General features: G+C 37.6%; 94 protein-coding genes, 7 tRNA genes, 1 other RNA gene, 24 pseudogenes and 1 other annotated feature (1 of these 127 running past the window's edge). Of the genes and pseudogenes, 15 read left to right on the top strand and 111 right to left on the bottom strand.

Annotation, left to right across the window (positions count from 1 at the left end):
- The 9 genes and pseudogenes from rnr to gap all read right to left on the bottom strand — a co-directional run.
- Positions 1-877: pseudogene (gene rnr, locus NBRC111893_RS03460) on the bottom strand (ribonuclease R) (it extends 1,492 nt beyond the left edge of the window).
- Positions 878-903: 26 nt separating this feature from the next.
- A complete protein-coding gene (locus NBRC111893_RS03455) occupies positions 904-1,647 on the bottom strand; it encodes an alpha/beta hydrolase (protein WP_125008007.1) in 744 nt (247 codons plus the stop codon).
- Between the two features lie 72 nt (positions 1,648-1,719).
- Positions 1,720-1,956: a preprotein translocase subunit SecG gene (secG, locus tag NBRC111893_RS03450; protein WP_125008006.1), complete on the bottom strand. Its 237-nt coding sequence runs from the start codon at positions 1,954-1,956 to the stop codon at positions 1,720-1,722.
- A gap of 85 nt (positions 1,957-2,041) precedes the next feature.
- Entirely contained in the window at positions 2,042-3,577 is a 1,536-nt protein-coding gene (locus tag NBRC111893_RS03445; protein WP_125008005.1) for a ClC family H(+)/Cl(-) exchange transporter, read from the bottom strand.
- 211 nt (positions 3,578-3,788) lie between these two features.
- Positions 3,789-5,279, bottom strand: a complete 1,491-nt coding sequence (locus NBRC111893_RS03440) for a hypothetical protein (RefSeq protein WP_125008004.1) — start codon at positions 5,277-5,279, stop codon at positions 3,789-3,791.
- Positions 5,280-5,378: 99 nt separating this feature from the next.
- The gene (gene eno, locus NBRC111893_RS03435) at positions 5,379-6,698 is read right to left on the bottom strand and encodes a phosphopyruvate hydratase (protein WP_125008003.1); all 1,320 of its coding nucleotides are present in this window, start codon (positions 6,696-6,698) and stop codon (positions 5,379-5,381) included.
- Positions 6,699-6,803: 105 nt separating this feature from the next.
- Positions 6,804-7,562, bottom strand: a complete 759-nt coding sequence (gene tpiA / locus NBRC111893_RS03430; protein ID WP_125008002.1) for a triose-phosphate isomerase — start codon at positions 7,560-7,562, stop codon at positions 6,804-6,806.
- Positions 7,563-7,693: 131 nt separating this feature from the next.
- Positions 7,694-8,908, bottom strand: a complete 1,215-nt coding sequence (locus NBRC111893_RS03425; RefSeq protein ID WP_125008001.1) for a phosphoglycerate kinase — start codon at positions 8,906-8,908, stop codon at positions 7,694-7,696.
- A gap of 91 nt (positions 8,909-8,999) precedes the next feature.
- Positions 9,000-10,010, bottom strand: coding sequence for a type I glyceraldehyde-3-phosphate dehydrogenase (gene gap / locus NBRC111893_RS03420; protein ID WP_125008000.1), 1,011 nt, complete (start codon positions 10,008-10,010; stop codon positions 9,000-9,002).
- A gap of 297 nt (positions 10,011-10,307) precedes the next feature.
- Here gap and NBRC111893_RS03415 point away from each other — a divergent pair.
- The 3 genes and pseudogenes from NBRC111893_RS03415 (at position 10,308) to NBRC111893_RS03405 (ending at position 12,866) form a co-directional block, all read left to right on the top strand.
- Positions 10,308-10,379: transfer RNA gene (locus NBRC111893_RS03415), tRNA-Arg, on the top strand.
- 810 nt (positions 10,380-11,189) lie between these two features.
- Positions 11,190-12,490 (top strand): annotated as a pseudogene (locus tag NBRC111893_RS03410) (Y-family DNA polymerase).
- A complete protein-coding gene (locus tag NBRC111893_RS03405) occupies positions 12,468-12,866 on the top strand; it encodes a hypothetical protein (RefSeq protein WP_125007998.1) in 399 nt (132 codons plus the stop codon). The pseudogene NBRC111893_RS03410 and the gene NBRC111893_RS03405 overlap by 23 nt, the downstream one beginning before the upstream one ends.
- A gap of 36 nt (positions 12,867-12,902) precedes the next feature.
- Here NBRC111893_RS03405 and NBRC111893_RS11100 read toward each other — a convergent pair whose 3' ends face one another.
- Positions 12,903-13,451: a VOC family protein gene (locus tag NBRC111893_RS11100; RefSeq protein ID WP_225417537.1), complete on the bottom strand. Its 549-nt coding sequence runs from the start codon at positions 13,449-13,451 to the stop codon at positions 12,903-12,905.
- Positions 13,452-13,531: 80 nt separating this feature from the next.
- On the bottom strand, positions 13,532-13,810 hold the full coding sequence (locus NBRC111893_RS11095) for a VOC family protein (protein ID WP_225417536.1): 279 nt from the start codon (positions 13,808-13,810) through the stop codon (positions 13,532-13,534).
- Positions 13,811-14,017: 207 nt separating this feature from the next.
- Here NBRC111893_RS11095 and clpP point away from each other — a divergent pair, with 207 nt between their 5' ends.
- Positions 14,018-14,611: an ATP-dependent Clp endopeptidase proteolytic subunit ClpP gene (gene clpP, locus NBRC111893_RS03395; RefSeq protein WP_125007997.1), complete on the top strand. Its 594-nt coding sequence runs from the start codon at positions 14,018-14,020 to the stop codon at positions 14,609-14,611.
- Positions 14,612-14,686: 75 nt separating this feature from the next.
- Here clpP and whiA read toward each other — a convergent pair whose 3' ends face one another.
- The 27 genes and pseudogenes from whiA to NBRC111893_RS03265 form a co-directional block, all read right to left on the bottom strand.
- Positions 14,687-15,628 (bottom strand): DNA-binding protein WhiA, encoded by a 942-nt coding sequence (gene whiA, locus NBRC111893_RS03390; RefSeq protein WP_125007996.1) that lies wholly within the window; start codon positions 15,626-15,628, stop codon positions 14,687-14,689.
- Positions 15,629-15,649: 21 nt separating this feature from the next.
- Positions 15,650-16,645, bottom strand: coding sequence for a gluconeogenesis morphogenetic factor MgfK (gene mgfK / locus NBRC111893_RS03385; RefSeq protein WP_125007995.1), 996 nt, complete (start codon positions 16,643-16,645; stop codon positions 15,650-15,652).
- Positions 16,645-17,526 carry an RNase adapter RapZ gene (gene rapZ, locus NBRC111893_RS03380; protein WP_125007994.1) on the bottom strand — a complete coding sequence of 294 codons (882 nt, stop codon included), beginning with the start codon at positions 17,524-17,526 and terminating at the stop codon, positions 16,645-16,647. Before rapZ ends, mgfK begins: the two co-directional genes overlap by 1 nt.
- Positions 17,527-17,682: 156 nt before the next feature.
- A pseudogene (gene uvrA / locus NBRC111893_RS03375) lies at positions 17,683-20,538 on the bottom strand (excinuclease ABC subunit UvrA).
- 12 nt (positions 20,539-20,550) lie between these two features.
- A pseudogene (gene uvrB, locus NBRC111893_RS03370) lies at positions 20,551-22,552 on the bottom strand (excinuclease ABC subunit UvrB).
- Positions 22,553-22,712: 160 nt separating this feature from the next.
- Positions 22,713-23,608, bottom strand: a pseudogene (gene trxB / locus NBRC111893_RS03365) (thioredoxin-disulfide reductase).
- 123 nt (positions 23,609-23,731) lie between these two features.
- Positions 23,732-24,632, bottom strand: a pseudogene (galU, locus tag NBRC111893_RS03360) (UTP--glucose-1-phosphate uridylyltransferase GalU).
- Positions 24,633-24,653: 21 nt separating this feature from the next.
- A complete protein-coding gene (locus NBRC111893_RS03355; RefSeq protein ID WP_125007993.1) occupies positions 24,654-25,670 on the bottom strand; it encodes an NAD(P)H-dependent glycerol-3-phosphate dehydrogenase in 1,017 nt (338 codons plus the stop codon).
- A complete protein-coding gene (gene lgt / locus NBRC111893_RS03350) occupies positions 25,660-26,514 on the bottom strand; it encodes a prolipoprotein diacylglyceryl transferase (protein WP_125007992.1) in 855 nt (284 codons plus the stop codon). The genes NBRC111893_RS03355 and lgt overlap by 11 nt, the downstream gene beginning before the upstream one ends.
- Positions 26,515-26,525: 11 nt before the next feature.
- Positions 26,526-27,560, bottom strand: a complete 1,035-nt coding sequence (gene hprK, locus NBRC111893_RS03345) for an HPr(Ser) kinase/phosphatase (RefSeq protein ID WP_125007991.1) — start codon at positions 27,558-27,560, stop codon at positions 26,526-26,528.
- 54 nt (positions 27,561-27,614) lie between these two features.
- A pseudogene (locus tag NBRC111893_RS03340) lies at positions 27,615-27,969 on the bottom strand (phage holin family protein).
- 2 nt (positions 27,970-27,971) lie between these two features.
- A complete protein-coding gene (locus NBRC111893_RS11090; RefSeq protein WP_225417534.1) occupies positions 27,972-28,160 on the bottom strand; it encodes a hypothetical protein in 189 nt (62 codons plus the stop codon).
- Entirely contained in the window at positions 28,151-28,288 is a 138-nt protein-coding gene (locus NBRC111893_RS11085) for a PspC domain-containing protein (RefSeq protein WP_225417532.1), read from the bottom strand. The genes NBRC111893_RS11090 and NBRC111893_RS11085 overlap by 10 nt, the downstream gene beginning before the upstream one ends.
- A gap of 83 nt (positions 28,289-28,371) precedes the next feature.
- Positions 28,372-29,028 (bottom strand): phosphate signaling complex protein PhoU, encoded by a 657-nt coding sequence (gene phoU, locus NBRC111893_RS03330; RefSeq protein WP_125007990.1) that lies wholly within the window; start codon positions 29,026-29,028, stop codon positions 28,372-28,374.
- Positions 29,029-29,037: 9 nt separating this feature from the next.
- Positions 29,038-29,796, bottom strand: coding sequence for a phosphate ABC transporter ATP-binding protein PstB (pstB, locus tag NBRC111893_RS03325; RefSeq protein ID WP_125007989.1), 759 nt, complete (start codon positions 29,794-29,796; stop codon positions 29,038-29,040).
- Between the two features lie 11 nt (positions 29,797-29,807).
- Positions 29,808-30,617, bottom strand: a complete 810-nt coding sequence (gene pstB / locus NBRC111893_RS03320; protein ID WP_125007988.1) for a phosphate ABC transporter ATP-binding protein PstB — start codon at positions 30,615-30,617, stop codon at positions 29,808-29,810.
- 10 nt (positions 30,618-30,627) lie between these two features.
- A complete protein-coding gene (gene pstA, locus NBRC111893_RS03315; RefSeq protein ID WP_125007987.1) occupies positions 30,628-31,515 on the bottom strand; it encodes a phosphate ABC transporter permease PstA in 888 nt (295 codons plus the stop codon).
- Positions 31,512-32,441 (bottom strand): phosphate ABC transporter permease subunit PstC, encoded by a 930-nt coding sequence (gene pstC, locus NBRC111893_RS03310; protein WP_125007986.1) that lies wholly within the window; start codon positions 32,439-32,441, stop codon positions 31,512-31,514. The genes pstA and pstC overlap by 4 nt, the downstream gene beginning before the upstream one ends.
- 1 nt (position 32,442) lies before the next feature.
- Positions 32,443-33,328: pseudogene (locus tag NBRC111893_RS03305) on the bottom strand (phosphate ABC transporter substrate-binding protein PstS family protein).
- A 160-nt stretch (positions 33,329-33,488) separates the two neighbouring features.
- A complete protein-coding gene (locus tag NBRC111893_RS03300) occupies positions 33,489-34,844 on the bottom strand; it encodes a sensor histidine kinase (protein WP_125007985.1) in 1,356 nt (451 codons plus the stop codon).
- Positions 34,845-35,564 carry a response regulator transcription factor gene (locus tag NBRC111893_RS03295; RefSeq protein ID WP_125007984.1) on the bottom strand — a complete coding sequence of 240 codons (720 nt, stop codon included), beginning with the start codon at positions 35,562-35,564 and terminating at the stop codon, positions 34,845-34,847. It lies immediately after the preceding gene.
- A 13-nt stretch (positions 35,565-35,577) separates the two neighbouring features.
- Positions 35,578-36,735, bottom strand: a complete 1,158-nt coding sequence (locus NBRC111893_RS03290) for a PDZ domain-containing protein (RefSeq protein WP_125007983.1) — start codon at positions 36,733-36,735, stop codon at positions 35,578-35,580.
- Between the two features lie 142 nt (positions 36,736-36,877).
- Positions 36,878-38,000, bottom strand: a protein-coding gene (gene prfB, locus NBRC111893_RS03285; RefSeq protein ID WP_191984816.1) for a peptide chain release factor 2 whose coding sequence is annotated in 2 segments (ribosomal slippage) — positions 36,878-37,921 and positions 37,923-38,000 — 1,122 coding nt in all. Because the reading frame shifts where the segments join, the coding sequence is not laid out codon by codon here.
- A 65-nt stretch (positions 38,001-38,065) separates the two neighbouring features.
- Positions 38,066-40,428: pseudogene (secA, locus tag NBRC111893_RS03280) on the bottom strand (preprotein translocase subunit SecA).
- Between the two features lie 219 nt (positions 40,429-40,647).
- Positions 40,648-41,205 carry a ribosome hibernation-promoting factor, HPF/YfiA family gene (gene hpf / locus NBRC111893_RS03275; RefSeq protein WP_125007981.1) on the bottom strand — a complete coding sequence of 186 codons (558 nt, stop codon included), beginning with the start codon at positions 41,203-41,205 and terminating at the stop codon, positions 40,648-40,650.
- Positions 41,206-41,334: 129 nt separating this feature from the next.
- Positions 41,335-41,865 carry a ComF family protein gene (locus NBRC111893_RS03270; protein WP_160114445.1) on the bottom strand — a complete coding sequence of 177 codons (531 nt, stop codon included), beginning with the start codon at positions 41,863-41,865 and terminating at the stop codon, positions 41,335-41,337.
- A gap of 157 nt (positions 41,866-42,022) precedes the next feature.
- The gene (locus NBRC111893_RS03265) at positions 42,023-43,294 is read right to left on the bottom strand and encodes an ATP-dependent helicase ComFA (protein ID WP_501184172.1); all 1,272 of its coding nucleotides are present in this window, start codon (positions 43,292-43,294) and stop codon (positions 42,023-42,025) included.
- A 99-nt stretch (positions 43,295-43,393) separates the two neighbouring features.
- Here NBRC111893_RS03265 and NBRC111893_RS12260 point away from each other — a divergent pair.
- A pseudogene (locus NBRC111893_RS12260) lies at positions 43,394-44,034 on the top strand (YigZ family protein).
- A 69-nt stretch (positions 44,035-44,103) separates the two neighbouring features.
- Here the strand turns inward: NBRC111893_RS12260 and NBRC111893_RS03255 are convergent.
- Complete coding sequence (locus NBRC111893_RS03255; RefSeq protein WP_125007978.1) at positions 44,104-45,195, bottom strand: glycosyltransferase family 4 protein; 1,092 nt, start codon at positions 45,193-45,195, stop codon at positions 44,104-44,106.
- Positions 45,196-45,449: 254 nt separating this feature from the next.
- Here NBRC111893_RS03255 and NBRC111893_RS03250 point away from each other — a divergent pair, with 254 nt between their 5' ends.
- Entirely contained in the window at positions 45,450-45,878 is a 429-nt protein-coding gene (locus tag NBRC111893_RS03250; protein WP_125007977.1) for a CidA/LrgA family protein, read from the top strand.
- Positions 45,879-45,908: 30 nt separating this feature from the next.
- Positions 45,909-46,646 (top strand): antiholin-like protein LrgB, encoded by a 738-nt coding sequence (gene lrgB, locus NBRC111893_RS03245; protein ID WP_125007976.1) that lies wholly within the window; start codon positions 45,909-45,911, stop codon positions 46,644-46,646.
- Between the two features lie 140 nt (positions 46,647-46,786).
- Here the strand turns inward: lrgB and kimA are convergent, their stop codons facing one another.
- From kimA to NBRC111893_RS03225, 4 genes are all read right to left on the bottom strand, one after another.
- Positions 46,787-48,628 carry a potassium transporter KimA gene (gene kimA, locus NBRC111893_RS03240; RefSeq protein WP_125007975.1) on the bottom strand — a complete coding sequence of 614 codons (1,842 nt, stop codon included), beginning with the start codon at positions 48,626-48,628 and terminating at the stop codon, positions 46,787-46,789.
- 164 nt (positions 48,629-48,792) lie between these two features.
- Positions 48,793-50,409: a chaperonin GroEL gene (gene groL, locus NBRC111893_RS03235; protein ID WP_125007974.1), complete on the bottom strand. Its 1,617-nt coding sequence runs from the start codon at positions 50,407-50,409 to the stop codon at positions 48,793-48,795.
- Between the two features lie 45 nt (positions 50,410-50,454).
- Positions 50,455-50,739 carry a co-chaperone GroES gene (gene groES, locus NBRC111893_RS03230; protein ID WP_191984815.1) on the bottom strand — a complete coding sequence of 95 codons (285 nt, stop codon included), beginning with the start codon at positions 50,737-50,739 and terminating at the stop codon, positions 50,455-50,457.
- Between the two features lie 197 nt (positions 50,740-50,936).
- On the bottom strand, positions 50,937-51,554 hold the full coding sequence (locus tag NBRC111893_RS03225) for a redox-sensing transcriptional repressor Rex (RefSeq protein WP_125007972.1): 618 nt from the start codon (positions 51,552-51,554) through the stop codon (positions 50,937-50,939).
- 171 nt (positions 51,555-51,725) lie between these two features.
- On the opposite strand from NBRC111893_RS03225, the pseudogene NBRC111893_RS11080 reads away from it, so the two are divergent.
- Positions 51,726-53,703, top strand: a pseudogene (locus NBRC111893_RS11080) (ABC-F family ATP-binding cassette domain-containing protein).
- 18 nt (positions 53,704-53,721) lie between these two features.
- Here NBRC111893_RS11080 and tsaD read toward each other — a convergent pair.
- The 17 genes and pseudogenes from tsaD to NBRC111893_RS03140 all read right to left on the bottom strand — a co-directional run bounded on the left by tsaD (position 53,722) and on the right by NBRC111893_RS03140 (position 64,647).
- Positions 53,722-54,744, bottom strand: coding sequence for a tRNA (adenosine(37)-N6)-threonylcarbamoyltransferase complex transferase subunit TsaD (gene tsaD, locus NBRC111893_RS03215; RefSeq protein WP_125007971.1), 1,023 nt, complete (start codon positions 54,742-54,744; stop codon positions 53,722-53,724).
- A 13-nt stretch (positions 54,745-54,757) separates the two neighbouring features.
- Positions 54,758-55,294 carry a ribosomal protein S18-alanine N-acetyltransferase gene (gene rimI, locus NBRC111893_RS03210; RefSeq protein ID WP_125007970.1) on the bottom strand — a complete coding sequence of 179 codons (537 nt, stop codon included), beginning with the start codon at positions 55,292-55,294 and terminating at the stop codon, positions 54,758-54,760.
- A 23-nt stretch (positions 55,295-55,317) separates the two neighbouring features.
- Positions 55,318-56,037 (bottom strand): tRNA (adenosine(37)-N6)-threonylcarbamoyltransferase complex dimerization subunit type 1 TsaB, encoded by a 720-nt coding sequence (tsaB, locus tag NBRC111893_RS03205; protein WP_125007969.1) that lies wholly within the window; start codon positions 56,035-56,037, stop codon positions 55,318-55,320.
- Positions 56,037-56,792, bottom strand: a complete 756-nt coding sequence (locus NBRC111893_RS03200; RefSeq protein ID WP_191984814.1) for an acyl-[acyl-carrier-protein] thioesterase — start codon at positions 56,790-56,792, stop codon at positions 56,037-56,039. Before NBRC111893_RS03200 ends, tsaB begins: the two co-directional genes overlap by 1 nt.
- Before the next feature lie 11 nt (positions 56,793-56,803).
- Entirely contained in the window at positions 56,804-57,691 is an 888-nt protein-coding gene (gene rsmI / locus NBRC111893_RS03195; protein WP_125007968.1) for a 16S rRNA (cytidine(1402)-2'-O)-methyltransferase, read from the bottom strand.
- A 21-nt stretch (positions 57,692-57,712) separates the two neighbouring features.
- Positions 57,713-57,916: an initiation control protein YabA gene (locus tag NBRC111893_RS03190; protein ID WP_225417526.1), complete on the bottom strand. Its 204-nt coding sequence runs from the start codon at positions 57,914-57,916 to the stop codon at positions 57,713-57,715.
- Complete coding sequence (locus NBRC111893_RS11075) at positions 57,894-58,043, bottom strand: hypothetical protein (RefSeq protein WP_225417525.1); 150 nt, start codon at positions 58,041-58,043, stop codon at positions 57,894-57,896. Before NBRC111893_RS11075 ends, NBRC111893_RS03190 begins: the two co-directional genes overlap by 23 nt.
- A 17-nt stretch (positions 58,044-58,060) precedes the next feature.
- Positions 58,061-59,008, bottom strand: a complete 948-nt coding sequence (locus NBRC111893_RS03185) for a DNA polymerase III delta subunit-related protein (protein ID WP_125007967.1) — start codon at positions 59,006-59,008, stop codon at positions 58,061-58,063.
- An 82-nt stretch (positions 59,009-59,090) separates the two neighbouring features.
- Positions 59,091-59,417, bottom strand: coding sequence for a cyclic di-AMP receptor DarA (gene darA / locus NBRC111893_RS03180; protein ID WP_125007966.1), 327 nt, complete (start codon positions 59,415-59,417; stop codon positions 59,091-59,093).
- 40 nt (positions 59,418-59,457) lie between these two features.
- A complete protein-coding gene (tmk, locus tag NBRC111893_RS03175) occupies positions 59,458-60,069 on the bottom strand; it encodes a dTMP kinase (protein ID WP_125007965.1) in 612 nt (203 codons plus the stop codon).
- A 115-nt stretch (positions 60,070-60,184) separates the two neighbouring features.
- A pseudogene (locus tag NBRC111893_RS03170) lies at positions 60,185-60,399 on the bottom strand (YaaL family protein).
- 69 nt (positions 60,400-60,468) lie between these two features.
- The gene (gene recR / locus NBRC111893_RS03165) at positions 60,469-61,068 is read right to left on the bottom strand and encodes a recombination mediator RecR (RefSeq protein ID WP_125007964.1); all 600 of its coding nucleotides are present in this window, start codon (positions 61,066-61,068) and stop codon (positions 60,469-60,471) included.
- A 22-nt stretch (positions 61,069-61,090) separates the two neighbouring features.
- Entirely contained in the window at positions 61,091-61,402 is a 312-nt protein-coding gene (locus NBRC111893_RS03160) for a YbaB/EbfC family nucleoid-associated protein (protein WP_125007963.1), read from the bottom strand.
- Between the two features lie 22 nt (positions 61,403-61,424).
- Positions 61,425-63,291: pseudogene (dnaX, locus tag NBRC111893_RS03155) on the bottom strand (DNA polymerase III subunit gamma/tau).
- Between the two features lie 132 nt (positions 63,292-63,423).
- Positions 63,424-63,506: signal recognition particle sRNA small type (gene ffs, locus NBRC111893_RS03150), an RNA gene on the bottom strand.
- A 28-nt stretch (positions 63,507-63,534) separates the two neighbouring features.
- On the bottom strand, positions 63,535-64,035 hold the full coding sequence (gene tadA, locus NBRC111893_RS03145) for a tRNA adenosine(34) deaminase TadA (RefSeq protein ID WP_125007962.1): 501 nt from the start codon (positions 64,033-64,035) through the stop codon (positions 63,535-63,537).
- The gene (locus NBRC111893_RS03140; RefSeq protein WP_125007961.1) at positions 64,036-64,647 is read right to left on the bottom strand and encodes a class I SAM-dependent methyltransferase; all 612 of its coding nucleotides are present in this window, start codon (positions 64,645-64,647) and stop codon (positions 64,036-64,038) included.
- Between the two features lie 174 nt (positions 64,648-64,821).
- Between NBRC111893_RS03140 and nrdH the strand changes: the two are divergent.
- The 3 genes and pseudogenes from nrdH to nrdF all read left to right on the top strand — a co-directional run bounded on the left by nrdH (position 64,822) and on the right by nrdF (position 68,283).
- Positions 64,822-65,051: pseudogene (gene nrdH, locus NBRC111893_RS03135) on the top strand (glutaredoxin-like protein NrdH).
- A 95-nt stretch (positions 65,052-65,146) separates the two neighbouring features.
- A pseudogene (nrdE, locus tag NBRC111893_RS03130) lies at positions 65,147-67,313 on the top strand (class 1b ribonucleoside-diphosphate reductase subunit alpha).
- A gap of 13 nt (positions 67,314-67,326) precedes the next feature.
- Positions 67,327-68,283, top strand: a complete 957-nt coding sequence (nrdF, locus tag NBRC111893_RS03125; RefSeq protein ID WP_125007960.1) for a class 1b ribonucleoside-diphosphate reductase subunit beta — start codon at positions 67,327-67,329, stop codon at positions 68,281-68,283.
- Positions 68,284-68,328: 45 nt separating this feature from the next.
- Here the strand turns inward: nrdF and NBRC111893_RS03120 are convergent, their stop codons facing one another.
- From NBRC111893_RS03120 to NBRC111893_RS03015, 22 genes and pseudogenes are all read right to left on the bottom strand, one after another.
- Entirely contained in the window at positions 68,329-69,324 is a 996-nt protein-coding gene (locus NBRC111893_RS03120) for a D-2-hydroxyacid dehydrogenase (protein ID WP_125007959.1), read from the bottom strand.
- 91 nt (positions 69,325-69,415) lie between these two features.
- Positions 69,416-70,875, bottom strand: a pseudogene (locus NBRC111893_RS03115) (UDP-glucose--hexose-1-phosphate uridylyltransferase).
- A 7-nt stretch (positions 70,876-70,882) separates the two neighbouring features.
- Complete coding sequence (galE, locus tag NBRC111893_RS03110; protein ID WP_125007958.1) at positions 70,883-71,884, bottom strand: UDP-glucose 4-epimerase GalE; 1,002 nt, start codon at positions 71,882-71,884, stop codon at positions 70,883-70,885.
- 21 nt (positions 71,885-71,905) lie between these two features.
- Positions 71,906-73,072: a galactokinase gene (locus NBRC111893_RS03105; RefSeq protein ID WP_191984813.1), complete on the bottom strand. Its 1,167-nt coding sequence runs from the start codon at positions 73,070-73,072 to the stop codon at positions 71,906-71,908.
- Between the two features lie 251 nt (positions 73,073-73,323).
- A pseudogene (mprF, locus tag NBRC111893_RS03100) lies at positions 73,324-75,904 on the bottom strand (bifunctional lysylphosphatidylglycerol flippase/synthetase MprF).
- A 149-nt stretch (positions 75,905-76,053) separates the two neighbouring features.
- Positions 76,054-76,419 carry a 50S ribosomal protein L7/L12 gene (rplL, locus tag NBRC111893_RS03095; RefSeq protein ID WP_125007956.1) on the bottom strand — a complete coding sequence of 122 codons (366 nt, stop codon included), beginning with the start codon at positions 76,417-76,419 and terminating at the stop codon, positions 76,054-76,056.
- 42 nt (positions 76,420-76,461) lie between these two features.
- Positions 76,462-76,974 (bottom strand): 50S ribosomal protein L10, encoded by a 513-nt coding sequence (gene rplJ / locus NBRC111893_RS03090; protein WP_125007955.1) that lies wholly within the window; start codon positions 76,972-76,974, stop codon positions 76,462-76,464.
- 28 nt (positions 76,975-77,002) lie between these two features.
- Positions 77,003-77,112 (bottom strand) — a sequence feature (ribosomal protein L10 leader region).
- Between the two features lie 57 nt (positions 77,113-77,169).
- On the bottom strand, positions 77,170-77,862 hold the full coding sequence (gene rplA, locus NBRC111893_RS03085) for a 50S ribosomal protein L1 (protein WP_125007954.1): 693 nt from the start codon (positions 77,860-77,862) through the stop codon (positions 77,170-77,172).
- A 98-nt stretch (positions 77,863-77,960) separates the two neighbouring features.
- Positions 77,961-78,386 (bottom strand): 50S ribosomal protein L11, encoded by a 426-nt coding sequence (gene rplK, locus NBRC111893_RS03080; RefSeq protein ID WP_035167585.1) that lies wholly within the window; start codon positions 78,384-78,386, stop codon positions 77,961-77,963.
- A 122-nt stretch (positions 78,387-78,508) separates the two neighbouring features.
- Entirely contained in the window at positions 78,509-79,366 is an 858-nt protein-coding gene (locus NBRC111893_RS03075) for an alpha/beta hydrolase (RefSeq protein ID WP_125007953.1), read from the bottom strand.
- Positions 79,367-79,387: 21 nt separating this feature from the next.
- Positions 79,388-79,936 (bottom strand): transcription termination/antitermination protein NusG, encoded by a 549-nt coding sequence (gene nusG, locus NBRC111893_RS03070; protein ID WP_125007952.1) that lies wholly within the window; start codon positions 79,934-79,936, stop codon positions 79,388-79,390.
- Between the two features lie 112 nt (positions 79,937-80,048).
- The gene (secE, locus tag NBRC111893_RS03065) at positions 80,049-80,228 is read right to left on the bottom strand and encodes a preprotein translocase subunit SecE (protein WP_125007951.1); all 180 of its coding nucleotides are present in this window, start codon (positions 80,226-80,228) and stop codon (positions 80,049-80,051) included.
- Positions 80,229-80,260: 32 nt separating this feature from the next.
- Positions 80,261-80,410 carry a 50S ribosomal protein L33 gene (gene rpmG, locus NBRC111893_RS03060; RefSeq protein WP_125007950.1) on the bottom strand — a complete coding sequence of 50 codons (150 nt, stop codon included), beginning with the start codon at positions 80,408-80,410 and terminating at the stop codon, positions 80,261-80,263.
- 56 nt (positions 80,411-80,466) lie between these two features.
- Positions 80,467-81,015, bottom strand: a complete 549-nt coding sequence (locus NBRC111893_RS03055; protein ID WP_125007949.1) for a sigma-70 family RNA polymerase sigma factor — start codon at positions 81,013-81,015, stop codon at positions 80,467-80,469.
- A 129-nt stretch (positions 81,016-81,144) separates the two neighbouring features.
- Positions 81,145-81,681 (bottom strand): NYN domain-containing protein, encoded by a 537-nt coding sequence (locus NBRC111893_RS03050; protein WP_125007948.1) that lies wholly within the window; start codon positions 81,679-81,681, stop codon positions 81,145-81,147.
- Positions 81,682-81,689: 8 nt separating this feature from the next.
- Entirely contained in the window at positions 81,690-82,460 is a 771-nt protein-coding gene (gene rlmB, locus NBRC111893_RS03045; protein WP_125007947.1) for a 23S rRNA (guanosine(2251)-2'-O)-methyltransferase RlmB, read from the bottom strand.
- Positions 82,447-82,860, bottom strand: a complete 414-nt coding sequence (locus tag NBRC111893_RS03040) for a Mini-ribonuclease 3 (protein WP_125007946.1) — start codon at positions 82,858-82,860, stop codon at positions 82,447-82,449. Before NBRC111893_RS03040 ends, rlmB begins: the two co-directional genes overlap by 14 nt.
- A gap of 5 nt (positions 82,861-82,865) precedes the next feature.
- Positions 82,866-84,276 (bottom strand): annotated as a pseudogene (gene cysS / locus NBRC111893_RS03035) (cysteine--tRNA ligase).
- Between the two features lie 156 nt (positions 84,277-84,432).
- A pseudogene (gene gltX / locus NBRC111893_RS11580) lies at positions 84,433-85,921 on the bottom strand (glutamate--tRNA ligase).
- Between the two features lie 127 nt (positions 85,922-86,048).
- The gene (locus NBRC111893_RS03025; RefSeq protein WP_125007945.1) at positions 86,049-87,194 is read right to left on the bottom strand and encodes a PIN/TRAM domain-containing protein; all 1,146 of its coding nucleotides are present in this window, start codon (positions 87,192-87,194) and stop codon (positions 86,049-86,051) included.
- Positions 87,195-87,209: 15 nt separating this feature from the next.
- Complete coding sequence (gene radA / locus NBRC111893_RS03020; protein WP_125007944.1) at positions 87,210-88,574, bottom strand: DNA repair protein RadA; 1,365 nt, start codon at positions 88,572-88,574, stop codon at positions 87,210-87,212.
- A gap of 116 nt (positions 88,575-88,690) precedes the next feature.
- Positions 88,691-89,229 (bottom strand): annotated as a pseudogene (locus NBRC111893_RS03015) (dCTP deaminase/dUTPase family protein).
- 138 nt (positions 89,230-89,367) lie between these two features.
- Between NBRC111893_RS03015 and rpiA the strand changes: the two are divergent.
- Positions 89,368-90,047 (top strand): annotated as a pseudogene (gene rpiA / locus NBRC111893_RS03010) (ribose-5-phosphate isomerase RpiA).
- A gap of 136 nt (positions 90,048-90,183) precedes the next feature.
- Positions 90,184-91,519, top strand: a pseudogene (locus NBRC111893_RS03005) (C1 family peptidase).
- A gap of 17 nt (positions 91,520-91,536) precedes the next feature.
- Here the strand turns inward: NBRC111893_RS03005 and NBRC111893_RS03000 are convergent.
- On the bottom strand, positions 91,537-92,208 hold the full coding sequence (locus NBRC111893_RS03000; RefSeq protein ID WP_125007943.1) for a 2,3-bisphosphoglycerate-dependent phosphoglycerate mutase: 672 nt from the start codon (positions 92,206-92,208) through the stop codon (positions 91,537-91,539).
- A 107-nt stretch (positions 92,209-92,315) separates the two neighbouring features.
- Entirely contained in the window at positions 92,316-93,281 is a 966-nt protein-coding gene (locus tag NBRC111893_RS02995) for an AEC family transporter (RefSeq protein ID WP_125007942.1), read from the bottom strand.
- Positions 93,282-93,486: 205 nt separating this feature from the next.
- On the opposite strand from NBRC111893_RS02995, the gene NBRC111893_RS02990 reads away from it, so the two are divergent.
- Positions 93,487-94,593, top strand: coding sequence for an LCP family glycopolymer transferase (locus NBRC111893_RS02990; protein WP_125007941.1), 1,107 nt, complete (start codon positions 93,487-93,489; stop codon positions 94,591-94,593).
- 45 nt (positions 94,594-94,638) lie between these two features.
- Here NBRC111893_RS02990 and NBRC111893_RS02985 read toward each other — a convergent pair whose 3' ends face one another.
- From NBRC111893_RS02985 to NBRC111893_RS02925, 14 genes and pseudogenes are all read right to left on the bottom strand, one after another.
- On the bottom strand, positions 94,639-95,451 hold the full coding sequence (locus NBRC111893_RS02985; RefSeq protein ID WP_160114441.1) for a PTS system mannose/fructose/sorbose family transporter subunit IID: 813 nt from the start codon (positions 95,449-95,451) through the stop codon (positions 94,639-94,641).
- A gap of 16 nt (positions 95,452-95,467) precedes the next feature.
- Complete coding sequence (locus NBRC111893_RS02980; RefSeq protein ID WP_160114440.1) at positions 95,468-96,247, bottom strand: PTS sugar transporter subunit IIC; 780 nt, start codon at positions 96,245-96,247, stop codon at positions 95,468-95,470.
- Positions 96,248-96,261: 14 nt separating this feature from the next.
- Positions 96,262-96,756 carry a PTS sugar transporter subunit IIB gene (locus NBRC111893_RS02975; protein ID WP_125007938.1) on the bottom strand — a complete coding sequence of 165 codons (495 nt, stop codon included), beginning with the start codon at positions 96,754-96,756 and terminating at the stop codon, positions 96,262-96,264.
- Positions 96,753-97,169, bottom strand: a complete 417-nt coding sequence (locus tag NBRC111893_RS02970; RefSeq protein ID WP_160114439.1) for a PTS sugar transporter subunit IIA — start codon at positions 97,167-97,169, stop codon at positions 96,753-96,755. The genes NBRC111893_RS02975 and NBRC111893_RS02970 overlap by 4 nt, the downstream gene beginning before the upstream one ends.
- A gap of 158 nt (positions 97,170-97,327) precedes the next feature.
- Entirely contained in the window at positions 97,328-97,657 is a 330-nt protein-coding gene (locus NBRC111893_RS11795) for an HAD-IA family hydrolase (RefSeq protein WP_261341429.1), read from the bottom strand.
- A 38-nt stretch (positions 97,658-97,695) separates the two neighbouring features.
- On the bottom strand, positions 97,696-97,902 hold the full coding sequence (locus NBRC111893_RS11790; RefSeq protein WP_261341424.1) for an HAD hydrolase-like protein: 207 nt from the start codon (positions 97,900-97,902) through the stop codon (positions 97,696-97,698).
- Positions 97,903-97,958: 56 nt separating this feature from the next.
- Positions 97,959-98,044 (bottom strand) — tRNA-Leu (locus NBRC111893_RS02960).
- Between the two features lie 58 nt (positions 98,045-98,102).
- The gene (thrB, locus tag NBRC111893_RS02955; RefSeq protein WP_125007936.1) at positions 98,103-98,981 is read right to left on the bottom strand and encodes a homoserine kinase; all 879 of its coding nucleotides are present in this window, start codon (positions 98,979-98,981) and stop codon (positions 98,103-98,105) included.
- A gap of 23 nt (positions 98,982-99,004) precedes the next feature.
- Entirely contained in the window at positions 99,005-99,442 is a 438-nt protein-coding gene (locus tag NBRC111893_RS02950) for a SprT family protein (protein ID WP_125007935.1), read from the bottom strand.
- 2 nt (positions 99,443-99,444) lie between these two features.
- The gene (locus NBRC111893_RS02945) at positions 99,445-101,622 is read right to left on the bottom strand and encodes a Tex family protein (RefSeq protein ID WP_225417523.1); all 2,178 of its coding nucleotides are present in this window, start codon (positions 101,620-101,622) and stop codon (positions 99,445-99,447) included.
- 152 nt (positions 101,623-101,774) lie between these two features.
- Positions 101,775-102,209, bottom strand: a complete 435-nt coding sequence (locus NBRC111893_RS02940) for a hypothetical protein (RefSeq protein WP_125007934.1) — start codon at positions 102,207-102,209, stop codon at positions 101,775-101,777.
- Positions 102,210-102,226: 17 nt separating this feature from the next.
- Positions 102,227-104,889 (bottom strand): annotated as a pseudogene (locus NBRC111893_RS02935) (calcium-translocating P-type ATPase, PMCA-type).
- Positions 104,890-105,074: 185 nt separating this feature from the next.
- The gene (gene nadE / locus NBRC111893_RS02930) at positions 105,075-105,902 is read right to left on the bottom strand and encodes an NAD(+) synthase (RefSeq protein WP_125007933.1); all 828 of its coding nucleotides are present in this window, start codon (positions 105,900-105,902) and stop codon (positions 105,075-105,077) included.
- Positions 105,899-107,374 (bottom strand): nicotinate phosphoribosyltransferase, encoded by a 1,476-nt coding sequence (locus NBRC111893_RS02925; RefSeq protein WP_125007932.1) that lies wholly within the window; start codon positions 107,372-107,374, stop codon positions 105,899-105,901. Before NBRC111893_RS02925 ends, nadE begins: the two co-directional genes overlap by 4 nt.
- 111 nt (positions 107,375-107,485) lie before the next feature.
- Here NBRC111893_RS02925 and NBRC111893_RS02920 point away from each other — a divergent pair, with 111 nt between their 5' ends.
- The gene (locus NBRC111893_RS02920) at positions 107,486-108,226 is read left to right on the top strand and encodes a WecB/TagA/CpsF family glycosyltransferase (protein ID WP_125007931.1); all 741 of its coding nucleotides are present in this window, start codon (positions 107,486-107,488) and stop codon (positions 108,224-108,226) included.
- Positions 108,227-108,287: 61 nt separating this feature from the next.
- On the opposite strand, the gene NBRC111893_RS02915 is transcribed toward NBRC111893_RS02920, so the two are convergent.
- The 13 genes and pseudogenes from NBRC111893_RS02915 to NBRC111893_RS02860 form a co-directional block, all read right to left on the bottom strand.
- The gene (locus NBRC111893_RS02915; protein ID WP_125007930.1) at positions 108,288-108,992 is read right to left on the bottom strand and encodes a GntR family transcriptional regulator; all 705 of its coding nucleotides are present in this window, start codon (positions 108,990-108,992) and stop codon (positions 108,288-108,290) included.
- Between the two features lie 13 nt (positions 108,993-109,005).
- The gene (locus NBRC111893_RS12060) at positions 109,006-109,278 is read right to left on the bottom strand and encodes an amidohydrolase family protein (RefSeq protein WP_369689694.1); all 273 of its coding nucleotides are present in this window, start codon (positions 109,276-109,278) and stop codon (positions 109,006-109,008) included.
- Positions 109,265-110,143: an N-acetylglucosamine-6-phosphate deacetylase gene (locus NBRC111893_RS02910; protein ID WP_369689693.1), complete on the bottom strand. Its 879-nt coding sequence runs from the start codon at positions 110,141-110,143 to the stop codon at positions 109,265-109,267. Before NBRC111893_RS02910 ends, NBRC111893_RS12060 begins: the two co-directional genes overlap by 14 nt.
- Positions 110,143-110,940: a pyrroline-5-carboxylate reductase gene (gene proC / locus NBRC111893_RS02905; protein ID WP_125007929.1), complete on the bottom strand. Its 798-nt coding sequence runs from the start codon at positions 110,938-110,940 to the stop codon at positions 110,143-110,145. The genes NBRC111893_RS02910 and proC overlap by 1 nt, the downstream gene beginning before the upstream one ends.
- A 121-nt stretch (positions 110,941-111,061) precedes the next feature.
- Positions 111,062-111,133 (bottom strand) — tRNA-Gln (locus NBRC111893_RS02900).
- 6 nt (positions 111,134-111,139) lie between these two features.
- Positions 111,140-111,222: transfer RNA gene (locus NBRC111893_RS02895), tRNA-Tyr, on the bottom strand.
- A 138-nt stretch (positions 111,223-111,360) separates the two neighbouring features.
- Positions 111,361-111,432, bottom strand: a tRNA-Gln gene (locus tag NBRC111893_RS02890).
- Positions 111,433-111,439: 7 nt separating this feature from the next.
- Positions 111,440-111,522 (bottom strand) — tRNA-Tyr (locus NBRC111893_RS02885).
- 75 nt (positions 111,523-111,597) lie between these two features.
- Positions 111,598-112,419 carry a metallophosphoesterase gene (locus NBRC111893_RS02880; protein ID WP_125007928.1) on the bottom strand — a complete coding sequence of 274 codons (822 nt, stop codon included), beginning with the start codon at positions 112,417-112,419 and terminating at the stop codon, positions 111,598-111,600.
- A 54-nt stretch (positions 112,420-112,473) separates the two neighbouring features.
- Positions 112,474-113,963: pseudogene (locus tag NBRC111893_RS02875) on the bottom strand (peptide MFS transporter).
- 228 nt (positions 113,964-114,191) lie between these two features.
- Positions 114,192-114,500, bottom strand: coding sequence for a PTS lactose/cellobiose transporter subunit IIA (locus NBRC111893_RS02870; RefSeq protein WP_125007927.1), 309 nt, complete (start codon positions 114,498-114,500; stop codon positions 114,192-114,194).
- 3 nt (positions 114,501-114,503) lie between these two features.
- Positions 114,504-114,824 carry a PTS sugar transporter subunit IIB gene (locus NBRC111893_RS02865; RefSeq protein ID WP_125007926.1) on the bottom strand — a complete coding sequence of 107 codons (321 nt, stop codon included), beginning with the start codon at positions 114,822-114,824 and terminating at the stop codon, positions 114,504-114,506.
- Between the two features lie 385 nt (positions 114,825-115,209).
- Positions 115,210-115,282, bottom strand: a tRNA-Thr gene (locus NBRC111893_RS02860).
- Positions 115,283-115,343: the final 61 nt, after the last annotated feature.

Below are 115,343 nucleotides of genomic sequence, written 5' to 3'. Positions count from 1 at the left end.
CTCCTAAATGATAATTACCATTTGGTAGTTGCCAAACAGTTACGGCATCATCTAAATCCTTTGAAGATTCACCATCAATTGTTACTAACGTTTGATCAGTAATGTCTTCGCGACCGATTTTTTCTTCTTCAGTAACATGATCTGGAATTGCATTAGCGGCTTCAGTAACTTCTTCAGGGAATTCTGCTGGGATATCATGAGCATATACCACTTGCAAAATATCAATTCCTGGGTCGTCAACTGAGCCAATTACCTTTTCTGCAATTCCCACCATGTAGTCTGGATGACTAGCATTAGGATATTCAACGATTTGAGCCGTGACCACTTCACCAGGTGTGGGCTTAATTCCGACATCATTGATATAAAATTTATACTTAGCAATTTTCTTATCAGTTAATTTTACTTCACCATAATACCCACGGTCATCATCAGGCTTAGAAAATCCGCCAACTACAGACTTGTACTTATGATCAACAATTGCAGTAACCTTACCCTCAGGTCCTTTAGATTGATCGGCAGAACCTGGTCGGACAATTTCGATTTCAACTGTGTCTCCATTAAGTGCCAACATAGTATTGTCCGGGGCAATGTAAGCGTCAGGTTCAACTTCATCATATGCGACAAAACCAAATCCCTTATCATTAGCATGGAAAATCCCTGTTAGTTTACGCTTTTCAGGATTAAGTTGGAACTTGCCGTCTAGAGTAACCGAAGCAACCTTTTCTCTTTCCAATACAGCCAATTCTTGAACAATCAATTTAAATGCTGCTGAACCATGGTACTTCAAAACATCAGCAACTTCTTCTACAGAAAACGACTTGTCAGGATGACCGACAAGAACGTTAGCAATTTCATTTTTTAATTCATTATCTTGCAAAATTTATTCCTCAATTTACTTTAATTTTAGTATATTCTATTTAAAAACGACTTTAAATCGGTTTCTAATTCCGTGTGAGCAGAATTAACCGTAATCATGTGACTAGCATCAGAATATTCATGAAAAGCCACCTGACTATTAACTAACTTAGCCTTAATTCTCTGGCCACTCTGTGAATCAACCATTTCATCTGCTAACCCTTGACCAATAAAGTATGGCTGATGAATCTTTGCAAGGTCCTCCGCTACCCCATTAGCAAAATCATTAATTTCACTTAGTAACGGGTCGATATTATCATCAAGCCACTGCACTTTAGTCTTTATTGTCTCTTCATCTACTTTAAAACGCCGGTAATTAGTAATAGCCATTTGTAAAAATGTCGCTCTAACATTATTTGAACGACCATTACGGACAATAGGCGACCCAAATGAACCACCACCGACTAGTTCAGGATACTCTTCCAAAGACTTAGCAGCAAAGATTCCGCCCAAAGAAATCCCAAAAATACTAATTTCGGTTTTTCCTTTAGACTTAACAAAATTAATTGCATCAACGACATCTTGCCACCATACAGCCGGCGAGCCACTAGTAATGATATCCGTAAAGTCATCGGTACCATGACCAGTAAATATTGGCGCATAAATCGAATAATCTTCATTTTCAAGTCGGCGTGCTAATAGTCTAACATCAACAGGTCCACTAGCAAAAGCATGAAGCAAAATAATCGCCTTATTACCATGATCAAAATAAAATGTTCCTGGTTGAGCCATTTATTTCATCCCCAATTACCATTTACCGTAATTATAATAAAAATCCCCCTGCATTTAAACAGGAGGAATTTTCTAGTGTGATGAAAACCACGCTAGAGCTAGTGAAAGTGCAAAGAAAATAATGCCTAAAACCAAAGTGGTTCTTTGCATGAAAGCTTCAAAGCCACGAGGCTTTTGCTTAGCAAACAAATCATCTGCACCACCAGTTAATGCTGACATTGCATCATTTGTCTTCGATGGTTGCATCAAAACAGCAATTGTAATTAAGATACAATCAATTATCAATAGTGTTAATAAAAAATTATACACGTGATAGCCTCCTACCAATTCAATCGGCTTATAGTACTCATACTACATTATCATAATCAGCATAAATATGCTAGCAAAACATTGATTATCTAGTCAACATATGAATACTATGAATCGCCTGCTGACGCTTATTACCAGTAATTCTAATAATTAACACATCTCCTGCATTCAATATTATATCACCTGACGGAATAATCTCATCACCATGGCGGTTAATTTTAATTAATAATGAACCATTAGGCCATTTAAGTTGCTTAATCGCTTTGCCGTCCGCTTCAGAACCAACAAACACCGTTTCAATCGAATCAAATAACATTGATTCTGTCTTGTTTTCATCCTTGCCAAGCATTTTCAACAATAATGAATGATAAATCGGCTTACCACCCAGTAGATCAACAACTAAGTAAGCCAATAGCGCCACCGATGCCAAACCTAGTAAGTGAGAAAGTGTACCAACCATTTCGGTAATCAATAGAATTGCAGTAAATGGAGCCTTACTAACACAAGAAAAATATCCAGCCATTCCCATGATTACAAACGATGGAAAGTAAATTGCTGGGATGAAGTGTAAGTTGACCATTATCGTTCCATAAGCGGCTCCTAACAAAGCTCCCAGACACAACATAGGTAAGAATATTCCTCCTGGCAAACCACTACCATACGTAAATACAGAGAAGATTAGGCGAATTATGAAAAAGACGACTAACGACGTAAGAGAATATTTTAAATACTGTAGCGACAAAATCAATTTGCTTCCACCACCAATAATAATTGGTAATTCCATCATTATCGGAATTAATAATGCTAATGAAATAACGCCGCTAAACGACCGTGGTATTATTTTGATCTTAGCATATAGCTTATCAACATTCAGTAACATTAACTGGTATATTCGACCAAATATACCCAGTAGTAGCGCTAACGGAAGTACCCAACCAAAAAATTTAATTGGTAATGATGTGCTTGACATAAATAAAACTGGCTTCAAGCCAAAAATATATGTCGCAATACAATCAGCAGAGATCGAGGCGGTTAAACAAATCAGCCAGATGTTAGTTGAAAAGTTATGATAGATTTCTTCCAAAACAAACAGCGTACTAGCAATTGGTGCATTAAAGGCCGCACTTAATCCAGCTGCTGCCCCGCTAGAAATCAACACTTTCCTATTGATACCTATCTGATTCGTCCACTTAGCAACCCCCTGACCAATAGTTGATCCCAATTGAATAGATGGACCCTCTCGACCAAGAAACAAGCCACTTCCAATCGATAACACTCCACCAATAAATTTTCGCCATAACGCTGGCCAAAATGAATAATCGATTAGTCCCATTAACTGACCTTCAACTTGAGGAATTCCTGACCCCTTAATTTCTGGATGAGATTTCAAAAGCAAATCATTAACGATTGCAATTAGTATAAATAATCCGATTCCTAAACCTAACCACATCAAGCTGGTCTTGCCTTGATTAAAAATGAATTCAAAGACTGACTGAAGGCGTTCAATTAAAAATCTAAAGGTAGCCACCACGGCACCAACCAACACGCCAATAATTAAACCACTACCGATTAACTTGATTTGACTTCTATTACAATTAATATGAATTCGCACTAAATTCATCCCTTTACATAGTCTCCTAAACTATATTACCACAGGCATCTAGTGTTAATTCGGAAATTTCAGACACTAATGAATTGCATGTCGTACGACTTTACTATTAACTCTTTTTGCAGTTACTCGTTTTTTTGTAGTCTTGGATAATTTCGCCTTTTTCTTCTTAGGTGATTTCTTAACCCTCTCTGTGTTCTTTTTAGCCCTTTTTGTGGTCCGTTTAACTGACTTTTGTCTTTTTCTCCTTTGCTGTTTTTTTGGTATTTAACTTTTGTAATTTTTGATAATGAACTTGATATTCAACTAAATCATCAGCTGACAAAAATTTATCAATCGTTGAATCAAGCGATTTGTATCCAGAAATTTGAACTGGAGTATATTTAAATTTACTTCCAAACACTGAAGTAAATCTCGATTGATATAAGGACTTACCTTGCTCATCTAAAGCTGTTACTAAAATATTAATTGGTTTTGGTACGTAATTTAGTGTTAATTCATTGTTTTTAAACTCGCTACTTAAAATTACATATCCTGGTACATTAAATTCTAAGTGATTACCTTGACTAGTGGAATTAATCACCCGACTAAACAGAATTTTTCCTTGAACGGTCTTACCGGTTACTTGATACTCGGCATTCTTAACGTTTGCTTGACCAACTGGAACCTTATTATTAATAACATCTTTGCTTGAAACGGGATCAACGGATACATTGCTATCTACATTACTGTTAGTTTGCGTTCCTCGATTTTGAGTTGTCCAATCATCAGTTTGATTTGATCCATCAACTGAATTTTTGGTGATTTCTGCTTGATTGGATTCATCCTTGGAATTAATTAAATCCGTTTGCGTCACGGCATCGCCAAGGTTAACGTCGTTGATTTGTGTACCCTCAATAGTAGTTTCAATGGTGGTATCAGCTTGGGTGTCTACATCTTTTAGCTCTGATTCATCAGTTTGCGTAGTAGTCGATTCTCCAGATTTACCTGCATCAACTTGAACCTCTTCACTCTTTGTTTCGTTCGAAATATTCGTTTGGGTTTCTTCGTCCTTATCCTTAGCTGATTGGTAATCATCATTTTCAACTACTGAAGAATCACGATCCGGATTTTCCGGTTTAATATCATCAGACTCATCTTTGTCAGTCACATCATGATCGTCTTTGATGTTTTTATAAACTAACGTTAGTTCAATCTTATCTTCATCAACGTTAGTCGGTAATTTTTCTCGATTAGTTAACGCATACCCATCGATTTGTGTTTCAGGAGGTAAAATTAATTTTCCCTTTACAGATGCCTTAGTTAGCACAATTGGTTTTGCAATTTCATTTCCTGAATCATCAACCAATTTAAGGGTAACGCTAGCCTTGGGCTGCGTTAGATTACGGGGAACAATTACAAATTGACCATCCTTTTTAGTTGCCTTGATTGGATCATCATTAAGTAAAATCCAACCACCGGAATTTTCTGAAGTCGGGATGACCATCCCACCAAGGCGAGTTTTAATCGAACTGTCGTTTAGTACTTGCTTAACAAGTTCCTGCGTTCCGTCTGTATTAACAACAAAGTAACGACTATCCCACCTAACTTGCAAGTTAGATTCGTTATTAGCTTGTGACTCAGAGTAATTCGTATCAGCCAAAATTGGTTGGACATTTGACATGACCAGCGACATCGACATAATTCCAACTGACATTATTGCAAATTTTTTCATTAAAAAACCTCCATTTGTGTATTCAATTGTTAAATACGCAAATGGAGGTGATTTATTTTTTAAATAAAAAAAGCCGTCATAAGACGACTTTTTTTATTATTACTTGTTAAGGATGTTTTGACGTGCATCAGCCTTCAAGTTATAGAAAGCATCGATACCCTTGTATTCAGCAACATCGCCAAGCTGATCTTCAATTCTCATCAATTGGTTGTACTTAGCGATACGTTCGCCACGGCTCATTGAACCAGTCTTGATTTGACCAGCATTCAATGCAACAACTAAGTCAGAGATTGTAGTATCTTCAGTTTCACCTGAACGGTGAGAAATAATAGCAGTGTATCCAGCTTCTTTAGCCATTTCAACAGCGTTAACTGTTTCAGTTAAAGTACCAATTTGGTTAAGCTTGATTAAGATAGCGTTAGCTACGCCACTGTCAATTCCCTTTTTAAGGTAATCAGTGTTAGTAACAAATAAGTCATCACCAACGATTTGAACTTTTTTACCTAGACGTTCAGTAGCCATTTGCCAATCAGCCCATTCGTTTTCGTCCAATGGGTCTTCAATTGAAATAACTGGGTACTTGTCAACGATTTCTTCAAGCAAACCAACGAATTCGTCAGCAGTGTATGACTTGCCGTCACCGACTAAGTCATACTTCTTCGTTTCAGTGTTGTAGAATTCTGATGCAGCACAGTCAAAGGCAATAGCAATATCTTTGCCTGGTTTGTAACCAGCACGAGTAATTGCTTCAACTAAGATTTCAAATGGTTCTTCGTTGTTCTTCAAGTCAGGAGCAAATCCACCTTCATCACCAACAGCAGTTGAGTAACCGCGTTCGTTTAAAAGATTCTTTAAGTTATGGAATGTTTCTGAACTCCAACGGATTGCTTCCTTGATGCTTGGTGCACCAACAGGCATAATCATGAATTCTTGGAAATCAACCTTGTTGTTAGCATGCTTACCACCATTGATAACGTTAAGCATTGGTGTTGGCAAAGTGTGACCATTGAAACCACCAAGGTAGTTGTACAATGGAACTTCAAGTTCGTCAGCAGCAGCACGAGCAGCAGCTAAAGAAACACCCAAGATTGCGTTAGCACCCAATTTACCTTTGTTTGGAGTACCATCTAATTCGATCATTGCTTTATCAATAGCTAATTGATCAGTTACATCGTAACCAACAATTTCCTTAGCGATAATGTTATTTACATTGTCAACGGCTTTTTGAACGCCTTTGCCCATGTAACGGTCCTTATCACCATCACGAAGTTCAACTGCTTCGTGTTCACCAGTAGAAGCACCTGAAGGAACGATTCCGCGACCCATTGCACCTGCTTCAGTATACAATTCAACTTCAACAGTTGGGTTACCACGTGAATCAAGGACTTCACGAGCATAAATATCAGAAATAATTGACATGTTTTTTTCTCTCCTTAACGAAAGTTGTGACCTTTTATACAAGGTTCTACTCAATTCTATTAGTTTATCAACAAAGTTTCAATATAAAAATTCTTAACTATCTCACTATTTTTTAAGAAAGTTGGCTAAATTTAAAAATGACTCCGGTTTCAAGCTAGCACCGCCGGCTAAAACGCCGTCAATGTCATTCTGATCCAAAATATCAGCTGCATTTTCATCATTAACACTACCACCATATAAAACTCGAACATCATTGGCCAGATCGTCAGAATACAAGTCAGCAATTGTTTGCCGAATTAGATAACATCCCTCTTCAGCTTCTGATGCACTAGCGATATTACCGCTTCCAATTGCCCAGCTTGGTTCATAAGCAACAATAATTGAACGAGCCTGTTCTTCAGTGACTCCTTTAAGTGCATTAGTTACTTGGCTAACTACCCAAGAAATTCTGTCTGGAGATTCACGTCGACTCATAGTTTCATCACAACAAACGATTGGGGTCAAACCATTTCGAAAGACTGCATGGACCTTTTTGTTGATAATATCATCAGTTTCTTTGAAATACTTACGGCGTTCTGAATGACCAATGATCACATGCGTGACACCCATTTTGGCTAAAGCTAATGGGCTCGTTTCTCCAGTATAAGCTCCAGTATCTTCATAAAAACAATTTTCTGCAGCAATTATCAGTGGTAAATCATCACTATTTTCAACCATGCTCTCCAAAAAAAGTGGTGATGCCGCAATTGCCGTTTCCGTATCCGAAGGATCTGGCAATTTGCCAGATAATTGATGTAAAAAATCAACTGCTTCTTTGACGGAAAGATTCATTTTCCAATTTCCCGCAATAAACGGTGTTCTCATTACACGATCAGTCCCTTATACATTAGTTACTGCTATTGTACCTAATATTTGCTATCAAAGCCACCAATAAACATATACCAATTTTTTATTTAACAAAAAAAGCTCAGCAAAATTGCTAAGCTTTTCCATGATTATTTGTTGTCAATTGCAGCGATACCAGGAAGTGTCTTACCTTCAAGGTATTCAAGTGAAGCTCCACCACCAGTTGAGATATGTGTCAACTTGTCAGAAACTCCCAATTGCTTAACAGCAGCAGTTGAATCACCACCACCAACAATTGTAGTAGCATCAGTTAAGCTACCAAGGTATTCACCAATTTCAAGGGTTCCCTTAGCAAAGTTAGACATTTCGAATACACCCATAGGTCCATTCCAAACAACTGTCTTAGCATCTTTAAGAACTGCCTTAAATTCTTCAACTGACTTAGGACCAATGTCTAAAGCCATCCAACCATCATCAATATCGCCTTCAACGACTTTGTGATCAGCATCGTTGCTGAAGCTTGTAGCAACAACATTATCAGAAGGGAGAACGATCTTGTCGCCACCCTTTTCTAAGATACTCTTAGCAACATCAATCTTGTCCTCTTCAACAAGTGAGTTACCAATTTTAATACCCTTAGCAGCGTAGAATGTGTAAGTCATTCCACCACCGATAATGATTTTGTCAGCTTTATCAAGTAAGTTATCGATAACACCGATCTTATCAGAAACCTTAGCACCACCCAAAATAGCAACAAATGGACGTTTTGGTGCATTAACAGCTTCACCTAAGAATTGAATTTCTTTTTCCATCAAGAAACCAGCAGCAACTGGTTTTCCTGATTTATGCATTGCTTCAGCAATACCAGCGTTTGAGGCATGTGATCTGTGAGCAGTACCAAAGGCATCGTTTACAAATTCATCACCTAATGAAGCCCAGTATTCACCTAATTTAGGATCGTTACCAGATTCACGCTTTACATATTCACCGTTAACAACATCTTCAAAACGAGTGTTTTCAAATAAAAGAACACTACCGTTGTCCATTTTTGCAATGGCGTCTTCAAGTTGGGCACCCTCGGTAACAGGTACGAAGATAACAGGCTTATTTAACAAGTTTGAAAGTCTTTCAGCAACTGGACGCATTGAAAGATCCTTCTTGTCATCTTCCTTTTTGATACGGCCAAGGTGAGAGAACAAAATTGCCTTTCCACCATGATCTAATACAAAGTTAATTGTTGGTAATGCAGCTTGAATACGGTTATCGTCACCAATAACACCGTCTTTAATTGGAACGTTAAAATCAACCCGCATTAGTACCTTTTTGCCTTCAAGTTCAAGGTCAGAAACTGTAAGTTTTGCCAATTGAGTAACCTCCTGATTTTATAAATTATTTTTGTTAGGTAATAAAAAACGGAGAAGAAGTTCTCCTCCGTTAATATTGTACAACTATTTATTAAAGAGTAGCAAACTTCAATAAAGTACGAACCATGTTACAAGTGAAGCCCCATTCGTTATCGTACCAAGCAACAGTCTTAACTAATTGAGCATCGCCGGCAGTAGTAACTTCTGTTTGAGTTGGGTCAAATACTGAACCGTGATCGTCATCAATAATATCTGATGATACGATTTCATCTTCGTTCCAACCAAATGCAGGGTTATCAACAGTATGCTTCTTAATTGCTTCGTTAACTTCTTCAGCAGTAACCTTTTTGTCAAGGATAGTAGTTAATTCAGTTAATGAACCATCAACAACACCAACACGTTGTGCGTGTCCTTGAAGCTTACCATCAAGTTCTGGAATAACTAAACCGATAGCTTTAGCAGCACCAGTTGAATGAGGAATAGTGTTAGCACTAGCAGTTCTGTTAACACGCTTCTTCTTTGACTTAGGACCATCAAGGATTTGTTGTGAAGCAGTGAAAGCATGAACAGTAGTCATAGTACCAGCTTGAATACCGAATTCTTCGTTCATGAAGTAAGCCATAGGTGCTAAACAGTTAGTGGTACATGAACCAGCAGAAACGATAACGTCATCTGAGTCCAAGATATCCAAGTTAACACCAGGAACAACAGTCTTGATAGGACCAGCAGGAGCTGAAATCAAGACACGTTTTGCACCAGCGTCGATATGTGCTTGTGACTTTTCTTTTGAAGTGTAAAAACCAGTACATTCAAGAACGTAGTCAACACCATCATTCTTAACCCATTGTAGGTCAGCAGCGTTTCTTTCAGCGTAAACAGGAATTTCCTTACCATCAACAACAATACCCTTGTCAGTTGATGAAACTTCGCCGTCAAAACGACCATGAGTTGAGTCATACTTCAAAAGGTATGCCAACATGTCAGGTGTAGTTAAATCGTTGATTGCAACAACTTCAATTTCGTCTGAGTGCAATTCGTGAATACGTTTGAATGCCAAACGACCAATACGGCCAAAACCATTAATACCAATCTTTACAGTCATACTGTATTTTCCTCCTTTAGGAAATCAAGAAAAATTTTAAATATAGTACAATAAATCGTACCACTGTACAAAGTTAATCGTACCACTAAAACAGAACATTGTCAGTACCTCTTTGTGAAAAAAATTCAATTAAAAGGACATCCACAATTTATTCCAATCAACAGTATATCAGACGTTGAATGGAATGCAATGACTTACGATCTTGTAACCGTTTTCACATGAAATTTATTTTTTTTCCGGTTTTTCTTCTTGAGAAATGCATGATTTTTATGTATATTATTAAGTTGTAGTTGCATTGCGCCTGTAGTGTAATGGATCGCACGTAAGATTCCGGTTCTTGAAATGGGGGTTCGATTCCCTCCAGGCGCATAATTATTTAATCGAATTTATTAACGAATGTTGGTAATAGTTGGAAGCGAGGCAAATGCCTCGCTTTTTTGTTATCTAAATTTATAAACTAATTCAACTGCTCAAATAAGTTTAATTGTATGAATGTAGTTATATACTATGCCATACAAAATTTGTTTTTTTCTTCCTATTAATTAATATAATTCTAACTCGCTACCCGCTAAACTATTTTAGTGAATGACTCTGCCACCATCAGACTGGGATTAGTAATAACTTAAACCAGTGTGAATGCTTCTGACCAAGATAGTTATTGTCTTGAAACACCAGCATATACAAAGCTGCTAAATATTATTTAATAGTGACAGTAATTATTTGAATTATATTAAGACTTTAGAATCTGAAAAATTGGCACGATCACAATTAAGATGTTTCCTAAATACGCCTGTTAGTTTGAACATTTATAAGCACAGCATCATCCCGTGATTTGCCAAATCCGAATGAATATAAAATACTATTGGTTCAAGCAATTTTCTTATCAAGCAATAGGCAAACTTAATAATTTTAATTAAATGAAACATATTAATTAAAAAAATTTCATAAGTTTAAGGCACCCACTTAGGTGCCTTTTTATTATGCCCAATCTATAAGATTTCGCACTTACAAAAAACTTATTAGTGCGTCTTGATTTATAAATTATCTATCCTCATCATTTCCTCAATGCCGTCGGATTTTAACTTATGATTACTAATAGTTTAAAATTCTTCTTGCACACACAAACGCATGTTCGTATAATTAAAAATGAAATTAAGAACACGATTGTGAGATGGTGCTATGTATGATTACAGTAAAGAACCTAGAAAGGTCATTTTATGATCGATAGTAAGAGCTTCTATGCAAGTTGTGAATCAGTATCTCTCGATATAAACCCGCTAAAATCAATTTTAATTGTGATGTCACAAGTAGAAAATACCAATGGTGGATTAGTGCTAGCAGCATCCCCCATGGCCAAGAAGCTCTTGAATGTCAAAAATGTCATGCGCAAACGCGACGTGCCAAAGGATCCTCGCTTGATTATCGTTCAACCACGAATGAACTACTATATCAAAGAAAATATTCGTATTAATGATATTTTTAAACAGTACACTCCAAAAGAGGATTGGTGTCCCTACTCAATCGATGAATCATTACTAGATATGACCCATTCCTGGCATTTATACGGAGAAAGTCCTTATGAAGTTGCTAGAAAAATTCAACTTCAAGTTAAGCGAGAAACTGGTATTTATTTAACCGTCGGTATTGGTGATAATCCACTACTTGCAAAGTTAGCCTTAGATTTAGAGGCCAAAAAGAAGCGCTCGTTAATTGGCGAATGGCATTATGAAGACATTCCAGATAAACTTTGGCCGATCACTAATTTATCAGATATTTGGAGTATCGGCCACGCCACCGCTGAAAAACTCCGGCATCTTAATATTCATTCTATGGAAGATCTTGCCCACTATAATCCTTACCTACTCACGGAAAAGATTGGCAAGGTGTCAGGTGGCGAATTATTCGCATTGTCTTGGGGCATCGACCGTTCGATCATCAACCAAAAATATAATGTTAAAGAAAAATCTTATAGCAATTCTCAAGTACTCCCCCGAGACTATCAAATTCGCAGTGAAATTGAATTAGTCATCAAGGAACTGGCTGATCAAGTTGCTTCTCGAATCCGGAAGCATCGAAAAAAAGCTCAAGTAGTTTCTCTATACATTGGTCTATCTTACGCAGAACATGACAAAGGCAATCATGGATTTAATCGGCAGATGAAAATTGAGCCCACCAATAATTCCAAAGAATTAATCGACCACATCATGAACATCTTTCATGAGAATTGGCATGGTGAAGTAGTCCGCAATATAGGTATCACCTACGGTAAACTTATCGCTGATACTTATGATCAACTTGATCTGTTTAAAAGCCCTCAAGAAACTTTTAAATCCAGAAAGATCGATGAAACTATGGATAGTATCAGGAGACACTTTGGCTTTACGAAGCTCGTCAGACTATCTAGCCTCCAAAAAGGTGGCACCGCTATCAAACGAGCTGGCTTAGTTGGTGGCCACAATGGCGGTAATTCATATGAATAGCGATTACCCCGACTATGATCCAGACTTGGTTTCAGAATTCTTTAGTGCCTACCATGACCGGGGTATGATGAAGTGGCAGGGCTTCTATCTTTCAGATCACACTAAGCAACTTGAACAAGAGTATCAGCAAGAAACCATTACTAACTTACGTCAACGAACTGCTGAGATGACCCCTGAAGAAATCGCAACAAATATTGACCAAGCATATACCAAGAATAAATTGGTATCTGTTCAATTAAATGAAACTGATACTGACCGCGCAGTTCCACCAGAAATTATCGGAAAAATTAACGGCCAAGAAAACCAAACAATTGTCATTGGCCAATCACACGTTAAGTTAGAACAGATTCGGAGTTTGGAAATTATTGAGGAATAAAAACAAAAAATCCACCATAACAGGTGATTTTTATAGCTAATTTTTATCCGCGAAGTTTACTCCAGTTTTAGCGTAGTAGTCCATAATTTCTTGACGTTTATCTTCAAATGCTGGTGGTAGTCCAAGCGCACTTCCCATTGTGAGGATTGGTTCATCTAGGCTAAAACCAGGTCCTAACGTAGCTAACTCAATCCGATTATCCCCAGGATCTCGGACATACAGGCTCTTGAACCAACCCCGATCAATATATTCTTCAATGTTTAAGTGCTGTTCCTTAGCAATTTGATAATACTTTTCCAATTCGTCAGTATCGGCTACCGCCAAAGCAAAATGATCAATACTACCACGACCAAAACGAGTTTTATCATCACTGTCAGTAGCAAATAAACGAATACTCTCGTTATCTTCTAATTGAACCTCATTATCATTAGTAACTGACAATCCCAGCCAATCATGGAAAAATGCCGCAGTTTTATCAGGATCAGGAATATGCAATTCAGTGCCCAGTAATCTTGTCACCTGAAACGCAGCTGGAATATTGTTGTCTGGAACTACTTGGTAGCCAACTAACTTTCGATCGGTCACTACTAATTCGATGGCAATACCTTCAGGATCATCAAATGATAATCCTGCTGAAGTTTGTTTAACAGCTAAATTCTCAGCAGTTAGTCGTTCCTGCCAAAGTCGGCACTGCCCATTGGAATAGCGAGTCTAAAACCGTTAAAGAAGTGTTTGGCATCCGTCCGTTGGCCTAACAATGGTAGCGCAAAGAATGTAACCACCGTTCCTGGGGTTCCTAAGTAATCACCATAAAACAAATGACGCACCTTAATATTCTCTTGATTAACCGTATTTTTAATTAATCGTAAACCCATTACGCGAGTATAAAAGTCGATATTTTGCTTAGCATCTTTAGTTAATAACGAAATATGATGACTGTGCATAAATCTTACCTCCCACTGCTATTATTTGTCTCGAGTATACCATTAATGTGGTAAAATCATCCCCGTAAAGCCTTAGTACCATAAGGAATTGTTAGTTAAATTAAATTAGGAGTTAAAGTATTTGACCTTTTTTGACCAATACAGTAAACTATGTATCGTGAACTTGGTAGAGACCATCTATCACAAAAGAAAAAAGGAGGCATTCTCATGAACTTAGTGCCAACCGTTATTGAACAATCATCAAACGGAGAACGTGCATATGATATTTACTCTCGCCTATTAAAAGATAGAATCATCATGCTATCAGGTGAAATTAACGATGATATGGCTAACGCGATCATTGCGCAACTATTATTCTTAGATGCTCAAGACTCTGAAAAAGATATTTACCTTTACATTAACTCACCAGGTGGTGTAATTACATCTGGAATGGCCATCTACGATACTATGAACTTCATCAAAGCTGATGTTCAAACTATCGTTATGGGTATGGCTGCCTCAATGGCATCTGTCTTGGCTTCATCAGGAACTAAGGGCAAACGTTTCGCATTGCCTCATTCTCAAGTTCTTATTCACCAACCATTAGGTGGTGCTCAAGGACAACAGACTGAAATCGAAATTGCTGCTCAAGAAATCCTTAAGTCACGTAAAATGCTTAATGAAATCTTAGCAGAAAACTCTGGCCAACCACTAGAGAAAATCAATCGTGACACTGATCGTGACCATTACTTAACTGCCCAAGAAGCCGTTGATTATGGATTGCTTGATGGTATCATGTCCTCAACTAGTGAAAGAAAATAATTAAGTTAATTATTTAATTTCTAAAAAACAGGTATCACTTAACCTCATTGGGTTAAAGCGATACCTGTTTTTTGTTTAGACTACTTCCTCATCAGATATAAATTTTTCAGCAAATTCATTAATCTTTCTTAGTCGATGATTAACTCCAGACTTGGAAATTGGCCCACCAGGGACCATTTCGCCAAGTTCTTTTAAGCTAACCTCCGGATGTTGCAACCTTGTTTGCGCGATTTGAGCCAGTTTATCTGGTAACTGGTCTAACCCCACACGACTATCAATCAATTTAATATTTTCAATTTGCTTACTGGCCGCGCTAGCGACCTTGTTCATATTGGCATTTTCGCAATTAACTAATCGATTAACTGAGTTTCGCATATCCCTAACGATCCGAATATCTTCAAACTTCAACATTGAGTTAGTTGCGCCGATTAATTGCAAGAAGTCAGCAATCTTTTCAGCTTCCTTGATGTACGTAATATATCCACTCCGTCGCTTCGTCGTTCTGGCTGGCAAATTATACTTCTGCATCATTTCGGCAATCATATCATTATGATTTTCGTATAATGAATAAATCTCTAGGTGATAACGAGAAGTTTCAGGGTTATTAACCGATCCCCCAGCTAAAAAAGCTCCTCGCAAATATGATCTAATTTGAGAATCCTTTGTTAATAATTCAACGGGTACTCGATCAACAAGTTGAACTCCATCAAAGATTTTTAAGTCATCTAACAATTCTGATGCCGACTCATTAACCCGTAAAATATACAAATTATTTTTCTTTAGCTTCATTTGTTTCCGAACACTAAGTTCACCCGTAATGCCGTAAAATTGCGTCAACAATTGATACATTCGGCGAGCAATTGCCGGATTTTCAGACGAAACGTTCAGAACAAAGTGGTGGTTTTTGATTGAAATCGTACCATTCATTCTAATCAAGGCCATCAACTCTGCCTTAGCATTATCGCGATGAACAGTTAACGATGTGAGTTCTTTTTTAACCTCACTAGCATATGACATCCCCATCACTCCCTTCAGTTATTAATCATTCGGTCTCCCGATTAAGTTTATCAATTCATCTGCAACTTCTTGACCGTTATGAAATGCTCCCCGTTCTTTCAACTCCAAAAAGTCAGCTGAAACTACTCGGCATCCCATATCACGAAGTCCTTGAAAATCATGCTTTACAGGCTGAGAAATTTCATTCCATTTTTGATAGTCCATGTATTCTTCGGGGACTTTTTGGTTATTGACCAAGACAGTATTAACAAAATTTTGGCCTAAATGTTTATTTAACACCCGCACATGATCTGCTTCAGTAAAGTTATCAGTTTCGCCTTTTTGCGTCATGATATTACAAATATAAACAACGTCTGCACTTGATTCTATGATTGCCTCGCCAACGTTTTTTATCATTAAATTAGGTAGGATACTAGTAAACAGACTACCTGGCCCTAAGACGATTTGATCAGCCTCCAGAATTGCATCCACAACTTCTTGCACGGCCTCCGGTTCATGATCCCTATCTCTGGTAGTTACCCAAACCCGTTTGATCTGCTTGTCAGCAGCCGTGATTTCTGATTCACCTCGTAACTGTGTTCCATCAGAAAACTCAGCATTTAACTCTAATGGTTCATTAGCAGCAGGATAAATATTTCCATTAACGTGCATTGACTGACTTAAATATTGAACCGCATCAAAAATCCCACCTTCCATTTCGGAAAGCGCCGCAATAATCAAATTACCCAAGGCATGCCCTGCGAAAAATTGATCCTTACTATTGAAACGGTACTGAAAAAGCTCTAATTCGGTCTTGGGTAGTTCAGATAAAGCTGCAATAACATTTCTGATATCTCCAGGTGGCACCACGTTAATATAATCTCTAATAATTCCAGATGAACCACCGTCATCAGCGACTGTAACCACTGCCGTGATATCAACATGTTTATTCTTTAAATTATTGAGGATGACTGGCAAGCCAGTTCCACCACCAATAACAACGACCTTAGGCCGATGACTAATTAATGCATTGTACATCAGTCGGCCCCCTTTTTGATCCGTTCAATATCACGATGAGTAACATTTACCGTGTAGTTTTGACGAAGATCTTTAGCTAACCGTTCAGCAATTGCCACGGATCGATGTTGACCGCCAGTACATCCAATCGCAATAGTTAGGTTAGCTTTACCCTCCTTTTCATAACCTGGTAAAGTAAACGCAATTAAATCATGCAATTTAGTATAGAACTCTTCAGCCCCTGCAGACTTCATCACAAAGTTGCTAACTTCTTTATCTAGCCCTGTCTTATAACGCATATCTGGATCATAGTAAGGATTAGGCAAGAATCTAACATCCATTACAATATCGGCGTCCAGTGGCAATCCATACTTAAAACCAAATGACATGACTTCGATATGAAAGGGAACATTACCGTCATCGATAGCATAACTATGGAAAATCTCTTCCCTAAGCTTTCTTGGCGATAAGCTAGTAGTATCAACCACTAAATCAGCTGCTTCACGAACGCTACTTAACAATGTCCTTTCTTCTTTGATACCATCAATCGTCCGACCATTTCTAGCTAATGGATGAGAACGCCGAGTCTCTTTATATCTTGATACTAATTTAGTGTCTGACGCATCTAAGAAAACTAAATCTACATCATTATTTTTATCATCTTTTAAAGCTTGATTCATTTCTAAAATTTCATCATAAAAAACTTGTGACCGTAAATCGACAACTAATGCAATCCGATCAATATCACGTTCACTACGAATAATATTCATAAATTTAGGTAACAGGGTTGGTGGCATGTTATCAACTACAAAGTAGCCCAAGTCTTCAAAGCTTTGAGCTACAACTGTCTTACCAGCACCACTCATCCCGGTAATAATTACAAATCGATTTTTGACTGCCATAAATGTTTCCTTCCGTATACAAACTTATTAGAGTATAACATACCGGGCGTTCCATTTTAAACTAATTCATCATTAATTGTACAAAACTAAAAAATAAGCTAATAACTACTTATATGGCAGTCATTAGCTTATTTTTTGTTTATTTATTTGTTTATTTTATTTTTTAATTTGTGCTTCTAATTCTAGATCACGTTCCAGAACTGGTTTTAAGTATTGTCCAGTATAACTATTCTGGTCTGCAGCAATTTGTTCTGGCGTTCCGGTTGCGATTACTTGACCGCCACCATCGCCACCTTCAGGACCAAGGTCAATTAATTGATCAGCACTCTTAACCACGTCTAGATTATGTTCAATAATCAATACAGTATTACCTTGATCAACTAGTTGTTGCAGTACTCCTAATAACTTACGAATATCTTCGGTATGCAACCCAGTGGTTGGTTCATCAAGAATATAGAAGTTCTTTCCAGAAGCTTTCTTGTGTAGCTCAGAAGCTAGCTTCATACGTTGAGCTTCCCCGCCTGAAAGTGTCGTTGCAGATTGACCAAGTGGCACATAACCTAAACCAACATCCTTAATAGTTTGAAGCTTTCTTTGAATCTTTGGAATGGAATTAAAGAAATTGAGGGCTTCTTCCACGGTCATATCCAAGACATCAGCAATACTTTTACCCTTATATTCAACTTCAAGGGTTTCAGCGTTGTATCGCTTGCCATGACACACTTCACATGGAACGTACACATCAGGTAAGAAATTCATTTCAATCTTAATGATTCCATCGCCTCGACAAGTCTCACAACGACCACCCTTAACGTTAAAACTAAAGCGACCCTTTTTAAAGCCTCTTAGTTTAGCGTCATTAGTGCTAGCAAACAAATCACGAATATCATCAAATACACCCGTGTAAGTAGCTGGATTACTTCTAGGAGTTCTACCAATGGGTGTCTGATCAATATTAACTATTTTTTCAATATTTTCATAACCTTTAATATCCTTATACGCACCAGGCTTTTCTGAATTACGATTAATCTTTTGAGCTAATGACTTCTTCAAAATATCATTAACTAATGTTGACTTACCAGAACCAGAAACCCCTGTGACTACCACCAACTCGCCAAGCGGAAAATCAACTGTAATATCCTTTAAATTGTTTTCGCTAGCGCCTACCACAGTGATTGAATCACCGTTACCAGTGCGGCGTTCAGTTGGAACTGGAATGAAACGTTTACCAGCTAAATATTGACCAGTAATTGAATTCTTAGAACGTTCAACCTGCTTTGGTGTTCCGGCAGCCATCACTTCACCACCGGCGGCTCCTGCTCCCGGACCAATATCAACAATATAATCGGCTGCCCGCATAGTATCCTCATCATGCTCAACTACAACAAGTGTATTACCTAGATCACGCATGTTTTTGAGTGATTGGATTAACCGATCATTATCTCGTTGATGTAACCCAATTGAGGGTTCATCTAAGATATAAAGGACCCCGGATAAATTAGAACCAATCTGAGTAGCCAATCGAATTCGTTGGGCCTCTCCACCAGAAAGTGTCCGAGCGGATCTTGATAACGTTAAATAATCCAAACCAACATTTTGTAGGAAAGTTAATCGATCACCAATCTCCTTAATGATTGGTTTTGCAATCATCGTACTTTGTTCACCGAACTTAACTTCATTAAAGAAGGTTAATTCTCGACCGACGTTTAATTCAGAAATTTCAGCAATGTTACGACCATCCACTTTAACAGCCAAGGCCTTCCGATTTAGCCGAAGGCCATGACATGTCGCACAGGTTAACTCGGTCATATATGCCCCTAATTGGCCGCGCACAAAATCACTGGAAGTACTGTTATAACGGCGATCAACGTTGTTCACGACTCCTTCAAATGGTCCGTCAACATCACGAATCCCGCCAAAATCACTACTTAGATGAAAATGATAGATCTTAGATTTTTTAGATCCATACAATAACAAATCACGCTCTTTTTTTGTTAGCTTATTGAATGGGGTATTCATATCAATCTTTTCAGCAGCACAAACTTGTTCCAGCATATTTGGGTAATACTTAGAATTGGATGAACTCCAAGGAACCAGTGCTCCTTCATTCAATGTCTTCGTTTGATCGGGAACAATTAGATCAGGATCCACTTCCAACTTCATTCCTAGACCATCACAGTCGGACAAGCCCCTAATGGTGAGTTGAATGAAAATAGCCTAGGCTCTAATTCGCCAACTGTAAATCCACACACTGGACAAGCATAATGTTCCGAAAACATCATTGGATCCCGTTCACCTAAGAAATCAGCAACCGCGTATCCTCCTGATAATCTGAGGGCGGCCTCTAATGAATCTGAAAGACGATTATTAATGCCCTCCTTAACCACGATTCGGTCAATAATGATATTAATATCGTGAGACTTATTCTTATCTAACTCAATGTCGTCATCAATATCATAGTTTTCACCATCAACTTGAACCCGTACGAATCCCTCACGTTTAATTTTTTCAAAGATCTTTTTATGCTCGCCCTTTTTGCCTCGCACAATTGGTGAGAAAATTTGTAACTTAGTTCGCTCAGGTAGCTGCATAATTTGCTGAATCATTTGATCAACTGATTGACTAGAAATTACTGAACCATCATTAGGACAGATTGGTGTTCCAACCCTCGCCCAGAGCAACCGTAAATAATCATTGATTTCTGTAACGGTTCCTACCGTTGATCGGGGATTCTTCGAAGTAGTTTTTGATCAATTGAAATCGCTGGACTAAGTCCTTCAATCGAATCAACATCAGGTTTATCCATTTGGCCTAAGAATTGACGCGCATATGAAGAAAGACTTTCAACATAACGTCGTTGACCTTCAGCATACAAAGTATCAAACGCTAGCGAACTTTACCGGAACCTGACAGTCCAGTCATTACGACTAGCTTATTTTTAGGGATAGACACATCAATGTTCTTTAAGTTGTGGGCCCTAGCCCCACGAATAACTATCTTATCATTGCCAATTTATATCCCTCTTTAATCCATTTCACCCTTGAGTTCCATTACGGTATCTCTTAGAGTTGCGGCTTGCTCAAAATCTAATGACTTAGCTGCTGCCCGCATTTCATCCTCAAGTCGAGCAATCATTGCTTTTTGATCCTTAGGAGACATTTGTTGGAAATCACTTTCGACAAAGTCATCCTTTTCACCGCTATCATCTGTTTTAACAGTTGATGTGATCAGGCCACGGATTTCTTTCTTAATTGTATGGGGTGTGATGCCATGTTCTTCATTATATTTTATTTGAATATCTCGACGACGCTGAGTTTCATCGATTGCAGCCTTCATTGAATCGGTAATTCTATCAGCATACATCACTACTGCTCCATGCTCATTTCGAGAAGCCCGACCAATCGTTTGAATTAATGACCGTTCGTTACGGAGGAATCCTTCCTTGTCAGCATCTAAAATTGCTACCAAAGACACCTCTGGAACATCGATTCCTTCACGCAATAGGTTGATTCCGACCAACACATCAAACTTACCTAATCGTAAGTCACGAATAATTTGTGTCCGCTCTAACGTCTTAATATCAGAGTGCAGATACTTAACTTTAATTCCCAAATCCTTTAAATAATCAGTTAAATCTTCAGCCATCTTTTCGTCAACGTTGTCACAAAGACTCGTTCTTTACGCTCAATTCGTTTATTAATTTCACCAACTAAATCATCCATCTGCCCCATAATTGGACGCACATCAATGGTGGGATCTAACAATCCAGTTGGACGAATAATTTGTTGAACCACCTTGTCAGTTTGTTCCATTTCATAAGGTCCGGGAGTGGCTGACATATAGACAACTTGATTGACATGTTTTTCAAATTCGTCGAGTTGAAGTGGCCGGTTATCCAAAGCAGATGGCAATCTAAATCCATAATCAATTAATTGTTGTTTTCGAGCCCGATCACCGTTATACATTCCTCTAACTTGAGGCATTGTTTGGTGAGATTCATCAACAACTAATAAGAAATCTTTGGGAAAGAAATCTAACAGTGTAAATGGTGGCTCTCCAGGTTTTCTACGATCCATAAATCGAGAATAGTTCTCAATTCCACTCGTATAGCCCATTTCCTTCATCATTTCAATATCATAGGTTGTCCGTTGCTTTAATCGTTGAGCTTCTAGTAATTTGCCTTCAGCCTCAAATTGTTTTACTCGCTCATCAAGTTCTTCTTTAATTTCTGGTAAAGCCTGATTCATAATATCGTCATTTGTCAAAAAATGGGTTGCCGGGAAAATTGCCACGTGTTCCCGATCACCAACCACTTCGCCAGTTAAAGTATCAACTTCACGAATTCGATCAATTTCGTCACCAAAAATTCGATTCTTAGTGCATGATCATCACGAGAAGCTGGGAATACTTCCACTATATCGCCATGAACTCTAAAACGTCCCCGCTGAAAATCAATATCGTTGCGATCAAATTGAATTGAAACTAATTGCCTAAGTAGTGCGTCACGTTCCAATGTTTGGCCAACACGCAAAGAAACTACTTGATCACTATACTCTTTAGGACTTCCTAGGCCAAAAATAGATGATACTGAAGCCACAACAATTACATCATTTCGTTCAAGTAATGAACTAGTTGCAGAATGTCGTAGTTTATCAATTTCATCATTAATGGCTGAATCTTTTTCAATATAGGTATCACTTGATGGCACATATGCTTCTGGCTGATAATAATCATAGTAGCTAACAAAGTATTCAACCGCGTTATTCGGAAAGAATTCTTTAAACTCACTATACAGTTGACCAGCAAGCGTCTTGTTGTGGGATAACACTAGGGTTGGTTTGTTAACTTGGGAAATTACGTTTGAGATGGTAAAGGTCTTTCCAGTCCCCGTGGCCCCCATTAATATTTGTGCTTTTTCACCACTCTCTACACCTGCAACCAATTCTTTAATTGCAGCTGGCTGGTCTCCAGTTGGTTTGTATTGGGATACCAAATCAAACTTGTTGTCTTCTTTTCTTTCGATCAAACTACATTCCTCCAATCAAACTAACCCAGTTTATTTATTAATATAATAACGCAAATAAAAAGGCTGCAGCAAAACTATGTTTTGTGTCAGCCTCACTAACAAAGTATTTTACCATACGAACATACTTCGCCAATTTATTCGGTTATCTTTTTCTAAAACCTTAGTCAGTAACTGGAGCTTTAGAGCTTAACGCTTCAATATATTTAAAAGCTTGTTGGCCAGCAATCCCACCTTCACCAACGGCAGTGGTGATTTGGCGAAGATCCTTTTGACGAACATCACCAATGGCATAAATTCCTGGAACTGAGGTTTCCATTTGATCATTAGTTACAATCCAACCGGATTCATCAGTAATATTCAAGTTTTTAAATGGTTCAGTCATTGGTAGTAATCCAACATAGATAAAGACTCCTGAAGTTTCAACAACGGATTCTTCATTGGTTTCATTGTTTTTAACCTTAACGCCAGTAACTTTATTGCCATCACCGAGTACTTCGATCACGTTGGTATTCCAAACAAAATCCATCTTATCGTTCTTAAATGCGCGATCTTGAATAATCTTTGAGCGCGCAATGTATCACGACGATGAATAACCTTAACATTATTTACAATTCCTGAAAGGTATGACCCCTCTTCAATGGCGGAATCACCACCACCAACAACGACCACGTCTTTATTTCTAAAGAACGCACCGTCACAGACGGCACAGTAAGAAACACCCTTGCCACCATATTCTTTTTCGCCGGGAATCCCCAACTTCTTGTATTCAGATCCAGTAGCAATAACCACTACCTTAGCTTCAATTTCTTCACTATCAGTTTTAATTGTTTTGGTATCACCATTATCAACAATTTCTTCAACAGCACCATAAACGTACTCGGCACCAAAATTGATTGAACCATCATACATTTGTTGAGCCAAATCGGGACCCATCACTGATTTAAAGCCAGGATAGTTCTCAATTTCAGCAGTATTGTTCATTTGGCCACCATAAATTCCTCTATCGATCATTGCGACAGACAAATTAGCTCTGGAAGCATACAGAGCAGCAGTCATCCCACCTGGTCCGGCACCAATTACTACTACATCATAACTTTGGTCATAACGGATCCTCCTTAAAATTCTTCTGCAACATAATTTACTATCAAAAGATAAGTATGTAAAGCAAATTGTTTTTAATTATTTTTTATCTGCTTCATTTTCTTCACTCAAAGACTTACCCAAATCAATTAGATAGTTACGTAATCCAGTTGAGATTTCAGGATGTCGTAAACCAAAAGTAATATTAGTCTTTAGCCAACTTAATTTATTCCCCGTATCAAAACGTTCGCCTTTAAACTCATGGGCAAAAACTCGCTGGGTTTGATTTAATTCATCAATGGCTGAAGTTAATTGAACTTCACCAGAAGCATCTGGTTTAGTATGTTCAAGAATGCCAAAAATTTCTGGCGTAAATAAATACCGACCAATGATGGCTAAATCAGAAGGTGCTTCTTCAGGTTTTGGCTTTTCCACAAACTTCTTAACGTTAAATAGACCCTGAGTTACCTCTTCAGAAGGATCAATGACCCCATACTTAGAAATATCTTTATGTGCAACCCGCTTAACTGCCAAGTTGAAGCTCCAGTAGTTTTATAACTATCCATCAATTGCTTAGTCAATGGTTCTTCATCCTGCATGACATCATCACCCAACATCACCACAAATGGCTCGTTACCAATAAAACTACGAGCAGTATAAACGGCGTCGCCTAATCCACGAGGATGAGACTGCCGAATAAAGTAAATATTCATATCATTAGTTTTACGAATGGTTTCTAAAATATCATCTTTATGCTTTTGTTCTAAGTTTTGTTCAAGTTCGGGATTCGAATCAAATGATCTTCAATCGAACGCTTTCCTTTACCAATTACAATTACAATATCCTTAATTCCAGACTTTTTCGCTTCTTCAACGATGAATTGAATCGTTGGGGTATCAACAATTGGTAACATTTCCTTTGGTAAGGCTTTGGTTTCAGGCAAGAATCTAGTTCCTAGCCCTGCCGCCGGAATAACAGCTTTAGTAACTTTTTTTGGCATTATTTTCGTCTCCAAATTCTCCTATGAAAGCTCTGAACGGCCTTCACGAGTCATTAATTGATTGATTGTTGTCTTAATGTCAGCACCATCATATAGCACGTGATAAATGGCACTCGTAATTGGCATATCAACCCCACGCTTCTTGGATAGCTCGTAGGCTGCTTTAGTAGTTGAAATTCCTTCAATTACCATTCCCATATTTTTAACCACTTCATCAAGCGATTTACCTTGACCTAATTCATTACCAGCCCGCCAATTTCTTGAATTAGTACTGGTTCCAGTAACGATAATATCACCTACACCAGATAGACCAATGAAGGTCAATGGATTAGCACCAAATGAAGTGCCTAACCGAGAAATCTCTGCTAATCCTCGAGTCATCAAAGCTGCCTTAGCATTATCTTTATAACCAAGGCCATTTAAGGCCCCGGCTCCTAAGGCAATAATATTTTTAAGGGCCGCCCCAATCTCGACGCCGATGACGTCGTCACTTGTATAAACCCGGAAATAACTGTTCATAAACAAATTTTGAACTCGTTCAGCATCACCTAAATTACGGCTAGCCACTGTCACTAACGTAATGTCTTTTTTAATCGCATCTTCAGCGTGGCTAGGGCCAGAAATAACTGAAATTGATTTCCGATTTTCTGGTTTGATTTCTTGAGCAAGCACTTCAGATAACCGCATATATGTGCCTTCCTCAATTCCTTTTGAAGCATGAATCAAGTCAACTTTTTGGTTATTTTGAATTAAAATTTCTGATACTTGCTTAGCAACCGATCTTGTCACTTGAGTTGGGACAACAAATAAAATATATTCAACATCCTTAATTGCCTCAGCTAAATCATTATAGGCAACCAATGTATCGGAAAAAGTGTGGTCCTTGATATAGTGAGGATTAGTGTGTGTTGAATTAAATAATTCAACTTGTTCCTTATTGTATGACCATAGCTTAACATCATTGCCATTTTCATCCAGCACACTAGCTAACACACTACCCCAGGATCCAGCACCTAAAACTGCGATTTTACTTGTCATTAGATTTCTCCTTTAATCTTCTGCTTCGAGTTATCTTCAACATACCACACATCATTATTTTTCGGCGCCGCACAACTAAAGTAATCAGCGCGCCAACGAACAATCCGATTGAAAGAATTTGAGAAACTCTTAAAGGTCCCCAATAAAGGCTATCTGTTCTCATTCCTTCTATAAAGAATCTTCCAAACGAATACCACATTACATAAGTTAAGAAAATCTCGCCTCGTTTAAATAATTGAGGATTGTGCCGAAGTGAGATCAACAATAAGAAACCGAGAAAACTCCACATTGACTCATATAAAAAAGTGGGTTGCCGATATGCGCCAGAGATATACATCTGGTTAATAATAAACTTTGGTAAGTGCAATCCCTGTAAAAACGACAATGATGTAACTTTACCAAAAGCTTCCTGGTTCATAAAATTACCCCAACGGCCAATTGCTTGAGCCATAATTACCGTTGGTGCTGCAACATCAAGCATCTTCCAAACTGGAATGAAGCGACTGCGACAAAACAGAATTACCACAATAATCGCCCCGATTAGTGAGCCATAAATGGCAATGCCGCCATCCCAGATTTTAATAATTTCACCTGGATTATCCTTGTAGTAACTCCATTGGAAAATAACGTAATATGCTCGAGCACAAATTAATGCCGCCGGTAATGCCCATAGAATCATATCATAAATATCGTCATCCTTGATTCCCTGTCGATTGCCTTCTGCCACTGCTAAAGCCACTGCTAAAATTACACCAGTTGCAATAATAATCCCATACCAGTGGACCTCAATTGGACCTAGATTAAAGGCAATTGGATTCAAAGCCAGTAACACCGAATTTTTCAAAATTAAAACTCCTAATCTTTACTATCATCTTTGCCCTTAGAGTTGTCGGATTCCGATAAAGCTTCTTGATTCTCTTTTTTTGTTTCATCCGCTTGCTTTTTTTCATCAATATCTTTTTGGCTATTAACCTTAATTAAGTTATTTAAATTCCGGTCAAAGGTTTCCGTAGCATCATACCCCATTGACTGGGCCCGGAAGTTCATTGCAGCAGCCTCGATAATAATTGCTAAATTCCGACCAGTCTTAACCGGAATCGTCATCTTAGGAACCGTCACATCAAAAAACTTAACATCCTGCGTACCGTTTCCCAGACGGTCATACTTAGCGTCCTTAGAGAAGTTAGCTAAATGGATAATCAGTGATACTCTAGTTCGACTTCTAACTGCCCCAGTTCCAAATAAAGTCATCACATCAATAATCCCAATACCCCGAATTTCGAGTAAGTGCTTTAAAATAGCCGGAGCTTCTCCCATCAAAGTTTGTTCATCTTGTTGATAAACTTCAACTCGATCATCTGCAATTAGTCGGTGTCCCCGCTTAACAAGCTCCAATGCGGTTTCACTCTTACCAACTCCACTATCACCAGTAATCAAAATTCCCAATCCATAAACATCAACTAGGACACCATGAATTGATTGCCGTTCTGCCAACTTGTCTTCTAAATAGTTAGTCATGTTACTCAAAACTCGAGAAGTGGTCAATTTTGAACCTAAAATTGGGATGCGTTTTTCTTCAGCGGCCTCAATCAACTCCTCCGGTGGATCTAACTGTGTTGAAATCACAAATGCTGGCGTTTCAGGCTGACACATCTGCTTCATGACCTTCAATAACTCTTCATGAGATAAACCTTTGGAGTACGAAATCTCAGTAATTCCTAAAAGTTGAATTCGTTTTGCTGGATAATAATTAAAAAATCCGGTTAATTCCAAACCGGGCCGCGAAATATCACTAGTTGAAACACTACGTTCTTCAAGATATTCTTCCCCAGAATAAACATCTAATCTCGCAGTCTTAACCAATTCAGCAATCGTTACGCTGTCTGCCAAATTAACCCCTCCTCAATGCAATATATTAGTTTAATTTTACCACTTTGTTAGCGCTTAATGGACCTCTCGAGAAAAGAATTCTGTGATGATTCCATTCAATACTGACATCAAAACTGCCACTAACACGGCCATCCAAAATGATGAAAATTCAAACCCTGAACCTACAATTTTTGACGTCAATTCCAAAATAAAAACCGTTGATAATTAAACTAAATAATCCAAATGTTAAAACCGTAATTGGTAAGGATAGTAATTTTAAAATTGGTTTAATCAAAAAGTTTAGAAATGCTAAAACAAAGGCTGCTAAAAATGCAATTCCAAAACTAGCCACGTAAAAATAATTTGGTAAAAAACCGCTAATCGCCATAAACAAAATGGTATTGATCAGTAAACTTGATAAAAAGCGCATACTTATTCTCCTTTATTATCGTTATCAATGTCTTGCTCTTCAGCATCATGGATAACCTTTCTTGAATTTTTTGCTGGTGTTTGACTAAATCCTTTGAATAAGTCAAAAAACGAACCAGTTGAATTCTCAGAAGGAACCAATATCACTGCTGCCACGTAAGCTATCACAATAATGAGATTGATTACTGGCATGAATAGTAACACCAAAATAATACCCTAACTAATGTAGAATTCCAATTAAGTGATTGAGAAAGTCCACCGATGACACCAGCAATCCACCGATCGGTTACAGATCGTTTAAATGTATTTAACCATTTCATGTATAATTCCTCCTCTAACAATAACTTAAGAGTATTAAAAAAAAGCGTTACATTCAAGTATGCAACGCTAAAATCACAAAATCTTAACCTAGTTCAATAATTTTTCCGGTCGCAAGGTAAACTGTCCACTCACAAATGTTAGTACTATAATCTGAAATTCGACTAAGATCTTTAGCAACGTTTAAATAAATAATCGCAGAATTTAAAATATCTGGCTTCTCAGTCATTGTTCGATAACTTGGTGAAGCAACCCCGTTATACAAATCATTGATTTCTTCATTAAAAATTGAAGCTGTTTCTTTGGCCCGACTTTCATCAACTGCTGCGTAGGCATCAATTGATTGTGAATACTCCTTAACCACTTCATTAACCATCGTGGCAATCACCTTTTCAACTTCTGGAATTCGATCTTGGCCTTTAATCTTAATTGTTGATCTAGCGATATTTCGTGCATGATCTCCTGCTCGTTCAAGATCTGTAACACTCTTAAGTACCCCGACAACTTCCCGTAAATCAGTGGTAACGGGTTGATATAATGCAATCAATTCAAATGATCGTTTCTCTAGATACGTTTGTAACTCGTTAATCTCGTGATCATGATCAATCACCACATTTGCCGCATCTACATCATGATCAATAAATGCTTGGCCACTATTTGCCACTGCATCCCTCACCAAAGCTGCCATCTTCATAAAATCGGCTTTAAGACTAGCCAATTCGTCATCAAATATTTTTCCCATAATTTCCTCCTATCCAAATCTTCCCGAAACGTAATCTTCAGTTTTTTGATTTTCCGGATTAACAAAAATTTTGCTAGTCTTGTCATACTCAACTACTGTGCCATCCATAAAGAACGCTGTCTTATCAGAAATTCTAGAAGCCTGTTGCAAGTTATGTGTAACAATCACGATGGTGTATTGTTCCTTTAAATCAAGCAAAGTATCTTCAATTTTGGCACTAGAAATTGGATCCAGCGCTGAGGTTGGCTCATCCATCAAAATAATATCTGGTGAGACAGCTAGCACCCTAGCAATACAAATCCGCTGTTGTTGCCCGCCAGAGAATGATAAGGCATTATCGTATAAGTGATCTTTGACCTCATCCCAAACTGCTGCTTGACGCAAGCTTCGCTCAACGATTTCATCTAGTTTAGCCTTGTCTTTAATCCCAGCAATTTTAAGCCCATACGTAACATTGTCATAGACTGAAAATGGAAATGGGTTGGGTTGCTGAAAGACCATACCAATATCTTTTCGTAATTCAACTAAGTTAGTTTGGGGAGCGTAAATGTTTTCACCTCTAAATTGAACCGAGCCAGTAATCGTGACACTATCAATCATATCGTTCATTCGATTTAAGCATCGAAGAAAAGTTGATTTTCCACATCCTGACGGACCGATTAACGCGGAGATTTCATTGTCTTCAAAACTCAAGTTAATATCATGTAATGCTTGATAATCACCATAAAATAAATCTAGGTGTTTTGATGAAATAATTGGTTCACTCATCACAGATCCTCCTACCCAAAGTTTCCGGAAACATAATCTTCCGTTAACTGAATTTTTGGTCGGGTAAATATCTTTCTTGTCTTATTGTATTCAATTGCTTGACCCAAATTAAAGAATACCGTGTAGTCACTTAATCTAGCAGCTTGTTGCATGTTATGGGTAACGATAATAATCGTGTAGTCTTTTTTTAGCTCTTGCAAGGTCTGCTCTAATTGAACCGTTGAAACTGGGTCTAAAGCCGATGCTGGCTCATCAAGTAACAACACATCTGGTCGTACTGCTAATGCCCTTGCAATACAAACTCGCTGAGCCTGGCCACCAGATAAGGCTAAAGCACTTTTATGCAACGAGTCCTTAACTTGATCCCAAACTGCAGCTTCCTTTAATGTCGTCTCAACAATTTCATCTAACTTTTGCTTATCACGAATTCCTCTGCGCTTAAGTGCGAAAGTAATGTTATCGTAAATCGACTTAGCAAAGGGATTAGGTCGTTGAAACACCATGCCGATTCGGCGGCGGACTTCATATACGTCAATTCCCGGCTGATTGATATCCACTCCCTGATAAAAAATTTTACCCTTAACCGTAGCAACCTCATCGTTCATTCGATTTAAACTTCTTAAATAAGTTGATTTACCTGAACCTGATGGACCAATCAATGCCGTAATCGTATTCTTCTTAAAAGTTAAATCAGCATTACTCATAGCCAGTGAATCCCCATAAAACACTTGTAAATCTTCGGTGGCCATTGTAATTTCTTCATCTTCGCCAAACCGATAAATGAACCGCTCTTGTTTCTGGTTATTTAACATATCTTGCATAGCTCTTCTCCTAACTTGCTGAAGTCATCTTTTCAAAGATTTTCCGTCCCAGGTACCTAGCCGATAAGTTAAAAATTAAGATGGCGAGAACTAACACTGCCGATGATCCAGATGAAACTTGGCTCAAATCTGGCATAATGCCCTCTGAATTAATCTTCCAAATGTGTACCGCCAGCGTCTCAGCCGGACGCATTGGGCTCAGCGGGCTATCAATGTTAAATGGATTCCAATCACCAAAATTTAGCGCAGGCGCACTTTGTCCCGCAGTGTAAATTAAGGCGGCTGCTTCACCAAAAATTCTACCAGATGAGAGAATCATGCCGCTGATAATTCCCGGAAGTGCTGCCGGAACCACGATATGGGTAATTGTTTCAAACTTTGAAAGTCCTAACCCTAGACCACCTTGACGTTGATCATTTGAAACACTTGAAAGCGAATCTTCCATGCTCCGCGTCAACAATGGTAAGTTAAAAATGGTTAATGTCAATGCTCCAGATAAAATTGAAAATCCGTAATTAAACTGAATAACAAACAATAGAAACCCAAACAATCCAACGACAACTGACGGTAACGAACTTAAAATTTCAATCATTGTTCGGATGGTTGATGTAACCCAGTTATCCTTAGCATATTCATTTAGATAGATCGCTGCTCCTAAAGCAATTGGCGTCGAGATTAGCATTGCCAAAATTAATAAATAAAAGGAATTGAATAGTTGTACTCCAACACCACCACCGGCTTGAAAGGCTTTGGCTGGTCTAGTTAGAAATCCCCAACTAACGTTAGGTAAACCAGTGATAAAAATATATCCCAATAGGAAGGCAAGAATCAGGACCACACAAATCGCAATGCCTTTTAAAATTCCAATTGCAATCTTACTCTGAGATTGAGTTTTCATTTTTTAAACGCCCCTTTCCGGCCGATGAAGTGAACCAGGAGATTGAAGAACAGTGACATGAATAACAGTACCAAAGCTAACGACCATAAAGCGTCATTTTGAAGCGACCCCATAACGGTATTACCCATTCCGGAAGTTAGAACTGACGTCAAAGTTGACGCTGGTGATACAAGATTTTGGGGCATCAATGCCGCATTCCCAATTACCATTTGTACCGCAAGAGCTTCACCAAATGCTCGAGCCATTCCAAAGACAATTGCTGTTAAAATCCCTGGAGTGGCTGCACGTAATACAACTTTCCAGATGGTTTGCCAAGCAGTAGCTCCCAGAGCCAAAGAAGCTTGTCGATAATACTTAGGCACTGATTTTAGTGAATCAACGGTCATTGAAACAATGGTTGGTAAGATCATTACGAAAAGGACAAAAGTACCTGATAAGATTCCGAATCCAGAACCTCCAAAGGTGTTTCTAACGAAAGGTACTACGACTGACAATCCAATAAAGCCATAAACTACGGAGGGAATCCCCACTAATAATTCAATGACTGGTTGCAAGAATTTAGCACCCTTCTTAGGTGAAATTTCAGTCATATACACTGCCGTTCCAATTGCAAATGGAGTTGCAACCAACGCTGCTAACAAGGTTACTAAAAATGACCCTAAGATCATCGGTAATGCCCCAACAGCTGGTTTACCATCAGGCGTATTGGTGCCCGGATTCCAAATAGTCCCACCAAAGAAGTCTTTTAATGAGATATGATCATGAGTAAACGTTGAAATTCCTTTGGATGCAACGAATAAGATAATGCCTACCACAACTAACATAATCAACAGTAACGCTGCTAAACTAATCCCTTGGCCGAAACGTTCATAACGCGCTGTTTTAGATTTTTTTAGTAACTGTGAAGCTAATTTCTTATTTTCCACATTACTCACCTACCTCTTTCGTTATCTTACCGTCCCAAGTCCGTTGATATTGCATATCATTAACTGAGATATACCCAAGTTTTTGGAATAATTCTTTTTGAATATGACGACTATTAAGAAAGTTTAAGAATTTTTTAGTTATTCCTCGCGGTTGCCCATTCGTGTAAATATGTTCATAAGACCAAATTCTCCAGCGATTAGTTTGCACATTCTTGGCAGTTGGCATAACACCATCAATTTCAATTGGCACAATTGATTTATTTAAGTAGCCGAACGCAACGTAACTAATTGCTCCTGGTGTTGTACTAACAATTTGTCTAACCGTCCCTGATGAATCTTGTTCCTGAGCAACTGCACTCTCTTCGCCATGCAAACCGTAGTCTTCAAATGTGACTCGCGTTCCACTACCCTGAGAACGATTGATTAAAGTTACCGGCATATTTTTACCACCAACCTGACGCCAATTAGTAATCTTTCCCGTGAAAATTTTAATTAATTGATTAGAAGTCAACGCTTTAATACCAGTATCCTTATTTACAATTGGGGCGACCCCCACGACAGCAACACGATGATCGACTAATTTCTTAGGGTTGATCCCACTTTTTTCTTTCAGCGAACAAGTCAGAATTTCCCATTTGAACGGCCCCAGATTCAATTTGACTAAGTCCGGTTCCCGAACCGCCTCCCTGTACATTGATAAACATCCCTGGATGATTAGCAATATATTCCTCACTGGCAGCTTCAACCAGTGGCTGCAATGCTGTTGATCCAACGGCAGTAATGGATTCTCCCGTACTTTCAGTGCTATCACGTGTGGCATACGCATAGCCAATTCCAAATACCAACAAGATGCCCACACAAATATTAATAATTGTCTGTTTCCGCATGGCAAATTCCTCCTCGCTTAATTCACTTACTATTGTAAATAACCAATGTAAATATTCACTCAGTCCATTGTAAAAATTATGTAAATGTTTTATATCGACAAATTAAAAGCCCCTACTATGAAGGACATTCATAATAGGGGCTTACTTATCGCGGTAATATTCAATTTTCCTTTGGCAGGCGAACTGTAAACGTAGAGCCAACTCCTCGTTGACTTTTAACTGTAATCTTTCCAGACAATGATTCAACTAGTTCATTCACGATTGACAAACCTAAGCCCGTTCCGGGAATCTGCTGCTTATTTCGCGATTCATCTGAACGATAAAACCGTTCAAAAATTCTAGAAAGATCTCGCTGACTGATTCCAATTCCTGTATCTTTAACGCTAAAGTACCAGAAGTTTCCCTGACTATAGGCATTAATTATAATTTGACCACCATCGCGATTATACTTAACAGCATTTGAAATTAAATTGCGAACAATTCTTTGAAGTGAATCAAAGGCCATTGTGACCTCGAATGTTTCATCAATTAAATTCTGAATTTCCAGATTATGTTGCTTGATTTGAGTACTTTGCGTCATTAGTTCCTGATCGACAAAGTCCTTTAGTCGTACTGAATCACTTGTTTGAATTTCATCTTTCTGAATATGAGAAATCGTTAAGATGTCATTGATCAGTGAGGTTAGCTGATCGCTTTGTTGATTAATGATCTCTAAAAATTCAGTTAATACTTCTGGATCATCTTTTGCCCCATCTAATAATGTTTTAGCAAACCCAGAAATGGCAGTCACTGGGGTTTTCAATTCATGACTAGCATTCCGCAAAAAATCCACTTGCATTTGAGTAATATTGATCACATCAGAAATATCATAGGCAATAACAATCACATGAAACGAAGAATTAATTCGACTATACACTACCTGAGTATCAATAGTTTTCGTACCGTCAGTCGCCGCAGTGATTTCAGACCTTACAGATTGATGACTATTAAAAACATTGTCGATCATGGTTAACATCTTGTAATTGACGATATCTATCGTGTAGGGATGAGCTTCTCGACTAATTTTACGGTCTAGAATATCACCCATTTGAGGATTAGCGAAAATTACGTCACTGTTTTGATTGATGACCATTACCCCAACTGGTAATGTATTAATAATCTTTAGCAATTCATTATTTGCCATAGATGAATACTGAATCTGCTTGTTTTGTGATGCCGCCAGTTCATTAATTTCATCAGCTAAATCTTTGTAATTATCATCCGGTTTCACTAATACTGGCTGAGCAGAAGTCTTTAGATTTAAACTCTTCACAGCTCCATGCAAGCGATAGATGACCCGATTATCTTGATGATTCTGGATTAAGATAAACATCAAGTAAACTATGGACCCAGTTGCAAGCACAAAAGTCGTAATTAGCCAACTGCGATTATGGTAGCTAATGCCTAATCCTAGACAAGCTAAGATGATTAGTTCTATGCCAAACAGATTATATAAATTTTTAGTTGACCTATTCACCTAATCATCCCCACTTACGAATTGATATCCAATTCCACGTACCGTTTTCAAATAGACAGGATGTTTGGGATCCGTTTCAATCTTATCTCTTAAATGTGCAATTTGAATGTCTACCATTCGACTTTGACCACTATAGTCGAATCCCCAAACTCCAGAAAGTAATTGTTCCCGACTAAAAACTTGTTTATCGTGATTAGCAAGGTAGCTAAACAGTTCAAACTCCTTTGGCGTTAATCTAAGATTTTCCCCATCTACTAATACTTGGTATTGTTTCTTATCAATGGTAAATGGTCCTACCACTTGATTTTGATTGTCATCTGAAGCTTCTTTGACGTCACTCAAATTAGCTTCTGTAACTTGATAACGTCGTAGCACTGCATTGATTCTAGCGATTACTTCACGTGGACTAAAAGGTTTGGAGATGTAATCATCTGCCCCCATTTCCAAGCCAAATACTTTATCAAATTCAGTGTCTTTAGCGGTTAAAATAATTACTGGTGTCGTGATTCGATCCATGCGCATCTGCTTTAAAACTTCCTCGCCACTCATTTCAGGTAACATCAAATCAAGAAGCACAATTGTATATTCATGTGCTTTAATTTTTTGAAGGGCTTCTTTACCATTAATGGCAGAGTCTACTTCAAAATTTTCGCGCTTCAAATTATATTGAAGTAAAGTAATAATTGCTGGTTCATCGTCGACAATCAACACATTTTTCAAAGTTTATCCCTCATTACGCGTAATCTGAATAGGTTTTAATACCAATTTCATGCGGTGAATTTTTAAAAATTGCTGTTTCAGTAATTTTCAACTGATCGTTTCGATCCCTAACCTTTAACTTACAATAAGTTGAATTCTGAGAAATTGCTTGATACAGTTCAGTCTCATTGGTTACTAATTCACCATTAACCTCTAAAATGATGTCACCAACTTCAAGGTTCATTTTAGCAGCAGGAGTTTCGGGTTTAATACCTAATACCCTCACCCCATCCATTACTTCACTATACTCAAAATCAATTCGCCGATCCTGTGATTTAATCACCATTAAACTAATTAAATATACTAACCAAATCGTGATTAGCGCATAAATGCCAATTGCAGGAATGAATTTAGTAATAATCGCTCCCAGCAACGCTAATACTCCAGTGGCAATGGTTACATGAGCAACTTTGGCAATCATAGTTCCCAAAACGCCTCGCTTAACCGTAAATCGGAGTCCCAGTAATAATGGCAATATGAATAATGTATATGAATGTCCGCCATAGTTAAAGACTGGCCAAAACGATAAATGAGCTTCAAACCAGTTTCCAGGAACCAACAACAGCATTGGGACAACCGCCGACTCATTAAATCTAAATTTAGCAATTCGTGTATTTCGCTTATTACGATCAATTATTGGCGATGGATAATTACCACCGACACCGATCACATATAATCCATTTAAGACCAATATGATTCCTAAAATGGCAATTAAATTAGCTATCGGTACCGCTTGTAATGATGCACTTAAAGCAGAGGTTAACCAACTTAATCCGAATAGATCATTTGGAACAGTTATCAGTGTAACCAAAACTCCGCTTAAAGTAATTAAAGTAATTGGTAAACTGGTAAATGATAAAACTACAACACTAATTAACTCAAGTGCTATGTAAACCACAATCCATTTTGCTGACACACTAATAAGCAATATTCCCATAATCGAGGCAATTACGCCGCAAAATAACGTGCTTTTTAATAAATGGCGACCTTCAAAAAAGTCTTCGTAAATTGCCGATCTAAATAATTTTCTTTCCCGTTTGACTCTGGAAAGAAATAAAACGCCGCTTCTAATTACTGTAAGCCAGAGAACTGGTTGAAGTAAAAAAAAGAGGAGCAAAAACACAATTTTCATTTCTATTTCCCCTAATTAGTTTAGTTTAAGTATAGCATTGTCCCAAATTTAATTTAAGGCCCCAATCACGTAGCATAAATAAAATATGTAACTAAAAAAAGCCTCTCGCCCACCTGATGGTGGTTGAGGGGCTTAGTTTTAATTAATCAGGGTTTTGTTGAGCTAACTTCCACTGCAGATACGCATTAATGAATGGATCTAAATCACCATCCATCACAGCACTAGTATTGGCTGTTTCGTAATTGGTACGGTGATCCTTAACCATTGAATATGGATGAAATACATAAGAACGAATTTGTGAGCCCCAGCCAATCTCTAATTGTTCGCCTTCAATCTTGGCTTTTTCTTCGGCTTTTTTCTGTTCTTCTAATTCATACAGCTTTGACTTCAACATATTCATCGCGGTTTCTCGGTTTTGAAGCTGTGATCGTTGAGCCTGACTTGCAACGACAATTCCCGTTGGTAGATGAGTAATCCGAACAGCGGATGAAGTCTTGTTAATATGTTGTCCGCCAGCTCCACTTGAACGATAAACATCAACTCGTAAGTCATCTTGATTAATTTCAATTTCAACATCATCATTCAATTCGGGCATTACATCTACCGATGCAAACGAGGTGTGTCTCCGAGCGGCTGAATCAAATGGTGAGATTCTAACCAGGCGATGAACACCTTTTTCTGATCTAAGGTAACCATATGCATCCGGACCAGAGATTAGCAAGGAAACACTACTGATTCCAGCAACATCCCCAGCTTGATAGTCTAAAACCTCAACCCGAAACCGATGAGCTTCTGCCCACCGGTTATACATTCTCAATAGCATTGACCCCCAATCTTGAGATTCAGTTCCTCCAGCCCCAGGATGAATTTCAAGAATAGCGTTGTTATGATCATATTTTTCATTTAATAAAAGCTGCAATTGATACTTATCAAGTTCTTTAGATAATTTGCTTTGAGCATCTGCATACTCGCTTATCATATCAGGATCATCATCTTCAGCAATCAGCTCTAACATCACAGATAGTTCGTCGCTCTCGTTCTTCAAGTGAGTATAACTATCCACTTTAGTTTTCATCTGATTTGTTTCATCAATTAATTTTTGAGCGATTTCCTGGTTATCCCAAAAACCTGGTTCTGCCATCTTTGACTCATTAATTTCAATACTTTCACTTAAAGCATCAAAGTCAAAGTGACCTCCTAAAGCCAGCAATGGCTTGTTGCATATCAGCTAGTTGTTTTTTGGCATCCGTTATTTCAAAAGTCATTTTAGTCACCATTTCCTTATTAAAATAAAGAATCCAAACATAATTGCCTGGATTCTTTAGTCAGATTAACGTTGCATATTTTGTCTAATTTCAGCCTTCATAAATAATCTGGTTGCATCATAATCAATATCAGCGATCATTTCTTCAAACATCTTGTAACCTTCACGTTGGTATTCAACTAATGGATTTTGTTGACCATAACCACGAAGACCAATTGATTGTCTTAATTGATCCATCATATCAATATGATCAGTCCAGTGAGAATCAACTACTCGAAGGATAACGACTTTTTCAAATTCAAGCATTTGTGATTCATCATATAATGCTTCTTTCTTTTCGTCATAAACCTTGTTGGCTAATCCCATTAGGAAACTCTTAATCTCTTCAGCAGATTTACCTCTAAGGTCATCCATTGAAATTTGATCAGGGTTTACCATTGCAGAAATCGCAAAGTCAAGGATGGTTTGTAGATCCCAATCCTCAGTATCACCTTGAGTATGAAGGTCAACAATTCGATTGATGGTTCTTTCAATCATTGGCATAATTACCCATTTAAGTGATTTTTCTTCGCCGATAACTTCTTGACGTTCGCCATAAATAACTTCACGTTGTTGTCTCATGACATCATCATATTGAAGCACATTCTTCCGAGAGTCATAGTTATTACCTTCAACTCGCTTTTGAGCGGATTCAACTTGCTTAGTAATCATTCGAGAACGAATAACTGCATCATCACCTTCAACATTCATCCGCTCTAAGAAGTTCTTGATTCTTTCGGAGCCGAAACGAAGCATTAAGTCATCTTCAAGTGACAAGTAGAATTGTGACAATCCTGGATCACCTTGACGACCTGCCCGGCCACGAAGTTGATTATCAATTCTTCGAGATTCATGTCGTTCAGTACCAATAACCGCTAATCCACCAAGTTCAACAACCCCAGGTCCTAATTTAATATCAGTTCCCCGTCCAGCCATGTTGGTAGCAATTGTAACAGCACCCTTTTGACCAGCATTTGTAACAATCTCAGCTTCTTTAGCATGGTTTTTAGCATTCAAAACAACGTGAGGAATGCCTTCTTGATCTAAACGTTGTGATAGATACTCTGAGGTTTCAACCGCCACGGTACCAATCAACATCGGTTGGCCTTTTTCATGTAATTCCTTGATTTTGCTAACTACGGCCTCAAATTTGGTTTGCAGGTTTGGATAGAGAACATCAGGTTCGTCAATCCGGACAACCGGTTTGTTAGTAGGAACAGAAATAACTTCCATGTTGTAAATTTCGCGGAATTCTTCAGCTTCAGTCTTAGCAGTACCAGTCATTCCAGCAAGCTTTTTGTACATTCTGAACATATTTTGATAAGTAATGTTAGCCATAGTCTTACTTTCCTCTTGGATAGTAACGCCTTCTTTGGCTTCAATTGCTTGGTGAAGGCCATCTGAGAAACGACGACCATCCATAATCCGTCCAGTAAATGAATCAACGATGAGAACTTCATCTTCTTGAACAACATAGTCTTTATCGCGAAGCATAATGAAATTAGCTCGTAAAGCTTGATCCAAATGGTGGGTCAAGGCTGTGTTATCAGTGTCATACAGGTTAGTAAGGTTAAAGTACTTTTCACCCTTCTCAATTCCCTTATCAGTCAATGAAACTGTCTTAGTTTCCAAATCAACCTTAAAGTCTTCACCTTCATGAAGGTCTTAGCGAATTGATCAGTACTTTGATATAACTGTGAAGTACCAGTAGCTTGACCTGAAATAATCAGTGGAGTTCTGGCTTCATCAATTAAAATTGAATCAACTTCATCAACGATAGCAAAGCTTAACGGTCTTTGAACCATTTCTTCTTTATAAGCCACCATGTTATCACGAAGATAATCGAAACCAATTTCACTATTAGTTGAATAAGTAATATCAGCCGCATAAGCTTCACGTTTTTCATCAGGGTTCATTTGAGCAAGATTAACTCCAACAGTTAAACCTAGCCAACTATATAATTCGCCCATTTCAGTGGCATCACGTTGAGATAGATATTCGTTAACCGTAACAACGTGAACTCCTTCGCCAGCGATAGCATTTAAATATACTGGCATCGTTGCTGTAAGCGTCTTTCCTTCACCAGTCTTCATTTCGGCGATGTTACCTTCATGAAGCACAATTCCACCCATAATTTGCACGTGGAATGGATAAAGACCTAATACTCGTTTGGCGCCTTCTCGGGCCACAGCAAAAGCTTCGGGTAATAAATCATCCAAAGTTTCACCATCAGCATAACGTTGTTTAAATTCGGGAGTTTTCGCTTGAAGTTCAGCATCACTTAACTCACGATATTCTTTAGAGTATGACCCTACTTGATCGGCCAATTTACTGAGTCGTTTAAGTTCACGTTTATCACTTTCGACCCATTTCTTTAAGACATTTCGCATCTAATAAATTCCCTTTCTGCATACAAATTCTTAATTGGATTTTATAAATTACTAATTATTGTCAATTACATACTTTCTAATTGTATCATTTCATTTACCCTTTTAAAACATAAACATAGATAAATTGTAATCTCAATACTATTACACATTTTATAAATAAGTAAAGAGCTACGACAAAAGTTCTTGCCGCAGCTCTTTATTATAGTAAAAAATTATTATTTAGTCACCAGTTTCAATCAAACCGTAACGACCATCATTACGACGATATACAATATCAATTTCTGACGTTTCTGCATCTTCATAGATAAAGAAATCGTGACCTAACATATCCATTTGCAGAATGGCTTCTTCATTATCCATTGGTTTTAGTGATACTCGTTTATTTCTAACAACTTCAAGTTTAGAATCAACATCAACGTCATCATCAGTAGTAACATCTGAAGATGCAAATTCTAGGTTCTTAAATCCTTTTTCACGAGACTTACGGTTAACCTTAGTTTTGTATTTTCTAATTTGACGTTCCAATTTGTCAGTTACTAAGTCGATACTTGCGTAAAGATCATTGGACATCTCTTCTGCACGTAGAGTCAAGTATGGTAAAGGAATGGTTACTTCTACTTTAGCCTGCTTGTTTGGATATACTTTTAAGTTCACATGAGCGGTGTTGTTTACATCACCGTCAAAGTACTTTTCTAACTTGCTAATTCGTTTTTCAACATATTCACGAATTGCTTGAGTTACTTCAATATTTTCTCCTCGAATGTTAAAAATTAACATAACACTCTCTCCCTTCGCCATCAACAGTTTAATGGTCCAATGATATGTTTTAAATGAGTTTAATCATTGGCTACAAGTTAAGTATAGATTAAAGTTTGAAAATTAACAATAATAAGGACTAAAACGCTATCATCTTGCCAGCGTTAATCCCATTATCTTTGATGGTTGTACTATGCTTAACGCCTTAGCTGCATGCCTTATTGTCACTCCAGTAGTATAAATATCATCAACAATTAAAATATTTTTACCAGTTAAATTTTTATACAGATTTGGTCTTAATTCAAATGGCTGTGGTGTCAATAATCGATCCTGTCGCGTTTTCATAGATTGTGGAACCTTCGAGATTGCTTTCATAGTCAGACAATCCATATATTTGACCTCACTTAATAGTCCACAAACTTGATTAAATCCTCGTTGAAGCAGTGTTGTTTCCGTCACTGGTACAGGTACTATCACCAAATTTTCTACTTTATAACGCTGGTTAATAAACGCCTGCATAAACGCCGAAAATATTAACCTTAAACGATAATCACCATTAAATTTATATTGTTTCATAAATAGCTGCATTGAATTGTCGTACGCAAAAATTGCCGTATTTATGAAATTATCTTGCCGAATGATCCATTTTTGACAATCTGTGCAAACTGTTCTAGTAGCCATTAAGCGGCCACAATAATTACATGTTGGCTGGTTTGACAAATAAGTAAATTGCCTCCAACATGTCGGGCAAACAAATTTATCGGTAATTTTCTTAAACGAAAAAATATCAGTTAACTCAAAAATTGGCGGTAACATCCCATCGCAAAGAAGACAATTATTAATTCTCATTTGACATCACGTTCATCTTCTTAATTTGATTATGAGCAGCCCTAATTTTAGGTGTTATATTTTCAATATAGAATAGCACTTCACCTGTCGGAAAATTGGCGTTTCTACCAACTCTTCCAGCAATTTGGACTAATGAAGCAGTACTAAAGATATCATTGTCGGCACTTAGTACCATGACACTTAGATTTTTGAAAGTAACTCCGCGCTCTAAAATCGTTGTGGTAATCAAGAAATCAAGCTTGCCATCCCGCATTAATTGCACCTTTTCAATTCTTTCAGGATCAGCAGAAAAGACAGTTGTGAATTGCCAGCCTCGTTTAGACGCATTTATAACTTGAGCAATTTTTGCTAGATCAGCAATCTGAGGCACAAAAACTAATAATGATTGATGAGAAATTATGTTAGCAATCTTTTCAAGAATTGATTTAGGAAATTTACCACTTTCAATCTTGTTTCTTAAGCTTCTAATCTTTACATTAGTGATTTCCGGCAATGGAAATCCATGATATCTTCTCGGCAGATAACTGACACTAATTTTATTAGATTTTATCTGTTTTATTAAAAAGTCATCTGGCGTAGCAGTTAAGTAGAGCTGACTGGCAGTACTTTTAACTGCTTTACTGGCTGCATAGTGAAGCATCATATTTCCAGCATATGGAAAAACATCCACCTCATCGATGATTAAGACATCAAATGCCTGATAAAATTTCATTAACTGGTGGGTAGTGCAAATAGTTAATTGGCAGTACCGATAACCAGATTTGATTTGTCCATGAAGTAAACAAATATCAATCTTAGGAAACGCCGCTTGGAGTCTTGGAAATAATTCATTAATTACATCAATTCTAGGTGATGCAATCGCAATCCTTTTTCCAGACACAAGCGCTTGAGCAATGCCTTCAAATAGCATTTCCGTTTTGCCGGCTCCAGTAACCGCCCACAACAAATGAGTAGTGTTGTTGTTGATTACATATGTAATCTTGTCAGAGCAACTTTGTTGATCAGCAGTTAATTTCCCCGACCATGCTAAGGGACAGTCAATTATTTTAAATTGATTTGGCTCTCGTACAGTTGCGAGTTTTGATAATGTATCTAATCTACCAAGTTGTATACAACAATAACAATAAAGGTGGTCATTAGGTAAGCTTGCTAACGGGCAGCGCAAAGTTGATCCACAACGATTGCATACTATTCGCCGACGTTCGCGAATTATTGATTTGCGAAAAATTATCAATGCGGATTTAAGAATTTCCGGCGATATACACCGCGTATTTATTTGGCGACCAAATAGTTCTGATATACTATGAATAATAGATAATCACCTCAATGATTAAGTACGTAAAAATGGAGCGAATTTATTTTGGTAGAAAATCCTTTACTCACTATTAAAGCTAATAAGACTCATGAACTAGAAATCAAGAAGTCTCGATTTATTTGTAATTTAAGACAAATTGAAGATGAATCTGAGGCAAAGCAACTAATCGCTCAAATCAGTGCCAACAATTCAAAGGCCAACCATAATTGCTATGCCTACGTCCTTGGTAAAAGTAACGAAATTCAACGGGAAAGCGATAATGGTGAACCTTCTGGTACAGCCGGCGTTCCAATTCTAGAAGTCTTGAAAAAAATAACGTCAAAAATGTATTGGCAGTGGTTACACGTTATTTTGGGGGCATAAAGCTAGGAGCTGGTGGATTGATCAGGGCCTACAGTAATTCCGTTTCAACTGCCATTGATGAAATTGGCCTCGTTCAGTTAATAAACAAGAAAATCATTTCATTAACTGTTGAATACCCACTACTTGACAAATTAAATTATTATTTACTAGAAAATAATTATCAAATCAAAGATACTTCTTACACCGATAAAGTCACTATCGCCGTGGCTGTTAGTGAACAGGAAGTCGACAAATTTCTTGAAGATATCACTAATCTATTAGCCAACCAATTTAAAAGTTCAATTGGTGACACTGAGATTTTTGAAGTTGATTTTGAAAAATAAACTTTTAAACATAAATAACCTCCGATTACCTTAAGACAAGATAATTGGAGGTTATTTTTAGCTTTTATGTTAATGATTACTTTTACTTGTTGTATCTTTAACAAGTTTTTTAATCCCATTTAACAACGGCTGCCGTGATTCACCCATCAAACCTATAGTCTCAACAAATAGTTCTAAGCCTACTAGCGAAGCAATCGTAAGTAGGACCGAACCCCATAAAGTTGAGATTGGGTACAACAGTGAGATAAACGAAAAGATTAACGCAATTCCATAAATCACCAATACAGTTTGGCGATGGGTCAAACCCATTTGCATTAACCGATGATGTAGATGACGCTTATCTGCGTGTGAAATGGGTTCACGATTCAGAAGTCTTCTAAAGATTGCAAATACGGTATCTGTTATCGGTACTCCTAAAATCATAACTGGAATCAACACGGTAATAAACGTCGCATTTTTCAAACCAAATAATGAGAATACTGAAATCATAAATCCAATGAACAGCGCTCCAGTATCACCTAAATAAATCCTTGCTGGAAAGAAATTATATGGTAAGAAACCAATGCAAGCAGCAACTAATGTAAAAATCATAATTGATACAAAAATATTGCCGATGTTAAGGAAGAACATCCCAGTAATTCCCATAGTTGATAACCCAATAATTCCCACACCCGTGGCCAATCCATCTAAACCATCGATTAAATTAACAGCATTGGTAATTGCTGCAATCCATAACCATGTAATTGGTAATGACATCCATCCCAGATGAATCGTGATAAATGGCAAAGTAACAGTTGTCATCCGCACACCAGCGAAAAAGTATACCCACAAAGCAGCTGCAGATATCCCAATCATTTTTTGCCGAGGTTTAAGTTCGAAGATATCATCAATCAACCCTGTTAAAATGATGATTACTTCGCCACCAAATATCCCCCACAATTCTTTTGTGGGCATCTGATTTCGTAATAAAACCATCGTAGCAAATGTATACGATAGAAAAATCGCAAACCCACCAATGGTGGGCATTGGAATCTTATTTACTCGTCTAGCGTTAGGTTTATCAACCGCTCCAATTTTAAAAGCTAATTGTCGTACAAACGGCGTTAACACCGCAGAGATAATCATAGTACCTAACAATGTGACAATTATTTCAAGTCTCAATTATGAAACCTCACAATCCAGTATTAAGTAAATTATACAAATCACAACTAATAAATACAAGGCTCTTTAAGCTTACGTAACAATTGAAATTAGATTTTGGCAGATCCGTATTTAGCTTTGCTCAAGTTTTCACTTTCACAAACATCTGAAAGCGTTTTGTATTGTGTTATTTCACAAATACATCTATACTATACGTTGTAAGACGTACGGTTTAGTTCAACTTCGTTACTTTATAGATGAAAGGAGTTTTTGTTATGGCTGATAAACAAAATACTGCACAAGTAGAAACCAAAGAAGCCCCTATTTTAATTCAAATGGGAATCTTTGCTGCAGTTTTATTTGTTTCTAGTTTAATTTCACCATTGTTTCCAGCAGGTTTCCCAGTTCCAACTCCAGTTATTGGATTAGTTCTATTATATTTACTACTAGTTTTACACATCGTTAAAATTGAGTGGGTTGAAAAATTCGCCGACTTTATGATTAGTATGATTGCATTCTTGTTTGTTCCCTCAGGTATCCAATTAACCGCTTCATTAGATATTATGAAGGCCCAAGGATTACAATTGATTATTGCAATTATTATTTCAACTGTTATCTTACTTGTTGTTGTTGCTTACACCACATCATTCTTCATCATGTTACGTAAGAGAGTATTCCATAGAGACGCAAACGTTGAAGAATAAAATACTAACCAATGAAAGGGTGAGCTTATAATGCAAACAACAATTCTTACGTATCTTGGAACCCCAATATTTGGGATTTGTTTATCATTGGCCGTGTTTTTACTAGGTCAATGGTTATTCAAAATTAGTCACGGTTTATTTATTTTCCAACCATTATTTGTTGGAATGGTATTAGGTATTTTTGCCTTATGGTTAATGGCTAAAGCATTCGGCGTTGACGTAACATGGTTCTACACCAACGCTTATAAACCTGGTGGAGATATCATTTTCTGGTTCTTAAATCCAGCAACAATCGCCTTCGCTGTACCTTTGTACAAACGAAATGATGTTGTTAAACGTTTCTGGCTAGAAATCTTGCTATCATTAATTGTTGGACTATTAATCTCACTATTCCTAATCTACGGAGTAGCCAAAGTTATGGGGCTTGATAATAACGGAATCGCTTCACTCCTACCACAAGCTGCAACAACTGCGATTGCAATGCCTATTTCTGGCGCTATTGGTGGAACTCCTGCAATTACCGCAATGGCATGTATCCTAAACGCCGTATTGATCTACGCATTAGCTTCATGGTTAATCAAGATCTTCCGGCTTAAAGAACCTATTGGAATGGGACTTGGTCTTGGAACTGCCGGACATACCGTTGGTTCAGCTAAAGCTATCCAGATTGGTTCAGTACCTGGCGCTATGGCTGCCATTTCAGTAGTTGTCATCTCTATCGTCGTTGACTTGGTTGTACCTACCTTTGCTCATATGATGGGATTATAATTTAAACATTTAAAACCGTTAGCTAAAAGTTAACGGTTTTTTATTACTCATTTTTATCTGTGGTCAACAAAAAAACGTATTCTTTAGCCTCTTACAAGGCCCAAGAATACGTTTTAACTTTTCTTAATTACACAGTCCAATTACTCACGCAAATGGTAATTATAAGTTGAAACGATAATGTTTTGTCGTGAATTCAGAATCGCTCTTAATCTGAGACTAGTTTGATTGTGCAGAATATGTTCCCATCGATGATGTGGTACAAATTGTGGAACCAATACAGTCGTAGAGTAATTGCGATCAGCAGCTCGCTTAGCAATAACATCACAGAATCGAAGAGCTGGTTGCGTAATTGATCTATATGAAGAATGGATATCAACAAACCGAACATCGGGAAATTCTTTTTTAAATTCTTCAGAAATCTGATGTTCTTTTTCAGGATCAGCATCAAAAGATACATGCATGGCAATTACATAATCACCAATTGATTGAGCATAACTGACTGCTCTAGCGGTAACTTTAGTCACCCCACCGACCAACACGATTACAGTAGAACCGTCAAAGTGATGGACTGGAGTTAATTCAGTTTCATCATCAGATACCCGCAGTTGCTTAGCAACTTTCTTATAGTGGGCATTGATTTTATAAAACAATCGCAACACTAGTGGCATAACAATTAGGTATGGCCAAACATTTTCAAATCTTAGTAAGAATAAGAAGACAACTAACGCCAATGAGATGAATGCCCCAATAAAGTTAATCACCATCTTCATTGGCCAAGCTTTACCACGATTCCGCATCCAATGAATAATCATTCCAGATTGCGATAACGTAAATGGTACGAACACCCCAACCGCATACAACGGAATCAATGAGTTAGTCTTACCATTGAAGATTTGAATTAACACAATGGCTCCCAATGCTAACGAAATAATTCCGTTAGAATAGCCTAATCGATCACCCTTATCTAAATAAGCATGAGGTAGAAACTTATCCTTTGCTAAGTTATAAGCCAAAATTGGAAAAGCTGAGAAACCGGTATTAGCAGCAACCGCTAAAATCATCGCTGTGGATAATTGTAATAGGTAGTATAGCAATCCGTGGCCTAAAACACCCTCACCAATTTGCGAAAGAACCGTTACGTGTTCATTAGGGGCAATTCCCATGTAGAAACTTAGGAACGTAATTCCACCAAAGAATACCGCTAAAATCGTTGCCATAATTGCAAGGGTTCCAGAAGCGTTTTTACTCTTAGGTGTCTTGAAGTTAGGTACTGCATTACTGATGGCTTCAACCCCAGTTAATGACGAGGACCCACTTGAAAATGCTCTGAAGAATAAAATTAAGGACATTCCTGCTACTGGAGAACCAATATTAGCAGCAGCATGGTATTGAATATGGCCAGTTGAAATTTGGAAAATTCCATAAATGACCATTCCTAAAATCATTAAAATAAATAAGTAAACCGGTAACGTTAAGAACGAGGCCGATTCACGCATTCCTCGTAAATTCAATAACATAATTCCAATTACGATCAAGCACGAGATTAACACTCGATGCTGATACAACGACGGAATTGCCGAAGTAATAGCTTCAGTAGCTGAAGTAGTTGAAACCGCTACAGTCAGCATATAGTCAACTAATAGCGAACCTCCAGCTACTAATCCAGCTGATTGTCCCCAGTTAGTACTAGCAACAACGTATGCTCCCCCACCAGATGGATAGGCATGAATAATTTGTTGGTATGACAATGTGATTGCAGCCAATAATACTAAAACCAATGCTGCAACCCAGATTTGATACATCATGGCCGCAGCAGATAGTGTAATTAACACCGCTGTAATCTGTTCAGTACCATATGCAACTGATGATAACGCATCAGATGACAATAAGGCCAAAGCCTTGAATTTTGTTAACGATTGACCACCTTCATCGGCAGTTTTTAACGGCTTTCCAATTAGAAGTCGTTTTATATATCGCCACATAATGAGTTAACTCCTTTAAAATTAATAATGGCACTAATTATGAACTAACAAATAATAGTCCATATTGGCTATAAAAACAAGCCCTATACCTTTCTCCGACATCTACAATAACACAAAAAGGACGCCCAATATATGAGCGCCCTCAATTTAATTTAATTATTAAATTACATTCCCATTCCAGGGGTTGGCATTGGTGCTTGTGGTGCATCATCACTTGGTTCATCAGCAACAACTGCTTCAGTAGTTAATAACAAAGCTGAAACGGAAGCCGCATTTTGAAGTGCAGAACGAGTAACTTTAGTTGGGTCAACAATTCCGGCAGCAATCATATCTTCAAACTTATCTTCTGCAGCATTGTAACCAATTCCTTGTTTTTCGTTCTTAAGCTTTTCAACAATAACTGAGCCTTCAATTCCGGCATTTTCAGCAATTTGACGAACTGGTTCTTCTAATGCTCGACGAACAATCTTAACACCAGTTGCTTCATCACCGGTTGCTTCAACATTGTTAATACTTTCCATAACGTTGATTAGTGCAGTACCACCACCAGGAACGAAGCCTTCTTCAACGGCAGCACGAGTAGCGTTAAGCGCATCTTCAATTCGGTACTTACGTTCTTTTAGTTCAGTTTCAGTTGCAGCACCAACACGAACAACGGCTACCCCACCTGATAACTTGGCAAGACGTTCTTTGAGCTTATCACGGTCAAAGTCAGAAGTAGTAGTTTCGATTTGGTTCTTAATTTCATCAATTCGAGCGTTGATTTGATCCTTAGCGCCTGAGCCCTCAACAATCATAGTTGAGTCCTTAGTTACGTTGATCTTACCAGCTTGACCTAATTGATCAATGGTTGTGTCCTTAAGGTTCAAGCCAAGATCATCAGTAATCACAGTTGCACCAGTTAAAATAGCAATATCTTGAAGTTGGTCTTTACGACGATCACCAAAACCGGGAGCCTTAACTGCAACAACATTAAATGTTCCTCTCATTTTGTTAAGGACCAATGTTGGAAGAGCTTCACCACCAATATCATCAGCGATGATAAGAAGTGAACGACCTTGTTCAACGATTGATTGAAGCAATGGAAGAATATCTTGAATGTTAGTAACTTTCTTGTCAGTTACCAATACATATGGATTATCTAAGTCTGCTTCCATCTTTTCGTTATCAGTAACCATGTATTGTGATAAGTAACCACGATCGAATTGCATACCTTCAACAACATCAAGACTAGTATCAACACCACGAGATTCTTCGATGGTAATAACTCCGTCGTTACCAACCTTTTCCATGGCGTCAGCAATTAATTTACCAACTTCACCATCAGCTGAAGAGATTGAAGCGATTTGAGCAATATCATCTTTAGTTTCAACATCATGTGACATATCATGAAGAGCTTCAACAGCAACTTTCGTGGCTTTTTCAATTCCGCGACGAATTCCCACTGGGTTGGCACCGGCAGTAACGTTCTTCATTCCTTCGTTCACAATTGCTTGAGTCAAAACAGTGGCAGTAGTAGTTCCGTCTCCAGCAATATCATTAGTTTTTGAAGCAACTTCAGAAACCAACTTAGCACCCATATTTTCAAAATGATCTGGTAATTCGATTGATTTAGCGATGGTTACACCATCGTTAGTAATCGTTGGGTTACCGGCAGTTTGTTCCAAAACCACATTACGTCCCTTAGGACCAATTGTTGTCTTTACAGTATTTGCTAACTTGTCAACACCAGCAAGCATCTTTGTTCTAGCATCTTCAGAGAACTTAATTTCTTTTGCCATTTCTTAAATTCACCTCATGAAATATTTTTTTATTTTTTTACGGAACTATTCAACGATAGCAACAATATCTTTTTCATGTAAAACTAAATAGGAGTTGTCGCCGTCTTCAACCTCAGTACCTGCGTACTTGTCAAACATTACTTCGTCGCCAGCCTTAACGATTGGGGCAACAGTATTACCGTTGTCCAAAACTCGACCAGAGCCAACAGCAACAACCTTACCAGTTTGAGGCTTTTCTTTTGCGTTACTTGCTAACACAATTCCACCAACTGTTTTTTCTTCTTCTTCTTGCGTTTCGATGATAACGCGATCTCCTAATGGTTTTAACACGTTAGTCCCTCCATAAATAGTTATTTTTAGCAATGTTAGCACTCGTTTGTTAGAAGTGCTAATCACTGACATTAATAATATTATTATCCGTTATAAAATGCAACCCTCATCACCCAAAAATTTAAATTTTACTTCACTAAACATAAAAAAGCCCAAGTGATTTATCACTTGGGCTTAAAAACTAATTACCAAAATTTTCAATAAAAATAAATTAAAGTTTGTAATTCATTTGTTAGGTCAACATTTTGAACTAACACTCTTTCAGGAACGGAAATTCTAATTGGTGTAAAGTTAAGAATTCCACGAACCCCGCCAGCAACTGCTTGATCAGCAACACCTTGAGCATAGTCTGAAGGAACGGTTAGAATGATAACTTGAATTTGCTGTTCCTGTAATTGAGTATCCAGATCGCTAACTGGATAAACTGGAACCCCATCTTGAATGGTATTAACGATATCATCATTAGAATCAAAAGCTGCGGAAATTCTGACATTGCCATCCTTGTGAAAGTTAAAGTTCAATAAGGCATGGCCTAAATTACCAACCCCCACTAAGCCGACATTGGTTAAGTGCTCTTGATTTAGAATTTGTTTAAAAAAACTAAGTAGACTATCAACATCATAGCCGTAACCTCGTTTACCTAAAGCTCCAAAATAAGAAAAATCTCGACGGATTGTTGCTGAATCAACCTGAACGGCTTCAGCAAGTTCCGTAGAAGAAATTCTTTCTTTTCCTGTATCATGGAGAATGTTTAGATAACGGTAATATATTGGTAATCGCTTAGCGGTCGCCTTTGGAATGCTTTCAGCCGTCACGAATAGTTCCTCCTCGTATCTATTAATTATTTAAAAGTTTGTGAAACTCTCTTCACTAATTATTCTATCATACTATGTATGCTTGTGAAAATAATTTCAAATATTAATCACAGTTTTTTCCAAATTACTGATATGTGGTAGAATGTTATTACTTAGAAAGGTGGATGCCACATGATTATTTTGCAGGTCCAAGACATTGCACGTTTTAATGGCGAGAATATTTTTTCTGGAGTCAACTTAAATATTCAGGAAAAAAGCCGTATTGCCCTTGTAGGTCAAAACGGTGCCGGAAAATCAACGTTAGTCAAAATTATTATGGGAGAAATGGCTGCTGATGAGGGCCAAATTTCCGAAAAGAAAAATTTAACAATCGGTTATCTCGCCCAAGATACTGGTTTGGATTCCAATAAAACCATTTATGATGAGATGGAATCCGTTTTTAATTCATTAAAAGAAACTGAACAAAAAAATTCATAATTTAGAGGCTCAAATCAGTCAAAATAGTTCAACAATGGACAGTGAAGAATTTGAGGATATCTCAAAAACTTACGACAATTTAAGAGCTGATTTCGAACAAAATGGAGGCTATGTATACGAAGCCGAAATTCGTGGTGTCCTCCATGGATTTGGGTTTGGCGAACTTGACTACAATCGACCAATCAATGAATTATCTGGCGGCCAAAAAACTCAGTTAGCCTTAGCAAAACTACTTTTAGAAAAACCCGATCTGTTAATCTTAGATGAACCCACGAACCATCTTGACGTGGACACCATTACTTGGCTAGAAGGATATATCAAGAATTATTCGGGCTCTTTACTAATCATTTCTCATGATCGATATTTTCTTGATCAAATTGTCAACGAAGTCTACGAAATGGCTCACAAAACTCTTACCCATTATCAGGGAAATTATACTGATTTTATCAAACAAAAAGAGCTCCGAACGACCACTAGAATGCGCGAATATGAAAAACAACAGGCAAAAATCGCCAAGTTACAAGAATTCGTTGATAAAAATATTGTTCGTGCTTCAACCACTAAACAAGCGCAAGCTCGCCGAAAACAACTTGAAAAAATGGACGTCATTGAAAAGCCAACTGACTATACTAAAGTTGCCAAATTCTTATTCACTCCGAATAAAAAGAGCGGCGAAAATGTCCTTAAGGTAACAGATGCAGCCATTGGTTATGACCACGTTTTAAGTGAACCAGTTAATTTAGAAGTTAAACGCCACCAAGCGATTGCGATTGTCGGCCCTAATGGGGTTGGTAAATCTACCCTTCTTAAAAGTATCTTAGGTAAAATTCCGTTTATCAGAGGATCAGTCAGTTACGGAACTGTGTTGACACTGGTTACTATGATCAAGAACAGCAAAGCCTTCATCGAAATAAGAAGGTAATAAATGAACTGTGGGATGACCATCCTACTGTAAATGAAAGTGACATTCGGGGCATTTTAGGTAGTTTCTTATTCTCTGGCGACGATGTTGACAAATCTGTTGCTGACCTATCCGGTGGCGAAAAGGCTCGATTACTTCTAACCAAATTGGCTATGCAACACAATAATTTTCTAATTCTGGATGAACCAACTAACCATTTAGACATCGACAGCCGAGAAGTCTTAGAACGAGCCCTCAAAGATTTTGAAGGTACCATTCTATTTGTTTCCCATGACCGTTATTTTATCAATCAATTAGCTACGGCCACCGTCGAAATTTCTGCAACTGGAAGTAAAATCTACTTAGGAAACTATGACTATTATATTGACAAAAAGGCCGAACAACTTGCTTATAAGGAACGTGAAGAACAACAATCAAAATCCATCGCCAACGTTCAAACTCAAAATGTTAGTTCGGATAAACAATATTATGAAAATAATAAGGAAAGTTCAAAAGCAGCTTCGAAAACTAAGCCGTGAAGTTGCTTCACTGGAAGAACGAGTTGATGATTTAAATACTCAAAAATCTGAAATTGAAACTCAGATGACCCTTCCAGAAAACTTTAACGATGTTCAAAAATCTGCTGATTTGCAATCAGCGCTGGCCAAAATAAATGACCAGATTATCGAAACTGAAGAAACTTGGGAAACCAAAAAGTATGGAACTAGAAGAATTATCATAAATAAAAGCCTCGTGAAATCAACTAATTGATTTCACGAGGCTTTTATTTTAATCATTAATCAAATCAAATTCCAATGAAGGATCAGCATTCAATGTTGCATTTGCTCTAACTCCATGTCGATATAACATCTCACCAGCAGAACCAATCATTGCCGCATTATCTCCGCATAGAGATAATGGAACTAGCATTAATTCAGTATTTGGAAAGTTAGTCAATTCTTCCGTTAATCTTTCACGAAGCCCCTTATTAGCGGCAACTCCTCCAGCCACAATCAACTGTTTCACTGGAAATTCCCTTAAAGCCCGGTTGGTCTTGTCAGACAATACATCAACCACTGCCTGTTGGAAACTAGTAGCTAAGTCCTCACGATTCAGAGTTTCATTAATTTGATCAGCGTGATGAACTGTATTGATAAATGCACTCTTCAAACCGCTAAAACTAAAATCAAAATTAGTATCGTCATCCATTGCTCGTGGGAATTTAAAAGTATCCTTACCTTGATGAGCCAATTCATCAACTTCTTTACCAGCAGGATAGTTAATGGATAGTACACGACCAATTTTATCATATGCCTCACCGGCAGCATCATCCCTAGTTTCACCAATAATTTCGAATTTATTCTCTTCTGGCATATAAACTAATTCAGTATGACCACCAGAAACCACTAAAGCCATCGCTGGAAATTCAATTGGTTTAACTAACCGCGCTCCATAGATATGACCAGCAATATGGTTAACCGGAACCAATGGCAATCCATGAGCCCAGGCAATCGTTTTGGCCGCAGTAACTCCAATTAGAAGTGCTCCTACTAATCCAGGACCATAAGTTACGGCCACAGCATCTAAATCATCATAAGTGACATTAGCTCGATTAAGAGCATCTTCCACACAACTAGTGATTTGTTCAATGTGATGCCGACTAGCAACTTCTGGCACCACCCCACCAAACCGTTGGTGGCTCTTAATTTGAGTCGCAACGATATTTGACAGAATCTCACTACCATTTTTTATAACCGAAACCGAAGTCTCGTCACAGCTAGTTTCAAATGCGAGAATTAAATTGTTATCCATGGTTACCTCTCTTTCATCCAAGCTTTGTAATATCCATTTTCATGTTAAGGGCATCTTCCCGATCATTAAAGTAATATCCCTTATTGATGCCATCATCAACAAACCCAATATTTCGATATAGACGTTGGGCACGAGTGTTACTCATTCTAACTTCTAGTGTGACCTTTTCAAATTCCATTTGGCGAGCCTTTTTAACAATGGCATTTACCAAAAAATATCCTAAACCGTGATTTTGAAAGTTAGGAGCAACTGCCACGTTGGTTATGTGGCAATCCTTAGTTTTAAAATTTAAAGAACACCCAATAAAGGCAACTAACCAGTCATTTCGGCGCAACACTAAGTACAACCGATCATTTTTCCGCATTAATTCGCTTCTAAATGCTCGATCATCCCAAGGAGTTTGACCACCATAGACAGCTCGTTCAATACCTAGAATTTCTGGGATATCTGGAATCATTGCCTTAGCTAGAAAAAATTCCGTTCCATTAATATCAACATCATGATTTTTTATATCTAAATATCGCCGTCTCAGCGAACCTTCTTTGTCAATGAATCGTTCAGAATACCAGTCTTTTAATTTTTTTCCACATAATTACTCTCGTCCTCATTAGGATGATCTTGACGCCAATCTGCTTCGGCCTTGGTTAGTCTTAAATATCTAGGTACCAATGCATCAACATCAGTTACTGGATCTAAGTGAGCGCCATATCGACCTAGTAACGTTGCACTAGGTACCGCCTCGAAGTGATTATTAACTGAAACATTCGCACCTATATCCATTAATGGTTTATCAAAGGTATCAGAACTAGTTACCACTCTGATTGATTCGTTAAACTGAGCGAGTTGTTCGTGCCATTCGTGAATATTTGTATGACGGTCAGGTAGCACTTCAACCAAGTTGTCAGCATCCCATTTATATAATCCTGTATACATATTATCATTTCTAGCATCAAATATGGGATTAATAAGCCCGGTAACCTTACCAGCAGTCAAAGCCAGTGTCAACAAACTTGATATTGCCACCAATTCAATATTCAGTGTCATTGCCAAGGTTTTTGCAACCGTCGTAGCCATCCGAACCCCCGTATATGATCCCGGTCCAGTTGCAACTACGATTCTATCGATATCCGTTGGTTTTAATGAAGCTTTACTGACCAAATCTTCAATAACTGGCAACAAAAATTCGGCATGTTTTTGATGAGTGGTAATTGTTTCAGTTGCTAACAACATATTATCGTCTATAACTGCAACGGTTAACGGTTTATTCGAGGTGTCAATTGCTAAAATTTTCATTACTTAATCTTCCTCCAAATAATTGTTGCAATTGCTGAAACTTCATCTCCTGAAGTTATTCTGTGGATGGTTTTAACATTACCATCAGCCATTGTAACGTTGTTTACTGAACTCTCTACCCAATTACCATACGTAACTTCACTTTCAAATCGAATATCAACTTGAACGGGAAGATGAGAGGTAATGAAGTCAATTGGAAGAACATCAACCATCCAATCTAAGTAATGAGCATTATTTACGTGACCATTAAAATCGATATCATTAGTCCGCACTTGATATTTCTTTGAGGCATCCACGTCTTCACCAAGCTTTTCTGGCCTTGGTAATCTCGGCAATCGCTTAATATTCTCAGACTCATACGGAGCAATTATCTCGGCGTCAATTGGGCTGACCTTTCTAGTGGCTTCATCAATTAAAACCCAAATACTGTCAATTTTTACTAATTCCTGGCCGGATTCATCCTCAATCCAGAATTCTCGATAAGCAAAATACTTATTGTATGAAGTGCCTCGGGTTGTTAATTTAATCGTCTGATCAATTTTAGGTAGTTCATTAATTTTAATTGAATATGATGTTACTACCCAACCGATTCCATAATTATCAATTAATTGCTTGTGGTCAAGTTTAAGGGTGTCATTTTGATGTTCCGATACTAAAATGACAACGTTTAACAACATTGCTAATGTCATATGGTTCGTAATATTGCCTTCATAGTACGGAATCGTATGGGTTTCTGAGAATTTTTTTGCGGTCATGATTCGCCTTCCTAGTCTAGTTGATGATATTCACGATAAATCAGTTGTTTCTTTACATCGTGTAACTTAGCGACCTTTTTAATCGCATCGTTAACTTTTAAGCCAGCTTCAACAAAATAGTCGACTTGTTCTCTAACAGATAAGCCAGCCACCGCGTCATTTTCACTGTCAATTACACCGACCGATGGGTGATCGTTGCCATCAATGATTATTACAAATTCACCCCGAATTTCAGTTTCTTGAGACCACTCAACTAACTGTGAAAATGATCCTCGAATAAATTCTTCATGGCGCTTAGTTAATTCTCGGCATAATACTGCCTGACGTTCGTCAGAAAACGCGGTTGCTAATACTTTTAGTGTTTCTTTTAATCGATGAGGCGCTTCATAGAGAATCAAACTCTCAGGTTTTTGAGCTAATTCTTTTAAAGCATCTTTTTGTTCTTTGCCCTTTCGGGGTAGGAAACCATAAAAAGTAAACGGTTGTGGATTGATTCCCGAAGCAATTAATGCAGTAATTCCAGCATTCGCTCCGGGTAGTGGAACAACTGAAATATGCTGCTCAATACAGGCGTTAACCAGATCATGACCTGGATCACTGATTGATGGCATTCCCGCATCTGAGACCTGTGCGATTGTCATCCCTGTCTTAAGTTTATTGACCAGTTCTGGAATTTTACTATGAGAATTATGCTCATGGAAACTTTCCTGACGCGTATTAATCTCAAAGTGATTCAACAGTTTAGCTGTATTTCGTGTATCCTCAGCGGCAATTAAATCTACTTCCTTTAGAATATTAATTGCTCTAAAGGTCATGTCGTCAAGATTACCAATTGGCGTCGGCACTAGGTATAGTGTTCCAAACTCTTGGTTACTTGCAAAACTTTTTTGAGTTTCCAATCTTGATACCTCTTTCATTGATTAACGGCGACCATAAATGATTTCGGTACAGAAAATACATTCTTCACCATCTTCACGACGTTTACCGTAATAATCATTACATACATGGAAGCCCTCGTGATACAGTTTCTCTAAATTTTTACGTGAGCTGGACAATCCGTCATCTGAATCACCATCTTTATGGTTAATTGTTTTTAATCGCTCACGAAGATTTTGGCTTTTCAATAACTAATTCAGCATTTTTCTCCATTAACCGAATCATTTCTTCATGCAATTCGGTAAATTCCAATGCTGTTCCATTAAGCTTTTGGTTTAGGTCTCTTAGTTTTTCATAAAGATCATTTGGATTCAATTAAATACCATCCCTTACTATCGCTTAGCAATATCAAGTAATTTTAACGTAGTTTCTTCTAAAATATTTTGAAAATTTATGTTGCTATTAAAACTATTGTTCATCATCAACAATAATTCAATACTGTCAGTTAATTGGCTAGCTGATAATCGATCCTTAGCAGTATCGATACTGTCAGTAAGTTGCGGAAATTCTCGTTGGATACTATTACCCACAAATTTAATCATTAGTGGCTCCCTAAATATCTGAACCATAATTGCTAACACAATCCTTTGCTCATCACGATTGTTAATAATTCCCAATAGCTGGGTTTGAATAAATGGGAACGCCATCGCGTCTCCCTTAATAATATACTTAAACCACTGACCAATTGCTACCTGAATATTTTCAAACCAATTATCCTTTAGCCAAGACTTAATTTCCGTTAAGTCATTTGTCAAGCTTAACATCAAGTTAACTGAACTAGGTGGCACGCCTATCGAAGTTAATTGTTTTAAAATATCTTCACGATTTAAGTGTGGAAATTCAATTACCTGGGTTCGCGACAAAATTGTCGGTAACACTAAGTTCTTGTTTTCCGTAATTAAAATAGTAACAATTTCACCAATCGGCTCCTCAATAAACTTTAATAAACTGTTCGCCGCCCCTGAAGTTAACCGATCAGCACCTGAAATAATAAACACCTTTTTATTACCCTCAACTGCTGACTTGGAAAACTCATCCTTAATTCTACGAATTTGATCAACTTTAATACTACGATCATTAGTATTTTCAATTACCACATCGGGATTATCAAAATTAAGAATTCGCTGGCACTCATTGCACTTACCACATGGATAACCATTTTTAACATTCTCACAAAAAAGCCGCATTGCAATTCCCAAAGCGACTTCAAATTCTCCAGCACCCTCCTCACCTGTAAATAAATACGCATGAGAAAGCTCTTTTTGAGTAATTGTTTTCATAAATTGCTCAAAAGCTGTGGTTGCCGTTCATTTACGATTTTTAACACATCAATTGCCAATGTTTACACCCACTAATTATTCATTAAAACTGATGGAATGACTCGATTGGAAGCACCATTACAGTTGCGCCACCAACTTGAACTTCAATTGGAAAAGTATGTTCTGAAGTATCTCCACCGAGGCTGACTGGTGGTGTCATAAACTGTTCTCGCGATGAACACGTTTCCTTAATTAATTCGAGAACTTTATTAACTTTATCATCATCAACTCCAACAAGATAAGTAGTATTACCAGCTCTCAAAAAGCTTCCAGAAGTCGAAAATCTGGTAGCAATAATTTCATTGGCTACAAATACTGACCTTAACTTATTAGCATCCTTATCTTGAACAATCGCAATTACTAACTTCATGCTACTCACTCCTTAAAAAATTCTGCTGTTTCCTGTTTAATTATATTAAAAGTTTTACTAGCAACTTCATCGATTGGCCGCGTGCATCAATCATAATAAATCGATTCGGATTATTACGAGCTATTTCTAAGTACCCCTTATGAACCCGTTCATGAAAAGCCTGCGTTTCAACATCCAATCGGTCAACAGCGTCCTTATCACGATACTTGGCAATTCTCTCTAAGCCAACAGTGACTGGAATATCAAAGTACAGGGTTTTATATGGTAACACATGTTCCGTTGCAAACTGATTCATTTGATAAACTTCGTTCATGCCAATTTCACGACCAGCTCCTTGATAAGCAACTGAACTGTCTACGAATCGATCACAAAGAACTAATTTGCCCGCTTCTAGTGCTGGAATAATAGTTTTAACTAAATGTTGCCTTCTAGATGCTGAGTATAGCAAAGCCTCAGTTCGCGGATCCATATCAGTATTTTTCTTATCTAAAATAACCGTTCTAATTTGTTCGGAAATATTGTTTCCACCGGGTTCCCTTGTTACTAGTAATCGATCTCCTAGTAACGGAACGAGCTGTGATACTACGTTGTTCATAACCGTTGTCTTACCGGCGCCATCTGGCCCTTCAAAAGTAATAAATTTTCCGGTCAACTTAAAATACCCCCAAAACTAATCTAACGTAATTGTACTTGATGACATTTTACTTGTCTATTCAATAGAAAAGAGTAGTTGTCTGATGTTTAAATATCACAACTACTCTTAATAGTTAATCATAATGTTCATAACTGTGATCAACGTTAATCACTGAAGGCTGGATATGGTCATTCTTAACGTTGCGCAGTCGTGCTTCATGATAAATATAAAAATATTTTTGCTTAGCTAATGCGGTTTCAACTCGAATCTCATTGTCAGCATCTGCGATGGCATCTTGGGTTTTTGAGCATAATCCCACTTTTCTTTTAAAGTATTGATTAAATCCAATAACTCACCATCATAATCAGTTTTTAACTTACGTTTCTTATGCCCAAAAACATTTTGATCAACTCCCAATCAAATCTCTGTTCGACCTTCAACTGCTTTAAATAAAGTCATCTCATCAGCATACTCAATATCAGCTCCCATAGATAAACCATGAGCTAATCGAGTAACTTTGATACCAGAAGGACTAATCAACTTTGATAAGTACATCGCGGTTGATTCACCTTCAGGAGTGGCATTCGTAGCCACAATAACTTCCTTAACTGCGTCGTTCTTTTGTAGTCGTTTAATTAGCAAACTAACGTTTAGATCTTCGGGACCAATTCCCTCAATTGGTGACAAGACACCATTCAATACATGGTATAAGCCGTGATATTGCTGGATTCGTTCCATTACCATCACATCTTTAGGTTGTTCAACCACTAGTATGGTGCTTTGGTCACGCGACTTATCTCGGCAAATCTCACAAGGGTCCTCTTCAGTTAAATTACCGCAAATTGAACAATACTTAAGATTTTCCTTTGTTGATTTCAGTGCCGAGGCGAAGTCCATAACGTCCTGTTTGTTCATATCAACGGCATAAAACGCTAGTCTAGTCGCTGTTTTAGCGCCAATACCAGGTAATTTCATAAAACTCTCAATCAGTTTAGCGATTGGTTCAGGATATTGCATAGTTTATTTACTCGATTCTTTATTAAAGTCCTGGAATACCTTTAGTGTACTTACCCATTGTTTGTTCTGTCTCTTTTTCAACTTTTGCCAAACCGTCATTAACTGCTGCGATTATTAAATCTGAGAGCATTTCTGGATCTTCGGGATCAATTGCTTCATTTTTAATTTGAAGATCCTTTAACTTACGACTACCATCAAAAGTTGCAATTACCATTTCATCTGGGGCTTGGCCAACAAATTCTTGTTGGTTAAGATTTTCCTGTTCGTCAGCAAGTTGTTGTTGCATCTTTTTCATTTGTTTCATCATCTTGTTCATGTTCATACCGTTCATCATAGTGTGAATCCTCCATTAATAATTAATCATTTTTTACATCAACAATTTCATTGCCGAACAATTCTTCAGCTTTTTGAACAACTAAATTCGGTTGTTGATTCTCATTTTGTAATTGGTCGGTTAAACCAGAATTGTTGGTTCCTGAATCCGACGGTTCTGGTGGCAATGGCGGCTCACCAGGATTAGCTTGTTGCACGTCACCTTCACTGCTGTTAGTAGGTTTGGGCTTAGAATTTTCAGTAACACTAGCATCTGGGTGACCGTTTTTCGATAAGTAGTCACTTCTAATTGATGGCCACTGACTTTCTGGAACAAACACAATTTGAGGTACTTGACCTACAATTCGATCAAGACCATTTTCAAGGGCATCCTTTAAATCTGCATCTGATTGCGCTTTTTGAAATAAGAACGGATATTCAAAGGAAACAATTACCCCGTCATCCCCAGCGGCAACCGGCGTTGACACGTGCATTACTGCTCGTTGAGTGACCGATAGTGAATCCATCAAATCAGGCCAAACCTGCTTAAATTGATTCAATTTATTTCTAGTAGCACTATCTAGAATTGGATAAATTTTGGCTAATTCAATTTTTGCGTCAACCGATTTCTTAGTTCCTGTGGTTGTATTACTACGCTTGGTCTCATGAACTGGTTCAGGAGTGCTACCTTGGATTGGCTGTTGATTTACTTTTTTAGTTAAGTCTTTAACTTGATTTTGAAGTGACTGAATTGTATCAAATAAATCCTGATACTCAGGCGTATTCACATTATTATTTACTACTGATGCTTCACTATTAGTGCTTTGCATTGGCAAATGAGTCAATTTAACTGTCAAGACTTCTAAGTAAACGTCTTGATTAGTTGTAAATCGAAGAGCGTTTAACACATCATTTAAAGCTTCAACAATTCCGTAAATTTGTTGGTCACTAATTACCTCACTAAGGTGCTTAAACTTATCATCAACGATTCCTAGTTCAAGTTCCTCAACCATTTCAGTATCCTGTTTATACAACAACAAATCCTGACACGTACTGGTTAAATCTTCAACAAATCGTTTTGGATCCTTACCATCATCCAAAATAGCTTGAATGGTTTCCAATGCTGCCTTAGTTTGACCATCAATCACTTGGTCTAAATAATCCAGTAACAGATTATTTTTAACGCTACCAGTAACTAATAAGGCATTATCATAAGTGATCTGATTATCTCCGTATGACATCGCTTGGTCTAAGATCGATAAAGCATCCCGCATCCCACCTTCTGCAGACTTTGCAATTAATCTTAAAGCTTTTTCCTCATACTCAACGTCCTTCTGATTTAGAATGTATTCCATTCGATCAAGAATCGTCTTAGGCTTAATTCGCTTAAAGTCGAAACGTTGAGTTCGTGAAATAATGGTGGCTGGTATTTTATGAGGCTCTGTTGTTGCCAAAATGAAGATTACATTAGCCGGTGGCTCTTCCAGCGTCTTTAGCAACGCATTAAAGGCCCCCGTTGATAACATATGGACTTCATCGATAATATATACTTTATAATCTGCAATAGTTGGTGCATATTTTGCTTTGTCGCGAATGTCGCGAATTTCTTCAACTCCATTATTTGAGGCAGCATCGATTTCAATTACATCGTTTAGACTGCCATCCGTAATTGCCTTACAGGTTTCACATTCATTGCAAGGTTCACCATCTTTTAAATAATGGCAATTTACAGCTTTAGCAAAATTTTGCAGCAGATGTCTTACCAGTTCCTCGAGGGCCAGTAAACAGATAAGCATGGCTCGTTTGACCAGTAATTAAAGCATTTTTTAATGTTTGAGTAATGATTTCTTGACCAACTAGATCACCAAATCGTTGTGGTCGCCATACCCGGTAAAGAGCTTGATAACTCATCGTTTTTCCTCCCGAAATATTGGTTCACGTCTAAACAATTATAGTATGAATGCTTAGAACTTTCCAATCAAGACATTCTCAATTAATCGTAAAAAAATCTCCTGACAAATCTGTCAGGAGTTAAATTTCTATAAACGAGAGACACAAGATCGAAAATACTTAGTGCTGCTTCCTTCCGGACCTGACACAATTCGTAAGTCAACCTTTGTCTCAAGGCCTTACGGCAATAATTATCATAACAAATTATGAACAAAAATACCAGCTTATTTTTTCAATTTTTCGTTTTTTTCTGGCAGCCTTAAAGAAGTTCTTCATTAGTGTAGCTGATTCTTCAGCAAACAATCCTGAAACCACCTCCACTTGGTGATTCAACCGTTGATCAGTCAATGTTTGGTATAGCGATGTCACCGCACCAGCTTTAGGATCAGGAGCCCCGTAGTACACTCGGCCAATTCGTGAATTGATAATAGCACCCGAACACATTAAACAAGGTTCAATCGTCACATATAAATCACAGTCAACCAATCGCCAGCTATTCAGGGTTCGGCAAGCTTCTTGAATTGCCACAACCTCAGCATGTACCGTAGCATCTTCTAACCACTCTCGTAAATTATGCCCACGGCCAACAATTTCACCTTCGTGAACAACCACAGCTCCAATTGGAACCTCATTAATTAAATAAGCCTTCTTCGCTTCTAATAGTGCCTGTTGCATAAAATAAGTTTGTTCAGATTCCAAATTCATTTACCCTTCATTAATACTTTGAATGATGTAATAACCCTTATCACGCTTCAGAATATCTGCATTACCAAAGGTTGCTTCCATAAGCTTCTTCGCTGAAGGAGCCCCTTGCTTTTTTTGTAACACAATGGTTAAAGTTCCTTCATTAAGCAAGTGCACTTTAGCCTCCGCAATCATTCGGTCAACAACATTTTTACCAGCTCTAACCGGTGGATTAGTAATAACGGCCGCATATTTATCACTCACATTTTGATAAACATCACTAGCAAAAATTGTTACATTTTCGATACTGTTACTCTCAGCATTTTGTCGTGCTAGACCTAAGGCAATTTCATTTACATCGACCATGTCAACATGGCGTTGTGAATATTTTTTAGCTATCGCTAACCCTATTGGACCATATCCACATCCCAAATCCAGAATGTTACCTTGGGGGATAATATCATAATCAACATTATCAATTAAAACCCGACTTCCATAGTCAACGGTTTTCTTTGAAAACACACCGTTGTCTGAAGTGAACAATATGTTATTTCCTAACAACGTAAAGTTCCATTTTTGTGGATCAGAAACCACATCTGGATGTTCTGAATAGTAAAATTGATTTTCTGTCATCTTAAAACTCCTTAAAAATTAATGGCCGTCGTTAACGCCTACAAATGCCTATATTTAGTATTATTCAAAAAAATCATCACAATATCTTGTGCTTTAGCTTTGATTTTCCGATTCGTTAGTGTAAACTATAAATCGTAGAACAAAGGATTTAGTTCCATTAGGAAGGTGTATATAATGGCAAAAATTACGGTATATTCAAAAAACAACTGCATGCAATGTAAGATGACTAAGCGTTACCTTACAGAACACAATATCTCTTTGAAGAACACAACATTAATGAACAACCAGAATACGTTGACTACTTAAAACAACGTGGTTTTATGGCAGTTCCGGTTGTTGATATTGATGGTCAGCAAGCTTTTAGTGGTTTTCGACCTGATCAACTTCAGTCAATCGCTAATTAGCCTTCGTCCATTTTAACACATCAAGTCATCAAAGCGGGCAACATTCAAGCCCGCTATTTTATTATTCAAAATTCAAAGAAAGAGTGGTTTATAGCATGTCCTTACACAATTTGCAGGATGTTTCATACTTCGATTTAAACAATCAAATTAACATTCCCGTTGATGGTCAAATCCCACTAAATAAAGATAAAGAAGCGCTCGACGCCTTCATCAAAGAAAACGTTGAACCGAATTTAGTGAAGTTTGATTCATTAAGAGAACGGTTTAACTATTTAATTAATAATAATTATTATGAACAAGATTTCATTAATAAGTATGACTTTACATTCATTGAAAAATTATATAGTTATTTAAATCAACAACATTTCCAATTTAAATCATTCATGGCTGCATACAAATTTTATGCCCAGTACGCTTTAAAGACTAATGATAACGATGCATACTTGGAAACCTTTACTGATCGAGTAGCTGCTAATGCCCTCTTCTTTGCAGATGGTGATGAACAATTGGCGATGGACTTAGCTGATGAAATTATTCATCAACGTTACCAACCAGCAACCCCTAGTTTTTTAAATGCTGGTCGAGAGAATCGAGGAGAATTTGTTTCTTGTTTCTTAATTCAAAGTACTGATGATATGAACACCATTGGCCGGACCATTAATTCTGCCCTTCAACTTTCACGAATTGGTGGCGGAGTCGGAATTAATTTAACTAATCTTCGTGAAGCTGGCGCCCCAATTAAGCATATTGAAGGAGCGGCTTCTGGAGTTGTTCCGGTTATGAAATTACTAGAGGACAGTTTTTCATACTCCAACCAACTTGGTCAACGTCAAGGAGCTGGAGTTGTATACCTAAGTGTCTTTCATCCTGACATTATTGATTTCTTAGCTGCTAAAAAAGAAAATGCCGACGAAAAAATTAGACTTAAGACCCTTTCACTTGGCGTAATTGTTCCTGACAAATTCTATGATTTAATCAAAAATGATGAAGATATGTACTTATTTAGCCCCTACGATGTTGAACGTGAATATGGCAAACCCTTCGCATACGTTGACATCACTACCGAGTATGACAATTTAGTTGCTAATGACAAGATTTCTAAGAAGAAGCTTAAGGCTCGTGATCTTGAAACCGAAATTAGTAAACTTCAACAGGAATCAGGATATCCTTATGTGATTAACATTGATACTGCCAACCGTGTTAACCCGATTGATGGTCAAATCACCATGAGCAATCTATGTTCTGAAATTCTTCAGGTCCAAACACCTTCAACTGTTGATAATCAGCAGCAGTACAGTACCCTTGGTAAAGATATTTCATGTAACTTGGGTTCAACTAACATTAATAACTTAATGCAAACTAGTGATTTTGGTCATTCTGTCGAAACCATGGTTAGAGCGTTAACCTTCATTACTGATAACTCTAACATTGATGTTGTCCCTTCAATTCAAAAAGGTAATAACGAATCTCATTCAATTGGCTTAGGTGCGATGGGACTTCACAGTTTTCTCGCCAAAAACCACATGGAATATGGTTCGCCTGAATCAATCGAATTCACTAGCACGTACTTCATGCTACTTAATTACTGGAGTTTGAAGGCATCTAATGAAATTGCTAAAGAACGTAATCAAACATTCGTCGGCTTCGAAAAAAGTAAAATATGCTGATGGAACTTACTTTGATAAATATTTATCAGAAGATTTTACTCCAAAATCAGATACTGTAACCAAGTTGTTTACCAATATTCCAGTTCCTACTAAAGAAGATTGGCAAGTCCTTAAAGAAGCCGTAATGCAAGATGGCCTCTACCATCAAAATCGAATGGCAGTTGCTCCAAACGGTTCAATTTCTTACATTAATGATACTACTGCTAGCTTGCACCCAATCATCAATCGCATTGAAGAACGTCAAGAATCAAAGATTGGTAAAATCTACTATCCAGCTCCATATCTATCTAATGATACAATGCCTTACTACAAATCAGCGTATGATATGGATATGAGAAAAGTGATTGATATCTATGCCGCTGCTCAAGAACACGTTGACCAAGGTATGAGCTTAACCCTGTTCATGCGTTCAACCATTCCCGCTGGCATTTATGACTGGAAAAACGGTCGAACAGATAAGATGACTACTCGTGACTTAAATATTTTAAGAAACTACGCTCATAAAAAAGGCATTAAATCTATCTATTACATTCGAACATTTACCGATGACCAACAAGAAGTCGGTTCAAACGAATGTGAAAGTTGTGTAATTTAGAAGGGATAATCTGATGACTGAAAACTACAATGCAATCAATTGGAATGCAATTGATGATCAAATCGATAAAGCTACTTGGGAAAAACTAACCGAACAATTTTGGCTGGATACCCGAATTCCGCTATCTAATGACCTCTCAGACTGGCGCGAACTAGACGACGATCATAAATGGGTCGTTGGTCACGTTTTTGGTGGGCTAACCTTACTTGATACACTACAATCTCAAGAAGGAATGGCATCATTAAGAAAAGACGTTAAAACAATGCATGAGACCGCTGTGTTGAATAATATTCAATTCATGGAATCTGTCCATGCTAAGAGTTACTCTTCAATCTTTTCTACTTTAAACACCCCAGAAGAAATTGATGAGATTTTTGACTGGAGTGATAGTGAAGAATTCCTCCAAAACAAGGCACTAAAGATTGAATCCTTGTACACTAATGAATCTGATCCACTTAAAAAGAAAATCGCCAGCGTGTTCCTAGAGACTTTCTTATTCTATTCTGGATTCTATACCCCACTTTACTACTTGGGACACAATAAATTAGCTAACGTTGCTGAGATTATTAAGTTAATCCTAAGAGATGAATCAGTTCATGGAACTTATATTGGTTATAAATTCCAAGTTAGTTTTAATCAATTACCTGAAGCTAAGCAACAAGAACTAAAAGATTGGATGTACAATTTCCTATACGAATTATATTCAAATGAAGAAAATTACACCCATATCTTATATGACCAGACTGGCTGGACGGATGAAGTTTTAACATTCATTCGATACAATGCTAACAAGGCCTTAATGAACCTTGGTCAAGATCCACTATTTCCTGATACCGCTGCTGATGTTAATCCTGTTGTTATGAACGGAATTTCAACATCTACTGCTAATCACGATTTCTTCTCTCAAGTTGGTAATGGTTACCTACTTGGAAATGTCGAGGCGATGAATGATAGCGATTATGATATCTAAAAAGTAAAACATAAAAAATCTGTTGAGAAGTTCTCAACACGATTTTTATTTAGCCAAATTATTAACTTCTGAACCTATTAATTTTTGCATTAAATTATTAAATGAAATATTTACCATATTCATAACCGCTTCATCAGTATGAAATGCAGAATGTGGCGTCACGATTACATTTGGCATCTTAGATAGTGCCAATACATTATGATCTGTTACTTGTGCAGTAGACCGTGAATTTTGGAGATCTGCGGACTCATCTTCGAGCGTATCAATCCCGGCCCCTGCAATTTCACCACGCTCTAAGGCGGCAATTAGTGCTGTAGTATCGACGATTGAACCCCTAGCAGTATTGATTAGAATAGCTGATGACTTCATCCGTTTAAAAGCGGCTTCATCAAACAAATGCTCATTTTCTGGGACCCCAGGAATGTGTAAATCAATGATATCTGCTTGATCCATAACGTCTTCTAAATTATCTACATAAGTGAAATTAAGTTCTGAATCAGTTAAATGCGACTTACTGTAAGCAATCACTTTTGCACCTAAACCCGTAAACATTCTGATTGCTTCCTTACCAATTCTTCCGGTTCCGACCACCCCAACTGTTTGATTACTAATTAATTTACCCATAAAATCAGCTGAAAAGTGAAATTCACCTAATTCATGCAGTTGATAATACATGTAACCAACTTTACGATTAACAGCTAAGGCCAAGGTTACTGCAAATTCAGCGATACTTGCTGGACTATAATCAGGAACATTGGTTACAACAATCCCATACTTTTTAGCCGCAACTAAATCAACGTTATCCAATCCCACGTTTCTTAAAGACAACATTGTAATTCCCATTTTTTTCATCTCAGCAAACAATTCCTCATCATATGGAATTGTTTGCAAGCAAGAGATTCCGTCATATCCTTGCGCTTGCTTAAGCGTTTCAGAATTAAGCGTATCAATTGAATAATCGACTTCCACTTCATTGTGTTCGCCCCAAGCTTTAATAAACGGAATTTCGTCATCACGCACATTATAGGCAATTATCTTCATGGTGTTATCCTACTTTCGTTAATCTTATTTCCCTAATTTTATCAAAAATACACCAAGAAAATGACTTTCCCAGTGTATTATCATCAAAATATTAGATTTGTGAGACGAATTTATTAAAGGCAGCTTGCCCCTGATCATCCCATTTGTAAACCCCAGCATCCTCAAGCACTCTTGAAAATACTAAACCGACTTCATGATTAACAATCGTTTCAACGTTTTCAGAATTAATTGAGTTATTAGCAGCAATATCATCTGCCCATGACTTATGATAATCTGCAATTTTGTTAGATTTGCCCAGTAAGTATTTTTCAACTTCCTTCATTTCCATCTTCAACCTAGCCGGTAAAATTGCTCTTCCCATAACTTCAATCAGCCCAATGTTTTCCTTTTTGATATGTTGAACATCATTGTGAGGATGGAAAATACCATCAGGATATTCATCTGAAGTTTGGTTATCTCGCAACACAATATCCATCACAAACTTATCTCCGTCCATTCTAGCAATCGGCGTAACTGTATGATGTCTAGTCCCATTGGTATATGCACGGATATCAACCGATTCATCAGAATATTCTTTCCAACTCGAAAAATATTGTTAGCAGCCGTAATGACTTTGGTTGCATCTGAGCTAGCTAATCTAATTGTTGACATTGGCCATTTAACGATTCCCGCGTCCAGGCCATCAATTCCAAAGTCAACCTTACGATCGATAGCAGCCTTCATCATTGGAAATGTGTGACGGCCACCTTGGTAGTGATCTTGAGCTAATAATGATCCACCAACAATTGGTAGATCTGCGTTACTTCCAACAAAGTAATGTGGGAATTGATGAATAATATCGGCTAAATTGCCAAAAGTCTGCATATTAATTGTCATTGGTACATGTTTTTGATTTAGAAAAATTGCATGTTCGCCAAAGTATGCATATGGTGAATACTGAAATCCCCATGGCTGACCATTAATCATCATTCTAATAACACGGTGATTACTTCTAGCAGCATAACCTAATCTCCCCAAATAACCTTCATTCTCGATTGCTAAGGGACCGACAGGATACGAATTGCTCTTTACCTTACCTGCAGCTGCAATTGCCTTAGGATCCTTTTCTGGCTTTGATAAATTGACCGTAATTTCTAGGTTGCCATATTGAGTTTTAGTTTCATAAGAGATGTTTTTAGCAATTGCTCTAGTTTTAATATAATCATTTGTTTGACTCAACTGATAAAAGTAATCAGTTGCTGCCTCTGGATTGACATTATATTTATTCCAAAAAGTGGCATTCACCGTTGAAGGAATTGGCGTAAGCAAATCCATTAACTGATCTTCGAGAATTTCTCGAGCAGTAATTGAATCTTCAACTTTACCACGCGTAATTGCCAGCTCTACTAAATCATTTGCTAAGTCAACTGGTTCTTCATCCTCAGTTTCATTTCCTTGACCATCACCAATTAATCTAAAAATTAAATTAGTAACATAAATGCGATCAATTTCAGAATAAGGTGAATCAGAATTAATAATTAATGTAACGAATTTCTCAACTGCCGTCTTCATCACAGAATTACTTTCCTTCCCTATCGTTATAGCCGTTTGGATGTGTGACTTTCCAGTTCCAAGCGGTCTTGATAATTTCTTTAACATCATCAAATTTAGGATCCCATCCTAAAATACTTCGAGCCTTGTCACTAGAAGCAATTAGCGTACTTGGATCACCCGCTCTACGAGGGCCTATCTCTGCTGGAATTTCTTTTCCTGTAACCTCTCGAGCAGCTTCTAGCATTTCTTTATTCGAAAATCCGGTTGAAGAACCAAGATTAAAGGCTTGGCTGTCATTACCATCTTTGAGATATTCCAACGCTAAAATATGCGCATCAGCTAAGTCAACAACATGAACATAGTCACGGACATTAGTCCCATCTTTAGTATCATAATCGTCACCAAAAATTGTTAACTTATCACGTTCTCCTGCCGCTACCTGAAGAATAATTGGCACTAAGTGAGTTTCCGGACTATGATCTTCACCAATCGACCCATCTGATTTAGCTCCAGCAACATTGAAGTACCGAAGCGCAATAAATTTAATTCCATAAGCCACATCACTCCAGTGCATAATCTTTTCCATTGCTAGCTTACTTTCACCATAGGGATTAGTTGGCACCTGGGGATCAGTTTCTTTAATTGGAATTTGTTTTGGTTCACCATAAGTCGCTGCAGTCGATGAAAAGACAATAAATTTAACGTTATGTTCATGCATTACTTCCAATAAAGTAATCATGCCACCAGTATTATTATCAAAGTACTTTAATGGTTTCTCCATTGATTCTGGTACGATTGAGAAAGCGGCAAAGTGAATTACACCTTCAATATCTTCTTTACTAAACACATCGTTTAAAAAGTCCTTATCACGGACATCACCTTGATAAAATTTTGCTTGATCATTAATAGCAGCTACGTGACCTGTCACTAAATTATCAACAACCACCACATCGTAGCCATTCATAATTAACCGATCAACTGCGTGAGAACCGATGTAGCCTGCGCCACCTAATACTAATACAGCCATTTGTTAATACCCCCCAAAAAATTATTTAATTTCTCTTGGACCATCTGAGATTTCAGCAATGTAAAACTCGCCTGGATGGCCTATCTTTTGTTCGTAAGTATCCCCGACATTCTTTATGAAGTCATCAACCTTATCCTTATCCACGATGGCAATCGCACAGCCACCAAATCCGGCTCCAGTCATTCTGGCACCAATCACACCCGGTTGCTTCCAAGCCGTCTCGGCTAATGTATCTAGTTCTTTTCCGGTAACGTCATAGTCATAGTGTAATGAAATATGAGACGCATTCACTAAGTGACCAAATGTTTTTAAATCACCATTGATCAAGGCTGACTTAGCCTGTAATGTACGTTGATTTTCGAACACTGCATGACGGGCCCGACGAATCAACGTGTCATCATTAATTAAATAACTGTGCTGGTCAAATGCAGATTCATCAAGATCACCAAGTGATTTTATGTCAAGAGCGGTTTGAAGCCGTTTTAAAGCTTCTTCACATTCTGAACGACGTTCATTATATTTAGAATCCTGTAATTCACGATGCTTCTTAGTATTCATAATCACAATAACTCGATTACCAAGTTCCACTGGCACATATTCAAATTTCATAGTGTTAGTGTCCAGCAAGATTGCCTTGTCCTTTTTACCCATTCCAATCGCAAATTGATCCATGATTCCAGAATTAACACCAATAAAGTTATTTTCAACTAATTTACCATACTCAACTAATTCCTGTTGGTCAATGCCAAGTTCAAATACATCATTGACAATTTCTGCCGTCAATAATTCAATCGCAGCCGATGAAGATAGACCAGCTCCATCAGGTAAATTACCGTTAAGCACAATATCAAATCCATGGCTTAATTGATTACCATGATTAATGATCTCTGCAATCATTCCCTTAGGATAATTTGCCCAGCTAATTTGCTTATCGTAGTCCAGATCATCTAACGCAAACTCAACAATTCCTTGATCAGGAACATTCATTGAATACATACGAACAATATTATCATTTCTATCAGCGTAGGCCGCATAAATTCCTAAACTGATTGCACATGGAAAGACGTTCCCACCATTGTAATCAGTATGTTCACCAATTAAGTTGATTCTTCCTGGTGAAAAGAAGAGTCTTGTCGAATCATTTCCGTATAATTCTTGGAACTTGCTTTTAGCATCATCATTAATCATATTTTTCACCCTTTTTTATTTTACTAAATTTTACTATCTAAAACTTACTACTTTTACTCACAGGTGTCAATATCATAGTATTGATTGTGAGGGTTTCCGTACACAGAAACGCTGAAATCGAAAGGATGTAAGTGTTTACATATTTTAAAAGACACTCATTATCATTCAAATTAATTATCCGACAATCCAATAGTAAAACATAGTAAAAAAGATTAAATAGTTATTAGCCATTTAATCTTTTTACTATGTTTTTATTTTTCATCGATAAACGATAAGAACTTAATTAGTTTGAATCGTCGTTGCTTATCAACGCGACGGTTAACAATTGTAAATACTTGCATTGTCGCAAACGCTAATGAAGATCCCTTGAAATACGAGATATACTTTGGTGTCCACTTATCGACATACTTATCTTTATATGAGCGAAGACCTTCAAAGCTATACAGATTAGCCCCGTACTCATAAATAATATGAACAATTCGTTCTTCAAAGAAACTAAATTTCGACGTCCCGACATTTGAAAGTGGTGACATTCCCAAATCGAAGAATTGGTAGCCATCATCCTTAGCTTGATTATAGAGATTAACGAAAATACCATCCATAATTCCTGAAGGAGCATCAGCACTAGATCTCATCAAATCAATCGAAGTTACCGAAGAGTTACCACTACTCATAATATTGGCAAAGGCGACAATTTTTCCTTCAGGTGATTTCATCACCGCAATTGGGGCTTGATTTAGATAATATTCATCAAAGAATCCTAGTGAGAAACCTTTTTCTTCCTTACCATCGAGCCATTCATTAGAAATTTCACGTAGAGTCTGAATGAATTCTGAAGAAAATGGTGGCTTGAGAATTTCAAATGAGTAATTATCACGGTCAAACTTGTTCATCAGTGCCCGTTCACCCCGATGACGTTTACCAGCTAAAGTAAAGTTTTGCACGTCAACCAGACCGGTTTCCCCAGTCTTAATAAAATCGAATCCTTTTTCATGCAGTAGCATCGTCATTTCTTCGTTAATTTCGTAAAATACTAACCGATATCCTTGTTGATCGGCTTGAACCATGAAGTAATCGATCGCTTCACTAAACTTATCTGGGTTACCAACCGGTTCACCCATTACGACTAATTTATCAGCAACCGCTCTAAACATGAAGAAAACTTGATCATCACCATTTTCTTGATAATAAAAAATCGTCTTATCTTTCAGAAAAGCCAATTGGCTGACCTCATTACCACCATATTCATCAATAATTGCTTGAATTCTTGGGCCGTCAAATGGTAAATTAAGCCAAGCGGGCTTCCTGCCAGTTAGATATGCATTAACACTAATTAGAACTAATAACGCGATAACTAAACCAATTAATCCAACTAACCAGGTGACCCCCGTGGAAAAGCTAGGCATATTAAATGAATGTACTCCACCACGATGAGTAATAACGCCAATTATTACGTAAGCTAGAAAGGTAACAAAAAAGATTGTCAAATTAAATGCGTTTTTCCCCCATGAATTGGTCATTCTTTCACGATACAAAACGCCCTTAGACAACATCAATAGTCCTAGCACCACGACTAGCATCACAATCATGCGCCATGTGAATGCCTCATTAAAGAAGGTATTGATAATTGAAAGGACAAGCACAATTACGGTTGGGACAAAAGCTCGTTTATTTAGTGACCATATTCCACTGCCAAGCCAATTAATAAAAAGGCAACAATAATGTTTAATACATGGCTTAAGAAAAAAATAGTGTATGGAAATAAATGTAAATAAATTTTATTTTCAACCACTAAGTCAGGAATGGTTGCAAACAATAACATCATGATTCCTGAAAAATACATAAACCCGGTTAGTAAGATTTGGGCTCCTCTTTGGATAACCAGCTTAGGCAATCCATTTAAATAATGATTAATTTTACTACCGGTATCGTGAATAAAAAGGCCAACTCCTAATAAAAATGGTAATAAATAAATAAAAAAGTCGGTATAATAAAATCCACACAATGGCATCGCTCTTACCAACCCCGACCATTCCTAAACCTAAAATCATAAATACATCAAATGAACCCAGACCTCCAGGAATCATCGAAACTACCCCAGCAACGTTAGCTACAACAAAGATTGGAATAATTGCCGCAAAGTTGGCATTAATTCCCATCATATAACCAACCAATAAGAAGAATCCCAACGCACTACCCCACTCTAAAATTGAACCGGAAGTCATAATAGTTTCATCTTTAACTTTTAAATCATCAAAGAATGAAGAATGATTTAACCTAGTAAATAAAAACATGACTGGAAAATAAAGGGCACCACCAGCCAGCCAATACCAATAACGAATAAATTGATTACCTATCCCAAAACCAAACATCAATATCAATGAAACCAAGGACAAAATTGATAGTCCTGAAATCAAAAATAACGCGACTTTTGAAATAGCATATACGACTTGTTTTCTGGTAGCATTTCGGCCATAGAAATGAGCTCGCAGACTAGCACCCAGTAAGCCACCAAATCCGAGTAAATTAGTAAATGTGTTAACCACCCATCCACTTTTAACTACATATGATTTCTTAAATTTCCCAGGCAAAAATTTGATAATCGAAAAATCATAAATCATCATCGGCAAGATAGCAATAAATCCAAAAATCAACAAAAATTAGCAACGACTCTTGCGACTGATTAGCAACGACTTTTCTTAGCTGATCGCCACTAACTTCTCGAAAAACTCTGGCCGATTCACGAATGACGAAAATCAAGACTGAAAAAACAAAGATAATTTTAAACAACGCCATTCGTTTATCTATAAATGACCAAACTCTTTTTAACATTTCACACCTCCAATAATTTATTATGTACTAATTATGCCAGTAAATCAGTACTCGAACAATTATCTTAACCTTCAATTAAATGATAAATAAAAAGGGATTATATCGATTTTCGATATAATCCTTTTAAAGTCGAACTCAAAGTAATAAGACTACTTAAGAGTTACAACTCCACCAACTTCTTCAAGCTTAGCTTTAACGTCGTTAGCTTCGTCTTCTGAAAGACCTTCTTTGATGATTGATGGTACATCATCAACAAGACCCTTAGCATCCTTCAAACCAAGGCCAGTGATTTCACGAACAACCTTGATAGCTTTAACTTTTTGGTCACCTGATTCAGTTAATTCAACATCGTATGAATCTTTAGCAGCAGCATCGCCACCAGCGGCACCTGCAGCTGCAACTGGAGCAGCAGCTGAAACACCAAATTCTTCTTCAATAGCTGAAACTAAATCGTTTAAATCAGTGATTGAAGCATCTTTAATTTGATCAATAATATTGTCTTTATCGAAAGCCATTATATTTTCCTCCATTATACTTCTATAGTAAGTATTTTAAGTTTATGCGGCGTCGCCGTCATCTGAATCCTTGCTATCTGCAACTGCCTTAACAGCATATGCAACGTTACGAACTGGTGCTTGAAGAATGTTGGCAAGAGTAGCCAATAATTCTTCACGACTAGGCAATGTAGCGAATTGATTAATTTCATCAATAGATGCAACCTTACCGTCGATAACACCACCCTTAAGTTCAAGGGCGTTGTGATCTTTAGCGAAACTGTGCAAGATCTTAGGACCAGCAACAGCATCATCTGAAGCAAAAGCAACAGCTGTAGGTCCGTTAAAGACGTTCTTCAAATCATCCAAGCCAACTTGTTCAGCGGCACGTTGCAATAATTTGTTCTTAAGAACGACCATTTTAACACCATTATCACGTAATTGCTTACGTAAATCAGTTACTTCTTCAACAGTCAAGCCACGATAGTCAACAACTACCATTGAAGATGCATTGTTCATATTTTCAACAATTTCTTCAACTTGTTTTGCTTTAGCAGCAATATTTTGTTCACTCACGAATTTTCACCTCCCAGTTTATTTGGTCGGGACTTTAAAAAAATCCCTATGCCCACCTAGACATAGGAAAAGATTATTCCTCGGCAGGATATTAAGGCACAAGGCCACCTGAGTCTTAGGCGCGTATATTTACGACAAATAGTAATATACCATAGGCGACGATAATCGTCAAATAGGGATTTTAATTAATCATCTTTAGAATGATTCAATATCAACCTTGACACCAGGGCCAAATGTTGATGAAACAGATACGTTGGTTACGTAAGTACCACGAACGGATGCTGGACGCGCACGTACAACAACTTCTTCGATGGTCTTAATGTTACCAATAAGTTTATCTGCGTCAAATGATACCTTACCGACTGGAACAGCAACGTTACCGTCACGGTCAGTTCTATAAGTTACCTTACCACCTTTTGATTCTTCAACGGCTTTAGCAACATCCATAGTAACTGTTCCAGTCTTAGGGTTAGGCATTAAACCTTTAGGTCCAAGAGCACGTCCAAGACGACCAACTTGAGCCATCATATCTGGAGTAGCGATGGCAACATCAAAGTCTAACCATCCGCCTTGAATCTTTTCAACTAAGTCAGCTTCACCAACGAAGTCTGCACCGGCTGCTTCGGCTTCTTTAGCCTTATCACCCTTTGCAAATACAACGACAGTTTGATCTTTACCTGTTCCGTTTGGTAAAACAACGGCACCACGTAATTGTTGATCAGCTTGCTTAGTATCAACATTTAAATTGAAGACAACTTCAACAGTTGCATCAAATTTTGCAAAATCAATTTTCTTTACTAATTCAACAGCTTCATCAACTGAATAAGCCTTTTCTTGGTCGACTTGTTCTAAAGCTGCCTTATAGTTTTTACCTCTATTACGAGCCATGTGTGTTTTCCTCCTAGCTTTGTGGTTATAACGGATTAACCTCCCACGCGACGCGCAAGCAACGCATAATTGAAAATAATCCTCTTAAATGAAATAGACTATCCTTCGACAGTGAATCCCATACTACGAGCAGTACCTTCAATAATTCGCATTGCTGCTTCGACGTCAGCTGCGTTTAGGTCTTGCATTTTAGTTTCGGCAATTTCTTTAACTTGGTCTTTAGTTACACTAGCAACCTTGTTAACATTTGGTTCGCCGGAACCCTTTTGAACACCAGCAGCTTTCTTGAGTAAAACAGCAGCAGGTGGAGTCTTTGTGATGAAGTCGAATGAACGATCTTCGTACACAGTAATTACAACTGGAATAATCATTCCTGCTTGATCAGCAGTTCTTGCGTTAAATTCCTTTGTAAAGCCCATGATGTTGATACCTGCTTGTCCTAAAGCAGGACCAACAGGAGGAGCGGGTGTTGCTTTGCCCGCAGGAATTTGCAATTTAACAACGTTTGCTACTTTCTTTGCCACGAGACATAACCTCCTTAAGTCCGTGTGTGGTTAATGGAGATATAAATTTCTCCTCCCACGTTTTGTATGCATAAACATACTTGGATAGTATACAACAAATTTGACTTATCGACAACCAATTTTTAAGAATCCCATAGAAAAATTGCAATCGATTTATCCACCTGTCGATTCTCATGCAGTAATCGGTGACTGGCATTTTTACCGGTAACAATTAATTCTTGATATCTTCTAGTAATCTGGTTCACGATAAACCTAAGTGAGCGAACACTATTGATAGAAACTGATCCATCACTATTGTTCCTAGAATCAGAAACACCACCAATATTTAAAATTTCAGTATTTGCGGGTAATTTTTTAACTGTTTGGGATAAGACTTGGTATACCTTACTCTGGCTAACCGGGCCGTCTTTAGTCAATTCTGTCTGTTCGATACCATGAGCATTAGTCGCAACTTCAATGTCATTAAATGGGCCTGCAATGGTGACAATTTTATTAATCACAACATCAGTCTGTTCTCCCATATTAACTGCTGACCAAAGCACTGAAATCGAACCCATAGAATGACCGACTAGGTTAACCCGATCAATCTCATAATTAGTATGAAGCAAATTAACAATTCGAATGATTGCATTCGTTTGTTCGCTTACCCGAACAGACTTATTACTAAATAGTATCTGAACCAAAGGTCGAGATTGTTTTAGTTCACCAATAACTTTTAATGAACCATCTCGTTTAACCACAATGACCATTGATTTATTTGCCCGAAAATTGGTAACTAATCGGCCAAGCAAACTACCAAATGAAAATCGACTGCCAAAAAAGCCAGGGATAAATAAAGTTGGCACATCATTATAGTCATTTTCGTGCCCAACCTCATTTTCTGCATATAAGACCTTACCTGCATGAATATATCCCCAAACTAAACCGATAATTATCCCTAAAACAATCAAAATGATTCCTGATTCCAACATTAATTTCATAATGTCACCTGATTTGAATTATTAGATTTCAGTATCCACTTGGTCAAATTCTAATTCAGTACTAGTTTCTCGACCGAACATATCGATATTTACTTTTAATCTCATCTTTTCGTTATCGATTTCAGTAACCTTACCATCTAAACCAGTAAAGGCGCCATCAATAATTTTAACAGTGTCACCAATATTAACATCCAGCTCTTCATGACGAGTACTCATCCCTAGGCGTTTTAGCACTAAGCTTACTTCGTCGTCTAATAATGGTGTTGGTTTACTACCTTGACCGTGAGATCCAACGAATCCCGTAACCCCTGGAGTATTTCGAACAACATACCAAGCTTGATCAGTCATAACCATTTCAACCAATACATAACCTGGAAAAGTTTTATCCATCTTAACCTTGTCTTTACCATCTTTAACTTCATGTTCTTCAGTTTCAGGAACAACTACTCGAAAGATGTAATCAGCCATTCCCATTGAGTCTTTACGACTATCAAGGTTTAACTTGACTTTATTTTCATAACCAGAATACGTATGCAACACGTACCATCTTTTTTCTACGGATTCAACCAATGTTTTAATCTCCTTTAAGTAACTCACTGTAATTATTTACGACAAACAAAAAAACCTGAAAGAATTCAGGCCTCAAACACATAATATCAAATATCTAATAATAATGCGACATTTACTTAGCTAAAAGTTGCAAGCCGTATTGAACAAGCCAATCAACAATCCCTAAGAAAATCGCCATGATAATTGCTGTACCAACAACAGTACTGGTGTCATCTTTGGTTTGCTTAGCATTTGGCCAAGTAACAACCTTCATTTCAGCAACTACTGATTTAAAAAAGTTTACTAATTTCAAATTTAAATCTCCCTACTTAATCGACAATTTAATTAACGAGTTTCTTTATGCAGCGTGTACTTTCCGCAATGTTTGCAGAATTTATTGAGCTCGAGTCGCTCTGAACGGTTAGGGTTCACTGGAATCATGTAATTACGAGAACCACAAACTGAACAGGCTAGAGCAGCCTTTCTTTGTGCCATTTTGGCACCTCCTAACAAGCAAAACAATCATAGCATTCAATTCAAATATCGTCAATTTAGTCATTTCTAAATTTTCGACGACATCGCTCAAATGCATTTGTTAACGCCCGACTTTGATCTAATTTGAGATTTTGATTAGGTTGCGAAATCATTTTAATTAATGCTTCACGTTCCATATCAGAACATTCGCTTAACACCCATTCAAATTTCTCCAAATACATTGTTGTTCTTTCAGGACATGTTGAAGCATCATCCATCATTGTATCAGAATAATAGGTTTCATTAACATCAATTGACGTTAATTGATTATCAGGAACCCGTTTTTGTGCATTGTTTAGCCGAACTAAATCAATGGCCCGATTTTTCAACGAGCGACTATAGAAACTTCCAAAGCTTACTCGCATACTAGGATTAAATTTTTGCATTGCTTTATATAAAATAATTCGGGCTTCTTGATCCCAATCATCTTTATCCATTCCAGAAATAAAGAAGTTGTTTTGAACCTTTCTAGCAACTGGATAGTATTGAGTGAAAAGTTCTTCAAATACTTCGTCATTACCATTTAAAGCTACGATCACCCTTTGTTGTTCTGTTAAGTTGTTCATGAAAATTTCTCCCTTTGTATTTTTCAAACATACATTACAAAAAGATATTTTTCTGAACAAGCGAACTTAAGTTTATCGTTAATTATTTTAAATATACCAATTTATTAATATTAAGATTCTAATATTTTATTAATGGCCTTCATTTGAAAGCCGATCCCTGAGACGTTCCAACGCCCTTAATTGCTCAGGCTTCAATTTGCCCCGACGAGCAACTAATGATTGATCAGTAATTTTTCGCGCCTCAATTTCAACGTCCTTTTTAGTTCTCTGAACATCTGCCAATAACTCACGAGCAGGAATTCTTAATGCTCCCGCAGCAAATATGGTCCACTGTTCAGCTTGATCACTAGTTGCCACGATCACTTGAGTAAAGCGATCCTGTTTCTTTCTAGCCAAAGCTTCGATATAACTATCGGCAGTTTGATCCTTGCTGGTCCAAACAATTTCCATATCATACTTATTAATAAAGCTCTTTGAATTTCCCGGAACGTACATCGCATCAAAAACCACAATCATATTGACGTCTTGATACTTCTTATACTCAGCAAGTTCACTTAATAACTCATCCCTTGCATCTTCCAAACGATCAGCCAACTTTAATTTTGTCAAATGAGGCCAGTTACCAATCATGTTATAAGCATCAACAATCAGCAATTCTTCCTTCATAGAATCACCTAGTTTCCACTAATAGGATTACGTGAATTAAATCCTTGATAAATCAACACACTGGCAGCCACACTAGCATTCAAGCTTTGGATATCTCCAACCATTGGGATTGTTAGCATTTCATCAACTTGTTTCTTAACCAGTGGTGATATTCCCTTACCTTCATTACCAATAATTACCGCAACGGGGCCCTTAGCATCCCAGTGACGATAATCAGTTCCCCTAACGTCAGTTCCGAAGATCCATAGTCCCCGGTCCTTTAATTCTTTAATTGCATTTGAAATATTGGTAACTCTGGCCACAGGAACTCGTTCAATTGCGCCGGCAGAAGTCTTAGCCACCGTGGATGTTAACCCAACTGCCCGATGTTTAGGAATAATAACACCAGTAACTCCGGCTGCATCAGCAGTTCTGATAATCGATCCTAAATTATGAGGATCTTCAATATTATCTAGAATTACAAAAAATGGTGCCACCCCGATTTCTTCAGAGTGATCAAATAAATCATCAATTGAAGCGTATTTAAACGCTGCCACTGCTAACACAACTCCTTGATGATTTTGACGGTCTGATAGTAGGTCTAGTTTCTGCTTAGGAACTTGAGAAACTACCAGTTTACGTTTCTTAGCTAATTTCAAAATTTCAGAAATGACGTTTTCGTCATCACTTAGCCCACTTTGAATAAATAACTTATTAACCGGATTATCGCCCTTCAATGCAGAAATCACTGGGTGGCGACCAATAATAAAATCTTCGTTTTCATTTTCAGTTGTTACCATGTTGGATGCGCCCACTTTCTACTTGTTTAATGCAGTATTCTGCCAGTGATTTCATTCTGTCGCTTTGACCACTTAGAAATAAGAAACCGCAAACCGCTTCAAATCCAGTTGAAATTCGGTAAGTCACAACATCCGTATTTTTAGCATGCGTGTAACTCTTAGAATTACGGCCACGTTTAAAGTACTCCCACTCATCTTCTGAAAGAAAGTCATCCTCTTCCATAAGTTTAATCAAGGCAGCTTGGGCCTTAGCCGAAACATAGTTGGTTGCGATATGGTGTAGCCGATTAGGCTTAGTTAGTCCTTGTTGGATTAAGTGTTCTCTAATATAAACTTCGTAGGCCGCGTCTCCCATATAGGCTAACGCGATCCCGTTAATTGAAGAAAAGTCTTCAGTCATTAATTCTACTTTTCCTTTCTATACCTTGTTCCTTGGGGAGTATCTTCTAATACGATTCCCTTTAGAGTAAGTTCTTCCCGGATTTCATCACTCCGAATAAAATCCTTGTTCTTTCGCGCTTGATTTCGTTCATCAATCAATGCCAAAATTTCAGCATCATCTAGTTCAGCTTTGTGAAAAGTAACCCCAAAAATCAAAGATAGTTCTTGTAAGTTCTTCAAGAATAGGTTAATTGTGTCCTTTTGAACGTCTTTTCCTTGTACATAATTATTAGCTAGCTTAGCTAATTCATACACAGTAGCAATTCCATTTTGAACATTGAAATCATCATCCATACTATCGATAAATTCAGCAACAACCTGACGAATTTCTTGATCAATCTTCGGATCATTCCCGCCGGTTGCATCATCTAAACGATAATTAAGATTTTCATACGCATTTTGAAGCTTTTTAAGATTACTCTTAGCCTCTTGAATACTAGCGTCATTATATTGAATTGGGCGACGATAATGAGTTGTCGACATTAACAGTCTAATTACCGACCCATCTAATTCATTTAATAAATCATGAACGGTAATGAAGTTACCAAGTGATTTACTCATCTTTTCGTTATCAGCACCAACCGTAACAAAGCCATTGTGCATCCAATATTTGACAAAGTGTTGATGAGTCTTGGCCTCACTCTGTGCTCGCTCATTTTCATGATGGGGGAAGATTAAATCTTCACCACCACCGTGAATGTCAATTGAATCTCCTAAGTACTTAGTAGACATAACTGAACATTCAATATGCCAACCTGGCCGGCCCTTTCCCCCATGGAGAATCCCAAGCAATTTCATCGCCCTTTGATTTCTTCCACAATGCAAAATCAATTGGATCTTCTTTTTGAGCGAATTCTTCATCATTAACATGATTACTGGCTCCAACTTCAAGCTCGTCAACATTAATATGAGCTAACGCTCCGTATGAAGCAAATTTTCTTGCCCGATAATACACATTACCATCAACGTTATACGCATATCCTTCCTGTTCCAAATCGCGGACAAACTCGATGATTTCTTGAATATTTTCAGTAGCCCTAGGATGAATAATATCCTTGGATACATTCAAGGCCTTCATATCTTCATTAAAAGCAGCAATATATTTATCAGCAATGGCTTTAACAGTTGTGTTATTTGCCTTAGCAGCATTAATCATTTTATCGTCTACATCTGTAAAGTTAGAAACATAGTTAACTTTATATCCACGGTATTCAAAATATCTTCGAATCGTATCAAATGCCACTGCACTTCTAGCATTTCCAATATGAATATAGTTATACACCGTTGGACCACAGACATACATACTCACTTCGCCTGGTTTTAATGGCTCAAATTTTTCTTTTTTACGAGTCAATGTATTAAAAATCTGTAGCATTCTTAATCCTCCTTGGCATTTTATATACACTGAAATCATAGCATATATGACCCTTGATTTCTAAATTTCCAGTCACATTAAAAAAATGCAAAATAAAAAATTGGCCTGTCTAAACTAACCAGACCAATTTTTAAAAAAATATTTTTCTATTAATAATTAAATATTAAGTTGTGATAATACTTCATCAACATGCTTAATTGCAGTCTTACGACCAATTAATTCAATTGATTCAGGTAATTCTGGCCCGTGCATTTCATGAGTAACGGCAATTCGAATTGGCATCCACAATTTACGGCCCTTAATACCAGTTTCTTTCTGGACAGCCTTAATAGCGGCTAAAATTTGAACCTTATCGAAGATTGCCATGTCATCCATCTTTTGCTTAAAGGCAGTTAATACTGTCTTAGCATCATCGTTAGAAATTTCTTCAAGCGCCTCACCCTCAACTTGATCAGGTTCATTGAAGAAGACATCGGCCATTTCATTAATTTGAGCCATGTAACTCATTTGTTGTTTGTAAACATTGATTAATTTTCTTGCCCATTCGATTGTCTTTTCGTCAAGGTCCTTAGGCAAGTTACCTGCTTCAATTAATTGCTTTAAAGCTAGGTCCATAATAATGTCTTCGTCAGATGACTTAACGTATTGATTATTAATCCATTCCAACTTTTTAGAGTCAAACTTAGCAGGTGATTTACTCAAACGAGTTTCATCATACATCTTGATGAATTCCTTTTGAGTAAAGATTTCATCTTCTCCAACTGGAGACCAGCCAAGTAACAAGATAAAGTTAAACATTGCTTCTGGTAGATACCCCAAATTACGATATTGTTCGATAAATTGTAATACCGTTTCATCACGCTTAGACAATTTTTGCCGGTATCAGCGCTAATAATCAAGCTCATATGCCCAAATTTAGGTGCCTTCCAGCCAAATGCTTCATAAATCATCAATTGTTTAGGAGTATTGGCAACGTGATCATCACCACGGAAAACATGGCTAATTTTCATCAAATGATCATCAACGACAACCGCAAAGTTGTAAGTTGGCATGCCATCACGCTTAGCAATAACAAAGTCGCCACCAATAGTATCAGAATTAAATGAAACATTACCTTTAACCATATCTTCCCACGAATAATCATGGTTTGAGGAACTCTAAATCTAATAACGGGTTTTAATCCCTTAGCCTTAGCATCTTCAATAGCTTGGTTACGCTCTTCATCAGTCATACCAGCATATTCATACTCATAATGAGGCATCTCACCGCGGGCTTTTTGAGCTTCACGATCAGCTTCTAACTCTTCTTCAGTCCGGTAAGATTCGTAAGCCTTACCCTCATCTAAAAGTTGTTGTAACAATGGTTGGTAAATATCTTGTCGTTCTGATTGGCGGTAAGGACCAACGTCGCCAGGCTTATCAGGACCTTCATCCCAGTCCAAACCTAACCACTTTAGGTTTTCAAGCTGACTCTTTTCACCATCCGCTACGTTTCTTTTGGTATCAGTATCTTCAATTCTAATAATGAATTTACCCTTATTATGACGGGCAAAAAGATAGTTGAAAATTGCAGTTCTGGCATTTCCAATGTGTAAATGACCAGTAGGACTTGGAGCATAACGAACTCGAATTGCGTCGTTTGCCAATTTATAACGCCTCTTTCTAAAATTCTAATTTTGTCAGTATTTTTAGTGTACAATGAACCCCTAAAAAATAAAGGGGCCGCGGCCCTTCCATTTTTTATTAACTAATATTTATCTGGAACTTATTTAATTAGCTGTCGTGTTTTTCATCATGATTAATTTTTTTAGTTGAGTGTTCTGGATCAGCGAAAATCATCTTACCAGCATCTGTTTGAATGGCACTGGTAACAACGACATCAATGTGTTTGTTAAGATAATATTTACCATCTTCAACCACCACCATCGTGCCATCATCAAGATAAGCCACACCTTGTTGTCGCTCAGTACCATTCTTAACAACTAACACGTTTAATTTTTGCCCAGGTAAAATCTTTTGTCTTAGCGCAGTTGATAAGGCATTGATATTAAAGACATCAACATTTTGAAATTGAATAACTTTATTCAAGTTATAGTCATTAGTAACAATAACCCCATTAACTTCTTTAGCTAATTGAATTAGTTTAGTATCAACTTCAGAAATATCCTCAAAGTCACGATCAGAAATTTCAATTGGGATTAAATCCTCATTCTGTAATTTGTTAAGGATATCTAGGCCTCGACGCCCCCGAACTCGCTTAACACTATCGCTAGAATCAGCAATGTATTGTAATTCATAAAGAACAAATTTTGGAACTAACAAAGTTCCTTCGATAAAACCAGTTTTTACAATATCATAGATTCGGCCATCAATTAGGATGTTTGTATCCAAAATTTTGTAATGATGGTAGTTGGCATCTAAGGGTTTGTCAATGATGGATTCTTCACCATCTTCTTCATTTTTATTGAATTCCTTATTTTTCCGACTAAACATCTTTCTAAAACGATCAGATTGGGTACTACCGATTCGAAAACCAAAGTAACCTAGAGCAACCATTATTAATATTGGAATCATTGTGTTAATAAAAATCGTGTGGCTTCTGAAGAAAACGATTGAGATCAATGACGCAACAACCAATCCAAGAATTAGTCCTAATGAAGCAAATAATAATTGAACCGGGCTTTGACTGGTCAATTCCTTTTCAATTCGATCAACTAGCTTCAATACTGCATTACCAAATATTAATGATAGTAAATAAAAAATAATTGCGCCTAAAATAGCATTGGTAATCGTGTTATTTAGTAAGGTACCATACCTAACTTGAAACATTAACCAGACAAGTGGGAAGTAACTTGCGCCTAACGCGCCACCAGCTACTGTAAAAATTAACTGTACAATTCTTTTCCGCAAATTTCTCACCTCCTTATATCCATTTTAACCCAACGCAATCTTTAAAGCTTGAGAAATTGTTTTAACACCAATCACTTCAATACCATCAGGGGCGGACCATCCAGACAAGTTATTTGCGGGCACAATAATTCTAGTAAAGCCCAGTTTTTGAGCCTCTTGAACCCGTTGTTCAATTCGATTAACTCGCCTAACTTCACCAGTTAACCCTAATTCACCGACAAAACATTCAGTGGGGTTCGTTCCCTTATTCCTATATGAAGAGGCAATACTAACTGCAAGCGCTAAGTCAATTGCCGGTTCGTCAAGCTTAACCCCACCGGCCGCCTTTAAATATGCATCCTGATTTTGTAACATCAGGCCCGCCCGCTTCTCAAGGACTGCCATAATCAAAGAAACCCGATTTCGATCCAATCCCGTAGCAGTTCGTTGAGCATTGCCGAACACTGAAGAAGTAACCAAAGCTTGAATTTCAACCAAAATTGGTCGGGTTCCTTCCATAGATACCACAATTGCCGAGCCATTGGCATCCTGTAATCGTTCTTCTAAGAATATTTCTGATGGATTGCTAACTTCAGCTAAACCATCCTCACGCATCTCAAACACACCCAGTTCATTAGTAGAACCAAACCGGTTTTTGACTGCACGTAAGATTCGGTAAGAGTGATGCAAATCACCTTCAAAGTAAAGAACGGTGTCAACCATGTGTTCCAAAATCTTTGGTCCAGCAATAGCGCCGCCTTTAGTAACATGACCGACAACGAACACGGTGATTCCCTGACCCTTAGCGATGCTCATTAAATCAGCCGTTACTTCTCTAATTTGAGCTACCGAACCAGTTGCTGACTGTAATTCTGGAATCTGCATAGTTTGCACAGAATCAATCACAATAATATCTGGTTGCACATCATTAATAGCTGATTTAATAACGCTCATATCTGTTTCCGGATATACTAATAAGTCATCACCACCAACCGCTAGCCGATCAGCACGCATCTTGATTTGACTAGCACTTTCTTCACCAGAAATGTATAAAACTTTTGAATTTTTGGCTAGATTACCTGAAACCTGTAACATTAGTGTTGATTTACCAATTCCAGGATCCCCACCAATCAATACTAGTGATCCTGGAACAACCCCGCCGCCAAGTACCCGATCGAGCTCCTCCATTCCAGTATCCGCCCGTTTCTCCGACTGAAACTTAACCTGAGTAATTGGCTCTGGTTGATTATTATGAATTCCATTGCTTGGGGTAGCTAATGGATTTGTTGGCTTTGAAATAGTTTCTTCTACTAAGGTGTTCCATTCATTACAGTTAGGACACCGGCCTAAATATCTAGGTGAGATATAGCCACAATTTTGGCACACAAACTGCGTTTTTACTTTTGCCAATTAAATTTCTCCTAATGTCTTTTAATATCATTTAAACGTTCCATAATATAACACCATTGTATCATTGAAGTCAACTAAAATTGAACTTATCCGAATTATTTTATTGCTTCTTAAAATTATTTATCCGAAGAGCCGAAACCGCCGATTCTAGTAGCTTTTTTAGTTAATCCATCTTGGTCAGCCAATAGATATGGCATGAAAATTCCTTGAGCAATTCGCTGTCCTTTTTTTATTACGACATCGGTTACCGAAAAGTTTATTAACTGCACAAATATTTCGCCTTCATTACTTTCATTATTATAGTAATCGGCATCAATAACCCCTATTCCGTTTGGCAAATAAGCCCCCGCTTTAGTGGATTACTTGATCGATTAGCAATAATCAATACCTCTTCAGAATTCATATATGATTTAATACCAGTTGGTACCAGGTATGGTTTCAAGGTTGCCTTAGCTTTGGCGACTTCACTCTCCGATAAACTATTTTCATGCTTGATAGCCCAAAGTAATTTGACAAAATTCAATTTCCAAATGGAAGGTAGCGTGAAATCAGTGGCACTTTCAAAATCATATCCGGCCGCATTTTCAGTTGTTCGATGAGGAATATTAAGTCCTTCATTTGCATACTTAGAAACAATTTCAAATCCTCGTGACATATAGATACCTCTTTTATCTTTTTTCTAAATTATAAACTACATATTTCTAATTTAATAGATTGACAAAACCGAAAATGACCGTCAGAATATTGGTTGGTAAAACATTAAACTTACGTTATCGTAAAGGGGCAAATATTAATGACTCAAGACGAATTAAAGCAACTAGTTGGTAAGGCCGCCGTTGATTTTATCGAAGACGGAATGATTGTTGGACTTGGAACAGGTTCAACTGTTAAATACATGGTTGATTATTTGGGCGAACGTGTCCAAAAGGAAGGTATCAACATCGTTGGAGTTTCTACTTCTAAGCGAACTGCCGAACAAGCTACTAACTTGGGCATTACTATTAAAGATGTTGATGAGGTTGACCACATTGATTTAACAATTGACGGTGCCGACCAAATTGATAAAAATTTCCAAGGAATTAAAGGTGGCGGCGCAGCACATCTATGGGAAAAAATTGTCGCCATTAACTCTCGCAAAACATGTGGATTGTTGATGAAAGTAAAATGGCTGATGAATTAGGCTCTTTCCCACTTCCACTTGAAGTGATTCCTTATGGTAGCCAGCAATTGCTTAAACGCCTAGATGCTAAAGGTTACCATCCAGAATTCAGAATGGTTGATGGTAAACACGTCCTAACTGATTCACAAAATTACGTGATTGATCTTCATATGGGTAAAATTGAAGATCCTCATGCCCTAGCGGCAGACCTAGATTCAATGACTGGAATTGTTGAACATGGCCTCTTCTTAGACTTAGTTAATACGGTTATCGTTGGTCGTGAAAACGGACCAGAAATTTTACAAGCTAGATAGGTAAATTAATTGATTCATTTCTAATCCTTCCCACAAAAGTGTGGAAGGATTTTTTGTTTAAACCTTTTGGTGCCCCTACTGTCTTTTGATTAAAAATGAGTGTAAAATGATAACTCATTAAGGAGTGTGATATGTTTTGACATCAAAAATTAAGCTTGATCAAATCAAACGTTATCAGCAAAATCTAGACGAAGATCACAGCTCTGCTGTTATTCGTCGTGCTGTAACCCATAAGGGGATTCTAGGCACTAGTTCGGATTTTAATTCTGATAGTGCAATGGAACCAGTATTTTCAATTGACTTATCAACTGGAAAAGTTGCTGACCAGAAACAAAGCGGTCGTTGTTGGATGTTTGCTGCCCTTAACACTATGCGTGTTAGAGTAATGAATAGTTTTAAAGTTGCAGATGATTTTGAACTATCCCAAAACTATACAAACTTTTGGGATAAATTCGAAAAATCAAAACTACTTCTTAGAAAATGTCATCCGTACCGCTAGTGAACCACTTAACTCCCGTAAAGTTGCGTGGTTAATGGCTACGCCTCAACAAGATGGCGGTCAATGGGACATGCTTTGTGCTTTGATTGAAAAGTACGGCATTGTTCCTAAATCAGTAATGCCAGAAACATTTAGCAGTTCTGCTTCTCGTGAATTAAATAAATTTCTTAACTTAAAGCTTCGCCACAATGCCGTTATTTTAAGAGAATTAGTTGCTAACAAAGCATCAGATGAAGAGTTAAGCCAGGCCAAAGATAAGATGTTGAACGAGATTTACAAGATGTTATCCTACAGTTTGGGTGAACCAGTTGATCAATTCGACTTTGAATACCGAGATAAAGATAGCAATTATCATATCGAAAGAGGAATTACTCCCAAGGAATTCTTCGATAAATATGTTGGCATTGATTTGAATGACTATGTTTCATTAATTAACTCACCTACTGCTGATAAACCATTTGATAAGACTTATACCATTGAGATGCTTGGTAACGTTGAAGGTGGTCGGCAAGTTAAGCATCTTAACCTAGAGATGGATGAACTAAAGAACCTAGCCATCAAGCAACTCGAAAGTGGCGAAACAGTATGGTTCGGTAGTGATGTTGGCCAAAGCTCTGATTCTAAAAAAGGAATTATGGATACGCGACTCTATGCTCCTGATGAACTATTTAGTACCGACCTATCATTATCTAAGTCAGAACGCCTTGATTATGGTGAAAGTTTGATGACTCATGCCATGGTAATCACTGGCGTTGACCTAGTTGATGGTTATCCAACTAAGTGGAAGGTTGAAAATAGCTGGGGGGAAAAACCTGGTAACAAAGGTTACTTTGTTATGAGTGATGAATGGATGAATGAATTTGTTTATCAATTTGTGATTAACAAAAAGTATCTTTCCGAAGAACAATTACAAGCCCAAAAACAGGAACCAACGGTCTTAGATCCGTGGGATCCAATGGGTGCATTAGCATAATAAAAAACGATTGGGATTTACCCAATCGTTTTTTTATTGATAATTTTTAGTTTATTATCGAACTCATAGACAATTGGTTTTCCATTAGGAACCTCAACCTCAGTGATATGTTCATCGGAAATATTGTCCAGATATTTAATAAGTGCTCGTAAGGTACTTCCATGAGCCACAATCAACTGATTTTTACCAGCTAATAATTTAGGTGCAATGTGGTCAACCCAATATGGAATCATTCGTTGCCACGTCATCTCCAGACTTTCTGCTCTGGGGATTTGAATGCCAATTCTTTGGTAACGCTCTTCAGTATCAGCTTTCGGTAGCATAGGAGGTACCACACTATAACTTCGCCGCCAAACTTTTAGCTGCTTACCACCCACTTCACGCTCGACATCAGCTTTATTACGTCCCCTTAGCGCCCCATAATGACGCTCATTTAACCGCCATGTTTTATGAATGGGAACATAACTTTGATCTAACTCATCCATAATAATATCAGCCGTTATAATGGCCCGCTTCAAATATGAGGTGTGTACATCAGCAAAATTAATTTTTAATTGGGCAATTTTTGTTCCTGCCTTGTGAGCTTGCAAATAACCAAGATCAGTTAATGGCACATCACTCCAACCAGTGAAAACATTATCCCGATTGGCTTCACTTTGACCATGTCTAATGACCACTAATTTTGCCATTGTAGTCTGCCCCCCTTAATAAATATAAATAACTGAATTGTTTAACTCACCGCAAATCAGTATCTAGTTTAAACCGCCATTAGTTTAACTCCGAATTTATTATAGGTTTATATGTGTTGAACTAAAACCATTAAAATTGGGATTACTAATAAGCTCATTAAAGTCGTCTCGGTAACCATTATCGAAGCATATTCCGAGTCGGCATTATACAGTCTAGCCACTACCGGTGCATTCGTCATTACTGGCATAGCTGATTGCATGATAAATACTTGTTTCATCAACAGCGGCATCGGCAACGGAATAACTAAAGCCGCCATTAATGCTGGGGCAATCACAAATCGTCCCAGCAAAATCAACCAATGACTTCGATCAAAATGAACATTTACTAAATTAACACTATTTATTGAGATTCCAATAAAAATCATCGATAGTGGAATGGTTAGGCCGCCTATGTACTCTAAATCTGATAATAAAAATCCTAGGCCATTAGGATCTTTAAAAATGTCACTGATACCTGATAAGACAAATATTACACCAACAATAAATCCCATTAACGGCGGTGAGAACACCTTTTTTAGAGTCGTTCGCCAATCAAAATGGCCACTACCTGTACCATCCTTTTGAATCAAGTACACTCCTAACGTCCAAAAGAAAGTTGTATTGGCCATATAATAAACCAACACAAATGGTAAACTTTGCTGGTGAAACAACGCCATGTTCACTGGTAACCCAACAAACACTGTATTGGAATTAGCAAACATCGATTGAAATAATCCTCGATGATGAAGCTTGATTTTGAAAATTTTAGCAATTGGAATTGATATGATAAATAACGTCAACATTGACATTACCGGGAATAACAAATCCGGTAATGTCTTTAATAATTCCTGAGCCGTAAACTTTTCAATAATTGTTGCGGCCATATACGCTGGCAGCGCAATTTGAGTCACTAATCTTGCAATTAAACTGGTCATTTTCGCATCAAACCAATTATTCCTGGCTAAGATAAACCCTAACGCAATCATTATTAAAATTTCCAAGACTCCAGAAACGGCAGAATAAAAAACTGACATAACCCTCCTCGATTCCTTAAGAAATCTAATACTTTTAATATTGTAGCACAATTTATTATTAACATTTGCTATAATCAAAGCAGTTGTTTCATCAGCAAAAAGTTAGATATTTATTAAAATAAGTTAAAATCACCGATAAATCATTTTAAGTATCAATATTCTGCAATATACTTTTTGTTATACTTTAAAAATTGAGGAATTAAATATGCCAGTAGATGATAAAGATAAAAATTTTGATCCTGTATATTCTAGACGTTCAGATAAAAAGCCACACTATCGCAAGCCACAAAATAAACGGCGGAGGCGAATTGGTTGGACAATCTTCATAATTGTCTTACTAATTGTTGGTGGCGGTCTAGTTTGGGGATACGGCGCTTATAAGAGTGCTCAGAAGACATTCAAGCAAACTTATGACGGAGCATCAATTGCCAAGTCAAGAAATGTTTCATCAGTTATTAAACAAAACAAACCCTTATCAATCTTACTATTAGGAACAGATACTGGGGCCCTCGGTCGTCATGATACTGGTCGGACGGATACAATGATTGTCGCAACAGTTAATCCGAAAAAAGAAACCATTCATTTAACCAGTATTGCACGAGATACACGAGTTCAGATTCCTGGAGACACATTACCATACGAAAAGATCAATGCGGCTTACACCATTGGCGGAGCTGGAACAGCAATTAAGACCGTTCAACAATTGCTAGATATTCCAATCGATTTTTACGCAATTGTTAACATGGGTGGACTTGAAAAGATGGTCGATGCCGTTGGTGGCGTAGACGTTAAGCCAACGTTAACGTTCAAGTACGGTCATGCGAATGTTACTAAGGGCGTTAAAATTCATTTAAATGGTAAACAAGCCCTTGATTATTCCCGAATGCGTGATGATGATCCTCTTGGAGACTACGGTCGCCAAGTTAGACAACGTGATATTATCAAGAAATTGGTAATGAAGGGAATCAACATGACTTCTCTACCAAGATACAAGCAAATTTTAAGCTCGTTAAACGGTAATTTAAAAACCGATATGACTTTTGATGATTTGATTGCAATTAGAGCCAAATATGGGGATGCAACCCACCATATCAAGTCACAAACCCTACAAGGGCAAGACGCAATGATTGACGGACTTTCTTATCAAGATGTTCCTCAATCCGAATTGCTAAGAGTTTCTAATGAAATCCGCAGTTCACTTGGACTTAAAAAATCAACAAAATTATCTGCGTCTCAAACCGGTACCGATGAATCTTCAACGGATACCTACGGAACCGGAACCGATACCACAACATACCAATCCGGATATTAATTAAACGTCAACAAAAAAGCAAGTCCCTATTTAGGGGCTTGCTTTTTAATTTATAATTCCAATGTATGATAAACCAACACAAACAACAACGATCATTAACATTATCCAAACCACATTCACTCGTTTGCGCAGAAGCCAAATACTGACTAGCGTTAATCCTATTGAAATTAATGATGATATAGCCGTCATCAGACTAAAATTAGTCATTTTGATTAATGAGTGCGATGTAAAACCAGAGATATCAATTCGCACAAATCTAGCAATCATGACCCCCATTAAAAACATTCCAAACATTGAAGAACCCTTTATAATGTTTTTAATAATTGGCGATTGAATAATTCCTAAAATATTAAGGCCTCGTTTGTAACCAACCCATTGGCTAACTAACCTGAAGCCCATTCTGATAACGTTCCAAGTAACAAAAAAGAAAATTGGTCCTAAAATCGGCCGTTTAGAGGTACAAAGTTCAATAGCTATTGCCGCAATTGTTGGCCTTAAAACAATCCACCACAAAGGATCTCCAAACGATGCCAATGGTCCCATTAAGGCTGTTTTAACTTGATTTATTTGATCAGGAGCAAACTGCTTGTTAGCAACTTGCTCTTCCAAGTTAATTGTCACCCCGCTGATTAAAGACTGCATCATCGGCGTGGTATTAAAAAAAGCTAGATGACGAATCATTGCTTCAGAACGGGATTTACTATCTGGAAATAATCTTCGAATTACTGGTACCAATATAAACTCGAAACCTAAGTTATGCATTCGTTCATAGTTCCAAGATCCCTGTTCAAATGATGATCGAAGGAATACACGACCAAAATCCCACTTAGTTATTTTATTTTGAGTGTTACTTTTCATCTCTTTTATCCACATCCTATAAGTCATCTAAATCATCACTAAAAGGATCATCCTGAGCATTTTTATCATTACGTCGATTTTCAATAATTATGTATATAATCGTTAAACAAATGCCAATCAAAACAATTATCACTAGATCCAGTTTTAAGAAGGTGGCGATTAAAAATCCGCCAACAAACCATAACCAAAGTGCTCTAGTTTCGATTGTCGTGATGATAATCGAAAAACCAACTACTGATAGCAACCCGGTTGAGGCATCAAGTCCAATATTTACTGACTTGGGAATCATCTGACCCCAACTGCCGACCACTGTATTTGATAACAATAACACTAAGATTGTTGGAACCATAACCCGTAACCCTTGAATAAACATACTTAACCATTGTAGTAAGTTAATTTTATTCAAATTTGCTTCAATAGCGGCCTGATCAGCTTGGTGCGTAACATTGACCATAAACTTACGCGTTCGAATAGTCAAAAATCGACCAATCACTGCAGCAATAATGGCAATTATAGTTCCTTGACCAATTGTCAATTGAGCCGGACCACACACCATAACTGCTGAGGCCACGCCAGCAAACGAAATGTCGGGAGAAATTACCGAAGCCAAATTAACCCATCCGCTCATAATCAGCTGTAAAGTAGCTCCCAATAATATGCCCGTGCTAACATCAGCGAATGCAAATCCAATTAGGGTACACGTGACAATGGGTTGGTAAAATTGCCATTCATCCAAAATTCCATCAATTCCAGCTAAACAAGCAATTATCAAAATAAAAAAACTAGCTAGTAACAATATCAATCACCCAATTATTTATTAATTAAATCCAATACGTTTTGCGGCTTTTCACTTGGAACCTGTTGCGCATAAACATGAATACTAAATTCATCGGTAAGAGTCTTAATCTGAGCGATGACTTCATCGTCGACAGCAATCGTATCTGTAATCATTTGCTTCCCTGGGGTAAATGCTAAGTTACCTAAATTAATGCCACTTGTCGAAAAATCAACGCCTCCCCGCGCTAACCTAACCATATCCTCAACCGTTTCGGTTAGCATCAGCGCCTTAAACGAATCAAATTTGGAATCTTGATAAATTGATATCATTTTATCAACCGAAATAACATTTGCTTTCACATTAGCTGGTGCAACCTGAGAAATCAATGTTTTCCGCAACTGATCCTTTACTACTGAATCAGACACTACTAATATCCGATTGGGGTTTACATATTTAGTCCAAAACGTGGCAACTTGGCCATGTAAGAGTCGACTATCAACTCGTGCCAGTGCAATCTCCATTGTCATAATAAGTCGTCCTCCTCATCACTAGAAATTTGAAATTTGTTAATTGCCGACTTGCCAACTTCGACCAAATGATCAGCAAGCCCATGCACATCTCGATTATTATTCATTAATGCTTCTAAAAGCATTCCTAAGTTAACCCCAGACAACAATTCAAATCTTTGTGGACTAGTTGCTTGAATTTGTGCACAGACATTAAATGGTGTGCCGCCAAATAAATCTGTAAGAAAAATTACCTGATTGTCTTTAGGCAGATCATTAATTATAGCTTTAAACTTTGCTGTTGTTGTATCAAGTGAATCTGAACCTAACATTGAAACAGCCGTTGCCAAACTTTGTTCACCATATATCATTTCAGCAGTTTTAATTAACTCTTTACCAAATCCACCATGGGTACCCACAATAATTGAAATCAAACTAATCACTCCGTTTAAATAAGATTATTATTAAATCGCTTACAATCGTTACTAATAGTTTACCATTTAAAGACCCAGGCAACTATCACTTACAGTTAAAAAAGCAAAGTTATCTAAATTAAATCGTTAATAAATCTTGCGGAGTATTCAAATAATATTCAATATTTTTTAAATTGGTCGCTCATTTTAGTTTCCCAGCCAGCCAATGCAAAGCTCACGCCCGCATTATGGGCGGCCTCTAAATCATATAAGGTATCACCAACATATACCGTTTCATCTTTAGTCGAATTCAACTTTTCCATCCCTTTTAACACCATGTCTGGAGCTGGTTTACCATGCTCAACATCATCTGAAGAAACAATGGCACTAAAGAAATCATTGAGTCCAAACGGTTCCACATCTCTAAGTAGCTCTTTTCTAAGCTTGGATGTCGCAATCGCTAATCGATTTGAATTGTTAGCGCTTAGTTCCTGAAGCATTTCCTTAATATTAGGAAAGACGTGGGTTAATTCCTTATAATCATCAACTATGTTAAACCACTCAGCAACGATTTTTTAGGATCACGGACTCCCAACTGCGTAACTGCATCTAATGCGTTAATACCAAATGTCTGATCTAAATCCTCATACTTATAATTGTAACCATTAGCATTAAGCACTTTGAGCAATGGTTTCATGTACATTTTTTTACTATCGATTAAAGTACCGTCTACGTCAAAAATAAATGCATTCATCTAAATTCCTCCAAAAAAAACGAACCATACCGGTAAGGTAATGGTTGAAAGTATTATGCGGCCAAGAAGATTCGAACTTCCACCGGGAGAACTCCCGACAAGATCCTTAATCTTGCGCGTCTGCCAATTCCGCCATGGCCGCATCATCAATCAACAAGAATTATTATATCAGATAGCGACTACCATGACAATAGGTATTTTTATTCTCCGCGAACAGTTGCGCCTTCAGTATCAACATCCAAGATTCTCAAACTACCATTGAGATTCATTTGTTGAAGTTCGATTCTAAGTTGAACCAAATCGTCTCGTTTACCTAACGTTCCAACCGTAGGTCCTGCTCCACTCAAATATGTTCCATAAATCGACATTGAATGCGCCTTTTCGCGAATGATGTCTAATTCAGGAACAATTGATTTTCTAAAAGGTTCATGCATCATATCACCCTCAACTAATGGCAATGCATTGTGATATTTTCCTTGGCTCATTAAGGTAACGAATAAATTAGCTCGGCTACTACTTAAAACAGCATTTTGATAATCCAACGTGGCTGGTAATTTTTGCCGACTCTCAACTTCAGAAATCCCGTCAGGTCGAATATACATCAAGGCAGCCAAATCATCTACCGGAATAGAGGTTGCCAATGCTTCTTCGCCATCATAAGTTGATACGACTAAATTTCCTAGAATTGCTGCAGCCACATTTTCGGGATGGCCTTCAATTTCACTACCAATTTGAATTTGCTTATCAGTCGACAAATTTAATTCTCCAAGTGAATTAGCAATTTTTATTCCGGCCACTACCGCAGTGGTACTAGAACCCAACCCATGGGCAATTGGAACATCTGATATCACCGTTAATTGGTGAGGTTCAATATCAGGATCAGTCTTCAAAATGCTTTGAACGATCAAATTATGCTCGTCCGTAGGAACATCATCCCCTAAGGCATGATTTACTTTCCACTTATTAGTTTTCTCTTCAACAATCACAGTGTAGTAAAGTTTAAATGCTAACCCTAATGAATCCATTCCAGGTCCTAAGTTAGCTGATGATGCAGGTACTCTAACAATTACTTTTGCCATAATAATTACCTTCTTTCACTTATTTATGCGATTAACTTTAATTTACCACGACATTTACCACATGCATACTTTCTAACATCAATTTTTCGCTTTCGATGATACTTAAGGCCACATTCAGTGCATTCATAAACATACTTATAATTTTTAGTAACTGCTGGCGCATATCTTGACCCTCCCACGGCTTTTAATAACTGCTTAAATTCGGGAGTATTATGTTTTCCTGAATAACCGGCTAAATGTAAGTGGTAATGGCAAAGTTCATGCTTAATAATTCCAATCAACACAGACCTGTCAAACTCCTCAGTCATTTTGCGATTAATTTCAATGTTATGATCGGCCAAACGATATCGACCACCAGTGGTTCTTAAGCGTGAATTAAATGTCGCTTGATGCTTAAACTGCTTACCAAAAGACTCTAATGACACATGTTCTACTAATCTTTGTAACTCTAAATCTGTCAATATTATTCCTTTTCTGCTGAATTAGGTTCAATCATTGATAATTGAATTCTTGATCGTTGTTCATCAATCGACTCCACGTATACATTAACTACGTCGCCAACTGCGACCACGGTACTAGGATCTTTTACGAAATGGTCACTAAGCTTAGAGATATGAACTAGGCCGTCTTGCTTAACGCCAATGTCAACAAAGGCTCCAAAATCAACGACGTTTCTAACTGTTCCTTGAAGTTTCATTCCTGGCTTCAAGTCGCTGATTTTTAAAACATCCTGTTTTAATAATGGGGTTGGCATATCATCGCGCAAATCACGTCCAGGAGATGTAATTCCTTTGATAATATCTTGCAAAGTAGCTTCACCAATTTCAAGCTGTTTAGCCAATTCACTAGTATCGACTTGCGACAATTTATCTTGGATGGCGGTTGATCCTAATTCAGCGTTATCGATATTGTATAACTTCAATAATTTATTTGCGGCAGCATAACTTTCAGGGTGAATATCCGTATTATCAAATGGATTTTTCCCATTTACAATTCGTAAAAATCCCACTGATTGTTCATAAGCTTTTGGCCCTAGCCTAGGAACTTTAGTTAACTGTTTTCGGCTAATAAAACTACCATTCTCGTTTCGATAGGTAACAATGTTACTAGCAATAGTCTTAGATAGCCCTGAAATATGAACTAGTAGCTCTGGACTTGCTGTATTCAAATTAATTCCAACACGGTTAACTGCAGTTTCAACAACTTGATCCAGTTTTTCAGTTAACTGTTTTTGAGAAACATCATGCTGGTACTGACCAACTCCGATAGCTTGTGGGTCAATTTTAACTAACTCAGCTAATGGATCTTGAATTCGTCGTCCAATACTAACTGCTGACCTTTGTTCAACGCTAAAATCAGGGAATTCACGTCTAGCAACGTCACTTGCTGAATATACTGATGCACCAGCTTCATTAACAATTACGTAAAAGATGGAATAATTTATTTCTTTGATTGCGTCTGCAACAAATTGCTCAGATTCTCTACTAGCGGTACCATTACCAATTGCAATCATTTCCACGTGGTATTGATTAATAAAGTCAATGAATTCGAACTTAGCAGCTTTCCGCTTTGCTTCAGATGCTGGTTTATGAGGATAAATAACCGTCTTCCCTAAGAACTTTCCATTTCCATCAACCACGGCTAATTTACATCCCGTTCGATACGCCGGATCAAATCCCATGACAATCCGGCCCTTCAATGGCGCTTGCATCAATAAGTTATATAAATTTTTGCCAAACACATCGATGGCATGCCGATCGGCCTTTTCAGTTAACTCCGCTCTAATTTCCCGTTCAATTGCTGGACCAATAAACCTTTTATAGGCGTCTTGTGCTGCAGCATCAATAATTTCTGCACTCATTCCGATTTGATTGCCAATTAGTTTAAATTGTAAATAATTAAAAATTTCTGATTCATTAACCGCAATTTTAACGGATAGAATACCTTCCCGTTCTCCTCGGTTAATCGCTAGCACTCGAAATTCTGGCACTGATTTAATCGGCTCTTCAAAATCAAAATACTGTTGGTACGTCTGTGCATCTTCAGTATCCTTAACTTTATTTTTAACCTTAGCAGTCAATATCCCTGACTTAACCGTTTGGGTTCTAATCCATGTTCTGAATTCAGGATGTTCACCAATTTGTTCGGCTAAAATTTCGTGAATTCCTGCTTTAACATCATCAGCGGTTGGTAATTCTTTATCCACGTCAATTGCTTCATTAATTTTAGTTTGAATATTCTGGTCGAATTTAAGTACTGCTTCAGCAAGCGGCATGAGTCCGCGTTCCTTTGCAACCGTTGCCTTAGTACGACGTTTTTGCTTAAATGGCAAATAAAGATCATCAACTTGTTGAACTGTCTCGGATTGGTTAATTTTTGCCTCTAATTTAGGAGTCAGCTGTTCTTGTTCCGAAATTTTCTTAATTACGTCACTTTTACGCTTATCGAGAGTTTCAATCTTCTTAGCCATATCTTGAATATCTCTGATTTGTACTTCATCTAAGTTATGTGTGCGTTCCTTACGATAACGCGCAATAAAGGGAACCGTGTCTCCTTCGGACAACATTGTTAAAGTTGCCTTAACTTGTGATTTAGATATTCCAGATAATTTAGCTACTAATTGCTCAGTTAATTTAGTCAAAAGTTTCACCTCAAAATTCTTTCACTAATAATTATATCATTCTGGTATCGACTACCGACCATTTGAGTGGTAAGAATTGATTCTAAAATCATAAAAACCAATAGTTTGCGAACTCGAAAGTTGCATCCTATTGGTTTTATTTACCAGCCGAGTTACATAATGCTTCCCATTACTCGATTGGCTGCTTTAGAAAACTTATCAATGAAGTTTTCTTGATCTTTTTCTGATTGGTTAAAGGCTACTTCGTTAATTTGCTGATTTGCTGGATCAATACTGTCAGTCATTTGTTGACAAGCATCTGCATAGCTTCGGTAAGCTGTGACCATCGTTTTGTGACGGCCCAACAACTTTACTGGTACCGGAGCATTTTCTAATTTATTAACACTATCTTGATACTTATCAGTTCCTGATTGGAAATGATCCTTGATTCTAGTTAATTCCTCTTCACCAATATTGGCAACAGCGTTATCATCAACTGCTTTTCTCAAAGTTTCGAAATCAGCGTTTAAATCTTCACCATTTTGACCGGTAAAATCAATTACATCTGAAATAACTTTTGCATATGTTTGAACATCTCTTTGTTTCAATCCAATTCCCACCTTAATTATTCTTCATTGAGTACATGTCTCTGAATCCATTTTACTACTTCTGTGATGATTACAATCAAAATTCCACCAAAAAGTACGACCATCCATTGAGATGATGCTAATGGAGTTACATGGAACATTTGGTTAAAGCCTGGAATAGCAATTGTGGCCACCAGTAAAATGGTTGAAGCTAACATTGCCCAGTTAAAGAATTTATTTTTGAAAATACCAACCTTAAAGATTGATTGATGAATCGTTTTTGAGTTAAATGCATGGAATAACTGAATTAATCCTAACGTAGCATATGCCATCGTCAAAGCATCAGCATGGATTAATGCATCAGTACTATGGACTGGGTTAGTAATTGCGAATGCATATACCCCTAAAGTAATTAATCCTTCAAATAATCCTTGATACAAAATATTGGTCATAATCCCACCTGAGAAGAAATTAGAAGTTCGTCCCCGTGGTTTACGTTTCATAATCCCAGGTTCAGCGGGTTCGACCCCCAATGCAATGGCTGGAAAAGTATCGGTAACTAAGTTAATCCACAGGATTTGAACTGGTGCTAAAATTTGCCATCCCATCAAAGTCATTATAAATAAGGTTAATACTTCTCCTAAGTTGGCAGATAACAGGTATTGAAGCGCTTTTTGAATATTCGCAAAAACTTTTCGACCAGCCTTAATTGCGGTAACGATAGTGGCAAAGTTATCATCTGCTAACACCATGTCAGAAGCCTCTTTAGAAACTTCAGTTCCAGTAATCCCCATTCCGACTCCGATATCAGCGGTCTTTAGTGCCGGAGCATCATTAACCCCATCACCAGTCATCGCCACTACTTTGCCCTTTTTCTGCCAAGCCTTAACAATTCTAACTTTATGTTCCGGTGCAACTCGCGCATAGACCGAAACATCTTCTACCCGCTGATCAAATTCATCATCAGACAACTCTTCCAGTTCAGCACCACTCATCACAGCCCGACTATCGTTAAGATCATCAATGATTCCTAACCGACTGGAAATCGCCTTAGCAGTGTCTTGGTGGTCACCGGTAATCATAATCGATTTGATTCCTGCGTCCTTGGCTTCAGCAACCGCCTGATATACTTCAGGGCGTTCTGGATCAATCATCCCAATCAATCCAACAAAATCATTTCATTTTCTTGAGCCTCTGATGTTAATTCAGTTGGGACATCTGCAACTGGCTTATATGCAAAAGCCAACACTCTTAATGCAGAAGTGGCTAAACTATGATTCGTATCTTGAATCTTCTTAATGTCATTATCCGTTATATTTCTAACCTGCCCATTATCAACAATCTTGGTCACCCGTTTCAACAGTTGATCAGGGGCTCCCTTCATGTTCATTTGAATTGAACCATCAGGATATTTATTAAATGTAGACATCAGCTTACGTTCGGAATCAAATGGAATTTCAGCTAATCGTTCATGTTCAGCAATAAATTCATTAACTGGTAGCTCACTGTTTAAGTAATACTGAACCAGCGCTGTTTCAGTCGGATCACCAACTAATCCATCGGGTTGGAATTTTGTATCGTTGTTTAAAATCATAATTTGAGCTAATTGATTATTCAAATCAATTGAAATTTGATCAGAATCTGTTAATTGACCATCCAAGAATACCTTTTCCACGGTCATTTTGTTTTGGGTTAACGTCCCCGTTTTATCTGAACAGATAATATCTGTGCTTCCCAAAGTTTCAACTGCAGGTAACTTACGAATTAATGCATTGTGTCGGGCCATCTGCTGAGTTCCCAATGCCAAGGTCACGGTAACGATTGCTGGTAATCCTTCTGGAATTGCTGCCACCGCTAATGAAATGGCCGTTAGTAACATGTTTAATACTGTTTCTGACCCCCTTAGTAAACCGACTACAAAAGTAATCACAGCAATAATTAGAATTAGCCACGTTAGCATTTTTCCTAATTGAGTTAAATTTTCTTGAAGCGGAGTTGTTTGCTCATCAGCTGTATTCAGCATATGAGCAATCTTACCAACCTCAGTATTCATCCCGGTATAAACAACCACACCAAGACCTCGACCTGTTGTGACATTACTATTCATAAAGGCAAGGTTATTTCGATCACCTAAGGGTAAATCAGAATCTTCAATTGTGGCAACTGCTTTATCAACCGGAACTGACTCACCAGTTAAAGCAGCTTCTTCAATTTTCAAGGAATTAGCTTCAATTAACCTTAAATCAGCTGGCACAACATCCCCAGCTTCTAGTAAGACAATGTCTCCCGGAACGATGTCTTCGCTCTTAACCGATTGAGTCTGACCATCTCGTAAAACTGTCGCCATTGGCGCAGACATTTCTTTTAAAGAGTCAATGGCATTTTCAGCTTTTGATTCCTGAAACACTCCGAATATCGCGTTTAAAATGACCACCGCAATGATAATAATCGCATCAATGTGTTCACCTGCAATTCCGGCAATAATTGCCGCAATGATTAAGATAATAATCATCAAATCTTTAAATTGAGCCAAGAATTTCTGCAAAATGGTGGTCCGCTTTTGAGCCACCAATTGATTAGGACCAAATTCTGCCCGACGATCAGATACCTGTTTTGTACTTAGACCGTCCTTGGTCGCACTTACCTTGGATAAAACATCATCTACCGATAGTTGGTAAATCGTCTTCTTTGTCTCCGCCATTCCTTTTCCTCCTTATAAAGAAAAAGAGACTTATAAAACCCGAAAATCGGATTTCATAAGTCTCACCATTTAAGCTATCCCGGAAACCCAATGGATTTCATGTTGACGAGATAGTCACGATTAGATCGCTGGTTACTCCCTCTTTTCACTTATTATAACCATAAGTGCATCACTTTGTCACTATTCTACTTCCAAAAATTATCATAAACATTAATTGGCGTGTGTCGTTTATGGGCTGTCTTATTATACCAACCTTCAATTACCTCGGCAGCAGCATCAGCAATTTCGTGACCTTCTAAATAATCATCGATATCTTTGTAAGATACTCCAAGTGCAACCTCATCTGGTAATGCGGGCCGATCATCTTCCAAATCAGCAGTGGGTGTTTTTTCATACAATTTAACTGGTGCATCCAGAGCTTCTAATAAGCTCCGACCTTGCCGCTTATCTAATCTCCATAATGGAGTGATATCTGCTGCACCATCACCAAATTTTGTATAGAATCCGGTAACCGCCTCAGCAGCATGGTCCGTCCCAACGACTGCAGCACTCTTAGCAGAGCCAATTGCGTATTGGGCAATCATTCTTTGGCGAGCCTTAATATTTCCCTTGTTAAAATCAGAGATTTTAAGTTCGTTGCTCTCAACTGACCTTACAGCCTCATCAACGGCTGGCTTAATGTCAACTCGAGCAACGCTGTCTGCTTTCATAAAATCGATGGCTGCTAGCGCATCAGACTCGTCCGCCTGAACACCATACGGAAGTCTAACTGCAGTAAATTGATAACTATTATCACCAGTTTCTGTGCGCAATTCCTGAATTGCCATCTGCGATAGCTTACCAGCTAAAGTAGAATCTTGGCCGCCAGAAATCCCTAAAACTAGTCCCTTCAAGAAAGAATATTTTTTTAAATAATCTTTCAGAAAGTCAATACTTCTTCTGATTTCTTCTTGTGGGTTGATTTCGGGTTTAACCTTCAAGTCAGCTATGATTTGTGCTTGTTTTTCTCTCATTTGTCATTCTCCGAACCATACTTAATTTTTTGAACATAATTGTGAACTTGTTCAATAATCTTGTTTTTGTTGTCCCAACATTTTTGTGATAAATCAACAGGATAATCTTCAGGATTTAACTCTCGTTTATATTCTGGCCATAAGGATGCGAGTTCATTCTTAGCATATTCTTGAATAACCTGTAAATTAGGCTGATCATAGACCAGCTTCCCATCAACAAATATATCTTTTAATAAAGGACGCGCATCAAAGTTGGCCACAGTTTTATTAATATAAGTGTATTGAGGATGGAACATATAAATCGATTCTTCACTACGTGGATCTTCGTCAGCCAAGGCGATGTAATCACCTTCTGATTTGCCATCCTCTTTATCAGTAATCCGCCACACTTGTTTTTTACCTGGTGTCGATACCTTTTCAGCGTTACTGGAAATTTTAATTGTGTCGACCATCTTACCATGCTCATCTTCACAACTAACCATTTTGTAAACTGCTCCCAATGCTGGTTGGTCAAATGCAGTAATTACTTTGGTACCCACTCCCCAAACATCAATTCGTGCATGTTGCATCTTTAAACTAGCGATAGTATTTTCATCCAAGTCATTTGAGGCATAAATTTTAGCATCTGGATAGCCAGCTTGGTCAAGTAATTCCCGAACTCGTTTTGAAATGTACGCCATATCACCGGAATCAATTCGAACCCCTAAGAAATTAATTTTATCTCCCATTTCATCCGCAACCTTGATTGCAGATGGAACTCCACTCTTAAGGGTATCGTAAGTATCAACTAAGAAGGCACAATCATGATGCGTTGCTGCATAAGCCTTGAAAGCATCATAGTCATTCCCGAAAGCTTCAACCATTGAATGGGCATGAGTTCCACTAAGTGGAATGCCAAACTTCTTACCAGCTAAGACATTGGAAGTTGAATCAAAGCCACCGATAATGGCTGCTCGCGTTCCCCAGATTGCTGCTGAGACTTCTTGGGCCCGACGACTACCAAATTCCATCAATGGATCATCCCCAACTGCCACTCTGATTCGAGAAGCCTTAGTGGCAATCAAGGTTTGATAATTAATTATGTTTAAAAGAGCAGTTTCAATTAGCTGACATTCAGCTAATGAACCCTCAACTTGTAAAATTGGCTCATTATTAAATACAAGATCACCTTCAAGAGCAGACTTGATACTCCCCTTGAATTTAAAGTTTCTCAAATATTCTAAAAAGTTTTCTGGATAATCTGTGACTTCCCGTAAGTAATCGATATCCTCATCAGTAAATTGAATGTCCTTAACATAGTCAATAATATGTTCAAGCCCCGCAAATACTGCATAACCATTTCCAAACGGTAAGTTTCTAAAAAACACTTCAAATACTGCATGCCGATTTTCCATATTTTTTTCAAAATATGTCGCCATCATATTGATTTCATAAAAATCCGTATGTAGAGTTAAATTAGTTTCATCTGCCATGGTAATGAATGTATCCTCCTGGGATAATTGATATAATAATGTTAATTTTATCATTTATTTTTACTAAAGCGACAATTAAACTGAATTATTTTGTAGTGAAAGGATTATTTTATGAATCAGTCTACTAACATCATTAATATTTTAGGGGTCGATTTCGACAACACCACGCTGGATAATTTTCTAGACATAGTTACCAAAAGGATAACCGAACACCGCAGAACATTTGTCGTGACGGCTAATCCTGAAATCGTGATGTATGCTAACTCACATTCCAGCTTCAACACTTTAATTAAAGCGGCCGACTTCATCATTCCTGATGGAATTGGCATTATTATTGGTTCAAGGATCATCGCAAATCCCCTTAAAGAGCGAGTAACGGGTTATGATGTGTTCATCAGACTTCTTAAATGGGGATCTACAAATGGTAAAAGCGCCTTTTTTGTCGGTGCCAAACCAAATGTAATTAAAGATTTACAAAAAGTCGTTTCTAAGCAATATCCTGGTTTAACAATCAGTGGAACTCAAGATGGCTACTATAAAGACGAGTCCAGTGTTAGTGAAGCAATTCGAGTAGCATCTCCAGATATGGTGTTTGTAGCAACCGGTTCACCTAAACAAGAAGAATTCATCAATCGTAATCTAAATAAGTCTGAGGCCCTCTTTATGGGCGTTGGTGGCTCATTTGACGTCTTAACCGGAAATGTAAAACGCGCCCCCAAAAAATGGCAGGATCTCCATGTAGAGTGGTTGTACCGGACGCTAAAAGAGCCAAGCCGCTTTAAACGATTAATGATTCTACCAAAATATTTAATCAGAGTTTTTGAACAACGCCAACAAACTAAACGACACTAAAAAAGCGAGAAATTGGTCATTCAACCATTTTCTCGCTTTTTTTATTTTTTTGAAGCCTAAATTATTCTTTTTCTAAGTAAAATTCAAATCGTTCGCCGACATATTGAGTCCGAACATATTCAAACGGTTGACCATTTTGAAGATTAGTAGTTTGTCTTAATCGTAAAATTGGATCGCCACGTTTAATATCTAAGAACTCCGCAATTCGTTCAGAAGCTAGCATTGCTGAAACAGTCTGCTTGGCTTTTCCTATACTCAAACCTTTTTTCTGTTCAAGAGATCGATATAGTGAACTAGTAATCTCAGACTTGTCTAATCCCTCAATGATGCTTTCAGGAACTGTAGCAACTTCAAAACAAATTGGAATATCATCACCGTATCTAATTCGTTCCATTCGGAGGACTAAATCGGTCTCTTTGATCCCTAGTTTTTCCATTTCAGATAATGATGGCTCCATCGTGTGATAAGAAATCGTCTTACTTGATGGTTTCTTTCCCTGGGCAATCATTAGATCAGTAAACCCAGTTACCCCAGCCATTTTTTCCTGAACTTTTTGGCTAGCAACAAATGTCCCAGAACCTACTCGACGTTCAAGAATTCCTTCGTCAACCAATGTTTGAATGGCCTGTCTAAGTGTCATTCTACTTACGCCAAAATCAGTTGAGAGCTCCCGCTCAGATGGAATTCGATCACCTATATTCCATCTACCAGCTTCAATGTTTCTTTTAATTTCGTTATGAATTTTAATATAAATTGGTAAGCCCATGCTACCAACTCCTTTAACGTCTATTTAATGGTTCCCCTTGATAATAAGTTTGACAAAGGTCTAGGTCATTGTCAAATACATTTACATTTGCATATGAATCTGGCAAAAAGTTACCTTGATCTTTTAATCCAAGTTCTTTTGCTTGGTTGCTTGAACTCATTTTAACCGCGTCCAATAAAGAACAGTTAGTAAATTTAATAATATTTTTAAACGCATCCTTAAATTTCAAAACCGAGCCCGCTAAGTGCCCATTATCTAATCGAGCAGCTCCATCAGCTACTGTCACTTTTTGACCGCCCAATTGATAAGTACCATCTGGCATGCCCCCGAGCTTCCATTGAATCAGTGACCAATTCAAGACGGTCAGAACCAATGATTTCATAAGCAATTTTTACTGCTTCAGGTGATACGTGAACCCCATCCACAATTAGTTCCGTCATTAACGATGTGTTCAAAAACGCTTCGCCTACTAAACCAACGTTTCGATGATGTAATGGGGACTGAGCATTATATAGGTGCGTAATTCGATCAGCAGTGGCCTCGGTAGCCTGCTCATATGTTGCCTGAGAATGCCCCATTGATTTTAAAATATTATGTTCATCACAATACTGCTCTAATTCTCGCGCATGCAATAGTTCAGGAGCATAAGTAATTGCTTTGATTCGATCGCCTGTAATTGCCTGCCAACTTCGCATTAGGTTTAAATCGAAGTCTTTCACCTCATCAACGGGTTGAGCGCCATGAAATACTTTAGATACAAATGGCCCCTCTAAGTGTATACCTAATATATTAGTCGATCGTTCAGATGCGCTAACAATTGATTCTAACGCTTTAGAAATTGCTTGGCTACTCTGAGTCATCGTTGTAATCAAAACGCCGGAAACACCCTCACGTGCTAATTTAGCCGACAGCTCAATTAACTCATCCGCATTTCCATTCATGGAATCAATTCCATAACCAGCATGACAGTGCATATCAATAAATCCTGGAACTACAATTTTACTTGGGTAATCAATAATTTGATCATCATCTTGGGCAATAAACTGACTCATTTTGCCAGCAGCAATTATCCGGTCATCAAACCGCAAATAGCCTAACTTAATATCAGACCGCCCATCAATTATTCGCGCATTAGTAATTACCTTAGCCATTAATTATTACCTGTCGATTTTTCGATAGTTGCATCGATGCCCTTCACAACTGCATTTAATAATCCGGCTTGTTCCATTGCGAGGATGCCGGCGATAGTATCTCCACCAGGTGAGCAAACTTTATCGATCACTTCGGCTGGGGTCTCGCCAGATTGAATCAACGATTGGGCCGATCCCAACGTAGTTTGTGCAGCAATCTTAGTTGCAGTTGCTTTATCAAAGCCATATTTAACACCTGCTCGGCTTAATGCATCGATAAAGAAATCGATATATGCAACTGCACTCCCAGAAATGGCACTAAAGTTAGCAAATTGAGTCTCTGGGAGTTCAATCACTTCCCCGATGGCTGACATTAGCTTTAATAATTCGGTTAGATTCTCATCTTCAAGGTATTTATTAGCAGCCACAGCTGTCATTCCAGCATTATAAGCAGAATTAACATTTGGTAATATTCTCAATATTGGTTGTGTATCACTTGTAAGTTCTTGTAATCTGTCAATTGTAATTCCAGATGCCATCGAAATAATTGGTTGCGTATTTTTCAAACTAGTTGCAATTTCATTCAGAACTGGCTGAACAACTGCAGGGACAACTGCAATCACCAAGATATCACTTTTTGAAGTCAGTTCAGAATTAGTTTCACAAGCAACTAGACCATTTTTCTTTGCATATGGTTCATAGCGATTCTTATGATTTCCATGAATTAGAATATCTTCAGCCACCACAACTTTTGACTTTAATAAACCGTCGATAATTGCCTGGGCCATCGCTCCTGCACCGATAAAACCAATTTTCATAATTTAGTTCCTCCTGGAGTATATTCGTCTATACCAATCTTTATATTTTTTACTTTAGCTGAATTCATGGTCATTTGCAATAAAAAAACGTCAATCCTCAATGAGGATTGACGTTAGATAGTTGGGCTAGCTGGGTTCGAACCAGCGCATCACGGGATCAAAACCCGTTGCCTTACCACTTGGCTATAGCCCAATAAAATGGAGGGGAGTGGATTCGAACCACCGAACCCGAAGGAGCGGATTTACAGTCCGCCGCGTTTAGCCAGACTTCGCTACCCCTCCAAAATGATTTGTTAACAAACCAACGAATATAATAATACAAAATTTTAGCTCCACCGTCAACCCTAAAATCAACGGGTTAACAAGCTGATCAAAGCCAAAATAAAAACGCTGACTCTCGACGAGGATCGACGTTATTAATTGGGCTAGCTGGGTTCGAACCAGCGCATCACGGGATCAAAACCCGTTGCCTTACCACTTGGCTATAGCCCAATAAAAATGGAGGGGAGTGGATTCGAACCACCGAACCCGAAGGAGCGGATTTACAGTCCGCCGCGTTTAGCCAGACTTCGCTACCCCTCCGAAACCTTGCTATGTACTACCAAAGCAACGAATATAATAATATCTAATTCTGACGATTTCGTCAACCCTTCTAAGCTAAAAAATTTCAATTTTTTTCAATTGGCTTGCCCACTCTGTTAAAAAATCATTTGATTTCCATTCATTATGACGTTTACGGTGATAACCAACCGCTCCATTGTAATAAGTTGTCTCTTCATATATCACTGGTTGAAGTCGATTATGAATGTGACCAAATACCACGACCGGTACTTGATATTGATCAATCAACTTGCCTACTTTGACACTCCCTAACATCGCATTTGCCATGTTCCAAAACCGAAAATCATCCGAGTAATGAATAAACTTAACGTTGGGAACAAAATGAGTCATTAAGACAACTTTTTTATTTGCGATCCTTGCTGATTCCAGTTGCAATTTTAACTGGTTCAACGCAATTTCCTCACGTTGCTCATCGGTCATCGGTTGACTAATTAGCCGATCAATCCAATATGTATTTTTCCACGTTAAAAATTGCTGACTTGTTTTGGGCTCATTTACGGCAAACGAATAATCATACCAGCCATTAATTCCAATAATTCTCACATTTGAATTAGGGACATCAATATAACGGTTATTTAAGTACCCTGCCCAATTTCCATGCTCTAATTCTTCATATGAAACGTTTTTAACCATATCATGGTTACCTGCGATAAATAAGACCTTAATTTCTGGCATTGCTTCCTGCAGCTGTTTTACGTATTTAACACTTAGTTGAAAGTCATTAAATAAATCGCCAGCAATCAAATAGTATTCAATACCAAGTTTGGATAGAAATTGATGTTGTGGCTCGATGATGTCTTCAACATCAATATTATTTAAATCAAAGTGATTATCACTTGTAGCAGCAATTTTTACCATTATTATCTCCAAATAAAAAGTATTATCCTAGTTAGGATAACACTTTTAGAAGTTTTAATTAACGCCTTCCATTAATCGCTTAATTGGTTTAAGCAAGAAGAACAAAACAATCCCCGCAACAATTGCAGTAATTCCAATAATTGTAAAATATCTAATTTCATTTTCCGGGGTATATAATCTAACAATTTGTGAGTTAACGGCCTGCCCTGCAGAATCAGCTAAGAACCACATACTCATCATTTGTGATTCAAATGACTTAGGGGCAAGTTTAGTCGTCACAGACAAACCAATTGGTGAAATTAACATTTCAGCAATTTCAATTATCATCCAACTACCAAGTAACCATAAAGGACTTACCTTAGTAGATGTTCCAAATAATGCTACTGGGATAACCATAAATAAGTATGAAATACCAGCAAATAACATTCCAAGTGAAAACTTACCTGGTGAACTAGGTTGCTTTTTACCCAGTTTAGTCCATAGCCATGCGAATAATGGTGTATATAGCATAATGAACAACGGATTTAATGATTGATACCAGGCAGCCGGAATGTTAAAAAATCCCAAATTATTGTTGGTCTGGTTTTGTGCGAATAGAGCCAATACTACAGATCCTTGTTCTTCAATTGCCCAAAAATCGCAGCAGCAAGGAATAATGGAATGTAAGCAATTACTCGTGAACGTTCAGTGCTTGAAACCTTTTTACTAGAAATCATCATAATAAAGTAAACAATTGGTGTGATGATTGCAATGATACTTAAGAGCGTAATGAAGTTATCAACATTAAGAGCGCCCATAAATCCTAACAATAATAAAATTAAAGCAAATACAACGGCTCCAATTCCCACTCGAATTCCTAGTCTTTTAGCATCTTCAGGTTCTAAAGGATCACTAGGATAAAGACTTGCACTTGGTAAGTGCTTCTTACCACCCAAGTAATATTGAACTAATCCAAAGAACATTCCGATAGCTGCTAAAGAAAATCCAAGATGGAAATTAACGTTCATCCCGATTTGACCGACTAGGATGGGGGCAACGAACGAGCCAAGGTTAATTCCGAAAACAAAGATTGTAAAACCTGAATCACGACGTAAATCAGATTCGGTATATAGTCCACCAACCATTTCAGAAACGTTCGGTTTCAACATACCCGTACCAATCGTAATCAATATAATTGAAATAAATAACGCAACTGCACCCATGGGCAATGATAATGCAATATGCCCAAGCATAATTAGAACACCACCATAGAATACTGTCTTACGACTACCCCAAATCCGGTCACTAACAAAACCACCAATAACTGATGTTAAATATACTAGTGACCCATAAATGGCCATAATTGAAGCTGCCGTGGACTGTGGAAAACCTAGTCCGCCTTTACTTACACTAAAGTAAATATAGTAAAGTAAGATTGCACGCATTCCATAGTAAGAGAATCGTTCCCACATTTCCGTGAAGAATAAGGTGGACAAACCTCTAGGTTGACCAAAGAAGGACGCATCTGCCTGTCGTTCTTGATCGGTTTGATCTTGTTGTTGCATGTGTGATACCCTCCAAAAATTAATCTAACATTATAAGTTAGATATGTAATTAATAATTTATTTACAACTTTTAATATAATTAAGAAGTAAATCATTTGATAATTATATTCCTGTTACTGAGTAAATTCAATAAGATTGTGGGCATTGCTTAATCATTTTCCAATGATTATTTAATGAACTCCTATGTAACTATAATAAAAGATTCACGATTAAAAGAATTGTCATCTTCTAATCGTGAATTTCGATTTTAGCTAATTTTTTTGTTATAAATTCAATGGTCTCGACATTCATAAGTGTGTCCTGTGCATGCGTTAATAACATTGAATAATTTACATTAGGTTCATTTTTAATTACCGTATTCTGAAGTTTATGTGCCTCAATAATTAACTCATGAGCCCTTTGAATATGGATTATTACCTGTTCCCCGTCGATAACATCACCTGACAACTCATCTAAAGCTTGATTAAGTTCTCTCTTAGCATTCCCGGACTTAGTCAACATCATCATTGAGACTTGAGTTATTTGTTCTTCGTCCATTAGTTATACAGCTTGGGCTTCAGTTACCAAATTATGCTTAATAAACTTAACCAAGTGTTCGCCATTGGCCCAGCCGTAAACGTCATCAGGAATGACCTTCACTGGAGCTCGATTACCAATGACTTCTAGTTCTTCTTCTCTGTAAGTAACTTGTGGTGCGATCAGTACCAAATCAATATCACTATTTAATAATTCATCCGCAGAAGTTATATCAGCTGAAATTAAGTTAAATTGTGCGTTTGTAAATTCCATAAATCGCTTGGCAGATCTTTCTAAGAAGTTGCTTGAAATCCCATTTTCACATAATAACATTACATTTTTCATAATTTAAATCCCCTTATCATTATTCATTACCCTTATCAACTATATAGGTTACCACAATATTAAGTATACCGCAATGCAATAAAATCTATTTAGCGTTAATTTGTAGGCTTTTGTTGGCAAGTACCAATATTTAAAAAAGATATATACCAATTTAAGAATATTAAGTGTAAATATTAATTACTTTCATTTTTATTGAAATGGAGGCTGATCTGCATATTTACACATTGAAATAAACACTATCTAGCAAGGATTTCATTCCTGAGTCACTTAAAGTAACTTTTTACTTAGGAGCTAAGGTCAATAATTAAAGTAACTTTTTATAATAAAAAGAAGCACTATCGATATTAATCGATAGTGCTTCTAAACGCGTCATATAGTAATTTACTGCCGGCTGCAGGACTTGAACCTGTGACCCTCGGTTTACGATACCGATGCTCTACCAACTGAGCTAAGCCGGCATGTAATTCAACAAAATGTTGATTATACATAAAAATGCTAACTTTCGTTAGCACTAATTGA

It is taken from the genome of Lentilactobacillus kosonis (assembly GCF_003864335.1).
GTDB classification, from domain to species: Bacteria; Bacillota; Bacilli; order Lactobacillales; family Lactobacillaceae; genus Lentilactobacillus; species Lentilactobacillus kosonis.
Note: the sequence above shows the minus strand (reverse complement) of the source record. Positions and strands in the feature narration are given on the sequence as shown.

Coding starts and splice junctions, on each gene's coding strand:
- thrB (WP_125007936.1), bottom strand. CDS start 98,981: ATGGCAAAAGTAATTGTTAGAGTACCTGCATCATCAGCTAACTTAGGA.
- NBRC111893_RS03075 (WP_125007953.1), bottom strand. CDS start 79,366: ATGAAATTAATGTTGGAATCAGGAATCATTTTGATTGTTTTAGGGATA.
- NBRC111893_RS03290 (WP_125007983.1), bottom strand. CDS start 36,735: ATGAAAATTGTGTTTTTGCTCCTCTTTTTTTTACTTCAACCAGTTCTC.
- rplA (WP_125007954.1), bottom strand. CDS start 77,862: ATGGCTCGTAATAGAGGTAAAAACTATAAGGCAGCTTTAGAACAAGTC.
- NBRC111893_RS11090 (WP_225417534.1), bottom strand. CDS start 28,160: ATGCCAGTAATCAATCTCATTATTGTGATAGCTTACGTGGCAGCAGTG.
- rplL (WP_125007956.1), bottom strand. CDS start 76,419: ATGGCTTTCGATAAAGACAATATTATTGATCAAATTAAAGATGCTTCA.
- groL (WP_125007974.1), bottom strand. CDS start 50,409: ATGGCAAAAGAAATTAAGTTCTCTGAAGATGCTAGAACAAAGATGCTT.
- NBRC111893_RS03200 (WP_191984814.1), bottom strand. CDS start 56,792: ATGACCGCAAAAAAATTCTCAGAAACCCATACGATTCCGTACTATGAA.
- NBRC111893_RS02915 (WP_125007930.1), bottom strand. CDS start 108,992: ATGGGCTTACCAATTTATATTAAAATTCATAACGAAATTAAAAGAAAC.
- nrdF (WP_125007960.1), top strand. CDS start 67,327: ATGACTGAAAACTACAATGCAATCAATTGGAATGCAATTGATGATCAA.
- NBRC111893_RS11790 (WP_261341424.1), bottom strand. CDS start 97,902: ATGAATGCATTTATTTTTGACGTAGACGGTACTTTAATCGATAGTAAA.
- rpmG (WP_125007950.1), bottom strand. CDS start 80,410: ATGGCACAAAGAAAGGCTGCTCTAGCCTGTTCAGTTTGTGGTTCTCGT.
- NBRC111893_RS11095 (WP_225417536.1), bottom strand. CDS start 13,810: ATGCACAGTCATCATATTTCGTTATTAACTAAAGATGCTAAGCAAAAT.
- NBRC111893_RS03140 (WP_125007961.1), bottom strand. CDS start 64,647: ATGACAGAAAATCAATTTTACTATTCAGAACATCCAGATGTGGTTTCT.
- NBRC111893_RS03000 (WP_125007943.1), bottom strand. CDS start 92,208: ATGGCAAAATTAGTGGTCATTAGACATGGTCAAAGTGAAGCCAATCGG.
- pstB (WP_125007988.1), bottom strand. CDS start 30,617: ATGCAAGATATGTTAAATAACCAGAAACAAGAGCGGTTCATTTATCGG.
- NBRC111893_RS03105 (WP_191984813.1), bottom strand. CDS start 73,072: ATGATTAATGATGATGCTAAAAGCAAGTTCCAAGAATTATACGGAAAT.
- NBRC111893_RS03040 (WP_125007946.1), bottom strand. CDS start 82,860: ATGACTGAAGACTTTTCTTCAATTAACGGGATCGCGTTAGCCTATATG.
- NBRC111893_RS03185 (WP_125007967.1), bottom strand. CDS start 59,008: ATGAAAACAATTACTCAAAAAGAGCTTTCTCATGCGTATTTATTTACA.
- NBRC111893_RS02880 (WP_125007928.1), bottom strand. CDS start 112,419: ATGGTAAAAATTGCTGCTACAAGTGATAATCACTTTGATTTAAATAAT.
- NBRC111893_RS02865 (WP_125007926.1), bottom strand. CDS start 114,824: ATGAAAAATGTAATGTTATTATGTGAAAATGGGATTTCAAGCAACTTC.
- nadE (WP_125007933.1), bottom strand. CDS start 105,902: ATGAGAGAAAAACAAGCACAAATCATAGCTGACTTGAAGGTTAAACCC.
- NBRC111893_RS02910 (WP_369689693.1), bottom strand. CDS start 110,143: ATGGCTAAGGTAATTACTAATGCGCGAATAATTGATGGGCGGTCTGAT.
- proC (WP_125007929.1), bottom strand. CDS start 110,940: ATGAAAATTGGTTTTATCGGTGCAGGAGCGATGGCCCAGGCAATTATC.
- NBRC111893_RS02995 (WP_125007942.1), bottom strand. CDS start 93,281: ATGTCAGTTTTTTATTCTGCCGTTTCTGGAGTCTTGGAAATTTTAATA.
- NBRC111893_RS03445 (WP_125008005.1), bottom strand. CDS start 3,577: ATGAATTTAGTGCGAATTCATATTAATTGTAATAGAAGTCAAATCAAG.
- darA (WP_125007966.1), bottom strand. CDS start 59,417: ATGAAGTTAGTAATTGCGATTGTTCAAGATAAGGATGCTAATAAGTTA.
- pstA (WP_125007987.1), bottom strand. CDS start 31,515: ATGAAAACTCAATCTCAGAGTAAGATTGCAATTGGAATTTTAAAAGGC.
- NBRC111893_RS02990 (WP_125007941.1), top strand. CDS start 93,487: ATGCCAGTAGATGATAAAGATAAAAATTTTGATCCTGTATATTCTAGA.
- clpP (WP_125007997.1), top strand. CDS start 14,018: ATGAACTTAGTGCCAACCGTTATTGAACAATCATCAAACGGAGAACGT.
- gap (WP_125008000.1), bottom strand. CDS start 10,010: ATGACTGTAAAGATTGGTATTAATGGTTTTGGCCGTATTGGTCGTTTG.
- NBRC111893_RS02975 (WP_125007938.1), bottom strand. CDS start 96,756: ATGACAATGGAGATTGCACTGGCACGAGTTGATAGTCGACTCTTACAT.
- galE (WP_125007958.1), bottom strand. CDS start 71,884: ATGGCTGTATTAGTATTAGGTGGCGCAGGCTACATCGGTTCTCACGCA.
- whiA (WP_125007996.1), bottom strand. CDS start 15,628: ATGTCATATGCTAGTGAGGTTAAAAAAGAACTCACATCGTTAACTGTT.
- tadA (WP_125007962.1), bottom strand. CDS start 64,035: ATGAATTTGGAATCTGAACAAACTTATTTTATGCAACAGGCACTATTA.
- NBRC111893_RS03455 (WP_125008007.1), bottom strand. CDS start 1,647: ATGGCTCAACCAGGAACATTTTATTTTGATCATGGTAATAAGGCGATT.
- NBRC111893_RS03160 (WP_125007963.1), bottom strand. CDS start 61,402: ATGATGAACGGTATGAACATGAACAAGATGATGAAACAAATGAAAAAG.
- lrgB (WP_125007976.1), top strand. CDS start 45,909: ATGCAAACAACAATTCTTACGTATCTTGGAACCCCAATATTTGGGATT.
- tpiA (WP_125008002.1), bottom strand. CDS start 7,562: ATGAGAACACCGTTTATTGCGGGAAATTGGAAAATGAATCTTTCCGTC.
- NBRC111893_RS02925 (WP_125007932.1), bottom strand. CDS start 107,374: ATGGCAGATGAAACTAATTTAACTCTACATACGGATTTTTATGAAATC.
- rlmB (WP_125007947.1), bottom strand. CDS start 82,460: ATGGTAACAACTGAAAATGAAAACGAAGATTTTATTATTGGTCGCCAC.
- NBRC111893_RS03355 (WP_125007993.1), bottom strand. CDS start 25,670: ATGACAAGTAAAATCGCAGTTTTAGGTGCTGGATCCTGGGGTAGTGTG.
- NBRC111893_RS03250 (WP_125007977.1), top strand. CDS start 45,450: ATGGCTGATAAACAAAATACTGCACAAGTAGAAACCAAAGAAGCCCCT.
- NBRC111893_RS11085 (WP_225417532.1), bottom strand. CDS start 28,288: ATGAAATGGTTAAATACATTTAAACGATCTGTAACCGATCGGTGGATT.
- pstB (WP_125007989.1), bottom strand. CDS start 29,796: ATGAGTGAACCAATTATTTCATCAAAACACCTAGATTTATTTTATGGT.
- tsaD (WP_125007971.1), bottom strand. CDS start 54,744: ATGGATAACAATTTAATTCTCGCATTTGAAACTAGCTGTGACGAGACT.
- recR (WP_125007964.1), bottom strand. CDS start 61,068: ATGCAATATCCTGAACCAATCGCTAAACTGATTGAGAGTTTTATGAAA.
- NBRC111893_RS03270 (WP_160114445.1), bottom strand. CDS start 41,865: ATGGCTACTAGAACAGTTTGCACAGATTGTCAAAAATGGATCATTCGG.
- rapZ (WP_125007994.1), bottom strand. CDS start 17,526: ATGGCAGTCAAAAATCGATTTGTAATTATTACCGGGATGAGTGGTGCT.
- NBRC111893_RS03120 (WP_125007959.1), bottom strand. CDS start 69,324: ATGAAGATAATTGCCTATAATGTGCGTGATGACGAAATTCCGTTTATT.
- NBRC111893_RS02870 (WP_125007927.1), bottom strand. CDS start 114,500: ATGGACGAAGAACAAATAACTCAAGTCTCAATGATGATGTTGACTAAG.
- eno (WP_125008003.1), bottom strand. CDS start 6,698: ATGTCAATTATTTCTGATATTTATGCTCGTGAAGTCCTTGATTCACGT.
- mgfK (WP_125007995.1), bottom strand. CDS start 16,645: ATGTACAATGCATTAATTAGTCATCGGCCTAAGGTCGTTGTTATTGGT.
- NBRC111893_RS02985 (WP_160114441.1), bottom strand. CDS start 95,451: ATGAAAAGTAACACTCAAAATAAAATAACTAAGTGGGATTTTGGTCGT.
- NBRC111893_RS03055 (WP_125007949.1), bottom strand. CDS start 81,015: ATGAACAACTTAACAGAACAACAAAGGGTGATCGTAGCTTTAAATGGT.
- NBRC111893_RS02920 (WP_125007931.1), top strand. CDS start 107,486: ATGAATCAGTCTACTAACATCATTAATATTTTAGGGGTCGATTTCGAC.
- NBRC111893_RS03050 (WP_125007948.1), bottom strand. CDS start 81,681: ATGAAGGAAGAATTGCTGATTGTTGATGCTTATAACATGATTGGTAAC.
- tsaB (WP_125007969.1), bottom strand. CDS start 56,037: ATGAAAATTTTAGCAATTGACACCTCGAATAAACCGTTAACCGTTGCA.
- NBRC111893_RS03405 (WP_125007998.1), top strand. CDS start 12,468: ATGGCGGTAATTCATATGAATAGCGATTACCCCGACTATGATCCAGAC.
- kimA (WP_125007975.1), bottom strand. CDS start 48,628: ATGTGGCGATATATAAAACGACTTCTAATTGGAAAGCCGTTAAAAACT.
- hpf (WP_125007981.1), bottom strand. CDS start 41,205: ATGTTAATTTTTAACATTCGAGGAGAAAATATTGAAGTAACTCAAGCA.
- phoU (WP_125007990.1), bottom strand. CDS start 29,028: ATGGGAAAAATATTTGATGACGAATTGGCTAGTCTTAAAGCCGATTTT.
- NBRC111893_RS03440 (WP_125008004.1), bottom strand. CDS start 5,279: ATGAAAAAATTTGCAATAATGTCAGTTGGAATTATGTCGATGTCGCTG.